The sequence below is a fragment of the Algoriphagus marinus genome (assembly GCF_001936475.1).
Taxonomy (GTDB): Bacteria; Bacteroidota; Bacteroidia; order Cytophagales; family Cyclobacteriaceae; genus Algoriphagus; species Algoriphagus marinus.
This window is the reverse complement of record NZ_MSPQ01000003.1, coordinates 115,344-230,686: the sequence shown is the minus strand read 5'-3', so window position 1 is coordinate 230,686 and position 115,343 is coordinate 115,344. Positions and strand designations below refer to the sequence as shown.

106 protein-coding genes (2 of these 106 cut by a window edge) are annotated in these 115,343 nt (G+C 41.1%); 48 read left to right on the top strand and 58 right to left on the bottom strand.

Annotation, left to right across the window (positions count from 1 at the left end; genetic code table 11):
• From BVC88_RS07790 to htpG, 5 genes are all read right to left on the bottom strand, one after another.
• On the bottom strand, nucleotides 1–240 hold the start of the coding sequence (locus BVC88_RS07790) for a hypothetical protein (protein ID WP_075350182.1). It extends 840 nt beyond the left edge of the window; only the first 240 of its 1,080 coding nucleotides appear in the window; its start codon is at nucleotides 238–240; its stop codon lies beyond the left edge, outside the window.
• Nucleotides 241–370: 130 nt separating this feature from the next.
• The gene (locus BVC88_RS07785) at nucleotides 371–592 is read right to left on the bottom strand and encodes a hypothetical protein (RefSeq protein WP_075350099.1); all 222 of its coding nucleotides are present in this window, start codon (nucleotides 590–592) and stop codon (nucleotides 371–373) included.
• Between the two features lie 694 nt (nucleotides 593–1,286).
• Nucleotides 1,287–2,150, bottom strand: a complete 864-nt coding sequence (locus tag BVC88_RS07780) for a CPBP family intramembrane glutamic endopeptidase (RefSeq protein ID WP_075350098.1) — start codon at nucleotides 2,148–2,150, stop codon at nucleotides 1,287–1,289.
• 13 nt (nucleotides 2,151–2,163) lie between these two features.
• Nucleotides 2,164–2,832 carry a hypothetical protein gene (locus BVC88_RS07775; RefSeq protein ID WP_075350097.1) on the bottom strand — a complete coding sequence of 223 codons (669 nt, stop codon included), beginning with the start codon at nucleotides 2,830–2,832 and terminating at the stop codon, nucleotides 2,164–2,166.
• A gap of 407 nt (nucleotides 2,833–3,239) precedes the next feature.
• Nucleotides 3,240–5,126, bottom strand: coding sequence for a molecular chaperone HtpG (gene htpG, locus BVC88_RS07770; RefSeq protein WP_075350096.1), 1,887 nt, complete (start codon nucleotides 5,124–5,126; stop codon nucleotides 3,240–3,242).
• A gap of 384 nt (nucleotides 5,127–5,510) precedes the next feature.
• On the opposite strand from htpG, the gene BVC88_RS07765 reads away from it, so the two are divergent.
• From BVC88_RS07765 to ccsA (BVC88_RS07745), 5 genes are all read left to right on the top strand, one after another.
• Nucleotides 5,511–6,176 (top strand): heme exporter protein CcmB, encoded by a 666-nt coding sequence (locus BVC88_RS07765; RefSeq protein WP_075350095.1) that lies wholly within the window; start codon nucleotides 5,511–5,513, stop codon nucleotides 6,174–6,176.
• A 201-nt stretch (nucleotides 6,177–6,377) separates the two neighbouring features.
• A complete protein-coding gene (gene ccsA / locus BVC88_RS07760) occupies nucleotides 6,378–7,052 on the top strand; it encodes a cytochrome c biogenesis protein CcsA (RefSeq protein ID WP_075350094.1) in 675 nt (224 codons plus the stop codon).
• 3 nt (nucleotides 7,053–7,055) lie between these two features.
• A complete protein-coding gene (locus BVC88_RS07755) occupies nucleotides 7,056–7,298 on the top strand; it encodes a CcmD family protein (RefSeq protein ID WP_175574389.1) in 243 nt (80 codons plus the stop codon).
• An 11-nt stretch (nucleotides 7,299–7,309) separates the two neighbouring features.
• Nucleotides 7,310–7,726, top strand: coding sequence for a cytochrome c maturation protein CcmE domain-containing protein (locus BVC88_RS07750; protein WP_075350093.1), 417 nt, complete (start codon nucleotides 7,310–7,312; stop codon nucleotides 7,724–7,726).
• 25 nt (nucleotides 7,727–7,751) lie between these two features.
• Nucleotides 7,752–10,274 carry a cytochrome c biogenesis protein CcsA gene (gene ccsA / locus BVC88_RS07745; RefSeq protein WP_075350092.1) on the top strand — a complete coding sequence of 841 codons (2,523 nt, stop codon included), beginning with the start codon at nucleotides 7,752–7,754 and terminating at the stop codon, nucleotides 10,272–10,274.
• 344 nt (nucleotides 10,275–10,618) lie between these two features.
• Here the strand turns inward: ccsA (BVC88_RS07745) and BVC88_RS07740 are convergent, their stop codons facing one another.
• The 5 genes from BVC88_RS07740 to tpiA form a co-directional block, all read right to left on the bottom strand.
• Entirely contained in the window at nucleotides 10,619–12,139 is a 1,521-nt protein-coding gene (locus tag BVC88_RS07740; RefSeq protein ID WP_075350091.1) for a GH3 auxin-responsive promoter family protein, read from the bottom strand.
• Nucleotides 12,139–12,876, bottom strand: coding sequence for an LPS export ABC transporter ATP-binding protein (gene lptB, locus BVC88_RS07735; protein WP_075350090.1), 738 nt, complete (start codon nucleotides 12,874–12,876; stop codon nucleotides 12,139–12,141). Before lptB ends, BVC88_RS07740 begins: the two co-directional genes overlap by 1 nt.
• Nucleotide 12,877: 1 nt before the next feature.
• On the bottom strand, nucleotides 12,878–14,602 hold the full coding sequence (gene recJ / locus BVC88_RS07730; protein WP_075350089.1) for a single-stranded-DNA-specific exonuclease RecJ: 1,725 nt from the start codon (nucleotides 14,600–14,602) through the stop codon (nucleotides 12,878–12,880).
• Between the two features lie 286 nt (nucleotides 14,603–14,888).
• Nucleotides 14,889–15,716, bottom strand: coding sequence for a 50S ribosomal protein L11 methyltransferase (gene prmA / locus BVC88_RS07720; RefSeq protein ID WP_075350087.1), 828 nt, complete (start codon nucleotides 15,714–15,716; stop codon nucleotides 14,889–14,891).
• Between the two features lie 3 nt (nucleotides 15,717–15,719).
• A complete protein-coding gene (gene tpiA, locus BVC88_RS07715; protein ID WP_075350086.1) occupies nucleotides 15,720–16,481 on the bottom strand; it encodes a triose-phosphate isomerase in 762 nt (253 codons plus the stop codon).
• 71 nt (nucleotides 16,482–16,552) lie between these two features.
• Here tpiA and BVC88_RS07710 point away from each other — a divergent pair, with 71 nt between their 5' ends.
• Nucleotides 16,553–17,062: a regulatory protein RecX gene (locus BVC88_RS07710; RefSeq protein WP_075350085.1), complete on the top strand. Its 510-nt coding sequence runs from the start codon at nucleotides 16,553–16,555 to the stop codon at nucleotides 17,060–17,062.
• A 76-nt stretch (nucleotides 17,063–17,138) separates the two neighbouring features.
• Here BVC88_RS07710 and BVC88_RS07705 read toward each other — a convergent pair whose 3' ends face one another.
• The 15 genes from BVC88_RS07705 to BVC88_RS07635 all read right to left on the bottom strand — a co-directional run bounded on the left by BVC88_RS07705 (nucleotide 17,139) and on the right by BVC88_RS07635 (nucleotide 31,356).
• Nucleotides 17,139–17,711 carry a hypothetical protein gene (locus tag BVC88_RS07705; RefSeq protein WP_075350084.1) on the bottom strand — a complete coding sequence of 191 codons (573 nt, stop codon included), beginning with the start codon at nucleotides 17,709–17,711 and terminating at the stop codon, nucleotides 17,139–17,141.
• 114 nt (nucleotides 17,712–17,825) lie between these two features.
• Nucleotides 17,826–19,289, bottom strand: coding sequence for a 1-hydroxycarotenoid 3,4-desaturase CrtD (gene crtD / locus BVC88_RS07700; protein ID WP_075350083.1), 1,464 nt, complete (start codon nucleotides 19,287–19,289; stop codon nucleotides 17,826–17,828).
• Nucleotides 19,290–19,417: 128 nt separating this feature from the next.
• Nucleotides 19,418–20,884: a glycine--tRNA ligase gene (locus tag BVC88_RS07695; protein WP_075350082.1), complete on the bottom strand. Its 1,467-nt coding sequence runs from the start codon at nucleotides 20,882–20,884 to the stop codon at nucleotides 19,418–19,420.
• A gap of 145 nt (nucleotides 20,885–21,029) precedes the next feature.
• A complete protein-coding gene (locus BVC88_RS07690; RefSeq protein ID WP_075350081.1) occupies nucleotides 21,030–21,467 on the bottom strand; it encodes an outer membrane insertion C- signal in 438 nt (145 codons plus the stop codon).
• Between the two features lie 54 nt (nucleotides 21,468–21,521).
• Complete coding sequence (locus BVC88_RS07685; RefSeq protein WP_075350080.1) at nucleotides 21,522–22,568, bottom strand: oxidoreductase; 1,047 nt, start codon at nucleotides 22,566–22,568, stop codon at nucleotides 21,522–21,524.
• Nucleotides 22,565–23,191 carry a response regulator transcription factor gene (locus BVC88_RS07680; protein WP_075350079.1) on the bottom strand — a complete coding sequence of 209 codons (627 nt, stop codon included), beginning with the start codon at nucleotides 23,189–23,191 and terminating at the stop codon, nucleotides 22,565–22,567. The genes BVC88_RS07685 and BVC88_RS07680 overlap by 4 nt, the downstream gene beginning before the upstream one ends.
• A gap of 42 nt (nucleotides 23,192–23,233) precedes the next feature.
• Nucleotides 23,234–23,989: a sensor histidine kinase gene (locus tag BVC88_RS07675; protein WP_075350078.1), complete on the bottom strand. Its 756-nt coding sequence runs from the start codon at nucleotides 23,987–23,989 to the stop codon at nucleotides 23,234–23,236.
• Nucleotides 23,976–24,734 carry a histidine kinase gene (locus BVC88_RS07670; RefSeq protein WP_075350077.1) on the bottom strand — a complete coding sequence of 253 codons (759 nt, stop codon included), beginning with the start codon at nucleotides 24,732–24,734 and terminating at the stop codon, nucleotides 23,976–23,978. Before BVC88_RS07670 ends, BVC88_RS07675 begins: the two co-directional genes overlap by 14 nt.
• Before the next feature lie 8 nt (nucleotides 24,735–24,742).
• Nucleotides 24,743–25,141: a molecular chaperone DnaK gene (locus tag BVC88_RS07665; protein WP_075350076.1), complete on the bottom strand. Its 399-nt coding sequence runs from the start codon at nucleotides 25,139–25,141 to the stop codon at nucleotides 24,743–24,745.
• A 204-nt stretch (nucleotides 25,142–25,345) separates the two neighbouring features.
• Entirely contained in the window at nucleotides 25,346–26,116 is a 771-nt protein-coding gene (locus BVC88_RS07660; RefSeq protein WP_075350075.1) for a histidine kinase, read from the bottom strand.
• A gap of 2 nt (nucleotides 26,117–26,118) precedes the next feature.
• Nucleotides 26,119–26,520: a molecular chaperone DnaK gene (locus tag BVC88_RS07655; protein WP_075350074.1), complete on the bottom strand. Its 402-nt coding sequence runs from the start codon at nucleotides 26,518–26,520 to the stop codon at nucleotides 26,119–26,121.
• 136 nt (nucleotides 26,521–26,656) lie between these two features.
• Entirely contained in the window at nucleotides 26,657–29,620 is a 2,964-nt protein-coding gene (secDF, locus tag BVC88_RS07650; protein ID WP_075350073.1) for a protein translocase subunit SecDF, read from the bottom strand.
• A 93-nt stretch (nucleotides 29,621–29,713) separates the two neighbouring features.
• The gene (locus tag BVC88_RS07645; RefSeq protein WP_083639041.1) at nucleotides 29,714–30,064 is read right to left on the bottom strand and encodes a hypothetical protein; all 351 of its coding nucleotides are present in this window, start codon (nucleotides 30,062–30,064) and stop codon (nucleotides 29,714–29,716) included.
• A 58-nt stretch (nucleotides 30,065–30,122) separates the two neighbouring features.
• On the bottom strand, nucleotides 30,123–30,743 hold the full coding sequence (udk, locus tag BVC88_RS07640; RefSeq protein WP_075350072.1) for a uridine kinase: 621 nt from the start codon (nucleotides 30,741–30,743) through the stop codon (nucleotides 30,123–30,125).
• 37 nt (nucleotides 30,744–30,780) lie between these two features.
• Nucleotides 30,781–31,356, bottom strand: a complete 576-nt coding sequence (locus BVC88_RS07635; RefSeq protein WP_075350071.1) for a non-canonical purine NTP diphosphatase — start codon at nucleotides 31,354–31,356, stop codon at nucleotides 30,781–30,783.
• 135 nt (nucleotides 31,357–31,491) lie between these two features.
• Between BVC88_RS07635 and BVC88_RS07630 the strand changes: the two genes are divergently transcribed.
• From BVC88_RS07630 to BVC88_RS07620, 3 genes are all read left to right on the top strand, one after another.
• Nucleotides 31,492–32,055: an LOG family protein gene (locus tag BVC88_RS07630; protein ID WP_075350070.1), complete on the top strand. Its 564-nt coding sequence runs from the start codon at nucleotides 31,492–31,494 to the stop codon at nucleotides 32,053–32,055.
• A 106-nt stretch (nucleotides 32,056–32,161) separates the two neighbouring features.
• Nucleotides 32,162–32,665: a hypothetical protein gene (locus BVC88_RS07625; RefSeq protein ID WP_075350069.1), complete on the top strand. Its 504-nt coding sequence runs from the start codon at nucleotides 32,162–32,164 to the stop codon at nucleotides 32,663–32,665.
• Nucleotides 32,666–32,729: 64 nt separating this feature from the next.
• On the top strand, nucleotides 32,730–33,314 hold the full coding sequence (locus BVC88_RS07620) for a hypothetical protein (RefSeq protein WP_075350068.1): 585 nt from the start codon (nucleotides 32,730–32,732) through the stop codon (nucleotides 33,312–33,314).
• A 213-nt stretch (nucleotides 33,315–33,527) separates the two neighbouring features.
• Here BVC88_RS07620 and gndA read toward each other — a convergent pair whose 3' ends face one another.
• Complete coding sequence (gene gndA / locus BVC88_RS07615) at nucleotides 33,528–34,937, bottom strand: NADP-dependent phosphogluconate dehydrogenase (RefSeq protein WP_075350067.1); 1,410 nt, start codon at nucleotides 34,935–34,937, stop codon at nucleotides 33,528–33,530.
• 308 nt (nucleotides 34,938–35,245) lie between these two features.
• Between gndA and zwf the strand changes: the two genes are divergently transcribed.
• From zwf to BVC88_RS07600, 3 genes are all read left to right on the top strand, one after another.
• On the top strand, nucleotides 35,246–36,778 hold the full coding sequence (zwf, locus tag BVC88_RS07610; protein ID WP_075350066.1) for a glucose-6-phosphate dehydrogenase: 1,533 nt from the start codon (nucleotides 35,246–35,248) through the stop codon (nucleotides 36,776–36,778).
• 188 nt (nucleotides 36,779–36,966) lie between these two features.
• On the top strand, nucleotides 36,967–37,689 hold the full coding sequence (pgl, locus tag BVC88_RS07605; protein WP_075350065.1) for a 6-phosphogluconolactonase: 723 nt from the start codon (nucleotides 36,967–36,969) through the stop codon (nucleotides 37,687–37,689).
• A gap of 51 nt (nucleotides 37,690–37,740) precedes the next feature.
• The gene (locus BVC88_RS07600; protein WP_075350064.1) at nucleotides 37,741–38,790 is read left to right on the top strand and encodes an NAD(P)-dependent alcohol dehydrogenase; all 1,050 of its coding nucleotides are present in this window, start codon (nucleotides 37,741–37,743) and stop codon (nucleotides 38,788–38,790) included.
• Between the two features lie 72 nt (nucleotides 38,791–38,862).
• Here the strand turns inward: BVC88_RS07600 and ruvB are convergent, their stop codons facing one another.
• Nucleotides 38,863–39,897: a Holliday junction branch migration DNA helicase RuvB gene (ruvB, locus tag BVC88_RS07595; RefSeq protein WP_075350063.1), complete on the bottom strand. Its 1,035-nt coding sequence runs from the start codon at nucleotides 39,895–39,897 to the stop codon at nucleotides 38,863–38,865.
• A gap of 109 nt (nucleotides 39,898–40,006) precedes the next feature.
• Between ruvB and BVC88_RS07590 the strand changes: the two genes are divergently transcribed.
• The 10 genes from BVC88_RS07590 (at nucleotide 40,007) to BVC88_RS07545 (ending at nucleotide 52,435) form a co-directional block, all read left to right on the top strand.
• Nucleotides 40,007–41,071 (top strand): FAD:protein FMN transferase, encoded by a 1,065-nt coding sequence (locus tag BVC88_RS07590; protein WP_075350062.1) that lies wholly within the window; start codon nucleotides 40,007–40,009, stop codon nucleotides 41,069–41,071.
• Nucleotides 41,072–41,162: 91 nt separating this feature from the next.
• Nucleotides 41,163–41,909: a ZIP family metal transporter gene (locus BVC88_RS07585; protein WP_075350061.1), complete on the top strand. Its 747-nt coding sequence runs from the start codon at nucleotides 41,163–41,165 to the stop codon at nucleotides 41,907–41,909.
• A 234-nt stretch (nucleotides 41,910–42,143) separates the two neighbouring features.
• Entirely contained in the window at nucleotides 42,144–42,401 is a 258-nt protein-coding gene (locus BVC88_RS07580) for a DUF4212 domain-containing protein (RefSeq protein WP_075350060.1), read from the top strand.
• Between the two features lie 21 nt (nucleotides 42,402–42,422).
• On the top strand, nucleotides 42,423–44,108 hold the full coding sequence (locus tag BVC88_RS07575; RefSeq protein WP_075350059.1) for a sodium:solute symporter family protein: 1,686 nt from the start codon (nucleotides 42,423–42,425) through the stop codon (nucleotides 44,106–44,108).
• 37 nt (nucleotides 44,109–44,145) lie between these two features.
• Complete coding sequence (acs, locus tag BVC88_RS07570; protein ID WP_075350058.1) at nucleotides 44,146–46,038, top strand: acetate--CoA ligase; 1,893 nt, start codon at nucleotides 44,146–44,148, stop codon at nucleotides 46,036–46,038.
• Between the two features lie 81 nt (nucleotides 46,039–46,119).
• Complete coding sequence (locus BVC88_RS07565; RefSeq protein ID WP_075350057.1) at nucleotides 46,120–48,063, top strand: DUF294 nucleotidyltransferase-like domain-containing protein; 1,944 nt, start codon at nucleotides 46,120–46,122, stop codon at nucleotides 48,061–48,063.
• On the top strand, nucleotides 48,060–48,731 hold the full coding sequence (locus BVC88_RS07560) for a 3'-5' exonuclease (RefSeq protein WP_075350056.1): 672 nt from the start codon (nucleotides 48,060–48,062) through the stop codon (nucleotides 48,729–48,731). The genes BVC88_RS07565 and BVC88_RS07560 overlap by 4 nt, the downstream gene beginning before the upstream one ends.
• A 134-nt stretch (nucleotides 48,732–48,865) precedes the next feature.
• Complete coding sequence (locus BVC88_RS07555) at nucleotides 48,866–50,110, top strand: LGFP repeat-containing protein (protein ID WP_075350055.1); 1,245 nt, start codon at nucleotides 48,866–48,868, stop codon at nucleotides 50,108–50,110.
• 12 nt (nucleotides 50,111–50,122) lie between these two features.
• Nucleotides 50,123–50,605, top strand: coding sequence for a HEAT repeat domain-containing protein (locus BVC88_RS07550; protein ID WP_075350054.1), 483 nt, complete (start codon nucleotides 50,123–50,125; stop codon nucleotides 50,603–50,605).
• A 618-nt stretch (nucleotides 50,606–51,223) separates the two neighbouring features.
• On the top strand, nucleotides 51,224–52,435 hold the full coding sequence (locus tag BVC88_RS07545) for a cation:proton antiporter (RefSeq protein ID WP_075350053.1): 1,212 nt from the start codon (nucleotides 51,224–51,226) through the stop codon (nucleotides 52,433–52,435).
• A gap of 90 nt (nucleotides 52,436–52,525) precedes the next feature.
• Here the strand turns inward: BVC88_RS07545 and BVC88_RS07540 are convergent, their stop codons facing one another.
• Nucleotides 52,526–53,929, bottom strand: a complete 1,404-nt coding sequence (locus BVC88_RS07540; RefSeq protein WP_075350052.1) for a DUF4403 family protein — start codon at nucleotides 53,927–53,929, stop codon at nucleotides 52,526–52,528.
• Between the two features lie 70 nt (nucleotides 53,930–53,999).
• On the opposite strand from BVC88_RS07540, the gene ytxJ reads away from it, so the two are divergent.
• The 4 genes from ytxJ to BVC88_RS07520 all read left to right on the top strand — a co-directional run bounded on the left by ytxJ (nucleotide 54,000) and on the right by BVC88_RS07520 (nucleotide 58,976).
• Entirely contained in the window at nucleotides 54,000–54,335 is a 336-nt protein-coding gene (gene ytxJ, locus BVC88_RS07535) for a bacillithiol system redox-active protein YtxJ (protein WP_075350051.1), read from the top strand.
• A gap of 127 nt (nucleotides 54,336–54,462) precedes the next feature.
• The gene (locus BVC88_RS07530; RefSeq protein ID WP_075350050.1) at nucleotides 54,463–57,321 is read left to right on the top strand and encodes a TonB-dependent receptor; all 2,859 of its coding nucleotides are present in this window, start codon (nucleotides 54,463–54,465) and stop codon (nucleotides 57,319–57,321) included.
• A gap of 235 nt (nucleotides 57,322–57,556) precedes the next feature.
• Nucleotides 57,557–57,778, top strand: coding sequence for a hypothetical protein (locus BVC88_RS07525; RefSeq protein ID WP_075350049.1), 222 nt, complete (start codon nucleotides 57,557–57,559; stop codon nucleotides 57,776–57,778).
• Nucleotides 57,779–57,896: 118 nt separating this feature from the next.
• Nucleotides 57,897–58,976 carry a BF3164 family lipoprotein gene (locus tag BVC88_RS07520; RefSeq protein WP_075350048.1) on the top strand — a complete coding sequence of 360 codons (1,080 nt, stop codon included), beginning with the start codon at nucleotides 57,897–57,899 and terminating at the stop codon, nucleotides 58,974–58,976.
• Nucleotides 58,977–59,042: 66 nt separating this feature from the next.
• Here the strand turns inward: BVC88_RS07520 and BVC88_RS07515 are convergent, their stop codons facing one another.
• Complete coding sequence (locus BVC88_RS07515; protein WP_075350047.1) at nucleotides 59,043–59,609, bottom strand: fasciclin domain-containing protein; 567 nt, start codon at nucleotides 59,607–59,609, stop codon at nucleotides 59,043–59,045.
• Between the two features lie 369 nt (nucleotides 59,610–59,978).
• Between BVC88_RS07515 and pheS the strand changes: the two genes are divergently transcribed.
• Nucleotides 59,979–61,007 carry a phenylalanine--tRNA ligase subunit alpha gene (gene pheS / locus BVC88_RS07510; protein ID WP_075350046.1) on the top strand — a complete coding sequence of 343 codons (1,029 nt, stop codon included), beginning with the start codon at nucleotides 59,979–59,981 and terminating at the stop codon, nucleotides 61,005–61,007.
• Between the two features lie 216 nt (nucleotides 61,008–61,223).
• On the opposite strand, the gene BVC88_RS07505 is transcribed toward pheS, so the two are convergent.
• From BVC88_RS07505 to BVC88_RS07495, 3 genes are all read right to left on the bottom strand, one after another.
• Nucleotides 61,224–62,576 carry an FAD-dependent oxidoreductase gene (locus BVC88_RS07505; RefSeq protein ID WP_075350045.1) on the bottom strand — a complete coding sequence of 451 codons (1,353 nt, stop codon included), beginning with the start codon at nucleotides 62,574–62,576 and terminating at the stop codon, nucleotides 61,224–61,226.
• Between the two features lie 25 nt (nucleotides 62,577–62,601).
• Complete coding sequence (kynU, locus tag BVC88_RS07500) at nucleotides 62,602–63,879, bottom strand: kynureninase (RefSeq protein WP_075350179.1); 1,278 nt, start codon at nucleotides 63,877–63,879, stop codon at nucleotides 62,602–62,604.
• A gap of 111 nt (nucleotides 63,880–63,990) precedes the next feature.
• A complete protein-coding gene (locus BVC88_RS07495; protein ID WP_075350044.1) occupies nucleotides 63,991–64,503 on the bottom strand; it encodes a 3-hydroxyanthranilate 3,4-dioxygenase in 513 nt (170 codons plus the stop codon).
• A 98-nt stretch (nucleotides 64,504–64,601) separates the two neighbouring features.
• Between BVC88_RS07495 and BVC88_RS07490 the strand changes: the two genes are divergently transcribed.
• Nucleotides 64,602–65,591, top strand: coding sequence for a dipeptidase (locus BVC88_RS07490; protein WP_075350043.1), 990 nt, complete (start codon nucleotides 64,602–64,604; stop codon nucleotides 65,589–65,591).
• On the top strand, nucleotides 65,591–66,202 hold the full coding sequence (locus BVC88_RS07485; protein WP_075350042.1) for a thiamine pyrophosphokinase: 612 nt from the start codon (nucleotides 65,591–65,593) through the stop codon (nucleotides 66,200–66,202). The genes BVC88_RS07490 and BVC88_RS07485 overlap by 1 nt, the downstream gene beginning before the upstream one ends.
• Nucleotides 66,203–66,309: 107 nt before the next feature.
• Here BVC88_RS07485 and prmC read toward each other — a convergent pair whose 3' ends face one another.
• A complete protein-coding gene (prmC, locus tag BVC88_RS07480; protein ID WP_075350041.1) occupies nucleotides 66,310–67,155 on the bottom strand; it encodes a peptide chain release factor N(5)-glutamine methyltransferase in 846 nt (281 codons plus the stop codon).
• A gap of 58 nt (nucleotides 67,156–67,213) precedes the next feature.
• On the opposite strand from prmC, the gene BVC88_RS07475 reads away from it, so the two are divergent.
• From BVC88_RS07475 to guaB, 5 genes are all read left to right on the top strand, one after another.
• Nucleotides 67,214–68,017 carry a hypothetical protein gene (locus tag BVC88_RS07475; protein WP_075350040.1) on the top strand — a complete coding sequence of 268 codons (804 nt, stop codon included), beginning with the start codon at nucleotides 67,214–67,216 and terminating at the stop codon, nucleotides 68,015–68,017.
• Between the two features lie 57 nt (nucleotides 68,018–68,074).
• Nucleotides 68,075–69,265 (top strand): RsmB/NOP family class I SAM-dependent RNA methyltransferase, encoded by a 1,191-nt coding sequence (locus BVC88_RS07470; RefSeq protein WP_075350039.1) that lies wholly within the window; start codon nucleotides 68,075–68,077, stop codon nucleotides 69,263–69,265.
• 60 nt (nucleotides 69,266–69,325) lie between these two features.
• On the top strand, nucleotides 69,326–69,778 hold the full coding sequence (locus BVC88_RS07465; protein ID WP_075350038.1) for an ABA4-like family protein: 453 nt from the start codon (nucleotides 69,326–69,328) through the stop codon (nucleotides 69,776–69,778).
• Nucleotides 69,756–70,517 (top strand): hypothetical protein, encoded by a 762-nt coding sequence (locus BVC88_RS07460; protein ID WP_075350037.1) that lies wholly within the window; start codon nucleotides 69,756–69,758, stop codon nucleotides 70,515–70,517. Before BVC88_RS07465 ends, BVC88_RS07460 begins: the two co-directional genes overlap by 23 nt.
• Before the next feature lie 140 nt (nucleotides 70,518–70,657).
• On the top strand, nucleotides 70,658–72,136 hold the full coding sequence (guaB, locus tag BVC88_RS07455; protein WP_075350036.1) for an IMP dehydrogenase: 1,479 nt from the start codon (nucleotides 70,658–70,660) through the stop codon (nucleotides 72,134–72,136).
• Nucleotides 72,137–72,185: 49 nt separating this feature from the next.
• On the opposite strand, the gene BVC88_RS07450 is transcribed toward guaB, so the two are convergent.
• The 3 genes from BVC88_RS07450 to BVC88_RS07440 all read right to left on the bottom strand — a co-directional run bounded on the left by BVC88_RS07450 (nucleotide 72,186) and on the right by BVC88_RS07440 (nucleotide 73,689).
• The gene (locus BVC88_RS07450; protein ID WP_075350035.1) at nucleotides 72,186–72,644 is read right to left on the bottom strand and encodes an RES family NAD+ phosphorylase; all 459 of its coding nucleotides are present in this window, start codon (nucleotides 72,642–72,644) and stop codon (nucleotides 72,186–72,188) included.
• Nucleotides 72,645–72,648: 4 nt separating this feature from the next.
• Entirely contained in the window at nucleotides 72,649–73,116 is a 468-nt protein-coding gene (locus BVC88_RS07445; RefSeq protein ID WP_075350034.1) for an antitoxin Xre/MbcA/ParS toxin-binding domain-containing protein, read from the bottom strand.
• A gap of 93 nt (nucleotides 73,117–73,209) precedes the next feature.
• Nucleotides 73,210–73,689 (bottom strand): GNAT family N-acetyltransferase, encoded by a 480-nt coding sequence (locus tag BVC88_RS07440; RefSeq protein ID WP_075350033.1) that lies wholly within the window; start codon nucleotides 73,687–73,689, stop codon nucleotides 73,210–73,212.
• A 71-nt stretch (nucleotides 73,690–73,760) separates the two neighbouring features.
• Here BVC88_RS07440 and BVC88_RS07435 point away from each other — a divergent pair, with 71 nt between their 5' ends.
• Nucleotides 73,761–74,531: a type III pantothenate kinase gene (locus tag BVC88_RS07435; RefSeq protein ID WP_075350032.1), complete on the top strand. Its 771-nt coding sequence runs from the start codon at nucleotides 73,761–73,763 to the stop codon at nucleotides 74,529–74,531.
• Here BVC88_RS07435 and BVC88_RS07430 read toward each other — a convergent pair.
• A complete protein-coding gene (locus BVC88_RS07430) occupies nucleotides 74,528–75,199 on the bottom strand; it encodes a peptidoglycan DD-metalloendopeptidase family protein (protein ID WP_083639040.1) in 672 nt (223 codons plus the stop codon). The genes BVC88_RS07435 and BVC88_RS07430 overlap by 4 nt on opposite strands.
• Nucleotides 75,200–75,296: 97 nt before the next feature.
• Between BVC88_RS07430 and BVC88_RS07425 the strand changes: the two genes are divergently transcribed.
• On the top strand, nucleotides 75,297–76,250 hold the full coding sequence (locus BVC88_RS07425; RefSeq protein ID WP_075350031.1) for a pyridoxal-phosphate dependent enzyme: 954 nt from the start codon (nucleotides 75,297–75,299) through the stop codon (nucleotides 76,248–76,250).
• Nucleotides 76,251–76,277: 27 nt separating this feature from the next.
• On the opposite strand, the gene BVC88_RS07420 is transcribed toward BVC88_RS07425, so the two are convergent.
• The 12 genes from BVC88_RS07420 to BVC88_RS07360 form a co-directional block, all read right to left on the bottom strand.
• Entirely contained in the window at nucleotides 76,278–76,526 is a 249-nt protein-coding gene (locus BVC88_RS07420) for an acyl carrier protein (RefSeq protein ID WP_075350030.1), read from the bottom strand.
• Nucleotides 76,523–77,731, bottom strand: coding sequence for a dihydrolipoamide acetyltransferase family protein (locus BVC88_RS07415; protein ID WP_075350029.1), 1,209 nt, complete (start codon nucleotides 77,729–77,731; stop codon nucleotides 76,523–76,525). The genes BVC88_RS07420 and BVC88_RS07415 overlap by 4 nt, the downstream gene beginning before the upstream one ends.
• On the bottom strand, nucleotides 77,728–78,714 hold the full coding sequence (locus BVC88_RS07410) for an alpha-ketoacid dehydrogenase subunit beta (protein WP_075350028.1): 987 nt from the start codon (nucleotides 78,712–78,714) through the stop codon (nucleotides 77,728–77,730). The genes BVC88_RS07415 and BVC88_RS07410 overlap by 4 nt, the downstream gene beginning before the upstream one ends.
• Entirely contained in the window at nucleotides 78,711–79,697 is a 987-nt protein-coding gene (pdhA, locus tag BVC88_RS07405; RefSeq protein WP_075350177.1) for a pyruvate dehydrogenase (acetyl-transferring) E1 component subunit alpha, read from the bottom strand. The genes BVC88_RS07410 and pdhA overlap by 4 nt, the downstream gene beginning before the upstream one ends.
• Nucleotides 79,698–79,701: 4 nt before the next feature.
• The gene (gene acsA, locus BVC88_RS07400) at nucleotides 79,702–81,417 is read right to left on the bottom strand and encodes an acetate--CoA ligase (protein ID WP_075350027.1); all 1,716 of its coding nucleotides are present in this window, start codon (nucleotides 81,415–81,417) and stop codon (nucleotides 79,702–79,704) included.
• A 363-nt stretch (nucleotides 81,418–81,780) separates the two neighbouring features.
• Nucleotides 81,781–83,490, bottom strand: coding sequence for a GMC oxidoreductase (locus tag BVC88_RS07395; RefSeq protein ID WP_075350026.1), 1,710 nt, complete (start codon nucleotides 83,488–83,490; stop codon nucleotides 81,781–81,783).
• Complete coding sequence (locus tag BVC88_RS07390; RefSeq protein ID WP_075350025.1) at nucleotides 83,483–84,055, bottom strand: gluconate 2-dehydrogenase subunit 3 family protein; 573 nt, start codon at nucleotides 84,053–84,055, stop codon at nucleotides 83,483–83,485. Before BVC88_RS07390 ends, BVC88_RS07395 begins: the two co-directional genes overlap by 8 nt.
• 68 nt (nucleotides 84,056–84,123) lie before the next feature.
• Nucleotides 84,124–85,515: a sulfatase family protein gene (locus tag BVC88_RS07385; protein WP_075350024.1), complete on the bottom strand. Its 1,392-nt coding sequence runs from the start codon at nucleotides 85,513–85,515 to the stop codon at nucleotides 84,124–84,126.
• On the bottom strand, nucleotides 85,515–86,846 hold the full coding sequence (locus BVC88_RS07380) for a sulfatase family protein (protein WP_075350023.1): 1,332 nt from the start codon (nucleotides 86,844–86,846) through the stop codon (nucleotides 85,515–85,517). Before BVC88_RS07380 ends, BVC88_RS07385 begins: the two co-directional genes overlap by 1 nt.
• 2 nt (nucleotides 86,847–86,848) lie before the next feature.
• Entirely contained in the window at nucleotides 86,849–88,888 is a 2,040-nt protein-coding gene (locus BVC88_RS07375) for a discoidin domain-containing protein (RefSeq protein ID WP_075350022.1), read from the bottom strand.
• Nucleotides 88,889–89,355: 467 nt separating this feature from the next.
• Nucleotides 89,356–90,543, bottom strand: a complete 1,188-nt coding sequence (locus BVC88_RS07365; protein ID WP_083639039.1) for a 6-bladed beta-propeller — start codon at nucleotides 90,541–90,543, stop codon at nucleotides 89,356–89,358.
• A gap of 297 nt (nucleotides 90,544–90,840) precedes the next feature.
• Entirely contained in the window at nucleotides 90,841–91,050 is a 210-nt protein-coding gene (locus BVC88_RS07360; protein ID WP_075350019.1) for a hypothetical protein, read from the bottom strand.
• Nucleotides 91,051–91,819: 769 nt separating this feature from the next.
• Between BVC88_RS07360 and BVC88_RS07355 the strand changes: the two genes are divergently transcribed.
• Both BVC88_RS07355 and BVC88_RS07350 read left to right on the top strand, forming a co-directional pair.
• On the top strand, nucleotides 91,820–94,069 hold the full coding sequence (locus BVC88_RS07355; RefSeq protein ID WP_075350018.1) for a TonB-dependent receptor family protein: 2,250 nt from the start codon (nucleotides 91,820–91,822) through the stop codon (nucleotides 94,067–94,069).
• A gap of 152 nt (nucleotides 94,070–94,221) precedes the next feature.
• Nucleotides 94,222–94,620, top strand: a complete 399-nt coding sequence (locus tag BVC88_RS07350; RefSeq protein WP_075350017.1) for a hypothetical protein — start codon at nucleotides 94,222–94,224, stop codon at nucleotides 94,618–94,620.
• A gap of 304 nt (nucleotides 94,621–94,924) precedes the next feature.
• Here BVC88_RS07350 and BVC88_RS07345 read toward each other — a convergent pair whose 3' ends face one another.
• Nucleotides 94,925–96,832, bottom strand: a complete 1,908-nt coding sequence (locus BVC88_RS07345) for an ABC-F family ATP-binding cassette domain-containing protein (protein WP_075350016.1) — start codon at nucleotides 96,830–96,832, stop codon at nucleotides 94,925–94,927.
• A gap of 141 nt (nucleotides 96,833–96,973) precedes the next feature.
• On the opposite strand from BVC88_RS07345, the gene BVC88_RS07340 reads away from it, so the two are divergent.
• The 5 genes from BVC88_RS07340 to BVC88_RS07320 all read left to right on the top strand — a co-directional run bounded on the left by BVC88_RS07340 (nucleotide 96,974) and on the right by BVC88_RS07320 (nucleotide 102,760).
• The gene (locus tag BVC88_RS07340) at nucleotides 96,974–97,462 is read left to right on the top strand and encodes a peptide deformylase (RefSeq protein WP_075350015.1); all 489 of its coding nucleotides are present in this window, start codon (nucleotides 96,974–96,976) and stop codon (nucleotides 97,460–97,462) included.
• 289 nt (nucleotides 97,463–97,751) lie between these two features.
• Nucleotides 97,752–98,321, top strand: a complete 570-nt coding sequence (locus BVC88_RS07335; RefSeq protein ID WP_075350014.1) for a DUF4256 domain-containing protein — start codon at nucleotides 97,752–97,754, stop codon at nucleotides 98,319–98,321.
• Between the two features lie 87 nt (nucleotides 98,322–98,408).
• Nucleotides 98,409–99,476 carry a 23S rRNA (adenine(2503)-C(2))-methyltransferase RlmN gene (rlmN, locus tag BVC88_RS07330; protein ID WP_075350013.1) on the top strand — a complete coding sequence of 356 codons (1,068 nt, stop codon included), beginning with the start codon at nucleotides 98,409–98,411 and terminating at the stop codon, nucleotides 99,474–99,476.
• A gap of 72 nt (nucleotides 99,477–99,548) precedes the next feature.
• Nucleotides 99,549–102,227 carry a TonB-dependent receptor plug domain-containing protein gene (locus tag BVC88_RS07325; RefSeq protein ID WP_075350012.1) on the top strand — a complete coding sequence of 893 codons (2,679 nt, stop codon included), beginning with the start codon at nucleotides 99,549–99,551 and terminating at the stop codon, nucleotides 102,225–102,227.
• A 56-nt stretch (nucleotides 102,228–102,283) separates the two neighbouring features.
• The gene (locus BVC88_RS07320) at nucleotides 102,284–102,760 is read left to right on the top strand and encodes a hypothetical protein (protein WP_075350011.1); all 477 of its coding nucleotides are present in this window, start codon (nucleotides 102,284–102,286) and stop codon (nucleotides 102,758–102,760) included.
• Between the two features lie 17 nt (nucleotides 102,761–102,777).
• Here the strand turns inward: BVC88_RS07320 and BVC88_RS07315 are convergent, their stop codons facing one another.
• Genes BVC88_RS07315 through BVC88_RS07300 form a run of 4 tightly spaced genes read right to left on the bottom strand, consistent with a single transcriptional unit; the run spans nucleotide 102,778 to nucleotide 106,756 of the window.
• Nucleotides 102,778–103,710 carry a rhomboid family protein gene (locus BVC88_RS07315; protein ID WP_075350010.1) on the bottom strand — a complete coding sequence of 311 codons (933 nt, stop codon included), beginning with the start codon at nucleotides 103,708–103,710 and terminating at the stop codon, nucleotides 102,778–102,780.
• 2 nt (nucleotides 103,711–103,712) lie between these two features.
• Nucleotides 103,713–104,504 (bottom strand): rhomboid family intramembrane serine protease, encoded by a 792-nt coding sequence (locus BVC88_RS07310; protein ID WP_075350009.1) that lies wholly within the window; start codon nucleotides 104,502–104,504, stop codon nucleotides 103,713–103,715.
• 1 nt (nucleotide 104,505) lies between these two features.
• Nucleotides 104,506–106,359 (bottom strand): DNA mismatch repair endonuclease MutL, encoded by a 1,854-nt coding sequence (mutL, locus tag BVC88_RS07305; RefSeq protein ID WP_075350008.1) that lies wholly within the window; start codon nucleotides 106,357–106,359, stop codon nucleotides 104,506–104,508.
• The gene (locus BVC88_RS07300; protein ID WP_075350007.1) at nucleotides 106,352–106,756 is read right to left on the bottom strand and encodes a hypothetical protein; all 405 of its coding nucleotides are present in this window, start codon (nucleotides 106,754–106,756) and stop codon (nucleotides 106,352–106,354) included. Before BVC88_RS07300 ends, mutL begins: the two co-directional genes overlap by 8 nt.
• Before the next feature lie 267 nt (nucleotides 106,757–107,023).
• On the opposite strand from BVC88_RS07300, the gene BVC88_RS07295 reads away from it, so the two are divergent.
• The gene (locus tag BVC88_RS07295) at nucleotides 107,024–109,984 is read left to right on the top strand and encodes a glycoside hydrolase family 3 N-terminal domain-containing protein (protein ID WP_075350006.1); all 2,961 of its coding nucleotides are present in this window, start codon (nucleotides 107,024–107,026) and stop codon (nucleotides 109,982–109,984) included.
• Nucleotides 109,985–110,038: 54 nt separating this feature from the next.
• Here the strand turns inward: BVC88_RS07295 and BVC88_RS21535 are convergent, their stop codons facing one another.
• Together BVC88_RS21535 and BVC88_RS21530 are read right to left on the bottom strand one after the other, a co-directional pair.
• Nucleotides 110,039–110,533, bottom strand: a complete 495-nt coding sequence (locus tag BVC88_RS21535) for a M24 family metallopeptidase (RefSeq protein ID WP_262481235.1) — start codon at nucleotides 110,531–110,533, stop codon at nucleotides 110,039–110,041.
• 54 nt (nucleotides 110,534–110,587) lie between these two features.
• Nucleotides 110,588–111,205, bottom strand: coding sequence for a hypothetical protein (locus BVC88_RS21530; RefSeq protein WP_245803613.1), 618 nt, complete (start codon nucleotides 111,203–111,205; stop codon nucleotides 110,588–110,590).
• Nucleotides 111,206–111,586: 381 nt separating this feature from the next.
• On the opposite strand from BVC88_RS21530, the gene bshA reads away from it, so the two are divergent.
• The 3 genes from bshA (at nucleotide 111,587) to BVC88_RS07275 (ending at nucleotide 114,352) form a co-directional block, all read left to right on the top strand.
• Nucleotides 111,587–112,723 carry an N-acetyl-alpha-D-glucosaminyl L-malate synthase BshA gene (gene bshA, locus BVC88_RS07285; protein WP_075350005.1) on the top strand — a complete coding sequence of 379 codons (1,137 nt, stop codon included), beginning with the start codon at nucleotides 111,587–111,589 and terminating at the stop codon, nucleotides 112,721–112,723.
• 121 nt (nucleotides 112,724–112,844) lie between these two features.
• Nucleotides 112,845–113,471, top strand: a complete 627-nt coding sequence (locus BVC88_RS07280) for a sterol desaturase family protein (RefSeq protein ID WP_075350004.1) — start codon at nucleotides 112,845–112,847, stop codon at nucleotides 113,469–113,471.
• Nucleotides 113,472–113,518: 47 nt separating this feature from the next.
• Nucleotides 113,519–114,352: a Rossmann-fold NAD(P)-binding domain-containing protein gene (locus tag BVC88_RS07275; protein ID WP_075350176.1), complete on the top strand. Its 834-nt coding sequence runs from the start codon at nucleotides 113,519–113,521 to the stop codon at nucleotides 114,350–114,352.
• Here BVC88_RS07275 and BVC88_RS07270 read toward each other — a convergent pair.
• The gene (locus tag BVC88_RS07270; RefSeq protein WP_075350003.1) at nucleotides 114,349–114,687 is read right to left on the bottom strand and encodes a tRNA-binding protein; all 339 of its coding nucleotides are present in this window, start codon (nucleotides 114,685–114,687) and stop codon (nucleotides 114,349–114,351) included. The two genes, BVC88_RS07275 and BVC88_RS07270, sit on opposite strands and share 4 nt — an antisense overlap.
• A 74-nt stretch (nucleotides 114,688–114,761) precedes the next feature.
• Between BVC88_RS07270 and BVC88_RS07265 the strand changes: the two genes are divergently transcribed.
• A complete protein-coding gene (locus tag BVC88_RS07265; protein WP_075350002.1) occupies nucleotides 114,762–115,112 on the top strand; it encodes a hypothetical protein in 351 nt (116 codons plus the stop codon).
• 43 nt (nucleotides 115,113–115,155) lie between these two features.
• Here the strand turns inward: BVC88_RS07265 and BVC88_RS07260 are convergent, their stop codons facing one another.
• On the bottom strand, nucleotides 115,156–115,343 hold the end of the coding sequence (locus BVC88_RS07260; protein WP_075350001.1) for a 1-(5-phosphoribosyl)-5-[(5-phosphoribosylamino)methylideneamino]imidazole-4-carboxamide isomerase. It continues 550 nt past the right edge of the window; 188 of the gene's 738 nt are visible here — the last part of the coding sequence; its start codon lies off the right edge, out of view; the stop codon is at nucleotides 115,156–115,158.

Below are 115,343 nucleotides of genomic sequence, written 5' to 3'. Positions count from 1 at the left end.
CGGGTGGAAGCCATGAATATTGTTTTGCTCATCTGGACCATCCCCTTTGCCTAAATATGTGCCTTGATGAACACCTTCTGGATCATAGGAAATCACTGTACTAAAAACTTGATCTACAAAGAATATCTGATCTCTTCCAAGACTAAAAAAACCAATTCCTGAAAAATAATCCTTTTCTAAAATTACTGAGTCAATAGAAATATTTTTGATTTTTAAATTCTGCTCTTGAAAGACTGGCAATTCTAAACTTTTTTCATTTTGACAGGAGAAAATAAAACATCCAATAAAAATCACAAACAATTTTTTCATATGCATAACGGGAAATGAAAGGCTAGGCCTAAGCCTAACCTTTTTTTCAATAATAAATAAATTAACTTGGACAATTAGAAGCTGATGCAGAGCAATCCCCCTGGCCACATCTTGCTCTAAAAGAAATCAAATTCCCTCCATAGCATCCATCGGCCTTACATCTACAGAGATTTTCTTCAGGGGTATCTGGCCAATCAGGTAATTCAATAGTTTGGGCATAAGAAGGGTAATAACCCATTAGACCCAAACTAAGTGCGATTAGTGTTATTTTAAACTTTTTCATTTCTATAAAATTTATGTTAAACAAATTGATTAAAAAGTCCTCAGCGCCTTGAACTTGAACTAAACTTAAGCCCCACCCACCTAAAATTCCAAATATTAGTTTGAAAATTTTTAGGAGATTTAGTTAACTTATTGATAATCAATGAAATTATTTTTAGTTTGATGGAAAAATACAATTGATAACTTACTATATTTCAATTGGTTAATAAACAGACATGTTTTAACTATAAACAGCGTGATTCCGTATTTGAATGGTTGAAATCAAAAAAAATCCCCGAGGGTATCGGGGATTTTAGAATAACCTTTGAGGTCTCTTTTCAGACCTCGAAGGTTTAGCAAATTAATAAATTAAAACCTTCGAAGAGATCTCTCAGTCGTACCTCCTTCGAGATGATACTTCAAGGTCTTATTATTCAAAGTAACTTACACTTCAAAAAGGCAGTCAGCTCCTTACCAGTCAGCAAACCCTAGGAAAGCTTCGCCAGGTCGAAAGCCTGCTTGTCTAGCTTTTTCTTTAAGAATCACCTCCTTAAAAATAACCCAATTCTTCGAATAGCCTAGTACGGGAGTGGGGAATGAAAAAAATCCCCGAGGGTATCGAGAATATAAAACTTAAACCGATTCAATAAATTGCGATTTGGTTTTTGCAGAAGCTGCTTACCGAGAGTAAAACCACTATTCGAATTTCTCACTTTCTACCTCCTAATGATCAGCGAATCAATTTCAAGAGCATATATTAAGTCTTGTTTGATAAAACCATTTCCATCCTGAGTTTCAAACCTCATTTCATATTTCATGAACGGTTCGGCAACCACAAAAGAATCTAAAAGACTTGGATCGATAATTCCCAGAATATCTTGAAGATTCATATTATTAATAAAAAGAGTATTTCCTTGAGGCTTATAAGATCCCGTATTGGAATCTAAAAAAGGAACTCTTTTCCATTCTAATTTATAATTATCTGCTTCAATGGTTTTCAAATCTTCGGAGACAAATTGAAGTCCAAACAAAAAAATGATCCCTAAAATTAGGTTCCATGATCCATGAAATAGTACTGCCCACCAAAAGGATTTATTGATGATTATCCAACTAAAAATTAAAGCTGCAGAAAACGAAATCGCTAAAAATGGGAGCCAAGGCCATGAAAAATTCACTGCTTTAGGCAAATGATGCAAACTAAAAAAGAGAGCTGAAACAATAAGTAGAAGGTCCAATACCCATGGTAAATCGGAGTATTTATGGATAAAAAAAAGACTGTACAAAATGAGCATGAGAATAAAAATAGGAGTGTTCCAGCCAGTCAAAACCAAACTCAATGGAGTGAGCAGAAGAAAGAGACCTTGAAGTACTTTACTATTTGTCAAAAACCCCCGAAATCTGACCTCTTCGAAGATCGGTGCTATCAAAACAGGAAGAACAAATGCGACAACATAAAAACTTGAAAAGCTGATAGGTCCACTCGAATCCAAGGGTGGCATTACTTTAAAAAAAATCAAATATAAAATTGTCAATGAAAGTATAATACTTCCACTGACAATTAACCAATTTCTATTTTTCATTTAAATCAAAGGCTTAATTTGAAGGCTCTGGAGCTGGCATACATGTAACCGAGCAAGAACTTCCAAAAAATCCTTCTGTAAGTTCAACTTCCGGCACTCCGCCACCGTTCGCACATAGATTCATAGCCAATGCGCAATTACTATCCAAGTTATCTCCAATCGAGTCTAGTACAGCTTCAGCAAGTTTAATCAATGGTATTGCATAACACCATACGCATGTAACTCTTGAATTAACAGAACTCTCTGTATTGTCTATTGGATAATTAAATGTAAGGTCTCTAAGAACTTTTCCATTACTGGCAATAACATCAAAAGTAACGACCCCATCACCAGACTCTTTAAAGTTAATAAACTTTAAAAATTCCCCTGTAGCTTCATTTTCAATAATATAATTACCCTCGGAAACACGAAAGTTCTCGTATACATTTTCTTTATCAATATTTAATGACTCTTGATTATAAAAAAACTCATACCCCTTGCTTCTTTTAACAAATTTGGTAATGGTTTCATTGGCATTGTTATTAAAAATATAAGTCTTTTCACCTATCATTAAAACACCATTATTATCAGCTTTCATCGCTTCGGCTAGTTCGAAATTCACATCTTCTATTTCTTGGTTAAGTTCGCAAGAAGCAAGAAAAAGAAAGAAAATTATTTGGGAAACTAATTTTAAATTTTTCATAACATTTTTTTTAAGTGACTAATAAATTAAAAAGTCCTCTGCGCATTGAACTTGAACTAAACTTAGCCCCCCCCCTACCTAAAAATCCAAATATTAGTTTGAAAATTTTTAGGAGATTTAGTTAACTTATTGATAATCAATGAAATTATTTTTAGTTTGATGAAAAAGTACAATTCATAACTTATTATATTTCAATCGGTTAATGAACAGACTTGTTTTAACTATAAACAGCGTAATATCGTATTTGAATGGTTGAAATCAAAAAAATCCCCGAGGGTATCGGGGATTTTAGAATAACCTTTAAGGTCTCTTTTCAGACCTCGAAGGTTTAGCAAATTAATAAATTAAAACCTTCGAAGAGATCTCTCAGTCGTACCTCCTTCGAGATGAATTCAAAGTCTTATTGCTTAAAGCATCTCTACACTTCGCTTGACAAAGGCTGTCAAGTCCTTTCCAGTCAGCAAACCTTGAGCTAAGAGCGCCAAATCAAAAGATTGCTTGGCTAGCTTGGTCTTTTCTTCTTCGCTTTCTGCTTTCAAGATTTTGTCAATCATTGGATGGTTTCCGTTGATTGCCACTTTGTATGCATCTGGCAGTGCTCCATAGAAACTCATAGCTCCACCACCGGTCTGTGCCATTTCTTTCATTCTGCGCATAAACTCCTCCATGGTGATCGTCACCGGCATTTCTTCAGGACTTAGCCCTTCCACTTCGACCGTGTAAGTTTTGTTATCAATCGCTTTTTCGAAGAGTTCTTTGATGGTTTTACTTTGCTCTTCGGTAAGCAGATTTGCATAGGCATCATCTTTCTGGATCAGCTTTTCAGCCACATCGGCATCCACTCGCTTGAGTTGGGTTTTTTCCAACTTGCTCTCCAGATTCTGGATAAAGTGACTATCGATCGGCGAATCCATCACCAAGACATCGTAATCCTTTTTATTGGCAGACTGAATAAATCCATCCTGCTTGTTCACGTCAGTCGCGTAAAGGAAAATCGTCTGCTCATTCTTGTCAGTTTGGATTGGCTTCACTTTCGCCTGATACTCTTCGATGGTGAAAAACTCTCCGTTTGTATTTTTCAAAAGCGCAAAGTCTTTTCCTTTTTCGTAGAATTTCTCCTCAGAGATCATTCCGTATTTCACGAACAGCCCGATGTCATTCCACTTGGACTCATAAGCTTTTCGATCTTTCTTGAAAAGTTCGGCCAGCTTATCTGCCACCTTTTTGGTGATGTAACTATTGATCTTCTTCACATTGCTATCCGCCTGCAGGAAGCTTCGGGATACGTTCAATGGAATATCCGGCGAGTCGATCACGCCATGAAGCAGCATCAAAAATTCCGGTACGATATCTTTCACCTCGTCAGTGATAAATACCTGACGGCTGTAGAGCTTGATCTTATTTCGCTGAAGCTCAAATTCGTTTTTCACTTTCGGGAAATACAAAACTCCAGTCAGGTTGAATGGATAATCCACATTCAAGTGAATCCAGAAAAGCGGATCCTCTGACATCGGATAAAGCTCCTTGTAGAACTTCAGGTAATCTTCGTCAGTGAGATCACTCGGAGACTTTGTCCAGATCGGAGCAGTGGTATTGATGATATTATCTACCTCCACTGACTTCCACTTCTTCTCGCCTTTTTCATCCACACCATCTTCTACAGATTCGGTTTTGGTACCAAACTTAATTGGGATAGGCAGGAATTTGGCGTATTTATCCAGGATTCCCTGAAGCTTCCACTTGTCCAAAAACTCTTCCGAATCTTTGTTGATATGGAGGATGATGTCTGTACCTCTTTGCTTTCGCTTTCCTTTGGAAATCTCAAAGCTCGTAGAACCGTCACAGGTCCACTTGGCGGCCTCAGCGCCTTCTTGATACGAAAGGGTATTGATTTCCACTTTGTCAGCGACCATAAACGCTGAATAGAAACCCAATCCAAACTTACCAATGATCTCATTGGCATCTTTGGCGTCTTTGAATTTCTCAACGAACTCCTCTGCTCCAGAGAAAGCCACCTGATTGATGTACTTTTTGATCTCCTCTGCGGTCATTCCGAGCCCACGGTCAGAGATGGTGATGGTTTTCTTTTTTTCGTCAAAAGCTACTTCGACAGTCGTATCTCCAAGTTCACCGGTATACTGACCTAATGTCGCTAAACGTTTGATTTTTTGCGTCGCATCGACCGCATTGGAGACTAATTCCCGAAGGAAGATCTCATTGTCGGAGTAAAGGAACTTCTTGATAATCGGGAAAATATTCTCGGTATGGATCGAGATCGTGCCTTTTTCTTGCATGGCTATAAATTGTTTGTTGTTAAAATTTCGTTTTGTAGCAAGGGCAATTGCAAGGGTTGTTCCACTTCGAAAAAAGTGACAAGATGACAGAAAAGAATATAAGATACGCTTCGCGAAATACACTTCGTGAAATACAGCTCTGCTGAAATATGACTACGGCGAAATAAATTAATGAGATTTCCACTTGCCTAAAATATAGTTTTTGAAATACAGCTTCGCTGAAATACGCCTGCGGCGAAATAGGCTTTGCGAAATATTTCGGCGACTGAAGGGAGCTGTATTTCAGTAATATTTCTATCCTATTTCAGCGACCAAAGGAAGCTGTATTTCAACCGTATTTCCATTATATATCCATTAGGATTTTTTAATCCTTAATTTTGAAAAATGATTAAAGAGATTACTATTCTCATTCAAAAAGAGCTTAGGCTGGAGTGGCGACAGAAATATGCGCTGAATGGAATTTTGCTTTATGTGGTTTCAGCGGTCTTCATCACTTATTTGAGTGTAGGAGCAAAAGCTGGAAATCTCTCGATCAATTCCTGGAATGCACTCTATTGGATCATCATCCTTTTCTCAGCAGTGAATGCCGTAGCCAAAAGCTTTATCCAAGAGCATCAAGGCCGGCAACTTTACTATTACATGATTGCTTCCCCTGAGGCTATAATTCTTTCCAAAATCATTTACAATACCGGGCTGACTTTGGTTTTGGCGCTCTTGGGTTATGGCGTTTTCTCCGTGATTTTAGGAAATCCAGTTCAGGATCAGGGCTTGTTTTTACTGAATTTGGTCTTGGGAGCCATGGGCTTTTCTGCCACCTTGACGATGGTCAGTGGGATTGCTTCCAAAGCTGGAAATAATGCCACGCTGATGGCTATTTTGAGCTTCCCCGTGATTATCCCCATACTTTTGATGGCAATTCGGATTTCCAAAAATGCCTTGGACGGACTGGATTGGACAGTGAGTACGGATAAATTGATTGCCTTGCTAGCCATCAATGCGATCGTAGCCGTGACTGGATATATTTTGTTTCCGTATTTGTGGAGATCTTAAAATTGAAATATTGGAAAATTGGAAGAATTGAAAATTAGATCAATGAAACTTAGAGTCAAATAAAAATGATTGAAGTTCTTCCAATCTCGTGCCTCATAAATCGTAATCAAAATTCCAGCTTCCCTTCAAAAGACTTCAGAAAAAGCGCCGTTTTCAGGAACTTATGACTTATTTTTGCGCTTGAATTAGCAAAAATAACCTATGCGCCAATCCTGGTGGAAAATTCTTGCAATTGCCCTCCTGCTTTATACCCTGACAGCAGGCTTGCTGATGGACGTACCTCGTCTTCCGATTCTCAATGAGACTATTCGCGCCTTGCATTTCCATGTGACTATGTGGTTTGGAATGATCTTGATGCTGATAGCAGCGGTTTATTACAGCGTCAAATACCTTCGCACCAACGATATTCAATGCGATGATCTAGCAGTAGAGTTTACCAATTCAGCTATTCTCTTTGGAGTGTTGGGAATCACCACCGGCATGCTTTGGGCAAAATTCACCTGGGGAGATTATTGGAGTGGCGATCCGAAGCAAAATGCTTCTGCCATTGGCTTGTTGATGTATTTCGCGTATTTGATCTTAAGAAACTCGCTGACAGATACGCAACAACGTGCCAGAATTGGAGCGATTTATAACATTTTTGCCTTTGCTGCATTTATCCCTTTGATCTTTGTACTTCCCCGATTGACGGATAGTCTTCATCCAGGAAATGGTGGAAATCCCGGCTTCAACGCCTATGATCTCGACTCCAAACTGCGAATGATTTTCTATCCAGCGATCATTGGATGGACACTTTTGGGCACTTGGATAGCCACATTGAGAGTACGTGCAAGAAGAATCGAACGAACCCTGGAAGACCGCTTCCTTAATTCCTGACCCATGAAAAAATTAGTAACAATCCTTTTATTGGTTTTTAGCCTTTCTGCTTTGGCACAAGAAAAAACCCCAGTCACGGAAGCAGATTACTCCAATAATTCGGTTGAAATGGCAGATGTGATGCGAACCGAAGGAAAAATCTACGTGTTAGTAGGAATCATTGTAATCATTTTCGCTGGGATCACCGTTTACCTGATCAACACCGATCGAAAGATCAGTAGATTAGAAAAGAATTTACCTGCATAATTCAAGGAGATATGAAAAAAGGACATATAATCGGACTTGGAATCATCGCGATCGCGATCGTGATTATAATGACTTCCATCGGCGATGCGAGTAGCTACGAAAGCTTCAATACCGCACTGGAAATGAAAAAGGATGGTGAGGATAAACCAATTCACGTAGTAGGGCAGCTCAAGAAAGATAGCAATGGTGAAGTCGTAGGTTTGAATGTTAGAGAGGATAAAGTTTCCTTCACATTCATGCTAGTTGACAATGATGGAACTGAACAAGAGGTATTTTACAATGAACCAGTTCCAGCAGACTTCACCCGATCTGAATCTGTAGTAGTAATTGGAGCCTATAAAAATGAGGAGATCTTCGTAGCGGATAAAATCCTGATGAAGTGTCCATCCAAATACCAAGAAACTGAAGTGCAGGCGGCAGGAATGTGAGTAGGGCAGCAGAATTCAAAAAATCATGATCAACACCTTTGTAGGAAATCTTGGCCACTTGATGACCATTGTGGCTTTTGTAAGCGCAATTGTTACGGCCTACGCATATTATAATTACTTTAAAGCCAATGAACTTGAAAAAGCAAGTTGGCGAAGGTTCAGCCGAATCAGTTTTGCCGTTCATGGCATTTCGGCAACGCTGATTGCATTTTCGCTTTTTGAAATCATCTATAACCATCGGTTTGAATATTTTTATGCGTATTCGCATTCAAGCAAAGCACTACCGGTTCATTACATGATCTCGAGTTTCTGGGAAGGTCAAGAAGGAGCTTTTATCCTCTGGATATTCTGGAATGTGGTTTTAGGAGTTGTTTTAATTCGCGTGAATAAGGTCTGGGAAGCTCCGGTAATGATTGTTTTCGCATTGGTTCAGGCTTTCTTGGTATCCATGATTTTGGGGGTAGTGATCGGCGATTTGAAAATCGGTAGTTCACCATTTATTCTGCTTCGTGATGCTACACAAGCTCCGATCTTCCAGATGAATCCTGATTTCGTGCCAGAAGATGGAACAGGTTTGAATCCACTGCTCCAAAATATTTGGATGGTGATTCACCCTCCTACCCTATTCTTGGGTTATGCATCGACATTGGTACCATTTGCTTTTTTGATGGGTGGATTGGTGACCAAGCGCTATTCCGAATGGATCCGTCCTGCTTTACCTTGGGCTATTTTCTCCGCTATGATCCTAGGAATGGGAATCATTATGGGTGCTTATTGGGCTTATGTGACCTTGAACTTCGGAGGATACTGGAACTGGGATCCGGTGGAGAATGCTGTATATGTTCCCTGGTTGATCATGGTCGCGGCAATCCACACGATGATCACTTTCAAGAAAAGTGCTACTGCGTTAAAGACCTCAATCGTTTTAGTAATACTGTCCTTTATTCTGGTCTTGTATGCTACATTCTTGGTTCGATCAGGCGTATTGGGTGATGCTTCGGTTCACTCGTTTACAGATTTAGGTCTCTCTGGACAGTTACTGATTTACATGCTTTTCTTTGCTGTTATAGCAACCTTCTTGGCTGCAAGAGCTTGGAAGTATATTCCAACATCGGAGAAAGAAGCATCTGTTTATTCACGTGAGTTCTGGATTTTCATCGGAGCCACTACCCTCGGTTTGATGGCTTTTCAGGTGATCTTACCTACTTCGATCCCGGTATGGAATGCTCTAGTAGAAAGCTTTGGAGGTATTTCCAATATGGCTCCACCGGCAGATCAGATTGAATTTTACACCAAATTCCAGTTATGGTTCGCTGTAGCTTTGGCTATGTTAACAGCCGTGGGGCAATTCTTTTGGTGGCAGAAAATTGATGCAAAAGCCCTGAAAGATGCTTTGGTTACCCCATACATCATTTCAGTTTTGATCTCAGCAGCGATTATTGTCTTGACAAAAGTTTATGATTGGCAATATATCATTGTGGTATTGGCAGGTACTTTCACCATCACTGCCAATGCGGTAATTCTTTCTCGATTGGTCAAGAAATCTACCTTCAAATTAGCCGGGGGGTCTTTGGCTCATATTGGATTAGGGATGGTATTGATTGGAATCATGTTTAGCTCAGGCTATTCTGATGTAATATCGATCAACATGTCTGGATTGACTTATTCGAATAGCTGGGAAGATGAGTTGAACAAAGAGCATGTGCTACTTTGGATCAATAAGCCAACCCAGATGAAAGACTACACTGTAATCTACCGTGGCAGGAAGAAAAAAGTGGTCGGTATACCGGAATATGTTCCTGCAAAAATCCTGGAATCCACGGACAATGTCAACGAGGCTATCGCCTTAGCTGATTACAAAGATTATTTCAAAAAAGGTGAAACAGTCAATTTGGTACTTGAAGAAAATGACTATTTCAATGTAGAATACTATCAAAATGAGACTCTGAAATTTTCTTTAAACCCTATGTCTCAATTCAATGAAGGCATGGGAGGATTGATTTCATCACCGGATTCTAAAATCTACATAGATGAAGACCTCTACACCTATGTAGCGGCGATGAATGATCATTCTGATCCTGACTGGAAAGAAGATGAAATCTATGAGGCTGCACCGGGCGAGCAATTCCACGTGGCTGACTTTGTGACTTATTTTGATGGAGCTGAAGTTCTGAAAGAAATCGAAGGCTATGTCTTACAAGAAGGAGATGTCGCGGTGAAGGCTAAGCTTCGAGTGTTGGATTACGATGTAGAGAAGGTACTCGAGCCGACTTTTATAATCCGAAATAATCAAGTGGGAAAACTCCCTGTAATTGACACCGAACTAGGATTAAAAATCAGTTTGGAAAACATTCTTCCTGAGGACAATAAGTTTGTATTCAAAGTCAACCAATACCAAAAGGACTATGTGGTGATGAAAGCCATAGTTAAACCTTATATCAATGTACTTTGGGTCGGAACAATCATTATGCTGATTGGATTCTCTGTTGCCATCTTCAGAAGATTTGATGAATTCAAGAAGATGCGGGATAAAGGACTTGAGGTGTAAGTAAAAAGTCAGAAAGCTTAAGTAAGAAAGCTGAAAAATTGAAGAGCCTGGCTAGTAGTCAGGCTTTTTTTTAAATCTCGCAACGGCGCAGCGACGCAAAGACAAGAGAAAAGCTTTTAAGAAATCAGAAGTCTCCAGCGAGAAAGCTGAAAAACCAAAATGAAGAGAGCCCGGCTAGTAGTCGCACTTTTTTTTCTCTCGCGGCGGCGCAGCGGCGCTGCGATTATTGCTTTTTAGATAGGTGAATATATAATCAAGGTCTTGGCTACAAATCTTTTAGACTTCTCACTTTAGCCTTCTAATTTTAATTTATTCCGCTGCGTCGCTGCGAGAAATACTTTCCTTTATTTCATCATCTCCAAGATCTCTTCCAAATATTCCCTGCTATTGGAAAGTCGAGGGACTTTGTGTTGCCCACCAAGTTTGCCACGTTTGCCCATCCATTGTTCGAAAAGTCCGGATGGAGCATGATGAATAATTGGAGCTACAAGAGCTAAATCTTTATAGCGTTTTGCATCATAATCTGAGTTGATCTCGCGTAAGTGCTGGTCCAACAATGCATCAAATTTCGCCTTATCCGAAGGTTCCTTTTGAAATTCGATCACCCATTCATGGGTTCCTTTCGCACTGGAATTTTCAAAATAAACGGGAGCCGCTGTGAAATTTGCGATCGTTGCCTGAGTATGTTCTGCAGCGTATTGAATAGCCTTTTCAGCATTTTCGACAATTACTTCTTCCCCAAAAGCATTGATAAAATGCTTGGTCCGACCTGAGATTCTAAAACGATAAGGACTAGTAGAAGTAAATCTCACTGTATCACCAATTTTATAGCGCCATAAGCCTCCATTTGTACTGATGACCATGGCATAATTAGTATCCACTTCTACCTCCCAAAGTGGAATCACTTTGGGATTTTCGCTCAGCCAATCTTCCATAGGAATGAATTCATAGAAAATCCCATAATCCAAAAGCAGTAGCAATTCGTCTGAATCTTTTTGATCCTGAAGACCAAAAAAACCTTCGGAAGCATTATAGGTCTCCATGTAACGCATTTTTTCTGAAGGAATCAACTCTTTGAAAAGGCTACGATAAGGTCCAAAGGCAACGGCTCCATGGAAGAAAATCTCCAAATTTGGCCAAACCTCCAAAATGTGATTTGCTTTCTTGAGTTCCAAAATGCGCTGCAACAGCACAATAGTCCAAGTCGGAACGCCAGCTATGCAAGTAACGTCTTCATCCATTGTCTCACGTGCCATCTTTTCGATTTTGGCTTCCCACTCGCTCATCAGCGCAGTCTCTAAAGATGGAGTGCGGACAAACTGAGCCCAAATCGGGAGATTCTGCATTATGACTGCAGAGATATCTCCAGCTCTGGCAGTTCCTTGTGGATTAAGCGGATTTTTTTCTAAAGTCCCCCCGATGGTGAGACTCTTTCCTGCGAAAAGTTTAGAGTCCGGATAATTCGCCACATACAGGGAAAGCATGTCTTTTCCTCCCTTATAATGACACTCTTCAAGACTTTCTGTGGTGACAGGAATATATTTACTCCGACTGGAAGTGGTCCCAGAAGATTTTGCAAACCATTCAATATCTGTGTTCCAAATAACATTTTGAGTACCCGTCATCGTTTTGTCGATGTAAGGCTTAAGTCCCTCGTAATCATTTACTGGCACTTGATCAGAAAAGTTCTGGTAATTCTTTATAGAGGCAAAACCGAATTTTTTTCCAAACTCAGTTCGTTTTCCGGCTTCGATCAATTCTTTAAAAATTGTCTGCTGAACCTCAATAGGGTTTTTCTTAAAGTTTTCAATTTGACCCAACCGATTCTTAAAAATCCAGGTCATAAAGGTATTGAGTACCTCCATTAGTTAAAAATTTTGCGTTTTAGCTCAAATTGACTACCCAAATAGACTTTCCTTACCTGCTCATCTGCTGCTAATTCCTCAGCTGTTCCAGCTTTCAAAAGTTTCCCTTCAAACATCAGGTAAGCCCGATCTGTGATCGAAAGCGTTTCATTAACATTATGATCGGTGATCAAAATCCCAATATTTTTTGTCTTCAATTTTGCGACTATCGTCTGAATCTCTTCTACGGCAATAGGATCTACTCCAGCAAAAGGCTCATCCAACAATACAAATTTTGGATCTACTGCTAAGGCTCTTGCGATTTCCGTCCGGCGCCGCTCTCCTCCCGAAAGTACCATCCCAAGGTTCTTACGGACATGAGTCAAACTGAATTCCTCCAACAAACTATCGACTTTTTCCTTACGCTCTTGCTTGGGCATTTTAGTCATTTCCAAAACCGCCATGATATTTTCCTCAACAGAAAGCTTTCGAAAGACTGATGCCTCTTGAGCCAAATAACCAATTCCAAGCTTTGCCCGCTTATACATTGGGAGGCTAGTAATATCTTCTTGCTCCAAAAAAATCTTGCCTTCGTTCGGTTGGATCAAGCCCACAATCATATAAAAAGAAGTGGTTTTACCCGCTCCATTTGGACCGAGTAATCCTACAATTTCTCCTTGATTGACATCCACAGAGATGTCATTGACCACACGACGGCCTTTGTATATTTTTACCAGATTTTCTGCTCGTAGGATCATATCAGTCAAATTTGATGTCTTTCACATAAAGTTGCAAGCTACTTTTATCCCGAAAGACATTTTGTCGCATCTCGGCCACAATATCAAAACTCATTTTGCTCTGAAGCATATTCACGGTAGTGAGCTCAGGATCTTTGGCTCGGTCAGCCATTCCAAATCCCAGGCAAACCGGAGTTGTGACTTGCCCATCTTGTTCTATTTCAAACCTCAGATGCTTGTCTTTCAAAACTGTTGCATTCCTTGCTTTCACATTCGAAATTTTAAAGATAGGCTCCGTATTTCCTGGCCCAAATGGAGCCATTTGCTTCAAGATATTATAAAACTTGAAATTAATCTGATCTAAAAGTAATTCATCGTCAACTTCGATGACTGGTTTCCGGTGAACTTCCTGTATTCTACTTTTTACTACCGCCTCAAATTTCTCCTGAAATGCAGGTACATTTTCCACTGATAGCGTCAAGCCAGCAGCATACTTATGTCCCCCAAATTGCTCTAACAAATCAGAACATTCGGCGATTGCTTCATAAATATCAAAGTCTACAACCGACCTCGCACTTCCAGTTGCTTTGGAATTGGACTCAGTCAGGATAATGGTAGGTCGGTAATATTTCTCAATACAACGGCTAGCCACGATTCCGATTACTCCTTTGTGCCAGTCCTCTTTGAAAAGAACAGTCGAATTCCATTCTGCATCTTCCTCCCGGATCGCCAACATCTCAAAGGCTTCCTTGGTGATATTTTCATCAAAATTCCGACGCGTCAAATTGACCTCATCAACCAATTTTGCGCGCTCCATGGCGATATCAAAATCTGTAGAACTTAGTAATTCTACAGAAGCCTTTGCATGCTCCAATCTCCCGGAAGCATTGATTCTAGGTCCTATTTTAAAAACTATATCTGAAATCCCAACCTCCTTGACCAGATTGCTTTTAACCATCAAAGCCTTTAATCCAGGTCTTGGATTCGTGTTGATTCGGTCAAGACCATAGTAGGCCAAGATCCTATTTTCACCGGTTATCGGCACAATATCAGCCGCAATACTAACCACTACCAAGTCCAAATATGGATAAAGCACAGAATCCTCCATACCTCGGGTTCTCGCCAAGGCCTGAATCAATTTAAATCCGACACCACATCCGCTTAGTTCTTTATATGGGTATTCACAATCTATCCGCTTGGAATCCAATACGGCTATTGCCTGAGGCAAATTATCGCCTGGAGTATGATGATCACAGATTATAAAATCCACCCCAAGTTCTTTCGCCAAAGCTACCTTTTCGATTGCTTTGATACCACAGTCCAACGCGATGATCAATTTGATCCCCTCCTCAGCTGCGTATCTTACACCTCGCTCGGAAATCCCATACCCTTCCTTGTATCTATCAGGAATGTAGAAAACTACATTCGCATAAAAGTTTGTCAAAAAGCCGTAGACCAATGAAACTGCAGTTGTCCCATCGACATCATAATCTCCATACACCATGATCTGCTCATCATTGGCAATAGCCTGCTGAATTCGGGTCACAGCCTCTTTCATATCCTTCATCAAAAAAGGATCGTGAAGTTCACTTAGGCTTGGACGGAAGTACTCCTTTGCATCTTCAAAACTCCCCACCCCCCTATTGATCAATACATTAGCAAGAATCGGATTGACATTTATTTCTTTGCCAAGTTGATCGATTTCTGCTTGCGAGGTTTTGGGTTTTTGTTTCCAGATATACTCCATTTGGCTAAATTAGTAAAATCGGGGGCTTTAAGTGAATTGAATTAGTTTTAGCTCCTAAACGAGATCAAGCTTCCAAAGATTTCGAGAACCTTTAAGTGGATTTTAGCGGCTTTGGTACTGTTTCCAAAAATAGGCTGGGAAGATCAGCGCTTTGAGTTTCCAGTTATTTTTTTCATTTATACTCAAAGTTTGGTCGCTATGCACAGCCCGATACATTTTTCCCGCCAAAAGGCAGTGCCCAATCAGGGCCAAAAATAGAACGGCGTAAATAATTAGCTCACTCATATTATTTTTTTTGAAGCACTAATGCAGCCCAGTTATCCTTGGATTGTTGAGTGATTAATTTCAGTCCCAGTTGGTTGGCCAGTTTTTCCAAATCCTCCACATCGTGGGTATAAAAGCCACTGAGTAAAAGATAGCCTTGATCGACCAGTAAGTCCGAATAAATTTTCATCTCATCCAGCAATACATTCTTATTGATATTAGCCAAGATAATATCAAAAGGTCCTTTTGGGTTCACCTCGCGAATTGTGCCCAAACCCATTCGGGTTTTTACTCCATTAAGATCAAAATTCTCATTGCCATTATCCACACACCAATCGTCAATATCAAATGCTTCAATCTGCCTGGCACCGAGTAGATGAGCCATGATGGCAAGAATTCCAGTTCCAGAACCTACATCAAGCACTCTTTTTCCTTGATGATCAATTGTCCCCTGATGACGTAGCATTTGGAATGTCGTGGCATGGTGTCCTGTCCCGAAAGACATCTTTGGATTTATGACAATCTCATGCTTGAAACCAGGCTGTGAAGGATGAAATGATGCTCGCACATAGACCAATTCATCAACTGCAATGGGATCATAGTTTTTTTCCCATTCCGCATTCCAGTTGATTTTTTCCATTTTCCCTTCAGAAAGCTCAATTTGTGCAGCATCGGAATATTGGGAGATGACTTCATCAAAAGCACTTCGATCAAAATCTCCGGCAAGAGTATAAGCATCGATTCCCTCCTCTGTCTCGAGGAAGGAATCGAATCCGATTTCGGAAAGTTCTGCAATGAGGATTTCCCGGAATTCCTCCAGGCATTTTATTTTAAACTCCAGGTAATCCATCGATTAGTATGATTTGATAATCTCTAAGAAATCTCTTGATTTCAAGGAAGCGCCTCCGATCAATCCCCCATCCACATCTGGTTTAGAAAGCAAATCAGCAGCATTTCCTGCATTCATACTTCCTCCATAAAGGATCGAAATGTTGTTTGCAATATCCTTCCCATACTTCGTGGCGATATGTCTTCTGAGTGCTAGATGCATTTCCTGAGCTTCATCCGAGGTGGCAGTTTTACCTGTTCCAATTGCCCAAATAGGTTCGTAAGCAATCACCACTTTTGCAAAATCAGAGGCACTTAAGTTGAAAAGACTATCTGTCAATTGAAATTTTACATTTGGCTCATGAGTACCTGCATTTCTGATATCAAGTGATTCCCCACAGCAAAAAATTGGCGTCAACCCATTTGCAAGAGCTGCTTTAACTTTTTCAGCAAGCATTTCATTGGACTCTTTGAAATATTCTCTTCGCTCTGAGTGACCAATAATCACATAGTTTACGCCAAAGGAAGCCAAGATTTTCGCAGAAACCTCTCCGGTAAACGCACCGGATTCTTTATCAGAACAGTTTTGTGCTCCAACAAAAATCCCTGGTGTATCCCCCACCAATTTCTTGACTGGAAATAAATGTGGAAAAGGAGGATTGAGCACCGCAATCACGTCTTTTATTTTTTCGTCTTTGTACATATTGACGATCTCAGAAGTGAGTTTTTGACCTTCGTCAAAAGTGAGGTTCATCTTCCAGTTTCCGGCTATTATTTTCTTGCGCATGATGAGGATTAAAATTTATTAGGTTTAACAAAAATAGATTTGAAAATTACTTTGCGTTAAAATTACAGAAAATGTCCAGTTGGGGAAAGTTTAACGAGGATCAGCCCTCAAAAAAGAATTGGTCGCTTAAGGAAGCACACGAAAAATTGACCACATTCTGTGCTTACCAGGAGCGCTGTCCTTGGGATGTACGAAGAAAATTAGCGGAAAAAGGAATTCAAGATGAAAAAGCGGAGCAGCTCATCGCCGAAATGATCGCAGCCGAATATGTGGACGAGGAGCGCTATGCGCGTTCTTTTTGCAGAGGAAAATTCCGAATGAAAAAATGGGGAAGATCGAGAATCCAACGGGAATTGAAAATGCGACAAATCCCTGAGAAACTGATCAAGCTGGCGCTGACCGAAATCGACCCCGTAGAATATTGGGATACGCTACTCAATCAAACGGAGAAAAAATGGGAGCAAACCAAAGAGTCAGACCCTTTTAAGAAGAAATATAAAGTAAGTCAGTACTTGATGAGCAAGGGTTTTGAATATGATTTGATTAAAGAGGCGTTGGAAGAAATCAGCAAAGGGGATTAATCCCTAGAAAAACCACCCTTTTTAATCCTCAATATCCCAGTTTAACCACACTAAAAATATGGATAACACGGTTTTTTTAATTCTTTTTTGTCTGATATTTAAATGCTAATCCTACACCCCCAAATACTCTTCCGTTTGTAAAAACAGGATTAAAACGTAAATCTGGTTCAAAACTCACAAAGTCTGACAACTGGATACTTTTACTCATTTTTAACATGGCTCCATAACCAAAATTTGGATCAATACTGTACTCATTGACCTCAATATCTGGAGAACCGCTCTTTTGTTTCCATCCCAAAAAAAAGTCAAAGGTAGGTCCAAAGGATAGGTTTACAATCCGGGTATGAAACTTATAAAGAATTGGAATAGTCATATGACTTTCTCCGATCTCAATAAAAAATATAGACCTACCAATGCCTGGATTTTCTACGTAAACAGATATTGAATTACGATATGTTCTGTAAAATAAACCGGATTCTATTCCTCCTTTTCTGGTTACTTTGTGGTCAATAACCAAGCCTGCCCCGGGTCTTACTCCTAAATAATCATTTGCTACTTCTGTATTAAGCATAACTCCTACTTTGGTTTGGGCGTCCACTGATCCGACATAAATTAAAATCAAAGTGAAAAAGAATAGCAATTTTTTCATAAATCTGACCGATTGAATTGAAAGGATAAAAACTGGGTTTAATAAAATTTTTTCTTTAGCTAGATTTTCTAGTTGAAAGAATAACGTTCTTTTATAAAAAATTGTTAGTTTTTTCTAATCAATCATCTCAGTCGTAATCTTAGCCGAAAGCAAGCAAAGTGGAATCCCTCCTCCTGGATGCACGCTGCCCCCACAGAAATAGAGGTTTTTAATTGAGTTCGAGAAATTAGCATGACGAAGGAAAGCCGCAAACTTATTGTTGGAGCTGTTTCCATAGAGCGCTCCTTGAGCACTGGAAGTCTTAGACTCGATGGTCCGAGGATCAAGAATTTCCTCCACTTCGATCAGTGATTCTACATCAGTCTTGAGAATTCGATTCAGTTTATGAATGATATTTTTTCGAGCTTCGGCTATCATTTTGTCCCAATCCTGTCCTTGGTTATTGGGCACATTGATCATTGTAAACCAATTCATACTGTCTTCAGGAGCATCATCCGGCTTATATACCGAGGTGATATTTACATACACGGTCGGATCAGAACTGATGGTTCCCCTCTTGAAAATATGCTCAAACTCCTCCAGGTAATTATCAGAAAAGAAAATATTGTGCAGGTCTAGCTCTGCAAAATAGCGCTTGATCCCCCAATAGAAAATCAAGGCCGAACTGGATTTAGGTTGATCGAGCAGACGTTTGGGCTGCTTTTGTTTCTTTAGAATGGTCTTATAAGCGTTGACCATATCCATATTATTGATGACTAGATCGGCCTGATGAACCTGATCTCCGATTCTGATCCCATTGGCTTCGCCATTTTCTACTAAAATCTCTTCTACTTTTTCTCCAAAATGATAGGTCACCCCTAATTCCTTGGAGAGCTTAAAGAGGCTTTGGGTGATATCATGCATTCCTTTTTTCGGGAAAAAGGCACCGATATTAAATTCTAAATGGGGAATAATATTGAGTGTGGCAGGAGTCTCATAGGGATTCGAACCATTGTATGTCGCATATCGATTGAAAAGCTGCACTAATTTCGGATCACCAAAGAGCTTCTCATTCGCCTCATTCATGGTAGAGAAAATCCCAAGCTTTCCCATTTTCAAATAAGACTTCAAAGCTTGCGGATTAGTCCATGTGTCCAGCTTGTGTAGCGAGCGATGCATAAAAAGTGGCGCGAGATGATCGTAGATAAAGGCAGAATCTTCTAATGCTTTTCGAATCGAATTTCCCGAGGTGCTAAGTTTAGATTCCACTTCATCGGCAAACTTACCCAAGTCAGCATAGGCATGGATTCGTGTACCATCTTCCCAGAAATAATGACAGGCAACCGGAAGTTTCAAGTAATCGAAGTGATCCTTGGGATCTTTTCCAGCTAATCTGAATAGCTCTTCAACTTGCTCTGGAAGTGTAAAAAGTGATGGACCCGCATCAAAACGGTAACCTTCTACTTCCATCTCAGAAAGCTTTCCTCCTGGGTAAGAATTGGCTTCAAATACCTCTACCTGAAACCCTTTTACGGCCATTCGAATCGCTGAAGCTATTCCCGCAATTCCAGATCCAACAATGATTACTTTTTTACTCATTCAATTATCAATTACAAAGTCTAAACTAGTGAATGCTTGAAGAGTTGCCAGTTAAAAAACAAAAAATCCCTGAAAATTTCATCTCAGGGATTTTAATAGGCTTCTAACTGATTGTTTCCGAATTTATTTTACAGCTTTTCAAAAATCCTTCTAAAGCTGGTCGCCTCGGCGATTCTGTCATAAACTTCAGAGATCGGCAATCTTTCCTGCTCGGTAGTATCCCGATGACGAATCGTCACCGTATTGTCTTCTAAGGTTTGATGATCCACTGCAATACAGAAAGGTGTTCCGATCAAATCCTGACGGGCATAGCGCTTTCCTATTGAGGCTGCATCTTCGTAAATGATATTGAAATCATATTTCAACAATTCTACTAATTCCTGTGCTTTTTCAGGCAATCCATCCTTTTTTGTAATCGGAAGAATTGCTGCTTTCACAGGTGCAATTGCGGGGTGAAGTTTCAAATAAGTCCGGCTTTTATCTTCGGTATTCTCTTCAGTATAGGCATTGCAAAGTGTCAACAAGAATAAACGATCCGCACCGATTGAAGTCTCGACCACATAAGGAATGTAATTCTGATTGATCTCCGGATCGAAGTATTGCTGCTTCTTTTTTGAAAATTCCTGATGTGCCTTCAGGTCAAAATCCGTCCGAGAGTGAATGCCCTCCACTTCCTTGAATCCAAAAGGAAAATCATACTCAATATCCATCGCAGCATTAGCGTAATGCGCCAATTTCTCATGATCATGCCTTCTCAGCTTTTCAGCTGGAATCCCAAGTGCCAAATGCCATTTCATTCGCATATCAGCCCATTTTTGATACCAGTCCAGTTCGGTGCCAGGACGTACGAAAAATTGCATTTCCATCTGCTCAAACTCACGCATTCTGAAGATAAACTGACGCGCTACGATTTCATTTCTGAAAGCCTTTCCAATCTGGGCAATTCCAAATGGAACCTTCATTCGTGCTGTTTTCTGCACATTCAAAAAGTTCACAAAAATACCTTGCGCGGTCTCCGGACGAAGATAAATAGTGGTAGAATCTTCGGCCACAGAACCTACCTGAGTGGAGAACATCAGATTGAACTGTCGAACGTCAGTCCAATTGGAAGTCCCAGAAATTGGGCATTTAATGCCTTCATTGGTGATCAAATCTCTTACGCCATCCAAATCTTCAGCCTCAAGCATTCTAGCCAGTGCACCTGTCAATGAATTAGCTTTTTCTAAATCACCAGCTCTTTCAAAAACTGCTGCATGCTCTTCTACCAATACATCGGCACGATAACGCTTCTTCGAATCCTTGTTATCGATCATCGGATCATTAAAGCTGTCGACGTGACCAGATGCCTTCCAAGTGGTAGGATGCATAAAAATCGCCGCATCAATCCCTACGATGTTATCCTGAACTCGAGTCATGGTTTCCCACCAAAGTCGCTTCAGGTTATTCTTCAGCTCCACGCCGTAAGCACCATAATCATAAACTGCCTGAAGACCATCGTAGATTTCAGAACTTGGGTACACGAAACCATACTCTTTAGCATGGGAAATAATATCTTTCAATTGCGAATTTTCCGCAGGAGTTGCTGTTTTTGCCATAGGCGCAAAAATAGGGAAACTAATTGAAATCTTCGGGCGGTCAAATTCTCAATTTATACTTAATTAGCCCAACTTTACCCTTAAAATAAGAAAGGCCAAGATTCTTTAAGGAATCTTAGCCTGATTGAAAGCGGTTAAAATGGTATTATCTAAATGTATATTTCACGCCAATTCCTCCCCTGAGGTAACTATCATTATGATTTGCGAAAACCGGAGCAGCTTCGATTAAAAAGCCAAAATTCTTATTGTTTAATGGCTTAATCAATACACCTATAGGAATAGCCAGATAAATGTCATTGTGATCGTCGCGATGCTTATGATTATGGTCACCCAACAAACCTAATCCCACACCTACATAGGCATTAACTTCACTCTTTCTAACGAAATTATAGCCTCCCATCAATTCTAAGCCAATATCGTGTCCAATACCTAGCCTAGCCTCTCCAAAGTATAATTTGTCTGGGTCCGTACCCACGGTAATGAAAGTATCAGAACTTTGGAAATTGATACCCACTGATACTTGAGCTTGAGAAATCGATATAAAAGCAAAAAGAGCAAATGCAAATAAGAGTACTTTTTTCATGAAGGTTGTTTAATTTTTAATTTCTACACCCAAAAAAGAGCCAAAATTAAAAACTCACCATCCGCCTTCTTCTTTTCCTATTCTTCTTCCTTCCTTAGAACTTTTAAAAGATGCCTCAATTATTTTCAACACATTAATAGTCTGAGGAATGGTTACGAATAGTGTTGATTTCCCCTGAATCGCCTCCGCAATATTTTGATAAAAAATCCGATAATCTCCCTCTTCGGTTTTCCTTGCCTCCTGACCCTCACTGTGGAAAATTTTCCCCCATTTTTCCACTGGCTCCACACCCCAATCAGCTCCTTCCGGTTTCTGACCTGCTTTAAATTTTGCTTCCTGAACATCGAGCCCATATTTCACATAAGAGCCCTTCTTTCCTTGAATAAGAAATCTTGGGGTCGGTGAGGCTGACAGAACACTAGCGGTCGCTCGGGCCTTGATCGATCCAAAATCTAACTGAATATCAAAATAATCATCAGCGATTGCGCCGGTTCGTTGCCTTCGGATATCTGCTTGAATCCAATTTGGCAAACCAAAAAATAAGACGATCTGGTCGATCAAATGAACGCCAAGATCGTAAGTAATCCCATTTCCCGGGACGTCTTTTTCACGCCAGTTTTCAGTGATTTCTGGTCTGAATCGATCAAAATGAGATTCCAAATAGACCACTTCTCCTAGCGTTTTCTCAGAAAGTATTTTTTGAATCGTCAATACATCCCCATCAAAACGGCGATTATGAAAAACACTCAGGACTAGATTCTTTTCTTTCGCTAGTTGATTCAGTTGCTCTGCCTCTTGGGAAAAAATAGTCACCGGCTTATCTACTACCACATGCTTTCCCGACATCAAGCATTGCTTTGCCATCGGGAAATGAAATTCGTTTGGTGTGGTAATCACAATCAAATCTGCTACATCAGCTTCAAGTAGGTCCTCCAAACTTCTGAATGTCTGAACTCCCGGATATTTTTCTTGACACTTCGTACCATGGCGCTCCACCACTGCCGTCAGTGATAAGGAATCGCAAACATCAATAAGCGGGGCATGCATTTTCTCAGCTACCGAGCCAAAACCGACGATAGCTGTTCTAATTAAGGTGTTCATAAGTTCATCTCGTAGGCTTTATTCACCAGTTCTATTCGGGTAGTCACACCAAGCTTGACATGAATATTCTTCCGATGTGTTTCGACAGTTTGTTGGCTCAGGCTAAGTATTTCGGCAATATCTTTATTTTGATTGCCTTCTTTGATGAGTTGAATAATCTCAGTTTCCCTTCTTGAAAGTTTATATTTTTGTCGGAAACCATCAAAGTAAACACCTTGGTTAGCTTGTTTTTTGACCCGCTCAAAATTATGCACGTGTCGCCCTTCAAAGACCTCGTGGATAGTGAATATCAACTCATCGGGATCAGCATCTTTAAGGATAAATGCGTCCGCACCTTCATCAAGGACTCTTTTAAAAATCTTCTCTTCATCATACATCGAAAGAACCACCACTTTAACCTCTAGATTCCTATCCTTGATATTTGCTAAAACCCCAAAACCATCTAAAATCGGCATATTGAGATCAGTCAGAACTACATCAATTTTATGATTGATTAAAAAATCAATGAGTTCTTTTCCATTGGGAAAGGTTTTATTCACAATAATATCTTCCTGTTCTTCCAAAAGTCCTTCGATTCCTTTGGCAAAAAGAATATGATCATCTGCTATTGCAACTCTTATCATTTTTAAAAATAAGGCATTAAAGTTGAAAAAACCGCTAATTCTTTACTTTGGTAAAACAAGACTTATTTCAGTACCCTTTCCTAATTCAGATTTCAATTCAAATTTCCCCCCGATAGTTTCCATCCTTTTCTTAAGATTAAACATACCGCTTCCGGCGGATCTTTGAGCAGTATCAAACCCTTTTCCATTATCCCGAATCAAGATGACTTTTTCATCTCCGGATTTCATCATACGCACTTCTATTAGATCCGGCAATGCATGTTTGATCGCATTATTGAGAGATTCCTGAATCACTCTGATTAATACTAATTTTTGTTCCTTTTCCATCTCCTCTAATAAGATTTCTTGCTCAAAGACTGTCTCGCAGAATCCTGTATCACTTATTTTTTTCAGCTGTTGGACCAAAAACTCTTCGACCGTTGTCGATTCTACCCAGTCCAAATTAAGTGTTTTAGAGAGGTTTCTTACTTCCTGAATAATTTGACCGAGAATCTCTTTTCCTTCAATGTGCTTTTCAGGTTTTTGGGAATTAAAATTGAGCTTTGCCAGCGAAAGCAACTGTCCAATATTATCATGAAGCTCCCTTCCTACATGAGTAAGAGTTTCCTGCTGGATTTCATTTTCAATATTTAACAAAGTTTTTTCATGCTCTGATTTGATGAAATCGAGTTTTTGCCGATTCTGAACTTGGCGTTGTCTATGAATAAAAACCATAGAAATCACGAAGGTGGACATGATACCTCCAAGAAATATCGTAGCGAATATGATTACATAGATCTGATCTTCAATCGGTTCCATAGGACGGCTCTTTTTCAAATATACTTGGCAAAAGTGGTGAGGCTATGGTCACAATCAAAACCCCCAAGGTACATAACAACATCACATAGGAGATATCCTGTAATGCCTTACCCAAAACAGGATTGACTTCATAGAGATACAATAAAGACACTGAAGAAATATAATTCAATGAAAACGTAAACAAAATAATAGTCATTTGCCAGAATGATACTAACCTCAAGGGATTTCTTTCCAAATATTGATCATGCGTAATCATTCCAATAAAATATAATCCACTCCCGATCAAAATCAAATTGGCTCCAATGGCAAATATGATCGGTTGATTAAGATAAAGCGGTTCAATGCCTGAAATCTGAAGTACAAATACCAGAATTATGAAACCTAAAATCATCCAATTGATGTATTTCTTGTGAGCAGGCCGCAGCCAGTACTTGATAAGCAATAAATAGAGGATCACTCCCACCTGTCTTCTGGCAATATTAAAAAGCCAAAGGTTAAACTGAGGATATTCAGTGTTTCCCAGATAGGCATTTATAGCTTTTTTAAAGTCAAAATTGTAATTCGTATAGGATCCAAAATTCTCATATAACACAGTAAATGTTAAAATCAAAAAAGGAAGCCAATACCGAATATTGGCTCTCTTATCTTTTGGTAATTTGAGGAAAAAAAACACCCCTATTATCAATAGTAAATTGGAACTAATAGTAAACCAGTGAGAAAACGCTTGTAGTAGTCTACTATCCATGCATAATCTTAGTTACTGTTAGGCTTTGGTTCACATCTAAATGGGCACTCCATCCCCCCACCTTCATATTCATCTTCGGTGGAGTCTATGATATTCAGCTTATTTTCTTGGAGATTTGCTGCACGCATTACCAAAGTCATCTGGCCGGTGTAAGCATCCGCCTCATTTGGATAGATTTTTTTAGCAGTTTCTTCAGTGTACTCTGTAAAATAAAATTGGATTCCTCCAACTTTAGGATCTTTATCCGCTTTTGCCAAAAGGCCTTCTAAAGTTTCTCTGTCAAAAAATATCCAACTCGTTTGGTTGTCTTTATCTTTGCCTTTTGCTCCTTTACCAGGTTTGCCTTTTTTGACTTCTTTGTCATATTTGGCTTTCATGCTTTCGAAGTCTTCCTTTGAAATTTTCATAGTTTTTTTCTGTTTTATAGCATATAATCGATTTCAAGCTAATTTTTTGCCAATAGATAAGATGTTTTCTACCTAAGGGGCAATATTAAAATATAGATGCTGGTTATTTCAAAATTCCAATTATTATTCTTAATCTATTAATTTTTATTAGTAGAAATGATGGCTTTCATCTTAGGATAGAAAAGGTGCTATAACCTACTGCCCTCAAGCTGAATTTAAATTGGAATCGTAATCTGGTTCTTTTTCAAATAATTTAGGTAGTTGAGGGGAGGCAACAGTCAACACTAGGATAATTAAGTTTAATACTCCCATGACCAAATTAATATAATGAAGTGAAGTGGCTAATTGTGGGTATAACGTATAGATGTATAGCAGTGAAACTGAGGTAATGTAAGTCAATGAATACGTGAATAAAATAAATGTCATCTGCCAAAAAGAAAGCAATCGAAGTGGATTAGCAGCCAAATATTGGTCGTTATTCATCAATCCAATAAAATAAAGTCCACTCCCTATTATGATCATATTTGCTCCAATAGTAGAAATGATAGGCTGATCTAAGTAAATAGGTTCAATTCCTGAGATTTGCAAGACTTGAACAACAACAGCAAAAAAAATTATCATCCAATTGATATATTTCTTTTTAGAGGGTTCCAGCCAAGATCTAATCAAAAAAAGGTATAGGATTGTAGCTATATGAGTATGGGTAATATTAAAAAGCCAAAGATTATATCTTGGATATTCAGTATTACCCAAGAATGCATTCACAGCTTTATTAAACTCGAAGTTGTAATTTGTATAGCCACCCAAATTCTCGTAAAAGACCGTAAAAGCTAAAATAAAAAAAGGAAGCCAATAGAAGCTATTAGCTTTTTTTTCCTTGGGTAATTTTAGAAAATAGAAGATCCCAATTATTAACAAGATGTCAATTGAGACCAGATACCAACCTCCAAATTCAACCCAGAGTTTATCCTGCATTTTTAAGAATTAGTGGGTTCTGGTTTGCAGAATGGAGGGCACATAGTGCCACGGTTCTCATAATCATCTTCAGTTTCCAATATTTCCGCGGAATCTTGACCTTCTTTGAGGTTCGCTGGTCTCATAACTAGCGTTAATGCCCCTGTAAGCTTGTCCGCATCATTTGGGTAGTATTTAGAAGCGACTTCTTCAGTATACTCAGTAAAATAAAATTGGATTCCTCCTATTTTAGGGTCTTTATCCGCTTTTGCCAATAGGCGTTCTAAAGTTTCTCTATCAAAAAAAATCCAGTTTGTTTGATCGATTTTATCCTTTCCACTTTTGCCTTTGGCAGGCTCGCCTTTTTTAACTTCTTTGTCATACTTGAGCTTCATGCTCTCGAAGTCCTCTTTTGAAATTTTCATGTAAAAATTTTGTTGTTAAGTGTTAAATCAATTTAGCCCTAGAAACTAAGGCTAAAAGTTAAGGTATTTTTTCCCATTTGGTCAATAAAAAAGGAGCGAGATTACTCCCGCTCCTTTTTAATAATTAGAATTTTTATTAGGCTATTTTCTTAGATTCTTTAGCCCCTTCCTGATCAATTTCTCTTTTCATCAAATCCACTACGATTGGCGTAGCTATGAATACTGAAGAATAAGTACCTACAAGAATACCGATAAACAATGCAAACGAGAATCCACGAAGCACCTCTCCACCAAACACTAATAGAACAATCACTACGATCAAAGTCGTGAATGAAGTAATCAAAGTTCTACCCAAAGTCTGATTGATTGCATCGTTGAATACTTTTACAAGCTTATGAGTTCCTCTATTCTCGATATTTTCACGGATACGGTCAAATACAATTACAGTATCATTGATCGAATAACCAATCACGGTCAATACCGCTGCAATAAATACCTGATCGATCTCGAATGTCGCTCCAAATGCACTTGCAATCGCAAATGCTGCAATCACAAATAAGGTATCGTGAATCAATGCGATAATAGAAGCCAAAGAGAACTGCCACTTACGGAATCTCAATAGAATATAAAGGAAGATCGCAACCAAGGCAACGATCATTGCTTCTGCTGATGAAGCCTTGATATCATCTGCTACAGTTGCACCCACTTTGGATGAACCTGTGATTGCAAATTGACCTGAAGAAAGAGTTTCAGCATTATCTGTAAAGGTCAAACCAGTTACTGCGGCGATTCCTTCTTTTACTTTAGACTCAACTTCATTATTTGATTCTGCATCGTCCTCATTAACCAAGTATGAAGTGGTCACTTTCAGAACGTTTGTTGCACCGTAGGTTTTCACTTCTACCGAACCACCAAATTCACCATCCAAGCCTGTCTTCAACTCAGAAGCTGCTAAAGGCTCAGCAAAAGCAACAATGTAGGAACGGCCTCCTGTGAAGTCTACACCAAACTTGAGTCCTGAAATAGCGGCTATTGCAAGACCTACTACAATGATTCCAGTGGAAATCAAATAAGCTACTTTTCGCTTACCTAAGAAGTCAATATTAAGAGATGAAAGTGCATTCTTAGCAAATGGTGTGGCAAAGCTAATTGAGCTTTTATCACCTTTTTTACTCATCCAGGATACAATCACTCGAGTGATAAACACAGATGAGAAGAAAGATGAAGCAATACCGATCATCAATACGATCGCAAATCCTTTCACAGGCCCTTGACCTAAAGCATAAAGAATCGCACCGGTCAAGAACGTGGTCACGTTCGAATCAAGAATTGCTGAGAATGCTTTGTCATAACCTGCATTGATCGCTCCTAGTAAACCAACTCCATTGCGAAGTTCTTCTTTGATTCGTTCAAAAATCAGGACGTTCGCATCAATCGACATACCAATCGTCAGCACGATACCTGCGATACCTGGCAAAGTCAATGCTGCACCAAGCTGTGCAAGAATTCCAAGGATAAAGAAAATGTTGAAAACCAATGCAGCAATCGCTACAAAACCGCCTTTAGCATAATATGCAACCATGAATAATACCACGATCAACAATCCCGATACCATAGAAATCAAACCTTGATTCAAAGCTTCCTTACCCAAAGTTGGACCAATGATGCTTTCTTCAACGATCTGAGTTGGAGCAGGAAGTGAACCTGACTTCAAGATATTCGCCAAATCCTGCGCTTCCTGAAGAGAGAAGTTACCTGAGATTTCAGATTGACCAGTTGGGATCTCACCGTTTACAACAGGTGCGGTATACACATAGTCATCCAATACTACTGCGATTCTTCTACCGATATTCTCAGCAGTTAATTTTCTCCACTTTCTAGCGCCTTCAGCATTCATCTGCATAGATACTGCAGGTCTTGATGTCTGATCTAAGACCTGACGGGCATCGGTCACTACGTCTCCCTCGAGTGGCGCCTGATCAGATCCTTTGGTTGCTTTGATAGCAAATAGCTCCAAAGTCTCTGTTCCATCACCTGTGTCGACTGGTTTTACTCCCCAAAGCAATTTGATGTCTCTAGGAAGAAGCGACTTATACTGCTCATTTTTTAAGATTCTATTGATCGTCAAAGTATCTCTGACATCATAAGCCAAGCCAAAGTTTGGCTTCAAAAGTGCGAAGAGTGGAGAAGTATTACTATTTGGATTCAGAGGATCAATCTCAGCCAATTGCTTCTCAAGGGCATTTCTCAAAGAATCTTCCTCAGAGAGTCCTTCGGTAGAAACCGTGTCTTCCGCTACAGGATTAGATTTATTGTCAGCTACCCAAGAAGAATTGATAAGCTCCAATGCTCCGCCAATTTCATTCGCCTCGGCAACTTCCCAAAATTGAAGCTTCGCCACTCCTTGAAGTAGGTTTCTTACTCGCTCTTGGTTGTCGACTCCAGGAAGTTCGATTTGAATACGACCTGAACCTTGGATTCGCTGAATGTTTGGTTGAGATGTTCCAAATCTATCGATACGAGTTCTCAAGATATTGAAAGAACGCTCAATCGCATTCTCTATCTCAGTATCGATGATGTCTAGGATTTCAGCGTCTGAAGACTCCAAAGAGATTCTTCCCCTATTTGCTGCTGTAGCGAAAATAGTGCTTAGATTTTTGCCGGTACTGTTTCGTTGCCAAGCAGCATAGAATAGATCCACATACTTTGCTGTAGATGTTTTAGCCTCTTCGCGAGCTTCTTCTACCGATTTGTTGAATGCTTCGTCCTTAGGATTGCCAGCGATTCCTTTTACAATCTCTACAGGAGAAACTGCCAAAGTTACGTGCATTCCACCCTGAAGGTCAAGACCAAGTCCGAGCTCAGTTTCTTTAACTTCCTGATAAGTGAAATCTGCTCCTAGAAAATTATAAACAGGCTGTCTCCATACGGAGTCTAAATAACCTTGTCTTTTGGCAAAATCGATATTGCCGGATGCGTCAGAAGCATAGTTTGTTGCTTTTTCCTGAACGCCATTTGATACAAATGTGAATGACAGATAGTACAGACAAAGCGCTGTAACAATCACTGTCAAAAACACAATGACACCTTTGTTTTGCATGAGAAATAGATATTAATTGATTGTAAATACAGATTTTGAGTCAATCACCGGAAGGCAACTGACAAGGTAATTCCAGTTAAAAAGAATGGGGAATCAGGGACCTTTGGTAGAAATGATCCGTTCAAAAAGGATCTCTACCAACTGGTTTGGTTGAAAAATGGAAGTAGATTCGGTAATGAATGTTGTCCCTTTAAATCGGACAATTTCATAGATTAAATATAAAGTGCTCTGAGATACGTGCACCACAAATGGCACTACAGCATCAACAGCAACATCTAAAAAAGTCTGATCCTGAGAATTTGAAGACTCCTGCTTCTCAACTTTTACAGTAGATTCATTCCCGGGTATATATTCAACGCTGGAAATAAACATACAAAACAGCATCGCCAGCATCACCGTAATGCGCTGTTGGATCAATCTGCTATTTTGTTTGGATTGCTTCATGGGTCGCAAATATAGCCAATAAATGAAAAATCGGAATAGTGTAGCGATTTTTTTCGACTTACTTGCCTGATCTCGAAAGGAGATAGGTCCGGATTACATCCAATGCCTTGTCAAAGCTATGATTGTTTGGAACGATTAGATCCGCTTCATTTTTAAAAGGCTTGATGTACTTTTCATAAGTCGGCATCACATGCATCTCATAGCGATAAAGGACATCATCCAAATCATAGCCACGCTCTACTTTGTCTCGGATGATTCTACGCTTAAGTTTAATGTGATCCTTAGCATCTATAAAGATCTTCAAGTCTAATAAGTCGGCAAGCTCAGGATAATAAAGCACAAAGATCCCTTCGACTACCACCACTGGGGAAGAAACAAATTTCAGCATCTTTGGCTTTTTCGCAGCGTTGTTGAAAGTGTATTCTTCGCGTTCTACAGTCTCACCAGCTTGAATTTTTCGAATGTCAGCAGCGTACTGTTCAAAATCAATACTATGCGGAGTATCAAAATTATGAATCCCTTTGGAATCAATCGGCTGCATATGCCTAGGCTTGTAATAGTTATCTTGAGAAATCAGACAAACTTCTCCAGGTTCAAATGTGCGCAAGAGGCGTTCTAAAAATAAAGTCTTCCCTGAAGCAGATCCCCCTGTGATCCCGACGATAAATGGCTTTTGCATGGGACAAAGTTATATTATTCCATTTCGTTTTTCAGAATTATCTATTGCTCAGAAAATCAATTAGCAATTTTACCGCCTTCCCTCGATGACTGATTTGATTTTTTTCATCTAGAGTCAACTCTGCAAAGGACTTTGTAAATCCATCAGGTCTGAAAACAGGATCATACCCGAATCCTCCATTACCAGTTCTTTCAAAAAGAATTTCTCCTTTTGCAATTCCTTCAAACTGATACTCCTTCCCTTCTAAAATCAATGCGATTACAGTTCGGAATTGAGCTGTGCGATCTGTTTCGTTTCCAAGACTTGTCAAGAGCTTATCAATATTTCGCTCATCTGAGCGGGGCTCGCCAGCGTACCTACCAGAAAACACCCCTGGATCACCTCCAAGGGCATTTACTTCCAGACCCGTATCATCCGCAAAGCAGTCTACACCATAGTTTTCCTTGACATATCTTGCCTTTTGAAAGGCATTGAACTCGAGTGTATTTCCTGTCTCTGGCAACTCTTCATGGCATCCGATTGCTTCGAGAGAAACAATTTGAAATTTAGACCCAAGGGCGGCTTTCACTTCCTCGATTTTCTTTTGATTATTTGTGGCAAAGCAGATTTTCATTGGGCAAAAATAGAATTTTATCATTGGCTCTTTCCAATTTATGCCGTTTTGGTTCTTCTCAATTCAAATTAAGGCTTTACTAAATCCTTTGTCCAAGCGAGAGATTCCGCTATTTTCGAATTTAATTTTAGGAAAATGAAAAAAATCACAGTTTACTGCGGCTCACGAAAAGGAAATTCGCCCATTTTCGAATCAGCTGCACGAGCATTAGCTCAAGAAATGATTAAAAGGGACAAAACCCTCATTTATGGTGCGGGAAGAGTGGGGCTCATGGGCGTGATCGCAGATGAAATGCTTGCTGGAGGCAAAGAAGTAGTTGGCATAATTCCTCAAAAACTTGTCGATCGGGAAGTAGCTCACCGTGGCTGTACTGAATTGATTATCGTGGAGACCATGCGCGATCGAAAATGGCTGATGGCGGAGCAAGGGGATGGTTTTATAGCTATGCCGGGTGGAATTGGGACTTTAGAGGAGCTTTTTGAGATCATGACCTTAAACCAACTTCACTATATTCAAAAACCCTTGGCCTTATATAATGTGAATGGGTATTACGATAAATTGATTGATTTCTTAAATCACGGAATGGAACAAGGATTTCTCTATCCAGAGCAAGAAGGACTTTTGATTGTATCTGATGATCCAGTAGAACTTCTTGATCAGATGGCTGCATATGTTCCCAAAGGAAGTTCGGACTGGTAATTGACGGAGTTTTTTTTAATCTTCAACCAAATAAAAACTAATAAAACTTTCAAAAAGAGGTGGTAAAAAGATAAGTTTTGTATTTTTGCAAGTCAATCTTTTTAAAATGATCGAAAAAATCTTCCCTCTTGATAAAAACTATATCCTCAGACAAGCGCAGTTTGTACTTGAAGATGAGTTGATCGATCAGATGATCTATGAGTTAAAGCGGTCTTACACTTATTTATATAATCCGCTTCTCCTGATGGACGAGACTTACGTCAACATCCTTAATACGTTCGAGTTTCCTGTTGATAGAGTTAAAATCATTTATCGACAACTTTGCGGCGTTTATCGCTATAAGCACGGAGACAATCAATTGGAGATACTTTTTGACGGGAAAAACCATTTTGATAAGTTTAAAGAAGATTGGGAAGCAGCATGTATTACTTGGATCAAAGAGCTAGGAAAAAATGAGCAATATGTAAAAACCATGCTCCGAATGACCTTGCTTTATGATACCGAAAGCCGTGCCGAATGGGCTGAAAATCACTGCAAAGCTTTTATCAACCAGTTTTTTGAATTGAAAGTAATCAAGCGTCAAGGCGAGTTAAAATTAAAAGTCGGTTAAATTATCTTTTAGTTTTCTTGTAATCCAAAACTAATATTCCCTTATTAGCCAAAACATTTTATCGATGAGGCTAATATCCCCCGTATTTTATTTAAGCTTTTTATTTCTACTCTGTACCGCTTGCATCAAAGACGTACTTAGCCCTGAGATTAATAAATTAGAACCTGAGATAGTCGCTGCAAGGCAATGGATCCAACAAAATCAAAATCGATTGGATGCAAAGGCGATGGAAACTAAATCAGAATCACTCGATCCAAAATTTTTAACTAGAGAAATCATCTGGAATGAGGCTGTTAAATTAACGGATCCCAAAAACAGAACTGTCATCGAAGTACCTGTCCATTACCCAAAAGGAATGGTATTCGGAGTAAGTGGAAACAATCCTCCACCAAAATCGATCAGAACTTCCTTAATTCTAGTCAAAAATGGTCCAGAGACCTACGTCCCCTATTTTTTAAAGGTATACTCAGCTGATCCAGCACATGTATTCAACCGTACTAACTTTTTTGAAGTGAGTTATCTGAATATTCCGGCCAGTTTTTCCGGCGAATTCAACTTTTACAATTGGGATGAATCCTGGGAAGGAACGGTCATATACAAGGAAGGAAAGCGAACAGGCAATAGGTATCCTAAAAAACCGAAGGACTAATTCGAGAGAGCTTTCCCAAGTTAGTTTGCTCATTCCAAGTCTGAATTTTGCAGCCTGAAAAAAAATCATAAATCCTCTAGGACATCTTCTCCATTTCCTTTTTTGGATTCTGATTTCTTAGAAATCAATCCTGCCTACGGTTTACTGAATTAAAACCTTCGAGGTTAGAAAAACCTCAAAGGTTGATACTGTTTACTGCCCACTGCAAACTGCCTACTGATCTCCCCATTCAGTATGGAAAATCCCTTCTCGATCTATTCGCTCGTAAGTATGCGATCCAAAGTGATCACGTTGCGCTTGAATCAGATTAAGCGGAAGATTGGAAGAAGTATAGGCATCAAAATAACTTAAGGCTGATGCAAGACCTGGCACCGGAATGCCACTTTGTGCTGCATAAGCAACCAAACTCCTAACGGCTGGTAGTGTGTCCTGAACTTTTCCCACAAAAGCTGGTGAAAGCAACAGGTTTGCCAAATCAGGCTTTGCTGTAAATGCATCCGCAATATCTGCCAGCAATCCCGCTCGGATGATACAGCCAGCACGCCAGATCTTGGCAATCACCGCCATATCCAATTCATAGCCATACTCTCTCGAAGCATCAGCCAGCTGATGAAGACCCTGCGAATAAGAAATAATAAAAGAAAAATACAAGGCCTGCTCTGCCTGAGCGATCATTTCTGCTTTTGAAATGGGTAAAGGAGTAGGTCTTGAATACAATTGATCAGCTAACACTCGCTCCTCTTTCAAAGCAGAAATTTCCCGCATACTTACCGCCATATCAATGGTCGGCACTGGAATTCCCAAATCCATTGCATTTTGAGAAGTCCATTTTCCAGTTCCCTTTTGCTTGGCTTTATCCAAAATCAGATCCACCAAATCGCCACCTGTCAGCGTATCTTTTTGAGTGAAAATCTCTGCAGTAATCTCCACCAAAAATGATTGGAGTCGGCCCGAATTCCAAGTGGAATAAACTTCATGAAGTTCTGAATTGGATAAGCCTACCGACTTTTTCAACAAATCATAAATCTCCGAAGTCAACTGCATCATGGAATATTCGATTCCATTGTGCACCATTTTCACATAATTTCCCGCAGACTTAGGGCCCAAATAAGCCACGCAAGGCTCGCCTTTATACTTGGTAGAAACTGCTTCAAAGATTGGCTTGACATGCTGGTATGCCTCCTTATTTCCTCCAGGCATAATACTTGGCCCTTTTCTCGCACCTTTCGCTCCGCCCGAAACTCCAGATCCGAAAAAGTGAATGCCTTTTTCCTTAAGGTATTCCTCTCTCCGATCCGTATCCGTAAAAAATGAATTTCCTCCATCGATGATAATATCATCTTTATCCAAGTGTGGAAGCAGACTTTCTATCACCTGATCTACTATTTTGCCGGCAGGCACCAAAAGCATGATTTTTCGAGGCAAGCTAAGTGATTGGGTAAAAGTCACAATATCTGAAGTCGCATCTACCTGATCTGGATTTCCCTCAGCTTTGAGGGCTGCGACTTGATCAGTATTCAGATCATAGCCAAAAGCCTTAAAACCATTATCTGCCACGTTCAAAATAAAATTTCTACCCATCACTCCTAGACCTATCAGGCCAAAATCATAAGTTGCTTGCATCGTATTTTTCAATTATCAATTCGTCAAATTCTGAGTCAATCCTTTTACCAGGCTGGAAGAATAAAATAAATAAGCTCTATTTTTACAGCTTCAAGGTCAAAATTAACTTATCAAAACGACCTTTAAAGCTTTTTCCAAAAAGTATTAGCCAAAAATCAACCTCCCCTTACCCAAAAATTCCGAATCTATATAGATTTTCTTATGAAATTGAGTAAAACACAAGTGACGCAGATCGGAATATTTATAAATCATGCGAGATTCCTAACCATAATTATTGGAATGCGCTTTGAAAAACAAATAATAAACAGATGAAAAAAACTCAAAACCAGATGCTGATCATCTTTGGAGCTTCAGGTGATTTGACTGCCCGAAAACTGGTCCCTGCACTTTTTAACCTCTATAAAGGAAAGCATCTCCCTGAAAACTTTGTGGTTTTGGGTGCTAGCCGAAGTCCAATGAGTAATGAAGACTTCAGGAAAAAAGTGGTTGAAGAAAGTGAGTTTTTGAAAAAGAAGCTAACCAAAGAAGAAGCCAGCTTCATTAAAACCTTTTCTGATAAAATTTTCTACGAAGATCTAGGCGAAAAATATGATGTCAGTTACTCCCAACTTGCCAATAAAATCACTGCTCTGAATGAAGAGCATGGCACAGCGGGAAACTATATATTCTACCTTTCTACCCCACCAAGTCTATATGAGACAATTGCGAAAAATCTCTGGGAAGAAGGACTGACCAAAGAAGACCATGGCTGGAAACGGATTATTGTAGAAAAGCCATTTGGCTATGATCTTGCATCTGCGAAAGCACTCAATGAGGGTATTCACAAGTATTTTCAAGAGTCTCAAGTCTATCGAATTGATCATTATTTAGGAAAAGAAACAGTTCAGAATTTACTGGTCACGCGCTTTTCCAATTCCATTTTCGAACCGCTTTGGAATCGACGCTACATCCACCATGTAGAGATCACCAATGCGGAGACAGTAGGCGTGGAAAAACGTGGCGGATATTACGATAAGTCGGGAGCACTTCGGGACATGTTTCAAAGTCACCTGCTTCAGATAGTTTCTTTAATCGTGATGGAACCACCGATTAATTCAGACGCAGAGGAAATTCGAAATGAAAAAGTCAAAGCACTGAAATCACTTCGAATCATGAAAGATGAGAAAACCATCATTGAAAATACTTTACGTGGCCAATACGTTGCCTCGACTATTGATGGTAAAACTATGAAAGGCTACCGGGAAGAAGATGGAGTTGATCCCGATTCCACTACTGAAACCTTTGCCGCTGTCAAATTTTTTGTGGATAACTGGCGATGGAAGGATGTCCCATTTTATGTGCGTACCGGCAAAGCAATGCCTACCAAGGTTACTGAAGTGATCATTCACTTTAAGACCCCTCATCATGAAGTTTTCAAAAGTCAGGATATTTACCGCAAAGACAACAAGCTGATTATTCGCATTCAACCCGATGAAGGGATTTTGATCAAGTTTGGGGTAAAAGTTCCAGGCCTTGGATTCCATGTCGAACAGGCAAATATGGATTTCTATTATTCTGATCTGGATTCTGCCAAAGTCATGGATGCTTACGAGCGCCTTTTGCTCGACGCGATGCAAGGGGACACAACGCTTTATGCCCGAGCAGATGAGGTAGAAGCAGCTTGGAAGTTTGTTGATCCGATTCTTAAATGCTGGTCTGAAAGTTCGATTGTGAATACTTATGGTTATTCCGTCGGAACTTGGGGACCAAGAAATTCAGATGAACTGATCGAAGATAGTTATGGCTGGAGAAATCCGGGAGATCTATTGACCGACGAATCCGGCTTCTGTGTGCTTTGCTAGGACCCTCCTAAAATCGAATTTTAGTTAAAAAATATGATTCGCCACTTTATTACCAGTATCAAGGTTTGACAGCATGAAAGTCCGATTGAGGTCCAGTTTTGGGAAACTTCGGTCTAGGGTCATCCGTCTTCCAGCCCAATAATCAAAAGGAATTCCCTACTGGTGTATTAATATAAAAAGATCTATTTATGCAACTCATTATCTCCAATTCCAAAGAAAGTTTGGCAGCAGAATTTGCCCATCAGTTTCAAGAATTGACTGAGTCAAAGGACAAAATCCATGTCGCCCTTTCCGGAGGCAGTACTCCAAAGGTGGTTTTTGACTACTTGGCTAAACACTTGGCTCTGGAAATTGATTGGTCAAAAGTCCGTTTCTATTGGGGCGATGAGCGCTGCGTGCCTCCCTCAGACCCGGAGAGTAATTATAAAATGACGGTGGATCATCTGATTTCAAAAATCGAGATTCCTGCAACAAATATTTTTCGGGTTTTGGGAGAAAACAATCCTTCTGAAGAAGCTATTCGTTACGGGAAAGTTTTGGATCAAGAGCTGCCAAAGGAAAATGAAATCCCTCAATTCGATTTGGTCATGCTTGGCATGGGCGATGATGGGCACACCGCCTCCATTTTTCCTGATTCGATTCAACTTTGGGATTCAGTACATAATTGTGTAGTCGCAACTCATCCTGATTCAGGACAAAAACGAGTCACGATCACCGGAAAGATAATTAACAATGCGAAAAGAGTGGCACTCTTAGTAACAGGTGCAAGCAAAGCAGAGAAGCTCCGTGAAATCGTAAAGCAGGAAGGGGATTTTCGAACCTACCCAGCCAGTTTAGTTAATCCAGCAACCGCAGATTTGATTTGGTATGTAGATCAAGAGGCGGCAAAGGAGGTTATTTCAAAGCCCTAGAGGCCAAATATTTTGTATATTCAAGATTAATTTTTACCAAAAATAATTTTTATGAGCACCGTAAAATCATATGCTGCAAAACATGCAGATCAGCCACTTGGCCCGTTTGAATTGATCCGAAGAACCCCTGGACCAAAGGATGTGGAAATCGAAATCTTATATTGTGGCGTTTGCCATTCAGATATTCACATGGCGAGAAACGAATGGGGAGGAACCATTTTCCCGATCGTACCAGGTCATGAGATTGTAGGAAAAGTAATTTCAGTAGGCGCTGAGGTAAGCAAGCATAAAGTGGGCGACACCGTGGGTGTAGGCTGTATGGTAGATTCCTGCGGAACCTGTGGCAGCTGCGCCGAGGACTTGGAGCAATTCTGTGAAAATGGAATGTCTGGCACTTATAGCTCATACCTTCAGGATAAGAAAACCATTACCTATGGCGGCTATTCCACTCATATCGTAGTCACTGAAAAGTTTGTACTCTCCGTATCAGATAAACTTCCAATAGAAGGAGTAGCTCCTTTACTTTGTGCAGGGATTACAACCTATTCTCCACTCAGACACTGGAATGTAAAAAAAGGAGACAAAGTAGCTGTAGTAGGTTTGGGAGGTTTGGGGCATATGGCCGTGAAACTCGCTGCTGCGATGGGTGCGGAAGTCACCATGCTGAGCCGCTCTCCAGAGAAAGCAAAAGATGCAGATTCACTAGGCGCACATCATTTTGAGCTGACTACTGATCCGGAAAACATGAAACGGCTGAAAGGTTCTTATAATCTGATCATTGATACGGTATCTGCATCGCATGATTATGCTACTTATCTGAATTTATTGAAGACTAATGGGGTGATGGTCTTGGTGGGCGTCCCTCCAACACCAGAGCAGATTCATGCGACTTCCTTAATTTTTGGAAGAAAAAGCTTGGCAGGGTCACTTATTGGTGGGATTAAAGAAACTCAGGAAATGTTGGATTTCTGCGCTGAGCATAACATCGTCTCTGACGTGGAAGTGATCGCCATGGACGAAATCAATGAAGCATACGAGCGCACGATTGCAGGTGACGTGAGGTATAGATTTGTGATTGATATGGCTTCGCTGAAAAAGTAAGCCTTTGTAAAATACTTAAAAAGCCAGTCCAGATTACTCCAGACTGGCTTTTTCAATATCTAAAGTTGACTTCTACACTCCCTCAAACAATCCACCCAATCCCAAGTTCGGTTTGATTTTCAGGTGCTTGTAAGCTTGCTCTGTAGCCATTCGCCCTCGGGCGGTGCGCTTGAGATAGCCTTCCTGGATGAGGAATGGCTCATATACTTCCTCAATTGTCTCTGCTTCCTCACCACAAGCTGTAGCAATGGTACTCAAGCCAACCGGTCCGCCTTTGAATTTTTCGATGATCGTGAGCAAGATTCGATTATCCATTTCATCCAATCCGTTCACATCCACGTCGAGTGCATTCAGTGCAAATTGTGCTATATCCAAGGTGATAGTTCCATTACCTTTCACTTCCGCAAAATCACGGGTTCTCCGTAAAAGCATATTCGCAATTCTTGGTGTACCTCGACTACGGCGGGCGATTTCAAAGGCCGCTATTTCATCGATTGGAGTCTGAAGAATTCCTGCGGAGCGGATGACGATATCGGTGAGCAATTTGGCATCATAATATTCCAATCTGGAATTGATCCCAAATCGAGCACGGAGCGGCGAAGTCAATAATCCTGATCTGGTAGTAGCTCCGATAAGGGTGAAAGGACTCAAGGAAATCTGAACCGAGCGGGCATTTGGACCGGAGTCCAGCATAATATCGATTCGGAAATCCTCCATGGCCGAGTAGAGGTATTCCTCCACGATGGGATTCAGCCGGTGAATCTCATCTATAAAAAGTACGTCACCTTCTTCCAAATTAGTCAGCAAGCCTGCAAGATCGGATGGCTTATCCAATACTGGACCTGAGGTAATTTTCAAGCCAGAACCCAGTTCGTTGGCAATAATATGGCTCAGTGTCGTTTTTCCTAAGCCTGGAGGACCATGAAGCAAGACGTGATCCAAAGGCTCATTTCGGTTTTTGGCTGCCAGCACAAATACGCGCAGATTTGCTACAATCTTAAACTGACCTGTAAAATCCTCAAAACTCAGGGGTCTCAATGCCTTTTCAAAATCCCGATCTTTTGGACTGAGGCTTTCTTCGTCTCCGCTTAGGTAATCTTCTCTCATGATGAACAAATATAGAAAATTAGACTTGCCCTAGGGAATGAATTTCATCCCACTACTTTTTTACCAAAGCAAAAAATAAGGCTTAAATTCGCAGCAAATCCGATCTCCTATGGCTTCCAACGCGCAGAAAAATACAATTTACTCTCTTGTACTTCTTGTTCTGGTAGTAAGTGTTTATTTCTGGAGGTCTAAGACAAGCTCTCAAGAAACAGAGATCCTGGAAGTTTCCAGTCCGGGAAAAGTGACTTTTTCAGGTCAAACCATGGGCACGACTTATTCCCTGACTTACCTTACAGAATCGGGCAAAAACCTACAATCCTCCGTTGATTCACTTTTGGTGGTTTTCAATAATAGTCTTTCCACTTACATTCCGGATTCCGAGATTTCCCAATTCAACAGAGCAGATAGCTTACTTTTCAAATTACCCTATTTACCTCAGGTACTTCAAGCATCCAAAACAGTTTTTGAAAACACGAATGGAGCTTTTGATCCGACTATTGGTCCTTTGGTGAATGTTTGGGGTTTTGGCCCTGGAGGTCCTGAACTAAAGGACAGCACGGACATCAGTTTACTACTGGATGCAGTAGGTTTTGATAAAATCCAGTTTGATGAAAAACTAGTGCGAAAGACCAAGCCAGGCATGTATCTGGACTTTTCGGCTATCGCCAAAGGACAAGGCGTGGATGTCATCGCAGATTTTCTTAATAAAAAAGGTATAGAAAATTATTTGGTTGAAATCGGCGGAGAGCTAGTCGCAAAGGGAGTGAATGAAAAAGGAGAGCTTTGGAAAGTCGGGATTAATCGACCAGATGAATCAGCAAGTGCTTCTGATCTCTATAGCATTATCGCCCTTGAAAACCGGGGAATGGCCACTTCTGGAAATTATCGCAATTACTATGTCAGAGACTCCGTCAAAATCTCTCATACCATCAATCCTGCAACAGGCTATCCTGTCAATCACAGCTTGCTCAGTGCTACTGTTCTGGCTAAAGACTGCATGACTGCAGATGCTTATGCGACTGCTATGATGGTGATGGGATTGGATCGTGCGATCCAATTGGATTCTACTTTGAATGAAATTGAAGTCTTTTTGATTTACGGAGATGGCAAAGGAGGCTATGCTACGTTTGCAAGCGAAACCCTTAAGCCATTCTTATCTTTTATTCAGGAGTAGGAATATAAATGCAACATTATTGAATTTTATTACCTTTGTCTGAGTTATACCTCCAAGCTTTTCTGAAAGACAGCAGAAAGCCTTCTTAGACATGGGAATAAACTTTCTTCTTCTTTTCTTCACAGCACTTGGCGCAGGATCATTAGTTTTTTTCGCGCCAAAATTCAAAGACAAGTATTTCAAACTGATTCTGGTTTTTGCGGGGTCTTATTTATTCTCCATCACAGTATTACATCTTTTGCCGGAGCTTTTCTCCAGTGGATTCGATGGGGGAAAGATGGGGCTATTTATTCTAATCGGCTTTTTACTACAGCAGATTCTTGAGTTTCTTTCCAGTGGAATCGAACATGGGCATATCCACCATCACCATGGAGAAAGCAAAAGCGGGGTGATCACGGTGATGCTGGGACTTTTTATTCATGCATTTTTAGAAGGCACTTTACTTTCACATGGAAACTTGGTAGATGCAGATTCTATGGGTCATTTGCACAGTGGGAAATCAGTTTTGATAGGAATTATCATGCATAAAGGCCCCGCAGCATTTGCGCTTGCAGCAGTCCTGAGCAGTTCGCTGTCGAGAAAATGGACCTTGATTTTATTGACGCTATTTGCCTTGGCTTCGCCGCTTGGTATGTTTTCAAGCGCATTCCTTTTCGAGAATGGAATTCTTCAAAAAGAAGGAATCGGGATGCTTTATGGTTTGGTCGTAGGAGGTTTTCTTCATATTTCCACTACCATATTTTTTGAAAGTAGTCCACATCACACCTTTCATTGGAATAAATTACTGGTTAGCTTTTTAGCAGCTGGATTAGCAATCGCATCTGAATATTTCATTTAGTTTTTAAAAAATCCAAGGAAGACGATTTTGGACACTAAGGGTTTTTATTATAAAAATTGATCAAAATTTTATAGAGATAGTATATTCGAAATAACTCATTTCTCCCAAAGTTAATTGCGCCAAATTCAGGACTTACCAAAATTTTTTGATTAATTCGTGAAGGATTAACCTATTCTTTTCTGAATCTCTGTTTAGGCTATCTTCCAAATTCCAACTCGCAAAAATTAAATTATTATGCCCAAACCCAAGATGCAACAGTATTGGAGAAAAAATCTCATAACTCTATTTTACCTGCTGGTAGTATGGTTTGTGGTTTCATTTGGCTTCGGGATTCTTGGAGTCGATTATTTGAATCAATTCAACATTGGAGGATTTAAACTTGGATTTTGGTTTGCGCAGCAAGGATCCATTTTCACATTTGTGATCTTGATTTTTGTCTATGTCATCCGGATGAACAAATTGGATAAAGAGTTCGATGTCAACGAGGATTAAATTAAAAACCCAATCTACCAAATGGAAATTTTAACCTGGACTTACATTCTCGTAGGCTTATCTTTTGCACTTTATATCGGCATTGCGATTTATACCCGAGCAGGTTCTACCAAAGAATTCTATACCGCAGGAGGTGGAGTTTCACCGCTCGCAAACGGAATGGCTACCGCAGCAGATTGGATGTCTGCAGCGTCATTTATTTCCATGGCTGGAATTATTTCCTTTTCAGGTTATGACGGCTCTGTTTATTTAATGGGCTGGACAGGAGGATATGTTCTTCTTGCGCTCTTGTTAGCTCCATACCTTCGTAAATTCGGGAAATTCACGGTCCCTGACTTCGTCGGAGACCGTTACTATTCCAACAAAGCTCGAGTCGTGGCGGTCATCTGTGCGCTGTTTATTTCCTTTACTTATGTTGCCGGACAGATGCGCGGAGTAGGAATTGTTTTCTCCCGCTATCTGGAAATCCCGATTGAATGGGGCGTAGTTTTCGGTATGTGTATTGTCTTTTTCTATGCAGTTTTGGGAGGAATGAAAGGCATCACTTATACCCAAGTCGCCCAATATTGCGTGCTCATCTTTGCCTTTATGGTTCCGGCAATCTTTGTATCCATGCAGTTGACTGGGAATCCTATTCCGCAAATGGGCATGGGAAGTACGGTCTCAGATGGCTCTTATTTACTGGACAAGTTGGATGGGGTATTGACTGAATTAGGCTTTGCTGCCTATACCTCAGGGCGGAAAGAAATGGCAGATATCTTTATGATTACACTAGCCCTGATGGTAGGTACAGCTGGTTTGCCACATGTAATTGTCCGGTTTTTTACCGTCCCAAGAGTAAAGGATGCACGGCTTTCCGCCGGCTATGCTTTGGCTTTTATTTCGATTCTGTACACCACTGCTCCTGCGGTAGCCGCTTTCGGAATTTACAATACCATCGAATCCGTCAGTGAGAAAAAGGTCGACAACTTACCCATTTGGGTTTCGAATTGGCAAAAAACAAACTTGATCACCGTTGATGATAAAAATGGTGATGGGATGGTTCAATACCTCGCCGACAAAGGAGCCAATGAATTAACGATCGATAAAGATATTATGGTCCTAGCTTCACCTGAAATCGCCAAGCTTCCCAATTGGGTGGTCGGCCTAGTTGCCGCAGGTGCGATGGCCGCTGCACTATCTACAGCCGCAGGATTGTTGTTGGTGATTTCAACTTCGGTATCCAGAGATTTATTTCGAACCTTCAATCCAAGCATGTCGGAGAAAAAAGAGCTTCGAATCGCTAGACTGGCAGCCGCTGGTGCGGTAGTAGTTGCTGGATATTTTGGCATCAATCCTCCAGGATTTGTCGCAGAAGTGGTTGCCTTTGCCTTTGGTTTGGCAGCAGCTTCCTTTTTCCCCGTAATTATCATGGGCATTTTCTCCAGTCGAATCAACAAAGAAGGAGCAATAGCCGGAATGATTACTGGCTTAATCTTTACGCTGAGCTACATCATTTTCTTTAAATTCATTAGTCCTGAACTGAATACAAAAGAATATTGGTGGTTTGGAATTTCTCCAGAAGGAATCGGCTCGATCGGGATGTTTCTTAACTTCTTTATTTGCATCATAGTCTCCAAATTTACACCTGCACCACCACAGGTGGTGCAGGATATGATTCAGGAAATACGAATCCCTAGAGGAGCAGGAACTGCTTTGGAGCATTAAAAAAATTAAATTTTAGTAACAAAAACCCAATCCCATCATGAGCGATCGAATTCATACCCTAAGCGGATACCTCTACGAATACCAAAAAAGTGTGACACAGCCTGAAGAATTTTGGGCAAGGATCGCAGATTCTTTTCACTGGAGAAAGCGTTGGAAAAATGTCCTCAAGTGGAATTTCAAAGACCCCGATGTAAAATGGTTTGTAGATGGGAAGCTGAACATCACTGAAAATATTTTTGAGCGACATCTCTACACCATCGGAGACCGACCCGCGATCATCTGGGAGGCGAATGATCCCAATGAAGTTGGAAGGACATTGACTTACCGAGAGCTTTTTCATGAAGTGAATCGATTTGCCAATGCACTCAAATCAAAAGGAATTGGCAAAGGAGACAAAGTCATCATCTACATGCCTATGGTACCGGAGGCTGCGATTGCGATGCTTGCCTGTGCAAGAATCGGAGCGATACATTCGGTGGTTTTTGCAGGATTTTCAAGTAACGCTTTGGCGGATCGAATCGTCGATTGCGGTGCCAAAGCTGTATTGACTTCTGACGGAAACTATAGAGGAAATAAGAAAATCGGAGTGAAATCTGTGGTTGACGAGGCTTTGGAAAAATCATCTGTAGAAACAGTCATCGTCTATCAGCGAACCAATCAGGAAGTCACCATGAAAGAGGGGAGAGATTTCTGGTGGCATGAGGTAATTGCTAGCGAGTCTGATCAAAATGTAGCGGCCGAAATGGACAGTGAAGACATGCTCTTCATTCTCTACACTTCAGGATCTACAGGCAAGCCAAAAGGGGTCGTCCATACCACAGGTGGCTACATGGTTTACACCCAATATTCCTTTGAGAATGTCTTCCAATATTCTCCAGGGGATGTCTATTGGTGTACAGCAGATATCGGTTGGATTACCGGACACTCTTATATTGTATATGGTCCGTTGTTAGCTGGAGCGACAACTTTGATGTTTGAGGGAGTTCCGACTTTTCCGGATGCAGGAAGGTTCTGGGCAGTCTGCGAAAAGCATAAAGTGAATGTATTTTATACCGCACCGACAGCGATCCGAGCTTTGCAGGCTTATGGTACCGAGCCGATTGAAGGCTATGATCTAAGTTCGCTGAAAGTCCTCGGATCCGTAGGAGAACCTATCAATGAGGAGGCTTGGCATTGGTATCACACTCATATTGGCAAGAACAGATGTCCGATTGTAGATACTTGGTGGCAGACTGAGACTGGAGGAATCTTGATCTCCCCTATCGCAGGTATCACCCCTACCAAACCGGCTTTCGCTACACTTCCCCTTCCGGGAATCCAACTCTGTATTGTCGATCCGGAAGGCAATGAATTAACTGGAAATTCCGTAGAAGGAAACCTCTGCATCAAATTCCCTTGGCCATCCATGATCCGAACCACTTACGGCGATCATGAGCGTTGCAAGCAAACTTATTTCTCCACCTATCCGGGCATGTACTTCACAGGCGATGGGGTGAAACGAGATCATGATGGCTATTACAGAATACTCGGAAGAGTGGATGATGTAATCAATGTCTCTGGACATCGAATGGGCACAGCAGAAGTAGAAAATGCGATCAACGAACATCCGCTAGTCATCGAATCTGCAGTAGTGGGTTATCCACATGAAATCAAAGGACAGGGTATCTATGCCTATGTGATTTGCGACATGACCCATCGAACAGAGGAAAATCTTATCAATGAAATCAAAGACATGGTTTCCAAAATCATTGGCCCAATTGCCAAGCCGGATAAAATCCAGATTGTCCCTGGACTTCCCAAAACTCGCTCTGGTAAAATCATGCGCCGAATCCTTCGAAAAGTGGCAGAAAACAGTCTGGATAGCATGGGCGATACCTCGACTCTTTTGGATCCAGAGGTAGTGAATCAGATTATTGAAGGAAGAAAGTGACCAAATTTAAGATTGCTGATGTAAGATGTATGATTGGATTTCGATACATCTTACATCTCAAATCTTACATCATATATTTTAATGAATGTCATCGTCCATCGGGTAGCGGAGTTTCTCAAGCGGTTTCCTCCTTTTTCATTTCTTTCGAAAGAAGTTTTGGAGAAGGTCGCCGCATCGGTGCAGGTGCGCTATTTGGAAAAGGGCGAAACTTTGTTTCGACAGGGGCAACCGGCCGAACCTCATTTTTACATTCTCAAAGAGGGCGCTATTATTTTGACTGAATCGCTTCAAAACCACGAAGAGATCCGCGATCAATGTGATGAAGGGGATGTCTTTGGAGTGCTGGCTTTGCTGGGAAAACGGCCCTATGTGCTTTCTGCAAAAGTGGAGGAAAACAGTTTGGTGTATGCTATTCCAGTTACGGTTTTCGAGGAAATTTTAGAGAATAACAGTCGCGTGGCTTTATATTTTGCCGCGGGCTTCGCTTCTGGTCAGGTGGTCATCCGTCAGGATCTTTCCGAAGGGCAAAAAGCTCGGGGAATTTTCAAAAATGAGTCTCGGGATCATTCTTTGATGATTTTTTCGGACCAGTCAGAAATCAAATTTTCAGAAAAGGTCCTCACCTGCTGCCCAGAACAGTCTATTCAGGAAGCAGCTGCCTTGATGGCAGAAAAGCAAGTAAGTAGCATTGTTGTCTGCCGTGAGGATTTGAAGCCATTGGGAATCATCACTGACAAAGATTTTCGATCAAAAGTTGTAGCTAAAGGAATTCCTTTGGAAACCCCCACATCGAAAATTATGAGTACTCCGGTTTTGACGATGAGACGTGATGCCTCTTTTTCAGATCTTTATCTGACCATGATCAAAAACCGGTTACACCATCTGATCCTCACCGAGGATGGGACGGATCAAAGTCAGGTCTGCGGGATTCTCTCTGATCACGATGTTCTACTTTCCATGGGAAACAGTCCTGCAGTATTGATTCATGGTTTGATGAATACACTGGATTTGAAAGAGATGCGGCTGATTCGAGATCAGGCGGAGCAGATGCTTCGATACTATCTGGAAAATGAGTTGACCATGGATTTCGTGGCTTCGGTCATGACTGAAGTGAATGATATCATCATCAAGCAGGCTTTGCGAATCGCAGAAAACTCACTTTCCGACGAGGATCCAGCCTTGAAGAAAATCCCTTTTTGCTTTCTCTCGCTCGGGTCAGAAGGTCGGGAAGAGCAATTACTTCGAACTGACCAAGACAATGCCTTGGTGTACGGAGATGTGCCAGAAGCTTTGGCCGATCAGGCCCAAGCCTACTTTCTTAAACTAGGGACGGCAATGGTTGAAGTGCTTCTTGCTTGTGGCTTTGCTTCCTGTCCCGGAGATATCATGGCCAGCAATCCTAAATGGGTGCAACCCATGAGTAAATGGAAAGAATACTTCAGTGAGTGGATCATCAGACCCACGGAAGAAGCCATCCTCAGTGCCACGATTTTCTTCGACTTCCGGCCCATCGCCGGGAATCTTGGGCTGGGAGAAACACTGAGTCTCCACATCTATGAAGAAATACAGAAGAAGAAAATCTTCCTCAATTTCTTGGCAAAAAACGCCATGATGAATCCACCGCCATTGGGCTTTTTCAAGGATTTTGTGGCAGAGAAGTCCGGTGAACACAAAAATGAATTTGACATCAAATCCCGGGCAATGATGCCTTTGGCAGATTTGGCTAGACTGCTTGTCCTCAGTCATGGGGTGATCGGGGTGAATAATACGTTTAAGCGGTTTGACCGACTTGCGGAATTGGAGCCCAACTATGAGGCATTGTTCAAGCAGGCTGCCAAAGCTTATGAAATCCTGATGCGAACCAGAGCTTTAGAAGGCCTGAGAAATCAATCCAGTGGCCGATTTATCAAGCCCGAAAGTTTGGGGAAATTGGAGCGACAACTGTTGAAAAACACTTTTTCACCGATCACTGAGCTTCAAAGTATCGTGAAGGTCCGGTTTCAATTAGACTATTTTCAGCAATGAGTTGGTGGAATTTTGGACGGAAAAAGATAGATCATGCTGACTTTGTGGAAGCTTTTCTCCTTAAAAATCAAAAGCCAATCCCAGCAATCCGAAGTATAGCTCAACTTGAATTCACAGTTTTTGATACCGAAACCACAGGGCTTTCGATAAAGGATGATTACATTCTTTCTTTCGGAGCAGTCAAGATTCGAAATCAAGCAATACAGATTGAAACTGCATTGGAACTTTATCCCAACTCCCCGAATTCCGGAGAAAAAACAGCCCCGATTCATGGATTGATACAGCGGGAAAATCAACTTTCCATTAGGCAATTTGCGGAGCAAAGCTTGGACTATTTCGGAAATTCGATCTTAGTGGCGCATCATATTGGTTTTGATACAGAAATGATGCAAAAGGCTTGCAAACCATTTGGATTGGAAAAGCTACCAAACCCTATGATCGACACCATGACCTTGGCGATACGTCTTGAGCATGGACCACATGCTGACCGCAGCCAATTCAATCCGGAACAATATGGGTTGGACGCACTTTGCTCACGTTATGATATCCTCACTGAGGATCGACATACCGCCGCGGGAGACGCTTTCCTGACTGCACAGCTTTTTCTCAAATTATTAAAATTGGCTGCAGTAAAAGGGATTAAAAACTTCGGACAATTGATTCGATAAGAATTTTTAAAATATTCGAAATTTTCTATTTTTTATTGGTATGATCATAAACCTAAAAACATAATATCTTTGTTTTCAGGTATTTATGTTTAAATTAGATTATTACTTTTTTCCTCACATAAACTTTTAACGTTATGTCAAAATTTAGAATAGATCCTAATATTGTTTTAGAGAAGGATTTGAATCTCAAAGCGATTGAGGCGATCAGAGTTTTCCAGTTGCACCCAATAACCCAAAAATACTGGGCTTTGGGAGGCACTTCAGGTTGGCTGGGCACCAACACCACGACCATCAAAAAATGTCCTGATGGAGTTGGGGAATTCCAGCATTATGTCAATGGTTCCATCTACTATCATCCCTCCACAGGAGCGCATGAAGTTCATGGATTAATTCGAGCCAGATGGTCTTCTTTAGGCTGGGAGCGAAGTTTTTTAGGATATCCAAAAACAGATGAAACCAAAACTCTGGATGGGATTGGGAGATACAATCATTTTCAGGGAGGAAGCATCTTTTGGAGTCCGAGTACAGGAGCTTGGGAAGTCCATGGATCCATCCGCAACAAGTACTCAAGCTTGGGCTGGGAGCGGAGTTTTCTACGCTATCCACTGACAAATGAAACCACATGCCCCGATGGAGTAGGTAGATTCAATCATTTTCAGGGAGGAAGTATTTATTGGAGTCCAAGTACAGGAGCTCATGAGGTACATGGACTGATCCGATCTCACTGGGCATCTTTGGGCTGGGAGCGCAGCTTCTTAGGCTATCCTATCTCGGATGAGTTGGTGGTTTTTGATGGGGCTGCAAGAATCTCTCATTTCCAACATGGAAGTATTTATTGGTCTTCTACAGCTGGGGTCCGAGTGCTTCGAGAGCGGGTTAGAGTCCATGTGAAAATCCTGGAAACACCAACTTCTTTTACAATCAACGAGCAGTTTGCGGCAATGCAGGAAGTTTATGCAGTGGCTGGAATTCGGGTGGATTGCGCCTCAACAGAAAACCTCAATATCCCCTCACTAAATGATGTAGACGTCGGAGGTTGTACTATGGGATCTGTCACCTCAGAACAGACGACGCTTTTTGGAAACAGAAACTTCGTTGGAACAGATGATGTAGTAGTCTATTATGTACGTAGTACCGTCCCTGGCTATAACGGCTGTGCAGCGCATCCATCAGGCCGTCCTGGTTGTGTAGTGGTACGTTCAGCCAGTCGTTGGACTTTGGGTCATGAATTTGGACACGTCTTAGGCATTCACCATGTGAATAACAACAACAGGCTGATGACTGGCAATGGTACGTTTAACATTACCAATCCTCCGCCTGATTTGACTTCCGGAGAGTCATCCACTATGCGAAGTTCAAATCTTACCATTCCACTTTAAACTCAAAAAATCATGGCACAAGCAAAAAAGAAAACGTCGGAATTTGATCCACAGGAACTGCTCGCTTTTTTGAGACAGGATGAGTTGGACTATCCGGCTGGCGCAAAGAAATTCGGGGAGGCGGCATTACCGCTCCTCGCTGAACTTATTGAAGGGAATGATGAAAACCTATCCATCAAAGCCGCCTACCTAGTAGGCTATATCTCCGGAACCGGAGCTGATGAAATCCTAAAGGCAGCTGCTGATCGCGGTATTGCCCCTGTTCGGATTGCGGCGGCATATGGCGCTCAAAAGCGGGAGCCTAAAATCGCCGAAGCGATTCTACAGCGATCCCTTGACGACAATGATCCCTCTGTGGTGAAGTTTGCAATGCGCTCAGCATCCGCATTGAAAATGGAAAAAAACTTTAAAAGTAAAATCGATCATATCTCCAAAACTTTCCTAAATGACAGCATCAAATCCGATGCAATGGAGCTTATGAAAAAGATGAAGTAATTAACCTGTTGAACCCGATTGAAGAGCCGTCTAGTTTAGACGGCTTTTTTTGGTTTTGACATAGATTTACACTTCTCTGAAGAGCTAGAGGTATCTATTCAAAATCTTTCAATTTCGAATAAAATATAAAATCACACATTGATTCCTTGTCCAGAGCTTTATTTTACTGAAACAATCAGGGCGAAAAGTATTTGGGCTAATGTGGACAAAAGTAAATCTGATTATCCGCTTCTTTGCCAGTAGGGCAAGATGGCCTCGACTTCGCTCGGCCACCGGGTTTCAGGTTATTAAAGGGAGGGGAGGAAAATGCGGCTGGGCCGCATTTTCCTCCCCTCCCTTAAAAACAAAAACTAACGGACACCGAGCGAAGTCGAGGTGAAACTTAATAAAATTTGGCTACTGGCAGAATTGCGGATATACATAAAAGTAAATTAGCTAATTTAGTAGACAGTCGTATGCTAAAATCTTCCTTATTGAGTATATGGGGTCGATAGTTTAAGAATATGATTTTTTAAAAAATCAACCCGATTTACGGCATATTCAATTGTAAATAGCTTTTAAAGGAAGGTTTAAAAATGTATTTTAATACATCCGTTTCCAACAAAAGAATCAAGGCTTATGGATGTAATATTTAGTATCGGGATATTAATATTCATTGGGTATCTAGCCGGAGAGTTGGCAGAAAAAATACAACTCCCCAAAATTTCCGGTTACATCCTGGCTGGGCTGCTCCTAAATCCAGATTTATCAGGGATTATGTCTCACGAGTTTGTGGACCAAACTGACCCTTTACTTTCCATTTCCTTATCTGTAATAACATTTTCAATAGGGGGGTCATTATCGATACAAAACCTTAAGACTACAGGCAGCAAGATCTTAACCTTAACAGTGATGGAAAGTCTGTTTGCCTTTATTTCTGTCTTTCTGTTTATGTTTTTTACTCTTTATTTTTTCATTCACATTTTCGAGTCAGTTCATGTGGTAATTGCTATCAGTTTGGTTCTAGCTTCCTTGGCAGCTCCGACGGACCCATCTGCTACACTAGCCGTAATCCATGAATATAAAGCAAAGGGTGAGGTGAGTTCTACGATGATTGGAATTGCAGCTTTTGACGATATCGTGGGCATCATTATTTACACCCTAGTTACTGCATTTGCAGCTTTCTTTTTGGGGAAATCGGATATTGAATTCAGCAGTACCCTATTGGATCTGGGCTTAAATATTGGCGGTGCATTACTTGTGGGCGGATTGATTGGTTTACTTTTTTATTTGGTCACCAAAATTTTTAAAAAGCAGGAGGAAGGAACCTTAATCGTTTTAACCATAAGCTTAATATTATTAAGCTATGGAGTTGCAGATTACTTTGGGTTTGAATCTCTTCTAGCTACTATAGCTCTCGGAACTGTTGTTGTAAATTTTAATCCACTTTCAGACAAAATCTTCAAGCTTATTGAACGCTATACTGATGAGTTGATTTTTGTGGTATTCTTTACATTATCAGGCATGCAACTGAGCCTGAGTTCTATTACTGGAAGCTATGCGCTTATTCTTATCTATATCATTGCCAGAATAATCGGGAAATATTCAGGTATTTACACGGGGGCAAAAGTCGTAAAGTCCGATTCAAAAGTTAAAAAATACACTGCAGGCGGCCTAATTCCCCAAGGCGGTATTGTTATTGGTCTAGCACTCTTACTCGCAAAAGATCCTGTTTTTGAAGAAACTGGGTCAATTATTATGGGAGTCGTAATAGGTGCGGCTTTAATTCATGAAATCATAGGTCCTATTTCATCCAGATTTTCGCTCTCTAAAGCTGGGGAGCTGAGTTAGGTTAAACTTTAACCCATTTAAAACATGTGTGAATTAGCTCATCTTGAGGTAGATCTGTTTCAAAAACTAAAGGTCCAAAAGATCGCTTTTCTATTTCCAATCCACAGCAACTTTCCCGGTTGCTTTGATCTGGATCAGCAGGCCATTTTGCATCGGATAAAATCCTGCAGGAAGGATATTAAGGTTTTGAATTTCCAAATCTGCAATCGGGGTGGACAATCCCAATCTATCCTGAATAGACCCCAAACTTCCATCCAACAATTCCCCTATTGGAAACACCGCTCGCCTTTCGATATTCTTAATTATTTTTCGCTTTTTCAATCCTACTCCGGTTTGTGCTCCAAGATTTCCACTTTCCAGTTTGAAATTCACATCCTTAAAAATCAATCGACGTAATTGTCCATCATAAGCAGGTTTGCCCACAGCGAAAATTGTCCCTTCCAGCGACTTGCCATTACTTTTCTCCGCAAAGAAATCCATACTTACCGCGACAAATTCCCCAAAAGCTTGGGTCTTGATATTGGAGGGAATCATGGTGGTCTTCTTGTCTATTCGGAATAATTTATCCGACAGATTCTCGGCTAAAAGCTGATCCAGCTCAGAATAGCTGACGCTTAATGGCATCAGAATCTCCAGCTCGTTTTTGTCGTTGAGATTAGGACTAAGTTTTGGTAAAGGAAAAGCTCGTGAAGGGGCAGCGGTAGCAGGATGTGAATTCACTTTGCCAGAAAGCCCAAGCCAGACGTTGAAGTTTTGATTGGCATCAAAAAACTCTCGGAATCGAACTTCCTGAGGCTGGATCGAAAAAGCGGTCTTCACCCCTTCCAATTCCACCTCAAAGGGTTTTCCTACCTGAGCCCAAGTCAAATCTATCAAAGGTTTTAGGCTGACAATTGATTCTTGGCCAACCAGATTTTGTTCGCTCCATTTTCGGATCTCCCTACCAATCAAGCTGCTCAAATCCACTTGCATCCCGAGGATGTCAAGCGACAGCGAACCTCCCAAATCGACTAATTCAAGGGCTTTGATTCCCAAATCCCAATTGGAATTGATTTCCGGATCGACCACAAATACAGGATTTAATTGCTCATTAATCGGGATTTTTGATTTGAAAAAACTTCCTAAACCACCTTTTTTGAGTCCAACTTGTCCTTGAACTGAAATCGGAACCCGTAACTCAATAAGCTGACTATCCAGTGCGGTCCAAGTAATCACTCCATTTCTACTTAGTTTCAAATCACCGTTTATTCCCGAACCCATATCAACATCCTTTTCATCAAAGAGTACCGCAGGAATCTGAGAATTGAAAATCTTATCCAAAGTAGCCTTTGGAATTTGTAAGGGAACATTCACTGAAGAAAGTGCGGGGGGAGGTAATAGAAGAGGTCCCGGATCGCTGGTTGGACTCAGAGTTTTACAAGCAGAAAAACTGATGATCACCAAACCGAATAAAAGGAAACTTTTAAGAAAAAAATTAAGAGATACTATTTTCATGAATGATTGAGGCTTAGAAGGGAACTATTTCATCCCTGCAAGTATTGTCCCAAAAGTAAAGAATAAACAAATGAACTGGAATAAACTGACTCAACCCGGCCAAATCGCAGAAATTAAAGCACTAAGCGAATCAACACCTGTGATGATCTTCAAGCATAGCACCCGATGCTCAGTGAGTGGCATGTCTCTTGACCGACTTCTGCGCAATTGGAAACATGGAGATGAAGAAAAGGTTGTTCCTTATTTTTTGGATCTTATCGCATATCGAGAATTATCAAACCTCGTGGCCCAGGAATTCGGTGTGCCGCATCAGTCTCCTCAGGTGATTGTCATCAAAAACGGTTCTGCGATCTTTGATACTAGTCATTTTGGGATTTCCTATCCGGAGATCATGGACCAAGTTTAATTTTTTTAGACTTTCAAACGGGTAAAAAACCATTTATCCAATCCTGTATCCATTCTTATTTTAGTTTGACGTCCCAGTAAACCTTTCGTATTGTCAATCAGTCAAAGTGTAAGAACTTTGTAACAATATGAAAAACAAATACGCATTTATTTTACTGATTTTTAGCAGCTTACTTGCTTTTTCAGCCTTTGGTCAAAGACCAACTGGAGAGGCTCGACAGGCTAGAGTATTCACTGGAATAGTGATCGATGGAGTCACCAATACTCCCATGGCTGGAGCCAACGTGCTGATCAAAACAGTCACGGATTCCCTTTTGGTCGGAACTGTCACTGATGGGCAGGGTAAATTTTCGATCGCAAGACCTCAAATTCCTGACGTCAAAATCGAAATTAAATTTATTGGCTATGTGACCATCACAAAGAATCACAACTTTAGAGATCCTGTTGAATTAGGAAATTTGATTCTTTTGGAAGATTCCAAAGTACTCGATGAGGTGGTAATCGAAGGCCTCAATCCGGTTGGAGAGCAAAGAGGAGACACCACTTCCTTTAATGCAAAGGCTTTCAAAACCCAAGAAAATGCACAGGCTGAAGATTTGATCCGAAAAATGCCTGGCATCACCATGCAAGGCGGGCAGCTTCAAGCTCAAGGTGAAGCGGTTCAAAAAGTATTGGTTGACGGAAGAGAATTCTTTGGTTCGGATCCAAGTATCGCGCTTCGAAACTTACCAGCTGATGCAATTGAGCGGGTGGAAGTTTTAGATCAGCGCTCGGATCAAAGCCGATTAACTGGATTTGACGATGGGACTTACACCAAAACCATCAATATTATTCTCCGAGAAGATCGCAAAAATGGTCAGTTCGGTAGAGCTTATGCAGGATATGGTACGGATGATCGCTATTCCGCAGGTGGAAGCGTCAACCTATTTAAGGGAGACCAACGAATTTCGATTTTAGGATTATTTAATAATATCAACCAACAAAACTTCTCCAGTCAGGATCTTGCTGGCGTCAATGCCAATGCATCTGCTGGAGGTGGGGGTCGAGGAGGAGGACGCTGGGGTGGCGGAGGAAATAATGCTTTCTCTGGAGGAAATGATATCGGTATAATTACAACCAATGCAGTGGGTCTAAACTACAGCGATAAATGGGGTAAGAAGGTGAATTTCACTGGAAATTATTTCTTCAACAATACCGCAAATACCCTCAGCCAAATCACCAACCGTGAAACTGTAATCAATGAAAGCTTAAGCCAGATTTATCAGGAAAATCTGATCAACACTGTCGATAATTACAATCATCGTGCAAGCGGTAGAATCGAGGCAGATTTGAATGATAAAAATTCTTTGGTAATCACGCCGTCATTTTCATATCAAAACAATAAGACTTTCAGCGATCGGGATGCCTTGACGTTGGCCAGCACTGGAGATTCCCTGAGTGCACTTCGTTCTATTTCAAACACAGAAACGAAAGCGCTAAATATTTCAAATAATATTACCTATCGATACAAGTTTGATAAGAAGGGAAGAACACTTTCTACAGATATCAATACCACTTGGTCTAATCGGGATCAATTATCCAAATTATTAGCAGCAAGCCTAGACTACAATCGGGATCGACTAGATACTACCGAACAGCGTACGGACGCATTAAATGATGGTTTTAACTATAGAATCAATGCTACATTAACTGAGCCGCTTGGCGAAAAGTCAATTGGAACTATTGGATATCAAATCAGCAATAACGACACTAGGGCTGATCAAAAAACCAGAGTGCTAGACCTCGAAAACCAATTTGTGCTAGATAGTGCCTTGAGTAACGAGTTTGATAATAAATTCATCACGCAGCGACTCCGAACCGGCTATGCCTACAACAACAGTGGCTATAGCATCAATTTGAATTTGGATTATCAAAATGCTCAATTAAACAACGAAGCCTTCTTCCCTACTCCTGGCGTATTTAAGCGTAGTTTTAACAATATCCTTCCAAGTGCCAATGTCAACTTCCGAAATCGAGAGACTGGTTTTTCTTGGCGGGTTCGCTACCGAACTGATACCGATGAGCCGAGTGTAAATCAGCTTCAGAATGTAGTCAACAACCAGAATCCTCTCAATCTAAGTGTGGGTAATCCCAACTTGGGACAAAGCTTTAACCACAATATTTTCGCAAATATCAGCAAGGTGAATCTGGAAAAGTCTAAAACACTCTTCATGTTTATCAACTATTCGGCTACTGCAAATTACATTGGGAATAGCACCTTTATCACCGCTCAGGATACCTTGATCAATGGAGAAATTCTCCTTCGGCCAGGTGGACAAATCTCCAGACCGGAAAACTTGGATGGTAACTTCCGAACTCGATTCTTCTTGACCTATGGCATGCCGGTAAAGAAAATCAAGTCGAATCTGAACTTGAATACCCGACTAGGATTCAACAGAACTCCGGGTTTGATCAATGGAGACCTAAATCTGAATGATAATATCGACTTGAGTCAAGGCTTTACACTCAGCAGTAATATCTCCAAAAACGTGGACTTCACGATCAGCACTACGGGTACTTATACCATCGTCAATTCCAGCTTGCAGTCGAATCTGGATCAAAACTACTACATCCAGGAATCTAATCTGAGGCTGTATTATTCACCGAATAATGGAAAGACCTTTATCGGAAATAACATCAACAACACCTTCTATAGAGGATTGTCTGCAGGATTGGATCAGTCTGTTTGGCTATGGAATATCGAGGCAGGTCAGCGATTTGCGAAGAATAACAAGGCAGAACTGAAAGTCGTGATCTTTGACTTATTGAATCAAAATAATAGCATCAGTCGAACCATTTCCGATGTAGCGGTAACCGATGTATTCACCAATGTCCTGACTCGCTATGGCATGCTGACCTTCACTTACATCATTGGTAACTTCAAAGAACCAGAGCCATCAAATAATCCTTGGGAAAGAGGCCGGCCAAGCGGAGGTAGAACTTGGTAGAAGTGAGAAGTCTTAAGTGAGAAGTATAAAAATCTAACCAATAAAAAGCCACTTGAACTCAAATTCAAGTGGCTTTTTTGATTTTAATCTCAGTTATCACCTTAAATTTTCTTTAAATTGATTTTCAGCCGTTTGCAAAAAAAAAAAAAAAAAACGCCATTCCTGTATTTTTAAGAGTTTTGATCAAATAGATTTTGACCTTAACGTAATTATTAACCACTAAATTTTCATAAATATGAGAAAGATTAAAAAATTACTTATTGGAGGGCTATTCTGCATGGGAGTTGCCTTGATGTTTAACAGTTCTGAATCCAATGCTCAGGGAGCTGGACCATTGCCAGGCAATCACATTTGCTGTCCATCTGGTACGGGTTGTGTAGATAGGCAAGGATTTCCATGGCTTCAGGATGAAACTATAACAGCTACTACATGTACGAAGAATCCAATACTTGGATGATCAAAAATCCAAGCTGTCTCAAATTTGAAGCAGCCTCATTTATTTGAATCAACACTTAATCAAAGAATAATTTCTTTTTACTTTATGTACCTAATGTTTACTAATAAATAAAACTTGCATGGAAAAAGCCTTTTTACCGATATTTTTATTATTTCTTTTTTCAAGCTGCAATTTTGATAAACCTACTTCCGTTTTTGATTTTGAACGAAATGGAAAACCCTCATTTGAATTAAAAGGCCAAAAAATATACTTTCCAGAAATCCTTAATCCTTGGAAAATAGACCAAAAAGGAGAGTTTTTAATAGTTCAGGAAAGCTATCGGATACCTTCGGATAAACCTTTAATTCATATTGTCAGTAAAGAACCACTCTCCTACTATTCCTCAAAAGGCATTAGTGGCGAAGGGCCTGGTCAAATATCAGACTCTGACATCTTTGATCCTGGACTTTCAGATTCTACTTTTTGGATCAATGCAGTGATGATCAAAAAGATGGCGCAATTTAATCTATATGATACTTCCAGACTTTCGATTATGGAATATCGCCAACCAGAAAATATGATACTTGCTTATACCATGTATTTGACCAATAAGGGCACTTTTATGTGCATGATGGCAGATAGCCCAAACAAATTAACAGAGTTTGATTTTGATGGGAATCAAGTGGCGGCGTTTGGAAAATGGGAGCAAATCCCGGAGCAACCAGAAATGGATAATTTCCTGCTAATGACCTATAACAAAGGAAGGCTAAAAACAAATGCCGAAAAGAATGTTTTTGTAAAAGCAAGTATTTATCGAGATCGATTGGAAATACTCGATTACGAAACTAAAAAAATTACAATAGTAGATGGGCCAAGACTAGAGCTCCCTCCTGCTAATATCTCTGGATCGGGTTCAAATTCAGCCCTAGTTTTCTCCACGGATCAAAAATATGGTTTTTGGGATCTAGCAGTGGGTCAAAAGTTTATTTTTGGTCTATACTCTGGGAAAAGCCAAGACGAAATCCAGAAGTTGGGAAAAAACTCTGAAACGATTTATGTCCTAACATTTAATGGCGAAATGCATGCTAAATTAGACTTAAACCAATCGGTGAGTGGAATTACCGTAGATGAATCCCTTGGTAAAATCTACGGCATCACAACCGATGAAGAGCCTGGAATCGCAGTCTTTGATATCCCGAAGGAATTGTTGAAGAAATAAACTGAATGAAAAAAGCCGCTTGAAATCAAATTCAAGCGGCTTTTTCAGTAAATATTCCTTAAGGAATTACATCTTTGGCAATACTACTGTATCCACTGAGTGAATCACTCCATTAGACTGGAATACATCGGCGATTGTTACTCTAGACTGGCCACCATTTGCATCTGTGATGTATAGGTCTTTGCCTTTCATCCAAGCGGTCAATGTTCCACCTTGAACCGTTGTCAAAGTCGCTTTACCATTTCCTTTTTTGATGGCTTCCGCGATTTCTTTGGATCCCATTTTTCCGGCCACGACGTGGTAAGTTAATACTGCTTGCAATTGCGCTTTGTTTTCAGGCTTTAGAAGTGTCTCAACGGTTCCTTTTGGAAGCTTGTCAAAAGCAGAATTCTCAGGAGCGAAAACGGTAAATGGACCTTTGCCCTGAAGTGTCTCCACCAAACCTGCTGCTTTTACTGCTGCTACTAGTGTAGTGTGATCCGCAGAATTGACTGCATTCTCTACGATGTTTTTGGAAGGATACATTTCTGCTCCACCGACCATTTTGGTTTTTTCCATTTGAGCAAAGGCTAGATTTGCTGTTAAAAATGCGAAGGCAAGCAGTGCCACTTTGAAATAATTTTGAATTTTCATGATGTTGTTTGTTAAGATTGATTTTTGTTAGTTTTTGTATTTGGAAGGAGATACGAGGGGGACTGGATGATTGGATTGAGGAGGGTTGAAAAAAATTCGAAAGGCGAAATACGATTTACGAGATTCTTTGAACTCCTAGTATTGATTACCAAGGACAAAAGACTGATTGAGATAGATTTCATTTTCTAACCTAAATTCTATGGCATTTATCATCTTAGAATTATTAAAAGCCGCAATAGATTAACCTGAATCTCAAGGGACCTTAATTTTCCAATTTTTCAATCTTTCAATGGGCTCTTTTGAATATCAATTTAGGTTTCCAAAAAACCCCAAAAGCCTTAGCTTTGTCATTCGAATAAAAAGAATCCCATGTACCAAGAGAAAATAGAAGCCATCAAAGCTGCCATCGCCGCAGCAGATGCGAATACCCCCGAGCAACTGGAAGCTTACCGAATGGAGTTTATCTCCAAGAAAAGTATCGTGGGTGAACTCTTTGGTGCCATGGGCCAAATTCCCAATGAGGAGAAAAAAGCCTACGGACAACTTGTCAATAGCGTTAAGCAACTGGCGGAAGAACGCTTTCAGGAATTAATCGAGAAGGTCAATTCGACCAACAAAAAATCGAAATCTGCTGGAATCGACCTCACGCTACCTCCTTCAAATCTCCCAATGGGCGGAATTCATCCGCTCACCGCTACTAGACAGCGGATCATTGAGATCTTTGAGCGGATCGGTTTCAACCTCTCCGAAGGACCAGAGATCGAGGACGATTGGCATAATTTCACCGCATTAAACTTCCCTGAAAATCACCCGGCTCGGGAGATGCAGGATACTTTTTTCATCGAAAAGAATCCGGATATCGCTTTGCGAACACATACCTCCTCGGTCCAAGTGCGAGTAATGGAGAATCAAAAACCTCCAATTCGTACCCTTTCTCCAGGAAGAGTATATCGAAATGAAGCCATCTCTGCTCGTGCGCATTGTATTTTCCATCAGGTGGAGGGACTTTATGTGGATGAAAATGTTGGTTTCGCTGACTTGAAAAATACGCTTTACCATTTCGCTAAGGAGATGTTTGGCAAGGAAACCAAAGTCCGTTTCCGACCTTCTTTCTTCCCTTTTACCGAGCCAAGTGCTGAGATTGATATCACATGCTTGATCTGTGGTGGCAAAGGTTGTAACGTCTGCAAAGGCAGCGGCTGGGTAGAGATCGGAGGTTCTGGAATGGTCGATCCGAATGTGCTGGAAAACTGTGGCATCGATTCTAAAAAATATACCGGATTTGCTTTCGGGATGGGTATCGAGCGAATCGCGATGCTGAAATATCAGATCAAAGATTTGAGACTATTCACAGAGAATGATTCCAGATTTCTGAAGCAATTCCGAACGGTGCTCTAGCAGAAGAAATACAAAATGAAAAGGGAGGCAATAATAAAATTGCCTCCCTTTTTTTGTCTCTGTCAAACCTTTGTGCGGTTAAAAAAAGCTTTAACTGATTGCCTTTCGTGAAGTCACGAACCGGGGTAAATTTTCAGTTTTCTGATTTGAGCTTTCTGACTTAAAAACTTTGCGGCCTCTGTGAAACCCTTCGTGGCCTTCGCGGCTAAAAGATTCTTAAACCGCTTTTGACGTTTCCATCTTGTAAAGTATATCCTCGTAATCGAGTTTATTCCAGTTTTCGGTGATCAGTGGATCTGCCATTACCCGATTCATAATAGTCTCCTGAAGCTTCCCTTGAGCATAAGCTTCCGCATAACCCATATCTGAGAAAGTCACCATAGAATACAGTGGAATCCAATCATTCGGATAGAGTTCGTGAAGCTTTGCCTCAATCTTCTTGCGGATAATAAACTTAGGATCAGAGACAGAATCCCGCATCTCCACAAAGTTTTCCATTGCTAATTGGCAGATGGCATCCGTATCTGACTTTCGTTTCTTTTGAAACTTTTCAAATACCAAACTCCAGGAATTTGTCCCCAACTTATCAATTAAACCATTTAAGATCGAGCAATCCTCAAAGCCACAGTTCATGCCCTGCCCATAAAAAGGTACCATTGCATGCGAGGCATCACCTAGCAATATACTTGTTCCTTGCACCCAAGGATAGCACTCCACATTGATCAAGGCAGCAGTAGGGTTTTTGAAGAATTCTGTTTTCAAATCCGGCATGAGCTGATAGGCATCATCAAAATAGGTTTTGAATACAGACTCTAAATCCTGATCATCATTGATTTTATCGAAACAAACTTTTGTCCCTTCAAATGGCAAAAAGAGAGTGCAGGTAAATGACTTATCCGGGTTAGGCAATGCAATCAGCATAAACTTTCCTCTTGGCCAGATATGCAAAGCATTCGGATCCATGGCAAATTCACCTTCTGGGGTAGCCGGAATCGTCAATTCTTTGTAGCCGTGGGAAATGTATTCCTGTTTGTAATTGAAACGGATCTGCTTCTGCATAGACATACGAAGCGCAGAATAAGCACCGTCGGCACCAATAATTGCAGAAGCGATTATTTTAGATTCTCCTTGCTCAGTTTCGAAAGTGATTTCCTGATTTCGGAAATCTACATTAACACACTTATGCTCGAAATTGAAATTCACTCCCAATCGTTCGCCTTCCTCGGCAAGAAGTTGATTGAATTTTCCTCTGGAAATAGAATAAATGGCTTGATTGACCTTTCCATAAGGAATAAATGAAGTCCCTCCATGCTCATCATGAATCTTACGACCATACATTGGGATCGCAATAGGGAGCACTTTATCCTTTAGCCCAACCTCCTCAAGGGCTTTCCAACCCCGATGGCTCAACGCCATATTGATGGATCTGCCACCTTCATCGTAAGGTTTTTGACGCTTGTCAGGACGCTTGTCGTAGACAGAAACTTCCAGACCTTGACGTTTGAGATATATTGCCATCAGTGTACCGATAAGACCAGCACCCAGAATAGTTATTTCGTTTTTTTTCATTCGGATAGTTTATCCATGCTTCTCTTTAAGCGAATTTTTTCAAGGATTGTTCCAAAATCTGAGCAAAACGGAAAACATCCAAGAAGCTGTTATATAGCGGAGTAGGAGCCAATCGGATTACATTAGGATTTCTCCAGTCCCCAACCACGCCATGTTTATAAAACTCATCAAAGACTGCTTTGCCTCCCTGATGAATCAGCAAAGATAATTGACAGCCTCTTTCGGCAGGGTTTTCTGGTGTAATTATTTCCAAAACACCTGATTTACCGCTGATTTGACGGATTAAAAATTCCAGATAACCTGTAAGTTTTTCACTTTTTTCTCGCAAATTCTTTATCCCAGCTTCCTGAAAAATATCCAAAGAAGCCTGATGTGCTGCCAAAGCCAGAATATTTGAATTGGCCAACTGCCAACCGTCTGCTCCATGCATGGGGATAAATCCCTTTTCCATCAGAAATCTCTTCCCTTCATCATGTCCCCACCATCCTGCAAACCGTGGTAAATCAGGTCGATCTGCATATTTTTCATGAACATAGATTCCTGAAACATTCCCCGGACCGGAATTCATGTATTTATAACTACACCAAGTAGCAAAGTCGACCTCCCAGTCATGAAGACTTAAAGGGGCGTTACCTGCGGCATGTGCTAAGTCAAATCCAGCAACTGCCCCGACAGCATGAGCTGCAGCAGTGATCGTCTTCATATCAAAAAGCTGCCCGGTGTAATATTGAATTCCCGCCATATTCACCATGGCCAGCAAATCACCTTGGCGGTGAATTTCCGCCAGAATATCTTCGGTTCTTAACGTATGCTCTCCAACTCTTGGCTTGAGCTCTACGATCACTTCCTCCGGGTTCAAACCATGCCATTTCACTTGAGATTCCAGCATGTATTGATCCGAAGGAAAAGCTCCGGCTTCGATAATAATTTTATAGCGATCCTTGGTAGGCCTGTAAAAAGAGACCATTAGCAAGTGTAGGTTCACAGTGAGGTTATTCATCGCCACAACTTCATGGGGATGCGTGCCAAGAATTTCCGCCAAAGCTGGCTTCGATTTCTGGCGAACAAACATCCAAGCATCCTCGCCTTCAAAATGTCCATCCACTGCCAAGTCAGCCCAATTTCCTAGCTCTTTTTCCAAATAGTCTTTGACAGATTTTGGCTGAAGTCCTAAAGAATTGCCACAAAAATAGATGGCTTCTTTGCCATTTACTTTTGGAAATAGAAATCGGTCACGGAAACTTTCCAAGGGATCATTTTGATCCATCTTTTGAGCAAAAGCTTCAGAATATTCGTAGTTCATTTTTTTCAGGTTGAAAGGTTTGAATTTGGAAAGTGGCAAAGTTAGAAGACGAAATATGTTTATTCGTCATGTCTAACTGCAAACGGCTCACTGGAAAACTGCCCACTGCACTCATTTCTTCATTACTGTTCCACAATTTTTGCAGGTACAATGCTCCGGATTATTCCAGAATCTATCCATAATCGGAGGAAGTTGGTTGACTATATCGGTGAGTTCAACATACTCCTCGTAGAGTAGTTCCCCACAGTTTTCGCAGTGCCAAATAAACCCATCCTGCTCCCCCGCTCTTCTATAGCGCTCGATAACCAAACCGATTGTATTCGCTGGTCTTCTTGGAGAATGGGGGACTCTTGGAGGCAGAAGAAAAATTTCACCTTCTTTGATTTCGATGTCTTTGGGCTTCCCGTCCTCAATGATTTTCAAGATAATATCCCCTTCCAATTGATAGAAAAACTCCTCCCCTTCATCGTAATGATAATCCTTCCGGGAGTTTGGACCACCTACCACCATCACAATAAAATCCTCATTTCCCTTGAAAACCTGCTGATTACCTACCGGAGGCTTCAACAAAGGTCGGTTTTCATCGATCCACTTTTTAAAATTGAAAGGTTTTGATACTGCCATAATCTTTGTTTTGTTGGGAAATCCTCGATTTGAATCAGTCTTAAAAGTATTAAAAAACCCCCGTTTTTTGGTTTACTTTGTTCAAAAGCCCAAAATCCATGCGTCTGCCTATTATTGACATGCACTGCGACCTGCTTTCTTACTTATGCAGTGTCCCAAGTGCCAACCCTTATTCCAAAGATGACATCGCCTGTGCGATTCCCTGGCTGATCGCCGGAGGAGTACGGATGCAAGTGATGGCAATCTATACCGATGTCAGACCCGAAAGCATGAAACTGGCAAGCAAACAAGCGAGCATTTTTTCCAAACTTCTTCAGCATAACCCTATCGATCTAGCTTTTGTTGACAATTCCTTTCTTTCAGATTGGGCAAAACAAAAGCAGGTTGGAATCATCACTTCGGTAGAAAATGCCGCTGGACTAGGAAATGAATCCGCTTCCTGGCCGGAAATCTATACTCAGTTTGATTCCATAATCAGCCAAGTGGGAAAATTGGCTTACATCAGCCTGACTCACCATACCGAAAATCGATTTGGAGGCGGAAATTATACCGATGGAATCGGCCTGAAAGATGATGGTAAGAAGTTGTTGGATTACATGTCTGGTAAGCAAATCCCAATTGACCTTTCTCATACTTCCGATCTTTTGGCTGAAGGAATCCTGACTCACATCGATAGCCAGAAACTTGATGTCAAGGTGATTGCAAGTCATTCAAATTTTAGAGCAATCTGGAACCATCGACGCAACTTGACTGATGAGTTTGCTAAAGAAATCATCCATCGAGGCGGAATCATCGGAGTGAATTTCCTTCGGGCATTTTTAGATACCGATGTTCCGGAGCGATTATTTGAGCATATTTTGCATGGGTTTGAAGTTGGGGCAGAGAAAAACATCTGCTTTGGGGCTGACTTTTTCTACACCAAAAACTTTGGCGATCCGAGCCGAATCCCATTCTACTTTCCTTTGGCAGAAAATGCCGGAAAATACCCTTTGCTTTTAGATAGCTTGGAACTTGACCTAACCGAAAAGCAACTCAAAGGCTTGGCTTTTGAAAATGCTCTTAACTTCTATAAAAAACTCTGGAGCTAATGTCATCTCACCATTTTGTAAAAGAGCAACAGGAGCCTGCGGTATTTATTTTAGATGCCGCCAACATTGAATTTGAGCGAATTTCTGGGCTTTTGGAATGGGTGCCGACGATTTTGGTAAGCGAAAAAGCCTTGGATCGGGTGCTGAGCTGGGGGATCAAAATCGATGTAATTTTGGCCTCGGCTGCTTTTCAAAAAGAAAACCTCCAACTTCTGGAGGAGCAATATCCCGTAAAATTCCTGACCGTTGAAAGTGATGATTTTTTAAATGAAGGATTGCAATACCTCTTGGCAAGCAAGCATGAAGCCGTGCATTTGCTTGGGATTTCCCATCAAAGCGCATTTGAACTTCAGGAAAAATTGGGCTTAATGAACCTGACCATGGTCGATGGAAACTGGAAATACTACCCAGTCAAGTCCGGGAAATTCAAAAAGTGGTTTGCAGCGTCTTCCATTCATATCCACGGAAAAGAGGGAATGCCGGTAGAGATCAAAAATTCAGAAGGGGAAATTCTACTTCCTATTACTTACGCGACAATGATTGAAGTTCCTGAAGGAATCACCGAGATCAATGCTCCAGGAATTTTCTGGATTGGAGAGGAGATTTCCTAGTACTTTTTAGAAAGACAACTCATTGAATCAAGATAAGCGGGCCATTGAAAAATCGTCTTAATTAAAAAATTTTATTCCTGAATCCAGATTAGAGGGATTGTCTGGTTTCAACTTCCTGCCTCCCACTTCCCGACCACCATTCTGTCTTTCCCATTCAAATCTTTTAATAATCTTAGCTCTGTAAACCCCTTTTCCTCCAGCAAGGAAAGTACTCCTGCACCGAACTCTTCATGAATCTCGAAGTAGAGTCTACCGCCTGGCTTTAATAATTTTTTACCTTTCTCCGCGATGACTCGATAGAACAGCAACGGATCATGATCAGGAACAAAAAGTGCTAAACCGGGTTCAAAATCCAATACATTTTGATGCATTTCAGCCTTTCCCTTTTCGGGAATGTAAGGGGGATTACTTACCAAAACATCCAAGTCTTCAATCGGTGGAAGCTCTTCCAAAATATTACATTTCAAGAAAGTCACCTCCGCATGAAGTAGTTTTGCGTTTTTTCTAGCCACCTCGAGGGCTTCTTCAGAAATATCCAAACCATAAACTTCAGCTTGATTCATCTCCAAAGCCAATGAAATCGGGATACAACCTGTTCCTGTGCCGATATCCAGAACTTTCAAGCCGGGCGATTTATTTTCCTTAAGGATCAAATGAACCAGCTCCTCGGTTTCATTTCTGGGGATGAGGGTAAAGGAGTTCACCAGAAATTCATGGCCATAAAAAGGAGCCTTCCCTAAAATGTATTGAATGGGTTCTCCCTTTTTGAGTCGATCAAAATCATCCCAAAGCTTTTTGGGTAAATCCTTTTCTTCCAAAAAATGCATCATATCCACTCTTCGGAGCCCAAGGTGATGTTCCAAAAGCCAATTGACCAAGCTAGTCGCTTCCTGGCGATCATAGATTTCGAGTTGAGACGAAAGTTTTTGGACTAATTCTGAATAGTTAGGCATTCTTATGAACCTTGATAGATACTAAAACCGTAAAAGTAGCAAACTCAATCCTCCAAATATGAAAAAAATACTTTTACTCCTTTTAGCATCGGGTTTATTCTTCGAGTCCTTTGCCCAGTCAGATGCTAAAGTTTGGATTGGAATCGATGGATCTTATTGGCAAAAATCAGTTAAAACTTCCGGTTTAGTAAGTTTAAAAAATGAAAATTTTGGAAGTTTACGTCCAATGATTGGATTAAAACTCAATCAAAAGTGGGATTTGGGAATCATGATGAGTTTTAATTCTTACGTCGAGGAGATCTCACCATTGAGTTTGACTACTTTTTCCTCCAATTTTAACGAGGATGGAATTTTGATTTCTCAAGATGCTCAGACTACCCATTACCAGACTAGCATTGATAATCAACTTTTTGGAGTTGGCCTCTTCGCAAGAAGGCACTTTAAACTAAATGAAAGATTTTCTTTTAATCTAAGTCCCTACGTCTTAAGAGAATCAGGCAACTCTGGCACAATGGATTTTTATTATCCTTACAATCTTACTTTCTATGATTATTGTTTAAACTGCCTTTCCATTTTTCCAGGTCCTATAGAAGTCCCTATCAGTGAGGAAAATTGGAGATTTGGCGTAGATGCAGCTTTTGCATTTCAGGCTTCAAATTGGCTGAAGCTAGAAATACGGGCAAATTTGCTTGAATTGAGACAGCAAACCCTAAATGATGAGCGAAATAATCTTAGCAATGGATTGGCAACATTTGATCCCTTCCTCTCTGCGACTCAAGGCTATTTCGGCAATTACTCAGACTTCGGCTCGGCTATCACCCGCGAAGGAATCCGCTTTGGGTTAGTCTTTACTCCCTTTTGAATCTAGGAATCTGAAGACTCCGAAAGAAAAACTACCTTTGTGGAGAATTTTATTTCCATGAAGCTACATAACAACACCATCCGCGGAGTCCATACCGCTTTAAAAGCAATATTCGAAGAAGGTCAATACGCTGATAAAGTAATCGAGCGTACCTTAAAATCCAATCCAAAATGGGGAGCAAGAGATCGTTCTTTCATTGCGGAGACAACCTACGAGATGGTTCGCTGGTGGAGATTGATCAATTATCTCAGTCCTTCGAAAGATTACTACGATCTTTTTGGCACCTATTGGTTGATGCAAGGACATTCGCTTCCACCTTGGGAGGAATTTAACCGAATCAATCCTGACAAACTAAAAGAGAAGTACGAAAAGTTGGACGATCCTGCGAAACTGGAATCTGTTCCGGATTGGCTTTTTGAGCTAGGCAAAAAAGAATTGGGAGAAAAATGGGAAGCTGAAATCCATTCCTTGAATCAAGAAGCTCAGGTAGTTTTAAGGGTGAACACTTTGAAGACGACTCGTGAGCGTTTGAAAAATCGCTTAGCAGAGGATAATATCTCCACCCACATCATCAAAGGCTATCCAGACGCATTGATTTTGGATGAGCGGGCCAATGTATTCCGTCATCCAACTTTTAAAGAAGGCCTTTTCGAAGTACAAGATGCTTCTTCTCAATTGGTAGCCGCAGCTTTGGCAGTAGAGCCAGGAATGCGTGTAATCGATGCCTGCGCTGGCGCTGGCGGAAAATCGCTTCATATTGCTGCCTTGATGCAGAATAAGGGAAAAGTACTCTCGATGGATGTGGAAGAGTGGAAACTTCAGCAAACTAAGCTTCGCGCGAGAAGAGATGGTGTATCCATCATCGAGCGGAAAGTAATTGAAGGTTCGAAGACTATCAAACGATTAAAGGATACCGCAGACCGTTTATTGCTCGATGTACCATGTTCAGGTCTTGGTGTTTTGAGAAGAAATCCAGATACAAAATGGAAACTTAGCGAAGAGTCCATCGAGAAAGTGAGACAAACGCAGCAGGAAATTCTTCAATCCTATCCATCCATGGTCAAGCCAGGTGGACAACTAGTCTATGCTACTTGCAGTATTCTTCCTTCCGAAAATCAGGATCAGGTCGCAAAATTTTTAGCCTCAGAAGCAGGAAAAGACTTTGAATTGATCGAAGATCAAAAGGTACTCGCTCAGGAAAGTGGCTTTGATGGATTCTATATTGCTCGCCTTCAGAAGAAAAAATAATCTTTTAAGGTTCTGATTTTCAAAAGGATATTATTAACTTAGGTTTTAAATTTTATTGAAATGGACTTAGAAATAATTTTTTCCATCGCAAATTCTCTTGCGCTACTGAGTTGGATATTACTTTTTGTTTTGTATCAAAAACGATGGGTATATACTTTCCTTTTCTCTTTTGTATTTGTCTTCATGGCTTGTCTTTACCTATTCTTTATTCTTCAAGGGATTGGTGGAGATTCGCAGGGTGGCTTTGATACGTTAGCGAATGTCAAACTACTTTTCGGAAAAGATGAGGCAGTCTTGGCAGGCTGGATACACTATCTGGTGTTTGATTTATTCACCGGTATGTGGATTTGTAATGATGGGGATAAGCGAGGAATAAATCGCTGGATTCTGCTGCCTTGTTTGGTTTTCACCTTTATGCTAGGTCCAGCAGGGCTTCTGATCTATATTTTGATCCGAATCATTCATTTGAAAAAATACCCTCAACATCCATATGATCCAAAGCTGGTTTCTTGAGCTCAGAAGAAGAAATCGGCTCTTAGCGGATTCAGGATTAGTTTACCTTCTAATATGTTTTGGATTAGCTATTCTTCCACTTTTTGATTCTCGGGAATTATTGGGGGCAAGCATTTGGAACAAACCCTTCAAATTCTTTCTGTCCACCACCATACTTTTTTGGACGATAGGATGGATCATGACAGACATCCCCAATAAAAAAGCCATCAATTTTATTTCAGTAAGTGTTTTTCTACTATTGACCGGAGAACTGGTTTTGATTTTATTCCAAGCTATCCAAGGAAAACCATCTCATTTCAATATTTCAACTCCTTTGGATGGAGCAATTTTTGGTGCCATGGGAATTTTGATTTTTTTGAACTCCCTTTGTTTTATTTACCTTCTATCCCTCATTTCAAAAGTGAAAACTCTGCCCAGTGGCTATAAGAGAGGTATTCAATTGGGATTGATTATTTTTCTGATCGGTGGCTATGAAGGTTATTTAATGGCAGGCAGGCTAACTCATACCGTAGGAGCTTCCGACGGTCAACCAGGCTATTTTCTTTTAGGCTGGGCAAAAGCTTATGGAGATCTTCGAATTTTTCACTTCTTAGGTTTACATGCTTTGCAAGTATTATCCTTGATTGGCTGGTACATTTTCAAAAATGATCCTAAGAAAATGACCATTTTTGGAATCGCTTATTTTTTAATGAGTTCAGCAATCTTCTGGCTCAGTTTGCAGGGGAAAAGTCTATTTTGAGTCAAGAATCAAAATTTTTAACAAGAAAACTTATTTAAAAGCCACTTATTCAAAATAAATTTTCGGAGGTACTAGTCCAGCTTCGGATTTTGTCTTTAACTTTGACGGGCAAATAGGGTTACCTATAACCAATATTTGCCATGAACAGAAACTCCGATAAGTTCCTCTACGAAGCCCTCACTTATGATGATGTGCTTCTAGTCCCAGGTTATTCAGAAGTCCTTCCCCGCGACACGAATACCTCCACCCAACTCACCAAGAAAATTAGATTGAATATTCCTTTGGTCTCCGCCGCTATGGATACGGTGACTGAAGCTGAATTGGCAATTGCAATTGCTTTGGAAGGTGGTCTGGGATTTATCCATAAAAACATGTCTATCGACCAACAAGCTGCTCAGGTGAGAAAAGTAAAACGATCTCAAGCAGGGATGATTTTGGACCCGATTACGCTTCATATTGATTCTTTTGTGCGAGACGCTGAAGCAATCATGCGCGAATTCTCAATTGGAGGTATTCCAGTGGTAGATAAAGACAAAGTCCTTAAAGGAATCATCACGAATAGAGATTTACGATTTATCAAAGATCAAAATCGACCTATTCGGGAGATTATGACTACCAGTAATCTGATTACAGCTAAGTCAGGTGTATCCCTTGAAGAGGCGGAGGAAATACTTCAGGAATACAAAATTGAAAAATTACCCATCGTTGACGATGAGTATAAATTGACAGGTCTAATCACCTATAAGGATATCTTGAAGCGAAAGGATAAGCCTCATGCTTGTAAGGATGAATACGGAAGATTACGCGTAGGTGCCGCAGTTGGAGTCACATCTGATATAGTAGCAAGAGTTGAAGCCCTAAAAAATGCTGGTGTAGACGTTGTATCCATTGATACTGCACATGGTCACTCCAGAGGAGTAATCGAAACCTGTAGAAAAATAAAGGATGCATTTCCTGACCTTGAAGTGATCGTAGGGAATATCGCTACTCCTGAAGCAGCAATCGCTTTGGCTGATGCCGGTGCAGATGCCGTGAAAGTCGGAGTTGGACCTGGATCTATCTGTACCACTAGAATCATCGCCGGGGTAGGTGTACCTCAGCTTTCTGCTGTTTTTGAATGTGCGGAAGTACTGAAGCATCGAGGAGTACCGGTAATCGCTGATGGTGGAATCAGATATTCCGGTGATTTGGTAAAAGCTATAGCAGCAGGTGGAAGTTCTATCATGATCGGTTCATTGCTTGCCGGTACTGAAGAAGCACCAGGTGAGATGATCATCTTCGAAGGAAGAAAATTCAAATCTTATCGAGGAATGGGTTCACTCGAAGCCATGGAATCGGGCTCAAAAGACCGCTACTTCCAAGATGCTGAAGATAATATCAAGAAACTTGTTCCTGAGGGAATCGTAGGCCGAGTGCCATACAAAGGGCTAGTTGCGGAAGTTCTTTACCAATTAGTAGGTGGACTTCAAGCAGGAATGGGCTATTGCGGAACCCGAACAGTCGAGGACCTTCAGAAAAACGGGAAGTTCGTAAAAATCACAGCTGCCGGTGTGAAAGAATCTCACCCACATGACGTAAGCGTGACCCGCGAGGCTCCTAACTACTCGGTGAAGTCATAAATCGAAGAAAAATTATTAACAAAAAAGACCAGTATTATCTGGTCTTTTTTTATGAATTCACTTCAAAACTTACGTCTAATTCCCTGACGACTTCTATGCTTTTCAAAAAATCCGGATGAAAAGGATTGATCAATAAATTACATTCCGAAGGATAGGAAGTCAGCGGAATTCGGCAAGAAGGAATTTTTAGCCCTAATGAAATCATCCCTTTAGCCCAGGCAGTTCCCAGCTCTTGAGTTGATCGATGGTAGGGCCTGTTTTTCCAATCCGGAGAAAGTTGGCTGGCATCCAGTTCTGGGATTATTCCAGTAATTTCTAATTCTACCAGCTTCCACTTGCTTTGAGTGACCATAGCTCCTTTGATACTTAATAGTTCCAAAAAATTGAGTGAACTCACACTGCAAGCATATAAGATAGGAGTCCCAAATAAATTCCATCTCGCTGGCGCCATGCCATATCCCAGCGGTGACCGACCCAGCAAATCCTCAATCAATCTAAAACAACGCATCAAATCAGAGAATCGCTCCCCAAGACATCGCTTCCATAGCCTGATCTACCAACTCGATGCCGTATGGATTCTTAAGAACTTGGGCAGGCTTTTGATTACCGAGGGAAGAATTAGAAGTCTGGAGCCAATCAGCTAGTGCCTGCTCAGATCCAAAAATCCGGATCCCTTTTGCGATGACTTTGTCCATATCCAAAATATTTTTAGTGAGTACTTTGCTTAGCTTTTTCTCATCCTTTTTCCAGCGAAAAAGTGTGCTGGGATCTACCTCCAACAGTTCTGATATATCTGCTTGGGTAAACTCTAAAAAATCAAAAAGTACCGATGTGTCCTTGAAATCAAGCACTTCTCCATATAATAGTTCTGGCTCATTCGCCACAATTGGCGAATCATTGAAAAAATGATAGGGCTTCTGCCCGGTAAGAAGCGTATCAGAATCCTGACCTCCGAAAGAGATTTTCCAAGCATGTGCCATGATCTTCTAAGTTTAATTTATTTAAAGATACTAATTTTTCAAATGCAATATTAAATTCATGCAAATAAGATAACGTATCTTGTATTAATTAGTTTAGCTCAAAAGCCGTTTAATCTCATAATCCTGAAGATGGGCATTGAGCCAACCTTCTTCCAGAGTAGCTTGGTAATATTTCTTATAAAAATTGATCGCTGGCTCATTCCAGTCTAACACTTGCCACATCATCCCGGTACAGCCTTCTTCAAGGCCTTTTGCCATGATTCGATCAAATAATAATTTGCCAGCACCCTGAGCCCTTTCAGATTCAGTGACAATCAAATCCTCAAGGTAAATACGCTTCCCTTTCCAGGTAGAATAGCGGTAGTAATATATCGCAGTACCAATTATTTCACCAGAATCTTCTTTTTCACAAACAAAAAATCCGAAAACAGGATTTGGCCCGAAACCATCTTTTTCCATCATTTCAACGGTGTTAATGACTTGTTCAGGGGCTTTTTCATAGACTGCGAGTTCGTAGATCAACTCTAAAACACGAGGTAGGTCCTCGATTTTTCCAGCTCGAATAGAAAACATTTGATAGGGGGTTGAATTGAATTTTGGATTTTACATGAAGGAAAGGCTAAATTTAGCCAAAACCAAGATATATGTTTTTAGCGATTGACGCAGGGAATTCCAATGTAGTTTTTGCTCTTTTTGACCGAGAAGAAAATCGATGGAAAAATCAATTTCGTCTCGAGACAAATTTTGAAACGCTGGGAAACCAGCTCAGCAAAAAAGTACCACTCTATTTTTTGGAGCATGGAATCGGACCACAGGATATTGCCCAGATAGGTTACAGCTCAGTAGTCCCGGAAATCAATAAGATCATCACTGACTTTTGCATCAACTTTTTGGGCAAAAAACCCTACCTCATTTCTGCAAAAAGCTATCCAAAGCTTCCAATCAAAACAAGCAGGCCGCAAGAAATGGGAACTGATCTGATGTGTAATGTGATGGCAGGATTTAAAAAATTTCAGAGACCTGTAATCATCGTCGATTTTGGAACGGCACTTACCTTTACTGTAATCAATGAAAACGGCGAAGTGCTTGGGGTCAACATCGTCCCAGGGATCAAAACAGCCATTAAATCTCTTTTTTCCAATACCTCCAAACTGCCGGAAGTCGCTTTGAAAGTCCCCGAATCAGCCATCGGGAAAAATACGATACACGCGATTCAGGCGGGGATTTTTTATGGTTATAGCAGTCTGATCAAAGGCATGCTTGAAACGATCAGCCAAGAAGCAAAGCTGGAATTCAAAGTAATTGCAACCGGGGGATTATCCGCCGTCTTGACACCATTGGAGAAAATTTTCGATGAGGTGGATCGAAATCTTACACTGGAAGGATTAAGACTAATCACCGACGCAAATACTTAATCCAAAACTTCACAGTTCAAGACCAGATTGGGATTAGGGCAATTTTCAGCGTAATAGTCTAGCTCCCGCTTGGCACAGACCCCCGGATAGTCTCCAAATATCTCTCCCAGTTCCCACATCAGTTGAAAATGTAAATGCGGCGGCCAATCCCCATTTTCAGGATATGGACCTACATGGCAAAGAAGATCACCTGCTTTGATTTGCTGCCCTATTTCAAAAAGTCCTAAATCTGTTTTGGTCAAATGCCCATAAAGTGAATAGAGGTCCTTTCCATTCAGAATATGTTTCAAGATGATTGTTGGGCCATAATCACCAAAACCTGCATTATCCTGAATCGAATAAATCTCCCCATCCAAGGGAGCATAAATCGTAGCGCCAGCTTCCGTCCAGATATCTACTCCCAAATGAATATTCCGAAAGTCAGCTTCCGAAGTCTCGAACCGCTCACTTCTCCTATAGATAACCCGATACTCCAGATAACCACCTATCCCGTAGATTTTGCCGGATTGCTTCAGTTGACCGAATACAAACTCATTGAATACCGCAGTATTCCCCAAATCGACCTTTTCCAAGTCCTTATTTGCAGGGCTGAAATCCAGTTTCATCGTATTCTTGCTATTCAACTGCTCTCCCATGATCGGGTAAAAATCAATCGCTTTCCAATTCATTCCCGAAGATTTAAAAAATAATTGAAACGCCTAAATCATCTGAAGAGATTCTACCCTTGATAATTTCAAAGGCAAAAAGAAATTCCTACTTTTCGACATGGAAAACACCCACTTCCCTTCCCTGAACGACATTCGATTTGCCGCAGTACGTATCAAATCTTTTATTCATAAAACTCCGATTCTGACAAATTCCACCATCAATGAAATGGCAGGTTGTGAGATCTATTTCAAATGTGAAAACTTCCAAAAAGTAGGTGCTTTCAAAGCTCGTGGCGCAGCCAATGCTGTCATGAAACTCACCGATGAACAAAAGAAAAAAGGGGTAGCCACGCATAGCAGCGGAAATCATGCTGCCGCTCTTGCCCGTGCAGCAACCGTCGCTGGAATCCCATCTTATATCGTGATGCCTTCCAATGCTCCGGAAATCAAGAAAAAAGCAGTAAAAGGGTACGGAGGAGAAATCATCGAGTGCGAACCTAATCTGAAAGCACGGGAGACCACGCTTGAAGCAGTCGTAAAACGCACTGGCGCAACCTTTATCCCACCTTATGACTTTATGGACGTCATAGAAGGGCAAGCCACTTGTGCCTTGGAATTTCATGAGGAGCAGGACGATCTGGAAATCATCATGGCTCCTGTGGGTGGTGGTGGACTTTTAGGTGGCACGGCATTACTTACACATCATTGGGATCCGGAAATCGAGGTAATCGGTGCGGAACCTGCAGGTGCTGATGATGCCTATCGCTCTTTTCATGCAGGTAAAATTATCCCACAAACAAATCCCAATACCATCGCAGATGGATTACTCACTTCGCTTGGAGTTCTGAATTTTGAATTGATTCAGAAGTATGTGTCAGACATCCTTTTGGCTACAGATCCCCAGATCATCGCTGCCATGCGCCTGATCTATGAGCGGATGAAGATCATCATCGAGCCTTCCTGTGCTGTTCCTCTAGCCGCTTTGTTGGCAAATAAAGAGCGCTTCAAAGGTAAAAAAGTAGGGATTATCCTCTCCGGAGGAAATGTAGATTTGGGGAAGTTGCCTTTTTGATAAAGACAAAAGAGCAATTTAGCAAAATTACTTTTTCACCTTCTTTTCCAAATAAGCTAACAGCGATTTAAGGTTGCTGGTTTTTCCATAATCCTCTTCAGGGATATCCACATTCAGTTTCTCGCTGATAGACACGATAAATTGTAGCGCATCAAACGAATCGATATTCAGTACTTCCCGGATATTCTCTTCTGGCATCAATCGCGATGGGTCTGTCTCGGGGGCAATCCTTTGCAATAATTGAAAAACTGTTTTCTTGATTTCTTCCTCGGTCATAGTTCTTCTGGGTTTTGTAAATGTTTGTTGAGTGCTGCTAAAAACCTGCTTCCTATTAATCCGTCAGTAGCACGATGATCTGCTGCCAAAGTCACGTCCACAATGGGGCGAATTCCCAACATACCATCTTCGGCAAATGGTTGTTCGCTAATTTCTCCAAAACCGACAATCCCAACCTGTGGCGGATAGATCAGACCAAATACTTTATCCGCTCCTCCTTCTCCTATACTAGTGATGGTGAAAGTGGATTGGCTAAGCTCCGAACTTCTCAATTTGAAGGCTCGAGCTCTAGGGATAAGATCGTTGATAGTTTCCATGATTTGATCTACTGTTTTTGAATCAGTCTGAAGGATAGCCGGCACGACAATCCCACCAGATCTCAAGGAAACTACAAAACCTATATTGATTTCATTTTTTCGCTGAAGCCCATTTTCCCAGGTCGCATTGAGATCGGGAACTTCATCGAGTGCTTTTGCTACTGCTTTGATCAAAAGCGCTACAGGTAAAAGACGCTTTTGAATCGGCCGCTCTTTATTGGTTTCCTTTACCCAATCCATCGCTTTGGACATGTCCATTCTTTTTTCCAGATAGTAATGAGGAATTTCCCGGTTGGACTTACTCATCGCGGCAGCCACAGCCATCCGCATAGCATTGGCATTTGCCGTAGAAGGTTTTGCTGGAATTTCTTTTGATTCTTCGGTTTTCTTTTCACCTTCTTGAGTTGGCTTTTCCCCTTCGGAAATAGCCTCTTCAACGTCTTTTTTCACTATCGACCCTTCCGGGCCTGTTCCTTTCAACAAGGAAATATCAACATGATTAGCCTCAGCAATTTTCCTTGCCAAAGGAGAAATCTTAATCCGCTCTCCCTCTTCAATTTTCTCATGAGGGGTTTCTACCCTATCCTCAATCGGATGAATTTCTTGTTTTGGCACTTCCTCTTCAGGAGTAGTAGATTCCGAAACATCAGCTTTTCCATCATTGATAAAAGCCAAAACGGTACCGACAGGAACCTTTTCTCCCTCTTTCACCAGAAGTTTTTCTAAGGTTCCTTCATCAAAAACCTCGATTTCAATTAATCCTTTTTGCGTTTCCACATCAGCAATAATATCTCCCCGATGGAGGAGTTCGCCAGTTTGCTTTCTCCATTCAACCAGTGTACCGGCTTCCATATCCGCTCCCAAATTGGGCATTTGAAACTTGATCATGGCTTTAGCATTTTTTTAACCTTATCTAAAATATCCGATACTTGAGGAACAGAAGCATCTTCCAAATGCTTGGGATACGGAATTGGCACCTCCACACCGCAGAGTCTTTCCACAGGCCCATCCAAATCAAAAAAGGCTTTTTCCATAATTCTGGAAATCACTTCAGATGAAATACTGACTGACCTCCATGCTTCCTCCACAATTAATGCTCGATTTGTCTTTTTCACGGAATTCAGAAATGTCTCCTCATCCATCGGCCTCAACACTCTTAAATCAATTACTTCGGCATCTATTCCTTCTTGACCTAGGGCTTCGGCAGCTTCCAAACATTTATAAACCCCAGCTCCATAAGTGATCAGCGAAATGTCTTTTCCTTCCCGAAGAACTTTGGCTTTTTTGATCTCAACAGCTCCTGAATCTGCAGGGATTTCTTTCTCCATATTCAGCATGAAGGTATATTCAAAAATGATTACTGGATCGGGACTTTCCATCGCAGAAATCAACATCCCTCTTGCATCTTCATGCGTACCCACCGAAAGCACAATCAATCCTGGTACATGGGCAAAAAATGGCTCCCAACTATGGGAATGCTGCGCCGCCAATTGCCTGCCTATGCCGCAACCCATTCGGATCACCACCGGAACATTCAACTGTCCACCGGACATGTGCAGCAGCGTAGCAGCATTATTGAAAATCTGATCCATCGCCAAAAGGCTAAAATTGACCGTCATCACTTCCACAATCGGCTTCATGCCGGCAAGTGCAGCCCCAATTCCCGCTCCGGTAAATCCGGATTCTGAAAGAGGAACATCCATAATCCGCTCCGCACCAAATTCCTTCAACAAACCTTTGCTCACTGCGAAAGCTCCTCCATAATTTCCTACATCTTCGCCCATCAAGAACACACGCTCATCTTTTTGCATGACATCGCGGATGGATTGTTTTATGGCCTCTCGATAGGTTATTTTGATCATGTCGCTCATATCGATTCCGTTTCAGAGTATACAAATCGCGTCAGGTTTTCAGCATCTTCCCAAGTTCCGTTTTCTGCAAATTCAATAGACTCTTGGATCTGTGCATCCACTGCTTTTTCGATTTCTGTAATTTTCTTGGCAGTGATGAGTTTTTCCTTCAGTAAAAATTCCTGAAACTTTGGAATTGGATCTTTCTTTTTCCACTCCTCTACTTCTGATTTTTCTCTATACAATTCGGCATCAAACATGGAATGCGCTCGGAATCGATATGTATTACAAACCAGAAAATAGGGCTGCCCTTTTTCCTTGATCGTCTTTAAGGCTTTTTCAACGGCTTCCATCACTTCCAATAAATCCATGCCGTCTACTGCTGCTGCTTCGATTCCATAGGCAGCACCTTTCTTTTCCAATTGCTGCATAGAATGTGTCAATTTGATGGCAGTCCCCATCGCGTAGAGGTTGTTTTCACAAACAAAAAGTACCGGAACCTGCCATAGCGCGGCAAGATTCATCGATTCATGAAATTCACCTTCTGCGGCAGCTCCTTCACCGAAAAAGCAGCAAGTCACATTATTTTTCTTTTGTTTTTTTGCCGCCAAAGCCATCCCAACTGACAATGGAAGGTGACCGCTTACGATAGCATTTCCTCCAAAAAAATTCTTTGAGGCATCAAAAAGGTGCATGGAACCTCCGCGGCCTTTGCTGCAACCTTCCTGCTTTCCATACATCTCTGCCATGATAGCATTTGGATCCACTCCTCGCGCCAACGCATGTCCATGCTCCCGATAAGTACAAAGAATATTATCTTCTTCAGTCAACGCTTGAATAACGCCTACTGCAACTGCTTCCTCGCCGGTATAGAGATGCAAGAATCCCCGGATTTTGGACTTGGTATACTCTTCAGCAGATTTTTCTTCAAACCTTCGAATGAGTATCATTTGCTGTAAAAGCCGCTGTCCCTCTTTTGAATCTAATTTTTTCTTCTTCTCCATGATTTTAGCCTTTTTCAAGTGTTGACAAATCCCCTTCCGGCAATCCCAATTCACGGGCTTTGAGCAGCCTTCTCAAGATCTTTCCGCTTTTAGTTTTAGGAAGGCTCTCTATAAAGGAAATTTCTTTGGGCGCCACTGCCGGCCCCATTGTTTTCCTGGCGAAACCAATTAACTCTTGGCTCATTTCGTCAGTAGGTTCAAAGCCTTCTTTCAGAACAACAAATGCCTTGACCAATTCTCCGATAGATGGCTCAGGCTTTCCGATGACAGCAGCTTCAACCACTGCCGGATGCTTCATAAGTGTACTTTCCACTTCAAATGGGCCAACCATATGTCCAGAAGTTTTGATGATATCATCCGCTCTTCCGATAAACCAGAAGTAGCCATCCTTATCAATTTTGGCTAGATCTCCAGAGATATACCAGTCTCCTTTGAAGCATTTTTGGTAGCGTTCTTCCTCATGGAGATAGCCCCTGAAAAGAGAAGGAAATCCCTTTTTCAAAACCAAATGACCCTGATTTTCCGGTTTATCATAAATCTTGATTTCTGAGCCGTCCACATCAGCTATCGCTGCGATTATTCCTGGAAGTGGCTTTCCCATGGAGCCCGGTTTTACCTCCATCGAACGGTAATTGGCAATCATTATTCCGCCGGTTTCGGTTTGCCACCAATTATCCAGCACGGGAACTCCAAAAGCTTTTTGTCCCCAAGTCACTGCTCCGGGATGTAGCGGCTCGCCTACACTCAGCACCAGTCTTAAATTGGAAAGGTCATATTTTTCTTTGGGCACCAGCTCCATTCGCATCAATCTTCGGATGGCCGTAGGGGCCGTATACCACACATTGACTTTCTGCTTTTCCAATATAGAATACCAGCGCAACGCGTCAAATTCCTCTTCATCTATGATGCTGGTAACGCCGTTGACCAAAGGAGCAATGATCCCATAAGAAGTTCCGGTCACCCAACCTGGATCTGCAGTACACCAAAAAACATCCCCTTCATGAAAGTCCAATACATATTTTCCGGTGGTAAAATGGGTAAGCACGGCCTGATGAACGTGCAAAGCACCTTTCGGCATTCCTGTGGTCCCACTTGTAAAATGCAACAAAGCCGGGTCTTCTGAATCTGTAGAAGGAATAATGAATTCTTCAGAGACTTCCCTCATGAGTTTGGTCAAGGAAAGAGCTTTCTTATCTACATGCTCAGCTGAGTCCGTCAGTAAGATGAAATCTAAGGAAGGAAGCCGATCAAGAAGTCCCTTTATTTTTTTCTCATAAAAGTTTGTATTGGTGACCAAAACTTTTGCATCACCTTTACTTAATCGTTGAAAAATGGGTTCCGGTCCAAAAACTGAGAACAGAGGACAAAAAACAGCTTTGAATTTCAACGTCCCTAAAGCCGCGATATACAAGTCCGGTACTCGACCCAGTAAAGAAAAAACCCGATCTCCTTCTTTTAATTTCAAGCCCGCCAGAAGATTGGCAAACTTTGAAGTCTGGATTTTTAAATCTCCATAAGAGTAATCATCAGTCTTTTCCTCCTTTCCGATAAAGCGAAGGGCAACCGTATTTTTCAAGTGGCCAGAAGCATGCCGATCTACCGCCTCATGTGCAATATTCAGTCCTTTTCCGTTGGGTAATCCTGTTAATTGACTATGCTCCTTTTGCCAGTCAAAATGCTGATAAAGCTTTGCGTAATCGGTTAAATTGGGCTCTTTCATAACTAGATCTTAAAATTTGAAAATTCTAGAAACCTGGGTTGTGGACCAGTATTTAAAATCTTTCAATCCTCAAAAAATCAAGTGAGGAATTGATCCTTTCTTAATTTACCATTTTAATAAAAATGAAATCCAATTTGAGTCCAATCATTTAGCCATTAATGACTTAAATCATATTCTTTGATATTGAAATGCAATGTTTTGGAGACCAAGGGATAAGCTTAGTACTAAAAATATTACAGGATTATTCGCTCGGGGGGAAATATAGATTTGGGGAGGCTGGTTATTTTTTGCTTAAAAATGAAACAGCCCAAATCTCTCGACTTGGGCTGTATTTTTTAGATTTCTGATTTCAGCTTTCTAACTTCATTTCTTGCTTTCTGCCACCGCATGATGTGCCGCTCTCGCAGCAAAAGCCATATAGGTCAGCGATGGATTCTGAGTAGAAGTTGAGGTCATGGAAGCCCCATCTGTCACATAGACATTGGGTACTGCATGCAGCTGATGATTGGCATTAAGTAGTGAAGTCTTCGGGTCTTTTCCCATTCTCACACCACCCATCTCATGGATATCCAATCCAGGCGCTTGCTTGCTGTCACTGGATTGAATATTCGTAAAACCAGCCTTTTCAAACATCTCAGTCATCTGCTCGATATAATCTTTAGTCATTTTTTCATCATTGTCATCATAGTCAATGTTGATCTTCAACTGAGGCATTCCGTATGGATCTTTCAGATTTTCGTCTAAAGCCACATAATTCGTTTCTTTTGGCAAGGTCTCACCCATCATATGCGATCCTACACGCCAAGGCCCATATTGATCAGGATTGAGCAAGCTTTCTTTCAGCTCCATGCCTATTCCGCTGTTATCCGCTCTTGCCCCTCTTCCTCCTGAAAAGCCAGCAGCATATCCGCGAAGAAAATCAGTCTCTTGCTTATAGACATTTCTGAATCTTGGAAAGTAACCGCTGGTTGGTCTTCCCCCTGAAGTAGCATATTCGGAAAGCCCTTCGTATTCTCCAGAAACACGAGCTCGGTAATTATGGAAAGCCACGTATTTACCAAGCAATCCATTATCATTTCCCAAACCGTTCGGGAAGCGATTGGAAGTAGAATTCAATAAGATCAAATTGGTATTCAAGGCAGCAGCATTGATAAAAAGCACAGGAGCATAAAATTCCTCCACTTCCTTCGTGTGGGCATCGATAATCCGTACACCTGTCGCTTTACCTAATTCTTCATCATAAATCACCGAATGAACAATGGCATCTGGTCTCAAGGTGAGATTTCCAGTTTTCAAAGCCCAAGGAATAGTCGATGAGTTGGAAGAGAAATAGCCTCCAAAAGGACAGCCCCGCTGACAAAGGTTTCTGTTTTGACACATTGCCCGACCTTGCTGAGCATAATATTCGGCATTTCCATGGATGTGCGCACATCGGGATGAAATCATATGACGGTCATTCCCGTAGTGTTTTTTGAGTTGCTCTGCAAAATATTTCTCCACCACATTCAACTCATAGCCCGGCAAAAACTCCCCATCCGGAAGTTGAGGCAAGCCATCTTTATTCCCGGATACCCCAGCAAATTTTTCCACATGGCTGTACCAGGAAGCGATATCCTTATATCGAATCGGCCAATCCACCGCAAAACCATCACGAGCCGGGCCCTCAAAATCAAAATCTGACCAACGTTGTACCTGTCTCGCCCAAAGGAGTGATTTCCCGCCTACCTGATAGCCTCGGATCCAATCAAATGGCTTTTCCTGCACATAAGGATGCTCGGCGTCTTTGACAAAAAAGTGAGCCGCATCTTCATTAAAGGCATAGCACTTACTCACAACTGGATTGGCATCTTTCACTTCCTTCGGCATTTGTCCGCGATGCGGAAATTCATAAGGAAGCATGTTGGTAGTCGGATAGTCTTTGATGTGTTCCACATTTCGACCACGCTCGATCATGAGCGTTTTCACGCCCAAATCGCAAAGTTCTTTTGCAGCCCAACTTCCACTGATCCCTGAACCGACCACAATGGCTTCATAGGTTCGTTCTTGTTTACTTCTAATATTCAGATTAGCCATTGATGCGAGGTTTTTGAAGGTCAGTAATCAGCACCGCACCATTGTATTCGCCGGGAATCAATGAGTAAGGGATCACTTCGGTTTGAATGTATTCGGAGGCCATATAGCCTTGGATGGTGAATCGCTTGGTCGTATTCAGAAAATAAGAAATTGCCTTGTTGGTTTGGCCCTCTTCGGTTTCTCCGCCTTCCAGTTTAGTACCGGCTTGGATGATTTCCTCCTTCTTTTTAGTATCTAATTTTTCGAATTTACTTCCTGTAATTGTTTTCACATAGTCGGGAAAAGCCGCAAATCCTTTGGTGAACATTGCCTGGTTTTCGGTAGTGAAGCAATCATTGATCATTACTAAAATAAAATCAGGGACTTCCAGATCAAGAGCTCCTTTGATTTCTCCGGCAGGAATAATGGTATTGGAGATATCACCGAGTAGCGTTTTTTGAGAAGCGGTGACTTTGAGTTTGTCGTAGGCTGCGAGGATATCATCCGAACTGAAATCGCAGGAAGGAATCAGGGCAAGTCCTCCGGAGATCAGCGCAAGATGCCGCAAAGCGATGCGTCTGTTCATAGGTTATAGGTTTTTTGGGTGTGATTAATTTCAGCAAATAAGGTAATGAAAATGTCAAGCAATTGCCATCAATTTGAGGATTTGCGGTTCAAAATTCCCTCCAACCAATCTTCATGAAGTTTCAGCAGCTCAGAAACCACCTCGGAATTTTCAGTGGCTAGATTCTTGACTTCGGTGCTGTCGCGCTCCAGATTGACGAGGTAGAGTTGATCGGCTTCGCCAAAAGTGAGTTTGTTCGTAGGGTCAGTAGGATTTCCCAAAAGTTTCCAAGCTCCTTTTCGCACAGCCCAAGCCGCTTTTGGGTTTTCTGGATTTCCTGTGCCCCAGTGCATCAGATCATGAGGAGAGGAGGCATTCTCAGAGATTACTTTTCGCAGACTTAGTCCATCCAACTCAGTGGGATTGAGGATTTCCACTTCGGCAAAATCCGCCAAAGTCGGCAACCAATCCACCGCCCCAGCCCATTGATGGCGAACTTCACCTTCGGGAATTTTCCCCGGCCAAGAAATTATTGCAGGCACTCGGATGCCTCCCTCGAGCATGCTGAATTTTGCCCCGGCAAAAGGCCCAGCATTTCCTCCACCAAAATAGGCTCGCTCCTCGGTACTATGACCATGATCCGATTGGAAGACAATAATGGTGTTTTCCAATTGGCCTGTTTGTTCCAAATGATCCAGTACATTCCCTACCAATTCGTCCAGAGTAGAGAGAAATGCTGCATATTCCCGGCGGGGGCTGGGAAGATTTTCATAATGCTTGAGCCAAGATTCCCGACCCTGATAGGGGTAATGCGGCATATTAATCGCCCAGTAAATAAAGAAGGGATCGGCTGATGGTTGGGTGAATTGCTTCACTTCCTCCACCATCAAATCACCGAAAAACTGTCCCTCCCGATAGATTTCCTGCTCATTTTGATAGAGGTCATGGAGGTTCGGCCCATTCCAATAGAAGAAGTGGGAATAGTTATCAATGCATCCTCGCTGATGTCCAAAGAAATAATCAAAACCCTGACCATTGGGTAATTTTTCTGGGGTATGTCCCAAATGCCATTTCCCTATAGCGGCTGTACGGTATCCTGCCGTTCTGAAAACCTCAGCCATCGTGATCTCCTCCGTTGGTAATCCGGATAATCCCTCGGGATCATTATTGGGCGTGTCCACATTCCCAAAAAGCCCTGCATTGAAATTGTATTTGCCTGTCAAAAGGCTGGCTCGAGAAGGCGAACAAACCGGAGCCGCTGCATAAAATTGGGTAAAGCGAACTCCTCGACTAGCCAATCGATCCAGATTTGGCGTAGCCAAGTCTGTCGAACCGTAGCTATTCAAATCCAAAGTACCTTGATCGTCCGAAAGTATAATCAAGATATTAGGCTTGGCAGGCTTGGGGATTTCTTGGGCTTTTTTTCCGCAGGAGAAAAGGAGAAAGACTCCGGCGAAAAGGATCATAATTGAATTCTTCATTATTGATTTTCTAGTGTATAAAAATTCGGATTAGCCGAAGCCTCAGCATTGAACTTCTGGATCATTTCTTCCAATTGTTTCACCAGTTCAGGATTAGCCGAAGCAAGATTATACTTTTCCGAAGGATCAGTATCCAGATCAAAAAGCAAGGGCAAAGGGTCATCGAAATAGGTTTCTCCAGTTTGGCTATTCGTCCGAATATGGAGTTTCCACTTCCCTTGCCTGACGGCAAAAACGGTATTGTCGAAACCGAAATAGAAGAAGGTGTCATCACTTGCTTTCGCTCCAAACTTTGAATTCAGATTTCCACTGAGATTAACCCCGTCTACAATTCGGTCCGTAGGAATTTTTGCTCCAGCCAAATGCATTGCCGTAGCATAAATATCTTTGGTGGCTCCCAAATTCATCTCTACCGAACCTGCAGCTATAGTCCCAGGCCACCAAGCGATAGAAGGCTCGCGCTGTCCTCCTTCCCAAGTGCTGCCTTTCCCGTCCCGGAAGAGTCCCGCCGAACCTCCCTGATCTCCTTTGATGATCCAAGGTCCATTATCAGAGGTGAACCAAACCAGCGTATTTTCCGCCAAGCCATTTGCTTTCAAATACGCTAAAATCTGCCCTACCGAGCCGTCAATTTCCTCAATCACATCCCCATATAATCCGCGTCGAGATTTACCTTCGAAAGCTTTCCCCGGGAAAAGTGGCACATGTGGCATCGCATAGGGCAAGTAGATAAAGAAAGGTTGGTCCCGATTCTTCTCCATAAACTGAATGGCTCGATCGGTATAAAGCTGGGTCAATTTGGTTTGATCTGGATTCAGTTCGAGGGTGTCATTGCCAGATAGCAGCGCGATATCCGGCCATTTGGGAGGAATCATGTCATTACTGTAAGGCAGGCCTACATATTCATCGAAGCCATTTTGAAGTGGTGAAAATTCGGGTTTGGTCGTGCCGAGATGCCATTTTCCATACATCGCCGTGGCATAGCCTTGGGATTTTAGCCCTTCGGCCAAAGTCAATTCCTTCGGATGAATTCCTCTTGGCGAATCAGGATTGAGCACCCAACCAAAGCCAGACCTTCCCGGATATCTTCCGGTCAAAAGTCCATAGCGACTGGCGGTACAAGCAGGAGAAACGGAGTAGAAATTACTCCAGCGCATTCCTTCCATCGCCATCTGATCAAGATTTGGAGTACGGATTGTCGGATGTCCAGTGATTCCCAAATCCCCATAGCCCATATCGTCTGCAAACAGGATGATGATATTAGGTTTTTGCTGCGCAAAGCTCGGCATCGAGACAATTGCCAAACAGACTGCTAAAATAAAATGCTTCATATCTATCGGGTCAAAATTCCAAGTTCGGCGAAGGTAGCAGCATTTCCATCTGTAGTTTGGGTGGCTTTCAGACGAATAAATCGAGCCGAAACTGGATCAAATCGAACTTCCTGCTGGATTGGGTTATTGGCAATATTGGCGAACTCACTTTTGGAAACGGAGCTCCAATTTTTACCATCCACCGAAACCTCAAACTCATAATTCTTTATAAATCCGCTTGGATATCGTGCTTGCATGGGGAAGTAAGTAAAGCCTTTGATATTGATTAATTCGCCCAAATCGAGCGTTAATTGATTCTCCGAGCTGGTCCAGAAAGTAGCTGAATTTTCATCAATGGCTTTTTCAGCATCTGTCTCCATAGACTTCCAGCTGGCTTTTGGCAGATCCAAATTAACTTCCAGAATTTCACTACTTTCTTGCCTATTTGGATCAAAGCTCAAAACCTTCAAGGTTCTGGCTTCCAATAAAGGAATAGGATTCGAGTATAGCTGTATTGGTTCGCTACCATCCAAGCTGTAGCGAATTTCCAAATCCTCATCCGAAGGGATTAAGGTGACATCACCCGATTTATCCCGCTTGATACTTGGCGGAATCAGAAGAGACGGCGCATGATAAATCCCGAGTTCGGAGATGACCGGAATCCCTTTTCCATCCAAGAAATTGATACGAAGTTTTTGAGCTTTTTGAAGTGGAAATCTTAGGATTCGCTTGTAGCCAATAGTGGTTCCTTTGGCGATTTTCTCCCAGTTTCCATTGACTTCTATTTCTAAAGAAAAGGCTTTTTGCCGCTGTCCTAATGGCGTATATTCTTGAAGTAAAAGTCGATTGAATTCCGTTTCTTTTCCAAAGTCCAATTCCAAACTGGCTGAAATCACTCCTTCCGATGTACTCCAATAGGTCTCGTAATCTCCATCCAACACCTGCTCAGCCTCGTAACCCGAACCACGACTTTCATTGGCAGAAATCACTGCTTGAGCGGCTAAGTTAACTGCAAAGTCTGCTTTGATTTTCTTTCCCAAAGCCAAAATCGCTGCTTCATCTTTTTCATGAATCAAGCCACGTCGATCTACCGGGAAGTTGATTAGCATGGAACTGTTTCTACCGATACTATTGTAATAAATCTCTACAAGCTGAGGCAAAGTCTTTACTTTATGATCTTCATAGGCATGGTAATACCATCCCGGGCGAATGCTGACATCCGACTCCGCCGGAACCCAATGCGTGCCATTTTCCTGCCCATCTGCCCATTTTTCAGAGTATTCCGGCATGCCCGCATAGACAGAATCCCGCATCAAATTGGACCAAGTGGTCTCGTAGGCAAACCCATGCTCATTCCCCACCCATCGCACATCCGGACCAGCATCGCTAAATAGCATGGCTCCAGGCTGTAAAGTTCTGACCAGTTCGTGAGTCGTCGGCCAATCGTAATAGCTGAATTTATCCACTTTCCGAGTTTCATTCGCTCCTCCATACCAACCATCACCCCCATTTGCACCGTCAAACCAAACCTCGAAAATATCCCCATAGTTGGTCAACAATTCGGTGAGTTGATTTCGCATATAGGTGATGTATTCCGGCTTACCGTAGTCGGGATGATTCCGATCCCAAGGGGAATAATAAATCCCCACTTTCAAACCGTACTCCCGACAAGCATCGGCAAACTCACGGATCAAATCCCCTTTTCCATCACGCCAAGGACTATTCTTTACCGAGTGCTCGGTATAAGCCGATGGCCAAAGCACAAAGCCATCGTGATGCTTGGCGGTGATAATCAATCCTTTCATTCCCGCTTCCGATGCTATTCTCGCCCATTGACGCACATCCAGTTCAGTCGGGTTAAATTGTTCGGGTTTTTCATCCCCAAATCCCCATTCCCGATCTGAGAAGGTATTCATATTGAAATGGACAAAGCCGTAATATTCGAGTTCTTGCCAAGCGATCTGTCGGGCATCCGGAACAGGCAGAATCGGTGCAGGGGGAGAAGCTTTCTCTTGGCAAAAAGAAAGCGTCAGCAGAGAAAGCAGGTAAATCAGATTTTTCATTGGGTGAATTTTAAAAAAGGATATTAGCCATTTTGGATGGGAATCGAAAGATGATTTTGATTGGGAGGGGAGGTTTGTATTTGGTTTGATAGAGTTTCGCCCCATTCGGGGCTTCTAGACTTATCATTAGCCTTGCCCCCGGCTGCGCCGAGGGTCATGAATAGTTAAGATCCTTCGGATCTGGCAAATGTGAGTAATCAACCTATTGTGAAATAATCAACTCTTACTAATTGCCCTTTAACGGTTCAATTTGAAAAAAAAATTAAGTAAATCAGCTGAACTAGCTCCTTTCGATTTGCTTCGAATGATAGCTCCGAAGGAGCAGACCATTAATGCCCCTGTGCGAAGCGCAGGGCACAGCCACCTAATTGAAACAGAATATCATCTTCAATTTCCAATCTTGCTTTTTTATAGGAATAAGAGTGTAGTAGAGAAATGAAAAATAAGTGCAAGAATTTTCTTTGTAATTATTTTATCCTTGTTTTTAGAAGGAAATAAGAATGATCTTTTTCATAAGAATCCCTTTTGTCAATAAATCTTTTTTGAAAATCTGAACTCTGCGTGTAGGTGAAGTATTCATCTGACAAGACTTTTTCCCCATAGATTGGAAAAAACAGTTCATTGTTTTCAGCCATCATTACCGGATCGTCAATCAATTTAAAGAACGGATTTTCCGATCTTTTGGAGATGGTGATCACTTCATTAGTATTCTTGTCTATTAATACGTTTTTGAGTGATGATAAATCATATAGTGAAAGATATATTTTCGAATTCGTTTCAAAGTAGGTACTTCCATTCCAAGACTCGCCCCCAAAAGATTTAATGAGCACTTCAGGCTTTAATATGGCATCAAAATCTCCCTTGTTTTCCAGGATATATTGACTTAACATATCTGTACTATACTTAGGAAAAAAATTATGGTCATCCTTATTATAACTGAATACGAACTGATCGAACGGTAACCCAAAATAAATGTCATTCCCTGTTTTAGCCAAATACCCTGACATTGAAACCATTGAATGTTGTTTATCTTCATCGAAAGGAAAATATTTTTCTTTAACCGATCCCTCAGAGTCAATTCTGAACACATTATAACTTCCATGCTCATCATTTACATTAAAGTTGGTATATACCAAAAACTCATCATTTCCAATATGAGCAATTTTATCACCATAAAGATCATATCGAAACTCGTTTAAAAATACTCCAGTTGCTCTATCATAGAATAAAAGACCTTTCTTGCTTTTGGACATTATACAAATCTTATTTCCAACCACGGCAAAATCACCAATGTCCAGAAACTCTCCTGGTCCTTCACCCATTGCTCCGAAACTTTTGAGATAATCACCATTAAGGTTGAAATGGTGCAAACTCGAAAGTTTCTTGTCGTGAATAAATATTTCAGAATCTTCAAGGGTTGCTTTAGTTATTTCCGAAATGATAATTTCTTCTGGCGTTTTAAGTGCAATTAAGTCCAAAAATTCAAAGTGATCATCCATATATATTAAAGGATCCCCAAGCATTTTAGATACTAGTAATTCAGTAGTCTCATTGACAGAATCTGCACTTTCATTTGAATGTGTCTCAACGTTGGTTGGTTCACCACAAGCAAAAGCCACAGTGATTAAGAATAAGAGATATATTTTTTTCATCATTAGTTTTAATTTGAAGATTTAGAGAAACAGAAGGCTTAGCCTTCTGTTTTAAAATAATTAATCGCCTATTCCTGGAGAACACGGATTTGGACGACACTCTCTTGAGCCGAATTCGCATTCATTACCGATTTGTATTATATCTCCGTTATAAAGTATAAAACATTGATTGAGCTTTCTATTTTTATCAAACATACTCTGAGCTTGAATTTGACTAGTAAAAATAAAGGCAAGTAATAAAACTGCAAAGCAGCTACAAAACGAATTTTTGATTACATTTTTCATATATTTTTCATTTAATTACCCACCAATACTTTGATCGCATGGATTTGGTATACATGGCCTACTCCCAAAGTCACAATCATTTCCATACTGGATCACGTCTCCTGCTTCATTTTTGAGATCACAAACTTTCACTTTGTAAAATGCAGGGAAAATCTGCGCATTGGTTTTCATAAATGGCCCTAAGCAAAAGAGCATTACTAAACTTGTTAAAATTAATTTTTTCATTTTGAAATTGTTTTTAAAATAAATAGGTAGTTAAAGTGGTTGAACAAAAAACATTTACAGATATTGAAATCTGATTGAAAAACCCTCACCCCCCCGAAAAAAAGACTGAGCTCTTGGTCTAATTTCGCTGGCACCATGAGGATACCGAAAACACACTGCAAACTGATAAATGATAATCATAGAAAAAATACCCATAATTGGGTATTTTTCGAAAGTCTTAAGTAATTAGGAGTATGTTTTTGGAGTTTTTTAATAAAATCCCTACAAATCTGTGAGATACTCAGCAGACTCCTGAAGCTGCTGCTTAACGATATATTCGACAAGCTCCAAGCATACCTTTGGGCAGATCTTCCTGGCCAATGCCCCGCCGAAGCGGTCGAAAAAGGTTCTTGGAGAATAGGATTCGGAGCAGCGATTTTTTGAGCAAAACGAAAGGAGTTTTTGATTTAGTGATCATATTGAGTTTCGCCCCGTTCAGGGCTTCCAGCCTCATCGCTAGCCTTAACCCCCGGCTGCGCCGAGGGTCATGAATGGTTTGGATCCTTCGGATCTACTCAATTCTAAGCCACAATTATTTTGTGAGAAAATCTACTATTTAAATTCTACCCGAAATCTTAATAAAGCTCCGAAGGAGCTTTACTTTTCATGACCCTGTACGAAGTGCAGGGTAAGGAAATTTACATATGTACCAAAGCCCTGCAGGGGCGGGACTCTTTCAAAATTTTTGAAAGGTAAATATTCATCTCCAAAAACGCTGTAAATTCGCTGCATGACAAGAAGCTCCATTATCCTCCTATTCCTATTCCTATTAATTAGTTTTTCTACAATTGCCCAAGTTCAATTCAAAGTTGTTGATGCCAATACCGCCTCACCTTTGGAGAATGTTCGCATTCAACCAAAAAATGGTCAGGCTCAGCTTTCCAATGCTTCGGGAATTGTAGCATTTCTAGGTGATGAAGCCCAGCAGTTTTCCTTTTTCAAATCTGGTTATGAGCTCTTCAAAGCAGAATTTGGATCAGGGGAACATCTGGTAGAATTAAGCCCAGTAGCTGTCAATCTATCCGAAGTCACCATCACTGCTTTTGAATCTGAACGCCCACTTTTGGAGCAGTCGGCTGCAATCGCGATCGTATCGGAACGGGATTTCAACCGCTTCAACGAGACTTCCATCGTAAATTCCTTTAACACCAAGCCAGGCATCCGCATCGAGGAACGCGCACCGGCGAGTTATAGAATATCTATCCGCGGAAGCTCACTTCGATCTCCTTTCGGGGTTCGAAATGTCAAAGTCTATTGGAACGAAGTGCCCTTCACATCTCCTGATGGCACCACTCCTTTGAACCTGCTTGATCTATCCAATATCCGAACTGCCGAGGTGATCAAAGGCCCATCAGGAAGTATTTACGGTGCTGGAAATGGCGGAGCAATCAGCCTGAATAGTCCTGCAGATCCACAAGGGGGTAGAATCAGCAGCGAATATACGACCGGTGATTTTGGACTCAACCGATTCAGAATAGGTCTTTCTCAGCAAATCGGGGAAGGCGGAATCGAAGCTTCTTTTGTCACCCAAAAAGCGGATGGCTATAGAGAGCACTCAGCAATGGATCGAAAGGTATTTCAATTGGGAAGCTTTTTTCCGGTCTCGGAAAAGCAGGAAATCCGAACTCAACTCTTGATTTCGGATTTGAATTACCAGATTCCTGGCCCACTAAATGCCGCTCAGTTAGAGGCTGACCCTACACAGGCAAGGCCTGGTTCAGTGAATCAAAACAGCTCCATTGCGCAAAAATCAGTCTTCGCATCTTTCGGCCATTTATATCGCTTTTCTGAGAAAACAAGCAACAACACGACAGTTTACCTAAACACCAATGACTTCGAAAACCCTTTTATCCTGGACTATAAAAAGGAATTGGGCTTCGGTTTTGGAGGTAGGACTAGGTTTACGCATGAAACGGAACTTGGCGGAAAATCACTCCGTCTCATTGCGGGTGGAGAATATCAGACGAGTTTGACCGATGCACAGAACTTTGGAAATCGGGCTGGAGTAGCCGATACGGTTCGCTTTTCTGATAAACTTCGAGCCACACAGGGATTTCTATTCCAGCAGGCGGAATGGCAACTAGCCGAGAAATTTCTCTTCACGTTAGGTTTGAGCGAAAACTTCTCCAGCTTCGAAATCGACCGACAAATCGATGCAGCAGGTGGTCCGACAGGTTTGCAAACCCGAACTTTTGATCCTATCGTAGTTCCTCGAGTAGCGCTGAATTATCGGGTAAATGAAGCTTCAGCAGTTTATGGAAGTGTCAGTAGCGGTTTTTCTCCGCCGACCATCGACGAAGTTCGGACGAATGAAGGAAGCCTAAATTTGGATCTGGAAGCTGAAAAAGGGATCAATTATGAATTGGGATATCGCCTTGGAAAAGGGAAATTCAACCTCGACCTGACCACCTATTATTTCAAACTGGATCAGACAATTACGACATTCACCAATCCGCAGGGCGTGGTATTATTTCGAAATGCAGGCAGCACAGATCAAAAAGGAATCGAAGCAGCGATTGATTACAGCTTCATCAAAAACGGACAGGGATTTATTCAGAACTTGAGTTTGGGGACGGCATATACCGGTCAGTTTTTCAAATTCAAAGACTACCAAAAGCGAGCTGATGATTTCTCTGGGAATGACTTGACAGGTGTACCAGAAACTACTTTGGTCACTCGACTAGACTTGAGAACCAAGCCGGGATTCTACCTCAATTTCACCCACAATTATGTTAGTGAGCTTCCGCTTAATGATGCCAATACCGTATTCCAAGAAGCTTATGATTTGGTCAATTTGCGTTTTGGCTGGGCAAGAACTTTTGCCGGAAAATGGGAATTGGAAGCCTTTGCTGGGGTAGACAATTTGTTGGATGAAAGCTATTCGCTAGGAAACGATCTGAATCCTTTTGGAGGAAGATTCTATCAACCCGCTCCGACAAGAAATTGGTATGGAGGGGTGAAAGTGGGGTTTAATTTTTAGTATCTAGTGGTAAGATATTAGTATAAAGAATTTAGAAACTAGAGCCAAGACTTAAAATTGAAGCTACTTTTAAACGAGGTGTTTATTCTTTAGATTTTGGCGGGAGCTGGAATGAAAAAATAAGTTATGGGTTTCAAGAAAGATTTAAAGTCATGAAAATTAAAAATTTAAAAACCATCGGTATTATCTACTCAGTTTTTGCTGTAATCTCTGTTCTCCTATTCGATATCGATAAGATCTCGACTTTTCCTATCATCACAGGTATTATGCTTTTCATGCTATATTTTGTAGGACAAGCTTTTTTGAACCTAATAAATAAGGAAGAATCAAATTTGATAGAATTTGGGATACTTTGGGCTATTGCGATCATCTTTTCATTTCAAATGATTTTCTTAATCAGTGATTCTTTAAAAACCCTATCACTTTTAGTAACCCTAATTATTTCACTCTCATTACTATTTTATGCCTTCCGCACGAAAACAAAAAACGAGCTCGCAACATTCATTGCCCTTTTGACTATGACTACCGGCTTATATAGTGCGTATTTCTAGATGTCAACACCATCAATTTAAAAAGCTTCTGATTAGTTATTCAGAAGCTTTTTTCCATATTTTTATTAGGGTAATTCCTGCCATTCAATCCCGCTAAAATTAATAAATTTCGGACAAATTAGTTCCAAACCTTACGATTCAGCATTGATTAATTAGCAAGTCAACCGAGGAATTCGAAAGAATCAAAACAGCTGTACAAAAATTCTCAATTCCGAAGCAATTTCTATTCTAACCAGCAGATTGCTTCGGATGTGTGAAATTCAAAAAATATCAAGTTTCACAGACATCCTCGCAATGACGCTAGCTACTCTATCCCCTCCAACTCACTCAACTCCAACCAAGTCAGTTCAAATTCTTCCAATTTAGAATCGATTTCAAGCATACGGGAAGATATTTTCATCAGCTCTTCATGATCCGAATTTCCACCGCTGATTTTTTCGGTCAACTCGGCCTTTTCTTTTTCCAATTTGGCCATCGCAGCAGTTACTTCCTTAAATTCATTCTTCTGCTTAAAACTCGCCTTTTGCTTTGTCACTGCTGGATTCGGTAGGTTGGCAGGGCTTTCTTGCTTTTCAGCCTTAGCCTCTTTTCCCTTATCCCTATTCTCTTTTCCCGCATTCTCCTTCTCCGCCTCTCTAAACTCCGAGTAATTCCCCGGGAAATCAGAAATCACTCCTTCGCCCTCGAATACAAACAAATGCTCCACCAAGCGATCCATAAAATAACGATCGTGGGATACGATGATCAGGCAACCCGGAAAGGAATCCAGAAACTCCTCCAAGGTATTCAGAGTCATCAGATCCAGATCATTGGTCGGCTCATCGAGAATCAAAAAGTTTGGATTCTTGATCAGCACCATCAGGAGTTGCAAGCGACGACGCTCGCCTCCACTGAGTTTCTCGATTGGTGTATGTTGCTGCTTCGGAGGGAAGCCAAACTGCGTCAAAAACTGACTTACCGTGATCGTTTGTCCCTTGTCCAACACGACTACTTCAGCAACATCCTTCACGATATCGATCAGTCGCTTGCTCTCGTCAAAGCTACTTTCCTCCTGCCGGTAATAGCCAAAAGCAGTAGTCTGTCCAATTGAAATCTTGCCCTGATCCGGTGCCAATTGGCCCGTAATCATATTTAGAAAAGTGGTTTTCCCGGCACCATTTGGCCCGACAATTCCTACCCGGTCTTTCTTTTTGAAGACATAGGAAAAGTCTTCTACCAGTTTTTTATCCCCGTAAGATTTACTGATTTTATCGATCTCAATGATTTTATTTCCAAGTCGCTGTGCGCTCACTTGAAGTTCGATATCCCTATCCTCTCGCTTCTGAGAAGCTTTTTCTTTAGTTTCTTCGAAAGCGTCGACTCTATATTTAGCCTTCGTACTTCGAGCTTTCGGCTGGCGACGAATCCAGTCCAGTTCTTTTTTGTAGAGGCTTTTTGCCTTCTCAAGTTCGATATCTTCGTTCTGCATTCGCTCGGCTTTCTTGTCGAGGAAATAGCCGTAGTTTCCTTGGTAGCGATGTACTTTACCCTGATCGAGTTCGAGGATTTCGTTGGTGACTTTCTCTAGAAAATATCGATCGTGGGTAACCATAAAAAGAGCCAAATTGGCTTTCGCCAAGTAATCTTCCAGCCACTCGATCGTTTCTAAGTCGAGGTGGTTGGTGGGCTCATCGAGAAGCAAAAGATCCGGTTTTTCGAGGATAGCCTTCGCCAAAGCAACTCGCTTCCGCTGTCCTCCGGAAAGGGAACCAACTGGCAAATCGGTATCATGAAGACCTAATTTCCCCAGAACTTCCTTCACTTGGTATTCAAAATCCCAGGCTTGAAAGGCATCCATTTTCTCAAAAAGAACCGTCATCTTATCGGAATTGTCAATACCCCGCTCCGCATCCAACATCGCTTTATGATAATCCTCAATCACTTGGAGTACTTCACTATTGCTTTGATCAAAGATCGTCTGGTAAATGCTCATCTTTCCTTCAAAAACCGGGTTTTGATGCACATAAGCCACTTTGATCGCTTGGTTGATCCCAACTTGGCCAGTATCAGGAATTTCCAGCCCCATGATGATTTTCATCAGCGTGGATTTGCCGGCACCGTTGATGCCTACGAGGGCTATTTTTTGTCCTTGGGATATGCCAAAAGAAATATTGGAAAAAAGCTTGCGCTCTCCGAAAGCTTTACTGAGATTTTCGACCGAAAGGTAATTCATGCCGCAAAAGTAAGGAAAAGAAGGCAGGCAATCATGTGGAATTCAATATTCTGGATTAGCATTTATAAATTTCAAGTATCTCATATTTAAAGTACAAATTATCTCGGCACCGTATAAAGCTCATTTTACTATCTTTCACCTATGAAAACCATCCACGATATCCTCAAACTAGGAGACTCTAGATTATATGAAATATGTGAACCTGTTATAAAAGATGAACTGGCACTCGTGCCCGGTTGGGTGCAGCAGCTTCATGAAGCCATGGAGGACATCCGGAAAGTTTATGGTTTTGGAAGAGGAATAGCCGCTCCTCAGTTGGGAATTATGAAGCGACTTTTTTACCTGAATCTGGATCGCCGCTATGTGATTCTGAATCCTGAGTTGAAAAACCTAAGTGATGAAAAATTTGAGCTTTGGGATGACTGCATGTCCTTTCCCAATCTACTGGTCAAAGTAGCCCGGCATGAATCCCTGACCTTGGACTATTTGGATGAAAATTGGAAAAAGCAGTCCTTACATGTGACAGGAGCCTTATCTGAATTAATCCAGCATGAATATGATCACCTCGACGGCATTCTTTGCACGATGCGGGCGATTGATGGGAAAAGTTTTAAGTTGAAAACTTTATAAAATAAGCTGCGCGAAATATGCCTGCGGCGAGATAATCTTCGCGAAATAAAATAGAAATACAGCTTCGCTGAAATAAGCCTTCCGCGAAATAATGTAGAAATAAGCTGCGCGAAATAGGCCTTCGGCGAAATAAGATAGAAATACAGCTTCGCTGAAATAGGACCGGACGTTAATATTTCACCGACCGAAAGAAGGTGTATTTCAATCGTATTTCCATTGTATTATCAAATCTAGGGAGGTGTATTTAAATGGTATTTCCATTATATTTCTTTTCCCAATAAAAATCCCAATGAAAGCCACTAACCAACTCAGCGATTCTCAAAAAGAAAGTCTTTTAAAAACCTTAAAAAGTCGTTTTGAGAAAAATAAAGCTCGACACGAGGATTTGAATTGGGAGCAGATTGTGTCCAAGCTTGAAAGCTCAGCATCGGAAGGGAAACTTTGGTCGATTTATCAGCTAGAAGAAACCGGAGGCGAGCCGGATGTAGTGGGTTTTGATCCTTCAACTAGTGAATTTATTTTTTATGATTGCTCCCCAGAAACTCCCAAAGGCAGAAGAAGCATCTGCTATGATCGGGAAGGTTTGGAATCCCGCAAAGACTATCCCCCAAAAGATACTGCGATGGATATGGCAACGGACATGGGTGTAGAATTGCTCAATGAGGAGGAGTATCGGAGTCTTCAAGCTTTGGGTAAATTTGATCAAAAAACTTCCAGTTGGCTCAAAACACCGGATGAGGTGCGGAAACTTGGAGGAGCCATTTTTGGTGATTTTAGATACGGTCGAGTATTCATTTACCACAATGGCGCCCAATCTTATTATGGCGGTCGTGGTTTTCGGGCTTCTATTCGAGTTTGATTTTTTATTTCACTGCAAAGGGCACATACAAATACCAAGGCTTGAATTCCGGCTAAGAAATCCTTCCGAATCCCTTAACTTTGCGACATGGAAGAGATTCAGAAAAAAGATATTCGTAAACTTTCCTTGGCAGAATTGGAAGAGTTCTTTTTGGCGCATGGCGAAAAGAAGTTTCGAGCCAAGCAAGTCTATGAGTGGCTTTGGAATAAGTCGCTGAAAAACTTCGATGACATGAGTAATATTTCCCTTTCTACCCGGGAAATGCTCAAAACCCATTTTGAGATCAATCATATCTTAGTGGATCTGATGCAGCATTCCTCAGATGGCACCATCAAAAATGCGGTCAAACTGTATGATTCGAAAATCGTCGAATCTGTCCTCATTCCCACTACGAAGCGAATCACCGCCTGCGTATCTTCTCAGGTGGGTTGTAGTCTAGATTGTAATTTTTGTGCGACAGCACGTCTGAAGCGGATGCGAAATCTCAATCCGGATGAAATCTACGATCAGGTCGTGGCCATCAAGGATGAAGCGGAAACTTATTTCCAGCGTCCGCTGACCAATATCGTGTTTATGGGAATGGGTGAGCCCCTTCTTAACTATGCGAATGTCTTGGAGGCAATTGATAAAATCACTTCACCCGAAGGTCTGGGAATGGCTCCACGTCGAATCACACTTTCTACCGTGGGAGTGACGAAGATGATCAGAAAACTGGCTGATGATGGTGTGAAATTTAACCTTGCCGTTTCCCTCCACTCCGCGATCAATGAAACTCGCTCTCGGCTTATGCCCATCAACGACAGCAATCCAGTCGAGGAACTTGGAGAGTCCCTGAAGTATTGGTATGAAAAGACCAAACGTAAAGTCACCTATGAATATGTGATCTGGGATGGAATCAATGACGACGAGCGCCATGCTCGAGCTCTGGCCAAATTTTGTAAAATCATTCCTTCAAAGGTCAATATCATCCAATACAACCCGATTGATGAGGGAGAATTTCGTCAGGCAAAGCAAGAAGCCGTGGATATGTATGTTCGGATTTTAGAATCACAAGGAATTATCGCTAAAGTCAGAAAATCAAGAGGTCAGGACATTGATGCCGCTTGCGGTCAACTCGCGAATAAAAACGAAGTTGCGGCTCTGAATGCTATTTAAGATTTTTTCACTTGTCAATTTATAAGCAATTAGTTTTATTAGAGGCGTTTTTAGTACCAAGCCAACTATACCATGAAAAATAATTTCACTTTGCTGATATTTTTTCTTATCAGCCTTATTTCTGTCAACCTACAAGCTCAGGATGCACTTCCTCAAAAAATACAGAGCTATTTTGACACTTATCAGAAAGAATACCCAGTAGAAAAAGCCTATCTCCATTTAGACAAAACCACCTACACACTCGGGGAAGATCTTTGGTTTAGTGCTTATTTGACTGCTGGAAGCAGTCAAATCCCATCCCCTTTGAGCGCTACCCTATATGTTGACTTGTTTGACGGAGATGGATTGCTTTTAGAGCAAAAAACTATTCGATTGGAAAAAGGAAGAGGAAAAGGAGACTTCGCCTTACCGGCCTTTGGAAAACCTGGGATCTACCAACTTAAAGCTTATACTTCTTGGATGCGGAATTTTGGAGATGAATATTTCTTTAACTCCCAAATCAATGTGGTCGATGGAGCAGGAGGTTCATTCCTTCCAAAAATCACTTTTACTAGCATCAGTGCTGCGGCTGGAAAAGTAACTTATAAGGCAGATCTGATCGTGATCGATAGTGAGGGCAATCCACTGGCAGGTAAAACAGTCGAAATAAAGGCAAAAGCAGGCGAAGAAGAGTTGTATAAACAAGCACTTCCGGTAAATGCACAAGGTCAGATAAGTTTTACTTTTGCAATCCCTGAGAAAGCTAATTCATCACAGCATTTGGAATTGACTTTCATGGAAAATGAAAACTATTCTGTAACCCAAAAGCTTCGCCTACCCTACAGTTTAACTTTGGCAGATATTCAGTTTTTGCCGGAAGGCGGCCACTCGGTGATTGGTAAAAAGTCCAACTTTGGATTCCGTGCGATCTATCCTGACGGGATGCCTGCCGAAATCCAAGGCTCAATCGAAGGAAGTGACATTACTTTCGAAAGCAATTTTGCGGGTTTGGGAAAATTTGAACTCACTCCATCACAATCAAGCTATACAGTAAAAATCACTGAGAAAACCACCGCACAGGAAATCAGCACAAGTCTTTCTAAAATTGATTCAGAAGGGTTGGTTATGCAAGTGATCAATAATCCTGCAGCTAGCTATTTAACTGCATTTGTGCAGGGGGAATCCGATTCAAATTCGCTTTTGTTGGTTTCTCAAACTCGGGGTATCATCAATTATATGATCCAAGGGACTTTGGCAAATGGTGTCTGGGGTGTACGTATCCCTAAAGAGAATTTGATCTCAGGGATCAACCAAATCACTGTGATGAGCGAGGATGGAAAGCCGCTGTTGGAGCGATTGGTATTTATCCAAAAAGACGATCAAATAGAGCTAGATATTGCAAAGACAGGAAGTATTTCTCCACGTGAGAAGATAAGTCTAAATCTAAAATCAACCTTTGGAGGAACTGCTAATTCTGGAAGTTTCTCAGTGGCTGTATTAGATGCAGCACAGGTAGATGAAAGTGAACTGGAGGCCGGCGATATTTTTTCTACGCTTCTTTTGACTTCAGATTTATCTGCTGAAATCTACCAACCAGGAAGATATTTCAAAGATAACTCCTCAGAGACTCAGGAAGCATTGGATCTGGTGATGATGACACATGGTTGGAGAAGATTTGAGTGGTCTGATGTCCTTGCTGGGAATCTCCCAAAGATTGAACAGTTTATCGAGCGGGGAATCAATATCGAGGGTCAGGTAACCGATGCCGAGCAAACTAAAAAAGGTCTTGCAGGTGGAAAAATCACGGCCTTGGTAGGTGAAGGAATTGAAATTGTCACCTCGGAATATGGTCCCAACGGCCGCTTCATTTTCAGAGATTTGGAATATTTGGATTCCGCTTCAGTTACGATCACAGCCGAGGATACACGACTCAAAAACTTTATCGACGTGTCAGTGATTCAGCCAGAACCTGTTTTTAATTCGATCGAAGGAAATTATACTCAGGAAGTAGTCTGGCCAGAAGGGCTTGTGTCCACTTATCGAGAACGGTCGATGATGCAACAACTCAATGCAGAAAAAGATATTATAGATCTGGAGGGAGTGACAGTTGAGGCGAAGACTATTGAACGCGAGGAAGAAGAAATCAGAAAAATCTATGGATCCGGTGATGTAACCCTCGATCCGGAAAAAATCCCATCCTCTGTTGGTTTCACAAATGTCTTCCAATTAATCCAAGGAAGAGTTTCCGGAGTACAAGTATTTGTATCAGGTCTGGATGTCAATGTCACGATCCGAGGCGTCGGTTCACTGGGTGGCTCTGGTACACAGCCACTTTATTTGTTGGACAATATACCTGTTGAAGCCTCGACTTTGCTTACAATTAGCCCAAGAGATGTAGCCAACGTAGATGTATTCAAAGACCCCGCCAAGACGGCTATTTTTGGGGCTCAGGGTGCAAATGGTGTGATTGCAGTCTATACCAAAACCGGTTCAGGTTTTGGAAAGAGTGTAGGCGGTACTTTAGTCACGAAATATGGAGGATATGCTGTACCAAGGGAATTTTACCTTCCAAAGTACGATACCAAAACTGTTGAAAATGCAATCAAAGATGCCCGTGCCACCATCTATTGGAATCCGCTAGTGGAGACTGGAGAAAATGGCGAATCACTTCTGGAGTTTTACAATACTGATATCGCTTCAAAGCAAATGATCATTGTCGAAGGAATTGATTCAGAAGGCAGACTAGGCCGATTGGTTCGGATTTTAGAATAAGCATTTGTTTTCCTCACCAAAGCCTCCTAATTTCTTACCGAATTAAACAGGAAGAAATGAAAAAGGCTTTGGTGATTTTTTTTGGAATATTTTTGATCACGTTTGGGAGTATGGCTCAAACGCAGAATCAAGGAGATGCTCGAGTGCATGTGTTGGGAACTTATGGACTTCGATGGAATAATTTCGGAGCAGGTGCAGGGATTGAGTTTTTCTTTGCGGATCACTTTGCCATCATGCCAAGCTACATTCGCAACTTCCCCATTGTAGGGACATCGAGCAATTTCAATGCTGATCTCAGGTACTATGTATCAGAGGGACCTTCGCAACTTTATTTTATGGCAGGATACGCTCAAAGCTGGGAGAATTCACAGCCAGATGGAGCTGGAGTAAGGCGATCTTACAATGGGGCAAACGTGGGAGTTGGCGCCTATATCAGGCTTGTAGATTGGGTCGGATTAAGTACAGAGTTCAAATTTCAGAGTACAAGTCCGCAAGAAGTAGGCTTTCGGGTAGGGTTTGCTTTCCCGCTTTAAGGAAGACTCAAAAACTGTTATTTCTTCGAAAATTCGAAGAGTTTCCGTTTCTCTTCCTTGTTTAAAGCTTCATATCCTCGCTCGGCAATCTTATCCAAAATCCGATCAATTTCTTCTTGAGTCGCATCAGAACTGCTAGTCACAGGAGTACTGGATTTGGAAGATTTTGAAAAAGTAGATCCATATCCTGCCGATGTTTTCTTTTTTCGGTAGGAAACTTTTACTCCTTTTCGGCTGGCAAAAAAATTCTCAAAAAAGATCCCGACTTTTTGAACCGGAATCCCCCAATCAATCCCTTTTCGAAGCTGTGTGATGTAAATGAAACCAAGCAAAGCTCCTCCAAGATGCGCAAGTTCACCTCCTGCATTTGCTCCTGCAGAATTGGCGAAGGAAAGAATCACGTAGAAAATCGCGATGTATTTGATCTTAACAGGCCCGATAAGAATCAGCATAAAAGTGGTATTAGGAGTCAATGTCGCCGCTCCAACCACTACTGCAAATACTCCAGCACTTGCCCCAAGCATCAAAGATGAATCAACTGATCCGCTGAAATACGGTGCCAAATTGTAGATCCACACATAAAAAACAGCACCTGCCAAACCTCCAAGAATATAGAGATTTGCCAATTTGCGACTACCCAAATACTGATTAATCAAGAGTCCAAACCAGTAAAGGAACAGCATATTGAAGAGAATATGGAAAATCCCTTCATGCAAAAACATGTAAGTCAGTATACTCCATGGCTGAAAAATCAACCGAGAAACTGACGCTGGCATCATCAAATAAGACAGGGCACTGGAATACAAATCTCCCACCCCACCGATCGTCATCAGCACCCGTGCGACCATCACGACCAAGAACACCAGTAAGTTGATGGCAATCAGTTTATAAAGACTGTTGTCGCTATGCTTAAATGCATTTTTTAAATTATCCCAAAAACCGCCGTACATTTTTAATAAAAATTAGTTCTGTCTTTTTTCCATCCGTAAACCAAGATCGCACCGATCACCAATCCACTTAAGTGTGCAAAGTGCGCCACATTATCAGTGGGGTTGTTTACCACTACGTTATAAATGGTATAAAGTCCATAAAATAAGACCAAGTATTTTGCTTTTACCGGCATTGGAGGGAAAAGCAAAAAGAGCTGAGTATTTGGGAAAAGCATTGCAAAAGCAATTAAAACCCCAAATAAAGCTCCTGAAGCACCAACCATTGGGACATTCCCCTGAATTTCTAAAATAGCATTCAATGTCTGTTTCGCCTGACTGATTTTATTTGGATCATTAGGGTTACGGCTAAAGTCATCTACAAAATCAAAAACGGAACTTTGGAAAAACCCACGATTTTCAACCACCAGCTTGTTAAAAGCATCGGGATCAGGATTACTTTCAAATGCTTCAACCTTATCCTGCAAGTTATTCATCCGATAAGAAGTATATCCGGAATAAAGAACACCTGAACCTACCCCACAAACCATCCAAAGAATCAAGAGTTTTTTCGGCCCAAGAAACTGTTCCAATAGGGGACCAAAGATCATAAGTCCAAACATATTGCTGAATAGATGCCAAAAATCAGCATGCATGAACATGTAAGTCAGAAATTGAAATGGTTTGAAATATTGGCTATGTATATAGTACAGCGCAAACCAATCACTCAGCTGAGGAAATAAAAACGCACTTACTAAAAACAGTGCAACGTTGGCTATCAAAAGATTTTGTACTACTGGAGTGATATTTCTAAACATGCTATTTTCCGAAGAATGAATGAATACTGCTTAAATCCAATTTGACGAAAGATTTGTTCCCTCCCAAACCAAAATTAGGATTCTGACAGGCAAATAATTGTCCCACGAGGGTTTCCATTTCCTGGGGGGTAAGTTTCTGCCCCTTTTTCAGGGCAGATTTTCGAGCAAGAGACCGAGCTAAGTTTTCTCTTTTATCCAAGGAAAGCTCGCTTTTATAATTTTTAAACTGTTCTAATAATCCTTCAAAAAGCTCCTTTTCGTTTTTCACCTGAATATCCGCAGGAACTCCCTGGATGATCACCGTGTCTTTTCCAAATTCAGAAACCATAAACCCTAAACTATGCAACTCAGGCAAAAGATCTTTTACCAATGCAAAATCAGAGGATCCGAGTTCGATGATTGGGGGAAAAAGACATTGTTGAGATGGTCCTTGGGCGATTTTCAATTGCCGCAGATAGCGTTCGTATAAAACTCGTTCATGTGCAGCTTGCTGATCAACTATAAGCATCCCTGTCGACATTTGTGCGACAACATAACTCAGTTCCACTTGAAAGGTCGTTCCGGTAGAATCTTCAGATGAGGGGCGTGGAATTCGATCAGGGACCTGATCCGGATTAGCCTTACTGGAAAATGTGAGCACTTCCGTCTCCTCACTTTCAATTTTTCTGGTATAATCCTGCGCTTGATTCACAGGGATATTACTCTCAAATAGCTTTTCCCAGCCAGAGGTACTTGCCTTTTTAAATTCGGGTGTATTAAAAGTTTTATAGCTATACTCACGATCAACTTGTTCCTTTTTAGATGGATCCTGATCCCATTTTTCTTTGAAATTCACATCATAGGAAAAGTCGATAGAAGGGACTACATGGTGAGAACCCAAGGCCTGCTTCACAGCTGATCGGATCACTGCGTAGACTGTACGTTCATCGTCAAATTTGATTTCCGTTTTTGTTGGATGCACATTAATATCAATATGCGATGGGTCTATTTCTAAAAAAAGAACATAAAAAGGATGCTGATCCGGCTGGATCAGACCTTCGAAAGCATTACCAACTGCATGATGCAGGTAGCTGCTTTTGATATATCGATTGTTGACAAAAAAGAATTGCTCTCCGCGGGTCTTTTTAGCATTTTCCGGTTTGCCGACATAGCCTTTTACATTCACATGTGGCGTAAGTTCTTCGCAGGGAACCAACTGTCCCTGGTAGCTTTTTCCGAAAAGCTGGACAATACGATGGCTTAATTTCCCGGGGGTAAGATTATATACTTCCAAATCTTGCTGAAAAAGCGAAAATCCAATTTCAGAATAGGAAAGGGCCACACGTTGAAATTCATCTACGATATGCCGCATCTCTACAGGATTAGATTTCAGGAAATTCCTTCTGGCAGGAACATTATAAAACAGGTTTTTCATTGAAACGGCAGTACCTACATTTCCTGCGAATGGTTCTTGCTTCTTCACCTCAGACCCTTCGATCTGAATCAATGTCCCAAGCTCAGATTCTGCTTGCTTAGTTTTCAATTCCACTTGAGCGACAGCAGCGATGGAAGCCAAGGCCTCTCCTCTAAACCCGAATGTACGAATAGTAAATAGATCAGTAGAATTTCTGATTTTGGAAGTCGCATGTCGCTCAAAACTCATCCGAGCATCAGTAGCTGACATTCCTTTTCCGTTATCAATTACCTGAATCAATTGCTTACCGGCCTCTTTGACAACGACTTGAATTTGAGTTGCACCCGCATCCACGGCATTTTCCAAAAGTTCTTTAAGTGCCGAGGCTGGGCGTTGTACTACTTCCCCTGCCGCAATTTGATTTGCGATCGCATCAGGCAGAAGTTGGATAATATCACTCATTTTTCTTTTTGGGTTTTAGCCTAAAGAAAAAATAAACAGCTCCGATCAGCAGCGCAACATAAAGCATATATTCAAAAATCACCGGCCCGAGATAGACATAGCCGAAAATTGACCCCAGCAAAATCAAAAAAATGAAAGTTCTGATCATTGCAGTGGATGCAAATATATTTGGACTGGATCGCTCTTTGATTCCTCGGTATTGAGAAAACGATCCCCTGATTCCTCCCCCATAAGACCCTAATTCATCATCCCCATCTTTGATCAATCCCTCGGCTTGAAGTTCCCTTTTGATCCGAGAGGTGCGCTGGTCAATTTCTTCTTTGACAGGATCATAATATCTTGGCTTGATATCAAAACGCATTGGGGCAGCAGTACGGAAGACAGATGGGAATTTCATTTTTCTCGAATTTTATTGGAACTCAATAAGGTAAAACGTCAACAAAGGCATAAGTTCCAAGATATTGACCAAACATCAAATTTATACCCTTTTTAACCAGATTTACGGTTTTATGTTGCCTTATCTTTAGTATATTGATCTATTCTAGGACGAACTCTACCGTACGAAATTCCTATATGATCACTTTTAGCAGGCAAAGACCGTTATGATGAAAGTGTTGACGTACAAATTTATTTTAAAAGTTACGAATTAAAAATTTACTCATACATGAGCAACATGCTTTGGAGGGTATTCGCCGTCTGTATTATTGTTCTTACTTTCTCTTCAGGGAAACTCGACGAATCACTTCTAATCGAGGATCCACTAATCTCCGTTGACCAGATTTCCCAGACTAATTGGGTTGATTCGGTATTTCAAAGTTTGACTTTTGATGAGCGGCTTGGTCAACTTTTTATGGTGGCGGCTTACTCCAATAAAGATCAAGCGCACGTCGACGAGATCACTAATTTGATAAAGACGGAAAATCTTGGAGGACTGATATTTTTTCAGGGAGGCCCTGATCGGCAAGCCCGATTGACTAATCTCTACCAAGCTCAGGCTAAAACTCCACTTTTTATCGCAATGGATGCTGAGTGGGGAATCGGAATGCGGTTGGATTCTGTACCTGATTTTCCAAAGGCAATGACTTTGGGAGCGATTCAAGATGAAAAACTCATCTATGAAATGGGCGAAGAGATGGCCCGCCAATTCAAAGAGCTTCGGATGCATATCAATTTTGCACCTGTGGTAGATGTCAATTCCAATCCTGATAACCCTGTTATTGGCTATCGGGCTTTTGGAGGAGATAAGGAACTGGTTGCAAAACAAGCCGTCGCTTACATGAAAGGTCTTCAGGATAATGGGGTAATCGCTAACGCAAAGCATTTTCCTGGCCATGGTGATACGGAGGCTGACAGTCACTATTCACTTCCCGTAATCAAGCACCCTGAGCAGCGAATCTGGGATATAGATCTATATCCATATGAGGAGCTTTTCAAAGAAAACCTCATGTCTGTCATGGTGGCTCATTTAAATATCCCGAGTCTGGACAGCGAGGCCAACAGTGCTACTAGCCTTTCAAAAAAAGTGGTCACTGACCTACTTCAGAATAGGATGAATTTCCAAGGATTAGTTTTCACAGATGCATTAAATATGAGGGGAGTGGCCAAAGCAAATGCTCCAGGTGAGGTAGATTTAAAGGCCCTTTTGGCAGGAAATGATGTCTTACTATATTCCATGGACGTGCCCAAGGCGAAGGCAATGATTAAAAAAGCTGTGGAAGATGGAATCATCAGCGAGTCTGAAATAGATCGGAGAGTGAAAAAAATCTTAAAAGCAAAATACTGGTCTGGACTTAATAATTATGTTCCAATTAAAACTTTTGAACTAAACGATCGACTGCATACTCCAAAAACAGACGAGCTCATAGAAAAACTGTATGCAAGCTCCATCACAGTAGCTTCCAATAAAGACAATTTAATCCCTTTTAAGCAATTGGATCTCAAGAGTTTTGCCAGTCTGAGTATCGGTGATGATGGCAAAGTGTTTCAAAAATACCTTGGGAAGTATACCAAGTTTGACCACTTCAGTATACAGAAAGCGGCAAATGAAACCACACATTACAACACCTTAAAACAACTAGAAGACTACGATGTGGTAGTGGTGGGACTGATGGGAGTGACTAATAGTCCAAAGCGGAAATTTGGAATAGCAGATGCTGATGTGCAATTGATCCGGGATCTTTCCAAAAGACAAAAAGTCGTGACAGTATTATTTGGAAATGCCTATGCTTCTCAGCATTTGGAAGGTCTGGGGAATTTAGTCTTTGCCTTTGAAAATAATGAGACTACCCAAGAATTAGCGCCTCAGATCCTTTTCGGAGCCAGACCTGCAGAAGGAATTCTCCCTGTGACAGTTAGCAGCCAATATTCTTATGGAGTGGGTGGCTACATGGAATCTTTGAAAAGACTTTCTTATGGGACTCCTGAGAGTGTAGGGTTGGATAGCAAGATCTTAAATAAAATAGATGAAGTGGCTGAAAAGGCCATTCGGATTCAAGCTACTCCTGGAGCAAATGTATTGGTAGTCAAGGACGGTAAAGTAGTCTTTGAGCGATCCTATGGGAAGCTAGAATACAAAAACAGTCCAAAAGTCAATTCAGAAACAGTATATGATTTGGCATCGATCACTAAAGTTTTGGCAACTACACAGGCGGTCATGTTTCTTCAAAGCCGAGGTGAATTGGATATGGATAAGACCTTGGGAAATTATCTCCCGGAATTAAGAGGAACTAACAAAGAAAAACTAGTACTCAAAGATGTGATGGCCCATGAAGCGGGATTGGTTGCGTTTATTCCTCATTATGCAAAAACTGTAGAGGGGGGAAATTGGAAATCAGAATATTTTCATGCCACTTCGAGTCCAGGTTTTTCTCGTCCAGTATCTAACGATATGTTTGGAAATGATGCACTTCGAGACAGTATTTGGACTTGGACCATCGAATCCAAACTCACTGCAAAACCAGCAGGAGCAGCCAAGCATAAATATGTCTATTCTGATTTGACCATGTATTTTATGCAGGCAGTAGTGGAAAAAATTGTCAACCAACCCATGGAAGTGTTTTTGGAGCAGAACTTTTATGCTCCACTAGGTCTCTATACCATGACTTTCAATCCATTTAACAAAATGCCACTGGACAACATTGCTCCTACAGAAAATGACGTAGCGTTTCGTAAGCGGCAAGTTCAAGGATATGTACATGATCCAGGAGCCGCGATGTACGGAGGCGTGGCTGGCCATGCCGGACTTTTCGGTACAGCAAATGATCTCGCGGTAATGATGCAGCTCATGCTGAACAAAGGCTATTATGGAGATGTCAGTCTAATGAAAAGCGGTACAGTAACAGAATTTACAAAAAGACAATCCACCCAGAGTAGAAGAGGCTGGGGCTGGGACAAACCAGACCCTGAAAAAGGAAAGGGAGGATCTGCCGGAGACTTAGCTCCCAAAAGTACCTTTGGACATACCGGATTTACAGGAACTTGTGTGTGGGCGGATCCAGAGAATAACCTGATTTATGTCTTCCTCTCCAATCGAGTATATCCTGACGGAAACAATACCAGATTATTGAAAGAAGGTATTCGAACAGAGATTCACGATATCATTTATCAAGCGCTCAGTAAAAAATAGAAATTCAAGAAAGGCAGAAATTATATTCATTTTCTGCCTTTCTTTATTTTAAACTTACTTTTTACCTACAAGAATCAGTTCCTCTTGTGGCTCGATCAGATAAGTGGCACCATCTGAATTGACTACTGCCATTTCCTCTACAGATATGGTTTTGGTATTTCCATCAGGCAATTTCCAACAATGAAACCCATCGAAAGCGAAAGTCATTCCCTCCTTTAATTCTTTTTGAGCAGCCGGTCGGGGAGTAGGGCTTTGCGAACCTCCAAGATTCGGCCCCACATCATGTGCTACATATCCGACAGGATGGCCAGTGCTCCACATTACATATTCTGAACCTGCAGCTTCCATTAGATCACGTTGAGCCCGATCAACATCTTCTCCTTTAACCCCGGGTTTCATTGCTGCAAGCGCTGCTCTACTCCCAGCTTTACCGTGATTCCAATAGCTTTGGATATCGGCTGGAGCTTCTGTTTCACCATCTTTCAATACATATCCAAATCGCTGAATATCACTTACCCAGATATCATAGAGCTTGACTCCAAAATCAATTGAATCACATCCCCGCCCTGAATCACCTTATCTGTGGCATGAGAATGACCCCGATCAGGCCCAGAATTCACATTTGGATTTTTGATCTGGATGCCAAGCGTCAGTAACTCCATATTCAACCATTTTTGATTTTAAAAATCTTGCGACATCCGCATCTGTGGTTTTGCCGGGCTCTATCATTTGATAAGCTTCGTACTGGAAGTCCGAAGCGAGTTTTGCGGCTTGTTTAAGGATTTCAACTTCAGCAGGAAGCTTAATCGAGAGCCATTCATAGACAAGCTCAGTGGATGAAACCAATTTAGAAGCTTCCACACCCAATGCTTTTTCAAGTTCCAAATGCTGGGAATGTGTAAGCCCATCTGCGAGCGAGTTTGAGGCGGAAGTATTGATCGCAATGTTAGAAAAATTCTTTTCCTTGATAAAGCCAGCTGCTTGATCAAGAGTAGACATGCCACGCTCCACTCTTACAACCGTATCATGAATATCAAGTTCATCGAGAGCTGTAGCTTCTCCATCCGGAAAAAAAACCAACGAATGAAATCCCGCTTCATCGAGATAAAAAATAAACACTGCAGAACCACTGGCATTTTCCCCACCAATATGACTCGCAATAGGATCATTATTATTTTCTCTACAGATACTTACCCAACAGTCTACCCCGGCAGTTTTCATAGCCTCAGGTAGTAATTCAGAAATTCGCTCCTTTCTGATTTCTGGCCAAGGATTATTTGACCAAAGATTTTTAGTATTCTGGGTTACTTTCTACTTTTCGGTAGGCGGGTCGGAAGCCTGAAAAACCAAGAGAAACAAAAAAGCAAGATTGATAAGTCTGTTCATATTCGAATTTATTTTGATTTCGAAGATAAAATAAATTGGAAAATAGAATGCTTCAAAATCTTGAAATTAGCTATGCAGGAGAGGGAAAAATAGAGTAAATCCAAAAACTTGAGAGGTCTGTATTCTAGTTGATCCATAAAAAAATTTTAATTTGAACAAAAATAAGGTTTATGCGTGTTACTAACACAGCAATTTTACCTGCACCACCAGATTATTATGAAAATAGGAATTGTTTGTTATCCCACCTTTGGAGGTAGTGGAGTAGTCGCCACTGAATTAGGGAAGGGTTTGGCAAAACTGGGCCATGAAATTCATTTCATCACCTATAGACAGCCTTCAAGGTTAGATTTTTTTAGTGAAAATCTATTTTATCATGAAGTAGACATTAAGAGTTATCCACTTTTCGAGCATGCTCCCTATGAACTAGCACTAGCAAGTAAAATGGTCAGCGTAGTGAAATATGAAAAATTGGATCTCCTTCATGTACATTATGCGATTCCTCATGCTTCTGCAGCATACATGGCAAAGCAAATCTTAAAAACTCAAGGAATTCAAATTCCTGTGGTGACTACACTACACGGTACAGATATTACTTTGGTAGGAAAAGATCCAAGCTATGAGCCTGTGGTAACATTCAGTATTAACCAATCAGATGGGGTAACATCCGTATCAGAGGATTTGAAACGAGAAACTTATTCTCATTTTGAAGTAACTCGAGACATTGAGGTAATACCTAATTTTATTGATCTAGAGCGATTTAAGAGACAGAAAAAAGAGCATTTCAAATTAGCGATCTGTCCTAATGGCGAAAAACTATTGGTTCACACATCCAATTTTCGAAAAGTGAAACGGGTAGAAGATGTGATCAGAGTCTTTTTCGAGGTACGGAAAATGATTCCTGCTAAACTTTTACTTGTAGGTGATGGTCCGGAGCGAGATCGTATGGAACGTTTGTGTAGGGAATTGGGAACCTGCGAAGACACCCGATTTTTGGGTAAGCTTGATGCAGTAGAGGAGGTTCTTTCGGTTGCAGATTTATTCTTGATGCCTTCCGAAAAAGAGAGTTTCGGACTTGCAGCGCTAGAAGCAATGGCTTGTGAAGTTCCAATTCTTACTTCGAATGCAGGTGGGATCCCTGAGTTAAATGTAGATGGGGTAACAGGCTATGCCTGTAATGTGGGTGACGTACAGGATATGAAAGAAAAAGCACTGTATATTCTTGATGACAAAAACCTATCTACATTCAAAGCAAATGCATTGGCAAGGGCAAAAGAATTTGATATTTCTGAGATTTTGCCAAAATACGTGGCTTACTATCATCGGACTATTGAACTGACCATGGCTCAAATTTGATCAGAGATAGATTATAATGAGATAAATCATTCCTATTAAAAGTCGATTTACCTTACCTTTGTGATTAGAAAAACCTTTTTTAGGGAAATACGAATTATTACTTAAGTCATTAAAGTTGCATATGAAAAAGATTGGAAGATTGGAAAAGCCAGATAATTTTGGCTCCGCCCACATGTTCTCCAACCCTATTCTTGAAAGGATTTCGAGAACTCATATTTCTATACCTATCACTATGTTTCTAGTGATGGCTGTAATATCATTTTACATTGCCTATACTGAGACTAGTACTTTTCTTGGAACAGGAATATTATTATTAATCGCAGGATTTATCTTTTTTACTTTTGTGGAATATTTCATGCATAAGTATTTTTTCCATATGGAACCAAATACGCCGATCAAAGATAAAGTTCAGTATAGCATTCACGGAGTTCACCATGATTATCCAAAGGACAAAGATCGATTAGCGATGCCACCTTTTGTAAGTGCTGCTTATGCAGCGATTCTCTATTTGATCTTTAAATTAATTATGGGTGATTTAGCCTATTATTTTCTCCCTGGGTTCTTGATGGGATATGCGTCGTATTTGGGTGTACATTACATCGTGCATGCATTTCCACCGCCAAAAAATTTCTTCAAAACTTTATGGGTAAATCATGCAATCCATCATTATAAAGATCCAGATTCTGCTTTTGGAGTGAGTACACCCCTATGGGATATCATTCTGGGTACGATGCCTAAAAAGGACTAATATTTCAAACCTCCCCAATGGGAGGTTTTTTTATTCAATTTTCAAAAATGAAAGTATCAATCATAGGTCTTGGTTGGCTAGGACTTCCACTGGCAAAATCACTACAATCAAAAGGGTTTTCAGTAATCGGTAGTACCACTAGCTTAGAAAAAAGAGATAGGATTCAAAAACTGGGTATTACTTCAGTTCAGTTTGAAATGGCACCTCATCCAATAGGATTAGGATTCGCCCCTTTATTTGATGTAGACATTTTAATTATTACAATTCCCCCAAAATCAAGGCAGCAATCTGGAGACTTTTACCTCGAACAATTGAAATACCTAAAAAGCATGGTAACCAATTCAAAGGTGAAGAAGATTGTTTTCATCTCCAGCACAAGTATTTATCCAGAAGATCCGAGACAAAAAGAATATTTTGAATCTGAATCCCTCAATCTGGAAAACACGGGAAATAAAACCCAATTCAAGGGTGAAGCTCTTTTTCAAAATGAAAAAAACTATGACCTTACAATCATAAGGTTTGGTGGTCTGATGGGTGGGAATCGAATTCCGGGGAAATATTTTGCCGGTAAACAAAATGTAATAGGACATACCCGAGTAAATTTTATCCACATCCTCGATGCAATTGGAATAGTCGAATGGGTAATCTTGAAAGGACTATGGAACGAAACATTCAATGGTGTAGCACCTTTTCATCCTTTTAGAAAGGAGATTTATGAAAGGAATGCAATAGAATATGGATTAGACCCTCCCAAAAGTTATTCTCCTGGGAATAGTATCTTAGACCGGCTGATATCTTCCCAAAAAATTCAGGACTTTGGCTACCAATTTATAAAACCAAATCCTTTAGACTTCGAATACGATCTAAATGAAAGAATTTAATGGAGCTTTGCTCCATTTGGAACCGTCCGCTCCACAGACGTAAGTATAACACCGCCACCGGATGCTAAAAATCCTGTAACCAATACTTCGGACATAAAATCAGCAATTTGACGAGGCTTGAAATTACATACGCAAACAACCTGACGACCGATCAAATCGTCAATTTGATAATAATCTGTAATTTGAGCTGAGGATTTTTTAATCCCAACATCCTCTCCCAGATCCACCCAAATTTTATAAGCTGGCTTTCTTGCTTTTTCAAAGTTCTCCGCTTTGACGATAGTACCGACTCTAAGGTCTATTTTTTCGAAATCTTCGTAATCAATCGTTTGCATAGTGGATATTTTTACTAATTTTAGAAACCTTTTCGAAAAGTCAAAGTTAAACAACAAGACTAGAAATTTTAAAAATGACGGATTCATCCATATTCCCTTTCAAAAAAATCACCTTTTTCGGCATTGCTGTTCTGGGTTTTTGCTTTTTGCCGGAAGTTTCTTTCGCTCAAGAAGACTTAGGAAAAGTCGAATCAGAGATTTTAAAACCTTCGGATAGAGTTAATCAAGACAATAATATCAACCTCTTGGAAGGTAGTCCTGCGGGAGCTATTTTAAATCCCAAACAGACTGTTGTAATTCAAAAAGGAGCAACGGTAAAAAAAGAAAATCCATTAGTGGGTGAGGGCAAAAAGACCGAACCAGCACCTTCAACTCTAAACTTCAATATTTTTCTTTATATAGTTGACAAGTTCAAAGCAGATTGAAAAATTTAGAACATATAAAAAAAGAGGCTTAAAGCCTCTTTTTTTATATGTTCTCAGAATTAAATTTTTCCAACTCTTCTAATGAAATAAGTCCTTCGTAATAAGCTCTTCCAAAAACTGCGGCTTTAATTCCCATTTCTTTAAGCTTCCTGAAATCGTCTATACCCCTTACTCCACCACTGGCAGCTAAATGGATTGATGGAAAACGATCTCTTATTTTTTGAAAAAGGA

What these genes read in the sequence shown, in the direction of transcription:
- BVC88_RS07600 (WP_075350064.1), top strand. Translation starts at nt 37,741, where the DNA reads ATGAGCACCGTAAAATCATATGCTGCAAAACATGCAGATCAGCCACTT.
- BVC88_RS07375 (WP_075350022.1), bottom strand. Translation starts at nt 88,888, where the DNA reads ATGAAAAATCTGATTTACCTGCTTTCTCTGCTGACGCTTTCTTTTTGC.
- BVC88_RS07410 (WP_075350028.1), bottom strand. Translation starts at nt 78,714, where the DNA reads ATGAGCGACATGATCAAAATAACCTATCGAGAGGCCATAAAACAATCC.
- BVC88_RS07360 (WP_075350019.1), bottom strand. Translation starts at nt 91,050, where the DNA reads ATGAAAAAATTAATTTTAACAAGTTTAGTAATGCTCTTTTGCTTAGGG.
- BVC88_RS07645 (WP_083639041.1), bottom strand. Translation starts at nt 30,064, where the DNA reads ATGAAGCAATCCAAACAAAATAGCAGATTGATCCAACAGCGCATTACG.
- BVC88_RS07775 (WP_075350097.1), bottom strand. Translation starts at nt 2,832, where the DNA reads ATGAAAAATTTAAAATTAGTTTCCCAAATAATTTTCTTTCTTTTTCTT.
- BVC88_RS07705 (WP_075350084.1), bottom strand. Translation starts at nt 17,711, where the DNA reads ATGAAAAAATTGCTATTCTTTTTCACTTTGATTTTAATTTATGTCGGA.
- udk (WP_075350072.1), bottom strand. Translation starts at nt 30,743, where the DNA reads ATGCAAAAGCCATTTATCGTCGGGATCACAGGGGGATCTGCTTCAGGG.
- rlmN (WP_075350013.1), top strand. Translation starts at nt 98,409, where the DNA reads ATGGAAGAGATTCAGAAAAAAGATATTCGTAAACTTTCCTTGGCAGAA.
- BVC88_RS07575 (WP_075350059.1), top strand. Translation starts at nt 42,423, where the DNA reads ATGGAAATTTTAACCTGGACTTACATTCTCGTAGGCTTATCTTTTGCA.
- BVC88_RS07420 (WP_075350030.1), bottom strand. Translation starts at nt 76,526, where the DNA reads ATGACCGAGGAAGAAATCAAGAAAACAGTTTTTCAATTATTGCAAAGG.
- BVC88_RS07345 (WP_075350016.1), bottom strand. Translation starts at nt 96,832, where the DNA reads ATGAATTACCTTTCGGTCGAAAATCTCAGTAAAGCTTTCGGAGAGCGC.
- ccsA (WP_075350092.1), top strand. Translation starts at nt 7,752, where the DNA reads ATGATCAACACCTTTGTAGGAAATCTTGGCCACTTGATGACCATTGTG.
- BVC88_RS07355 (WP_075350018.1), top strand. Translation starts at nt 91,820, where the DNA reads ATGACAAGAAGCTCCATTATCCTCCTATTCCTATTCCTATTAATTAGT.
- crtD (WP_075350083.1), bottom strand. Translation starts at nt 19,289, where the DNA reads ATGAGTAAAAAAGTAATCATTGTTGGATCTGGAATTGCGGGAATAGCT.
- BVC88_RS07675 (WP_075350078.1), bottom strand. Translation starts at nt 23,989, where the DNA reads ATGGAACCGATTGAAGATCAGATCTATGTAATCATATTCGCTACGATA.
- BVC88_RS07580 (WP_075350060.1), top strand. Translation starts at nt 42,144, where the DNA reads ATGCCCAAACCCAAGATGCAACAGTATTGGAGAAAAAATCTCATAACT.
- BVC88_RS07680 (WP_075350079.1), bottom strand. Translation starts at nt 23,191, where the DNA reads ATGATAAGAGTTGCAATAGCAGATGATCATATTCTTTTTGCCAAAGGA.
- BVC88_RS07450 (WP_075350035.1), bottom strand. Translation starts at nt 72,644, where the DNA reads ATGCGTTGTTTTAGATTGATTGAGGATTTGCTGGGTCGGTCACCGCTG.
- BVC88_RS07660 (WP_075350075.1), bottom strand. Translation starts at nt 26,116, where the DNA reads ATGCAGGATAAACTCTGGGTTGAATTTGGAGGTTGGTATCTGGTCTCA.
- BVC88_RS07540 (WP_075350052.1), bottom strand. Translation starts at nt 53,929, where the DNA reads ATGAAAATAGTATCTCTTAATTTTTTTCTTAAAAGTTTCCTTTTATTC.
- BVC88_RS07335 (WP_075350014.1), top strand. Translation starts at nt 97,752, where the DNA reads ATGAAAGCCACTAACCAACTCAGCGATTCTCAAAAAGAAAGTCTTTTA.
- BVC88_RS07740 (WP_075350091.1), bottom strand. Translation starts at nt 12,139, where the DNA reads ATGGAGGTACTCAATACCTTTATGACCTGGATTTTTAAGAATCGGTTG.
- zwf (WP_075350066.1), top strand. Translation starts at nt 35,246, where the DNA reads ATGAAAAAAACTCAAAACCAGATGCTGATCATCTTTGGAGCTTCAGGT.
- BVC88_RS07545 (WP_075350053.1), top strand. Translation starts at nt 51,224, where the DNA reads ATGGATGTAATATTTAGTATCGGGATATTAATATTCATTGGGTATCTA.
- prmA (WP_075350087.1), bottom strand. Translation starts at nt 15,716, where the DNA reads ATGGATTACCTGGAGTTTAAAATAAAATGCCTGGAGGAATTCCGGGAA.
- BVC88_RS07630 (WP_075350070.1), top strand. Translation starts at nt 31,492, where the DNA reads ATGAAAAAAATCACAGTTTACTGCGGCTCACGAAAAGGAAATTCGCCC.
- BVC88_RS07750 (WP_075350093.1), top strand. Translation starts at nt 7,310, where the DNA reads ATGAAAAAAGGACATATAATCGGACTTGGAATCATCGCGATCGCGATC.
- acsA (WP_075350027.1), bottom strand. Translation starts at nt 81,417, where the DNA reads ATGAAAGAGCCCAATTTAACCGATTACGCAAAGCTTTATCAGCATTTT.
- ccsA (WP_075350094.1), top strand. Translation starts at nt 6,378, where the DNA reads ATGCGCCAATCCTGGTGGAAAATTCTTGCAATTGCCCTCCTGCTTTAT.
- BVC88_RS07430 (WP_083639040.1), bottom strand. Translation starts at nt 75,199, where the DNA reads ATGAATTGGAAAGCGATTGATTTTTACCCGATCATGGGAGAGCAGTTG.
- BVC88_RS07560 (WP_075350056.1), top strand. Translation starts at nt 48,060, where the DNA reads ATGAGTTGGTGGAATTTTGGACGGAAAAAGATAGATCATGCTGACTTT.
- ruvB (WP_075350063.1), bottom strand. Translation starts at nt 39,897, where the DNA reads ATGAGAGAAGATTACCTAAGCGGAGACGAAGAAAGCCTCAGTCCAAAA.
- BVC88_RS07515 (WP_075350047.1), bottom strand. Translation starts at nt 59,609, where the DNA reads ATGAAAATTCAAAATTATTTCAAAGTGGCACTGCTTGCCTTCGCATTT.
- BVC88_RS07275 (WP_075350176.1), top strand. Translation starts at nt 113,519, where the DNA reads ATGAAAGTATCAATCATAGGTCTTGGTTGGCTAGGACTTCCACTGGCA.
- kynU (WP_075350179.1), bottom strand. Translation starts at nt 63,879, where the DNA reads ATGAACTACGAATATTCTGAAGCTTTTGCTCAAAAGATGGATCAAAAT.
- BVC88_RS07425 (WP_075350031.1), top strand. Translation starts at nt 75,297, where the DNA reads ATGGAAAACACCCACTTCCCTTCCCTGAACGACATTCGATTTGCCGCA.
- BVC88_RS07315 (WP_075350010.1), bottom strand. Translation starts at nt 103,710, where the DNA reads ATGTACGGCGGTTTTTGGGATAATTTAAAAAATGCATTTAAGCATAGC.
- guaB (WP_075350036.1), top strand. Translation starts at nt 70,658, where the DNA reads ATGAACAGAAACTCCGATAAGTTCCTCTACGAAGCCCTCACTTATGAT.
- acs (WP_075350058.1), top strand. Translation starts at nt 44,146, where the DNA reads ATGAGCGATCGAATTCATACCCTAAGCGGATACCTCTACGAATACCAA.
- BVC88_RS07655 (WP_075350074.1), bottom strand. Translation starts at nt 26,520, where the DNA reads ATGAAAATTTCAAAAGAGGACTTCGAGAGCATGAAGCTCAAGTATGAC.
- BVC88_RS07485 (WP_075350042.1), top strand. Translation starts at nt 65,591, where the DNA reads ATGTCATCTCACCATTTTGTAAAAGAGCAACAGGAGCCTGCGGTATTT.
- tpiA (WP_075350086.1), bottom strand. Translation starts at nt 16,481, where the DNA reads ATGCGCAAGAAAATAATAGCCGGAAACTGGAAGATGAACCTCACTTTT.
- BVC88_RS07265 (WP_075350002.1), top strand. Translation starts at nt 114,762, where the DNA reads ATGACGGATTCATCCATATTCCCTTTCAAAAAAATCACCTTTTTCGGC.
- BVC88_RS07505 (WP_075350045.1), bottom strand. Translation starts at nt 62,576, where the DNA reads ATGAAAAAAAACGAAATAACTATTCTGGGTGCTGGTCTTATCGGTACA.
- ytxJ (WP_075350051.1), top strand. Translation starts at nt 54,000, where the DNA reads ATGAACTGGAATAAACTGACTCAACCCGGCCAAATCGCAGAAATTAAA.
- BVC88_RS07785 (WP_075350099.1), bottom strand. Translation starts at nt 592, where the DNA reads ATGAAAAAGTTTAAAATAACACTAATCGCACTTAGTTTGGGTCTAATG.
- recJ (WP_075350089.1), bottom strand. Translation starts at nt 14,602, where the DNA reads ATGGAGTATATCTGGAAACAAAAACCCAAAACCTCGCAAGCAGAAATC.
- bshA (WP_075350005.1), top strand. Translation starts at nt 111,587, where the DNA reads ATGAAAATAGGAATTGTTTGTTATCCCACCTTTGGAGGTAGTGGAGTA.
- BVC88_RS07755 (WP_175574389.1), top strand. Translation starts at nt 7,056, where the DNA reads ATGAAAAAATTAGTAACAATCCTTTTATTGGTTTTTAGCCTTTCTGCT.
- BVC88_RS07440 (WP_075350033.1), bottom strand. Translation starts at nt 73,689, where the DNA reads ATGTTTTCTATTCGAGCTGGAAAAATCGAGGACCTACCTCGTGTTTTA.
- BVC88_RS07390 (WP_075350025.1), bottom strand. Translation starts at nt 84,055, where the DNA reads ATGAACAGACGCATCGCTTTGCGGCATCTTGCGCTGATCTCCGGAGGA.
- BVC88_RS07280 (WP_075350004.1), top strand. Translation starts at nt 112,845, where the DNA reads ATGAAAAAGATTGGAAGATTGGAAAAGCCAGATAATTTTGGCTCCGCC.
- BVC88_RS07585 (WP_075350061.1), top strand. Translation starts at nt 41,163, where the DNA reads ATGGGAATAAACTTTCTTCTTCTTTTCTTCACAGCACTTGGCGCAGGA.
- BVC88_RS07530 (WP_075350050.1), top strand. Translation starts at nt 54,463, where the DNA reads ATGAAAAACAAATACGCATTTATTTTACTGATTTTTAGCAGCTTACTT.
- BVC88_RS07670 (WP_075350077.1), bottom strand. Translation starts at nt 24,734, where the DNA reads ATGGATAGTAGACTACTACAAGCGTTTTCTCACTGGTTTACTATTAGT.
- BVC88_RS07465 (WP_075350038.1), top strand. Translation starts at nt 69,326, where the DNA reads ATGGACTTAGAAATAATTTTTTCCATCGCAAATTCTCTTGCGCTACTG.
- BVC88_RS07690 (WP_075350081.1), bottom strand. Translation starts at nt 21,467, where the DNA reads ATGAAAAAAGTACTCTTATTTGCATTTGCTCTTTTTGCTTTTATATCG.
- BVC88_RS07635 (WP_075350071.1), bottom strand. Translation starts at nt 31,356, where the DNA reads ATGAAAATCTGCTTTGCCACAAATAATCAAAAGAAAATCGAGGAAGTG.
- BVC88_RS07380 (WP_075350023.1), bottom strand. Translation starts at nt 86,846, where the DNA reads ATGAAGCATTTTATTTTAGCAGTCTGTTTGGCAATTGTCTCGATGCCG.
- htpG (WP_075350096.1), bottom strand. Translation starts at nt 5,126, where the DNA reads ATGCAAGAAAAAGGCACGATCTCGATCCATACCGAGAATATTTTCCCG.
- BVC88_RS07695 (WP_075350082.1), bottom strand. Translation starts at nt 20,884, where the DNA reads ATGGCAAAAACAGCAACTCCTGCGGAAAATTCGCAATTGAAAGATATT.
- BVC88_RS07300 (WP_075350007.1), bottom strand. Translation starts at nt 106,756, where the DNA reads ATGAAATTCCCATCTGTCTTCCGTACTGCTGCCCCAATGCGTTTTGAT.
- BVC88_RS07710 (WP_075350085.1), top strand. Translation starts at nt 16,553, where the DNA reads ATGTCCAGTTGGGGAAAGTTTAACGAGGATCAGCCCTCAAAAAAGAAT.
- lptB (WP_075350090.1), bottom strand. Translation starts at nt 12,876, where the DNA reads ATGATCCTACGAGCAGAAAATCTGGTAAAAATATACAAAGGCCGTCGT.
- BVC88_RS07565 (WP_075350057.1), top strand. Translation starts at nt 46,120, where the DNA reads ATGAATGTCATCGTCCATCGGGTAGCGGAGTTTCTCAAGCGGTTTCCT.
- BVC88_RS07310 (WP_075350009.1), bottom strand. Translation starts at nt 104,504, where the DNA reads ATGTTTAGAAATATCACTCCAGTAGTACAAAATCTTTTGATAGCCAAC.
- BVC88_RS07525 (WP_075350049.1), top strand. Translation starts at nt 57,557, where the DNA reads ATGAGAAAGATTAAAAAATTACTTATTGGAGGGCTATTCTGCATGGGA.
- BVC88_RS07350 (WP_075350017.1), top strand. Translation starts at nt 94,222, where the DNA reads ATGAAAATTAAAAATTTAAAAACCATCGGTATTATCTACTCAGTTTTT.
- mutL (WP_075350008.1), bottom strand. Translation starts at nt 106,359, where the DNA reads ATGAGTGATATTATCCAACTTCTGCCTGATGCGATCGCAAATCAAATT.
- BVC88_RS07685 (WP_075350080.1), bottom strand. Translation starts at nt 22,568, where the DNA reads ATGAACACCTTAATTAGAACAGCTATCGTCGGTTTTGGCTCGGTAGCT.
- BVC88_RS07385 (WP_075350024.1), bottom strand. Translation starts at nt 85,515, where the DNA reads ATGAAGAATTCAATTATGATCCTTTTCGCCGGAGTCTTTCTCCTTTTC.
- BVC88_RS07470 (WP_075350039.1), top strand. Translation starts at nt 68,075, where the DNA reads ATGAAGCTACATAACAACACCATCCGCGGAGTCCATACCGCTTTAAAA.
- BVC88_RS07780 (WP_075350098.1), bottom strand. Translation starts at nt 2,150, where the DNA reads ATGAAAAATAGAAATTGGTTAATTGTCAGTGGAAGTATTATACTTTCA.
- BVC88_RS07365 (WP_083639039.1), bottom strand. Translation starts at nt 90,543, where the DNA reads ATGATGAAAAAAATATATCTCTTATTCTTAATCACTGTGGCTTTTGCT.
- BVC88_RS07415 (WP_075350029.1), bottom strand. Translation starts at nt 77,731, where the DNA reads ATGATCAAGTTTCAAATGCCCAATTTGGGAGCGGATATGGAAGCCGGT.
- BVC88_RS21530 (WP_245803613.1), bottom strand. Translation starts at nt 111,205, where the DNA reads ATGAAAACTGCCGGGGTAGACTGTTGGGTAAGTATCTGTAGAGAAAAT.
- BVC88_RS07550 (WP_075350054.1), top strand. Translation starts at nt 50,123, where the DNA reads ATGGCACAAGCAAAAAAGAAAACGTCGGAATTTGATCCACAGGAACTG.
- BVC88_RS07460 (WP_075350037.1), top strand. Translation starts at nt 69,756, where the DNA reads ATGATCCAAAGCTGGTTTCTTGAGCTCAGAAGAAGAAATCGGCTCTTA.
- BVC88_RS07320 (WP_075350011.1), top strand. Translation starts at nt 102,284, where the DNA reads ATGAAAAAGGCTTTGGTGATTTTTTTTGGAATATTTTTGATCACGTTT.
- BVC88_RS07340 (WP_075350015.1), top strand. Translation starts at nt 96,974, where the DNA reads ATGAAAACCATCCACGATATCCTCAAACTAGGAGACTCTAGATTATAT.
- BVC88_RS07590 (WP_075350062.1), top strand. Translation starts at nt 40,007, where the DNA reads ATGGCTTCCAACGCGCAGAAAAATACAATTTACTCTCTTGTACTTCTT.
- prmC (WP_075350041.1), bottom strand. Translation starts at nt 67,155, where the DNA reads ATGCCTAACTATTCAGAATTAGTCCAAAAACTTTCGTCTCAACTCGAA.
- BVC88_RS07625 (WP_075350069.1), top strand. Translation starts at nt 32,162, where the DNA reads ATGATCGAAAAAATCTTCCCTCTTGATAAAAACTATATCCTCAGACAA.
- BVC88_RS07325 (WP_075350012.1), top strand. Translation starts at nt 99,549, where the DNA reads ATGAAAAATAATTTCACTTTGCTGATATTTTTTCTTATCAGCCTTATT.
- BVC88_RS07445 (WP_075350034.1), bottom strand. Translation starts at nt 73,116, where the DNA reads ATGGCACATGCTTGGAAAATCTCTTTCGGAGGTCAGGATTCTGATACG.
- BVC88_RS07520 (WP_075350048.1), top strand. Translation starts at nt 57,897, where the DNA reads ATGGAAAAAGCCTTTTTACCGATATTTTTATTATTTCTTTTTTCAAGC.
- BVC88_RS07395 (WP_075350026.1), bottom strand. Translation starts at nt 83,490, where the DNA reads ATGGCTAATCTGAATATTAGAAGTAAACAAGAACGAACCTATGAAGCC.
- BVC88_RS07495 (WP_075350044.1), bottom strand. Translation starts at nt 64,503, where the DNA reads ATGGCAGTATCAAAACCTTTCAATTTTAAAAAGTGGATCGATGAAAAC.
- gndA (WP_075350067.1), bottom strand. Translation starts at nt 34,937, where the DNA reads ATGCAAGCAACTTATGATTTTGGCCTGATAGGTCTAGGAGTGATGGGT.
- pheS (WP_075350046.1), top strand. Translation starts at nt 59,979, where the DNA reads ATGTACCAAGAGAAAATAGAAGCCATCAAAGCTGCCATCGCCGCAGCA.
- BVC88_RS07490 (WP_075350043.1), top strand. Translation starts at nt 64,602, where the DNA reads ATGCGTCTGCCTATTATTGACATGCACTGCGACCTGCTTTCTTACTTA.
- BVC88_RS07555 (WP_075350055.1), top strand. Translation starts at nt 48,866, where the DNA reads ATGTCAAAATTTAGAATAGATCCTAATATTGTTTTAGAGAAGGATTTG.
- BVC88_RS07295 (WP_075350006.1), top strand. Translation starts at nt 107,024, where the DNA reads ATGAGCAACATGCTTTGGAGGGTATTCGCCGTCTGTATTATTGTTCTT.
- BVC88_RS07475 (WP_075350040.1), top strand. Translation starts at nt 67,214, where the DNA reads ATGAAAAAAATACTTTTACTCCTTTTAGCATCGGGTTTATTCTTCGAG.
- BVC88_RS07620 (WP_075350068.1), top strand. Translation starts at nt 32,730, where the DNA reads ATGAGGCTAATATCCCCCGTATTTTATTTAAGCTTTTTATTTCTACTC.
- BVC88_RS07665 (WP_075350076.1), bottom strand. Translation starts at nt 25,141, where the DNA reads ATGAAAATTTCAAAGGAAGACTTCGAAAGCATGAAAGCCAAATATGAC.
- pgl (WP_075350065.1), top strand. Translation starts at nt 36,967, where the DNA reads ATGCAACTCATTATCTCCAATTCCAAAGAAAGTTTGGCAGCAGAATTT.
- secDF (WP_075350073.1), bottom strand. Translation starts at nt 29,620, where the DNA reads ATGCAAAACAAAGGTGTCATTGTGTTTTTGACAGTGATTGTTACAGCG.
- BVC88_RS07270 (WP_075350003.1), bottom strand. Translation starts at nt 114,687, where the DNA reads ATGCAAACGATTGATTACGAAGATTTCGAAAAAATAGACCTTAGAGTC.
- BVC88_RS07435 (WP_075350032.1), top strand. Translation starts at nt 73,761, where the DNA reads ATGTTTTTAGCGATTGACGCAGGGAATTCCAATGTAGTTTTTGCTCTT.
- pdhA (WP_075350177.1), bottom strand. Translation starts at nt 79,697, where the DNA reads ATGGAGAAGAAGAAAAAATTAGATTCAAAAGAGGGACAGCGGCTTTTA.
- BVC88_RS07765 (WP_075350095.1), top strand. Translation starts at nt 5,511, where the DNA reads ATGATTAAAGAGATTACTATTCTCATTCAAAAAGAGCTTAGGCTGGAG.